This is a genomic window from Nocardia sp. NPDC023852, from assembly GCF_040639505.1.
In the GTDB taxonomy this organism is placed as follows: Bacteria; Actinomycetota; Actinomycetes; order Mycobacteriales; family Mycobacteriaceae; genus Nocardia.
This window is the reverse complement of the sequence record NZ_JBFAAB010000003.1, coordinates 227,929-343,271: the sequence shown is the minus strand read 5'-3', so window position 1 is coordinate 343,271 and position 115,343 is coordinate 227,929. Positions and strand designations below refer to the sequence as shown.

The following is a 115,343-nucleotide window of genomic DNA, read 5'->3' as shown; positions in this document are numbered from 1 at the left end:
GTCGCCGTCGGAGAAGCGGTGCGCGAGCACGTTGAGCAGTGCGCGCTCGGTGTTGGACGCGACCAGGAAGCTCTGCACGCCGGACTGCTGATTGCGCAGCACCTCGGAGAAGGCCGCGACTTCGCTGACCAGGGTGGCACGGGTGTTGAGCGAGTCGACCAGCCGCAGTTTGGCCGCGTCCACGGCGGTGTCGCTGACTTGGCTGACCGTGGCCTCGACGGTGCGCACGCTGTCGTTGACGACGCGATCCATCAGCGCGACAGAGTCCGAAGGCGGACCGGTGATAGGCAATTTACCCTGGGCACGGACGCCCTTGGCCTGAGTGAGCATGCTGTCGATGGCCGCGCGTGCGCCGGGCACGCTGTCGAGCCGGCTGATCGCGTTCTCGGCGTTGGCGATCGCCTTGTCCAGATCCGCCAGGTTCTGATCAGTAGCTATGGATTGGTTGCCCAGCGAGACCATCTGGGAGCTCGCAGTGGTCGCGGTCTGCGCGCTGAGCGCGGTGACCGCCGGGATGGCGGCGACGCTCTCAGCGATGTCGGCGAGCCGGTTCGACTCCGCGAACTGAGCCGAAATTCTGGACACGCCGAGCCCGACCGCGACCGCGAGTGGAACAGCGAGGACCGCTGTTACCTTCCAGCGCAGGTCCCAGTTGCCGAGCGCCCAGCGCTTATTGCCGGACCTAGCGGCGTCACGCATCTCCCACTCACTTTCCAAACTGGCCTCTACCACGCACCATCAACCGAACCTCCACAATCGCGTGCTTGGCTCGACAGGTGGAGCTGGCCGAGAGCTGCGGCTGGCCGAGAAATTGCGTCTACGACGGCCCAAAATAAGTGACATCAGATTCTAACGGATCAATAACTTCTTGGGCGACTTGGCGTGATGTTGCGATCATTGACCTGCCAGTTCCAGGCAAAACCTAAGGTCGCGGCACCCAACCGGGCGTCGCGTGAAGTCTGCCACAATCAACCGGATCTATCGAGGCGGGCATCGAGGCGAGGCTAGGGAGTCACGGGGTTGAACGTGCGGCACGAGTACCGACCGGCCTACCAGACCAGCTTGGTCGATCCCGCTGAGTTCTGGGCCGCTGCGGCCGCGGCGATCGATTGGGACGTGCCGCCGACGCAGATCGTCGACACCAACGCTCGTCCGGCAGCCAGGTGGTTCCCCGACGCTCGCCTCAACACCTCCTTCAACGCGCTCGACCGGCATGTGTACGGAGGCACCCCCGAGGACAGAAGCCGCGCGCATCAGCCCGCTTTGATATACGACTCCGCTATGACCGACACCAGAGTCGTTATCACCTATGCCGAGCTGCTCGAGCAGGTGTCCAGGTTCGCGGGAGCGATGGCCGGGCTCGGCGTCTCGGCGGGCGATCGTGTGGTGATCTACCTACCGATGATCCCCGAGGCGGTCGTCGCGATGCTGGCTTGTGCACGGATCGGCGCGGTGCACTCGGTGGTGTTCGGCGGCTTCGCCGCGCCGGAGCTGGCGGCACGTATCGATGACGCCGAACCTGTGTTGATCGTCACAGCGTCGGGCGGCCTCGAGCCGGGCAAGAAGATCGAATACCCGCCGATCGTATTACAGGCTTTGGATCTTGCCGAGACCACCGCGCCGCGCACGGTGATCGTCAAACAGCGGCCACAGTTCCAGACCATCCCCTTCCCTCCGCCGCAGCCCGCCACCGGGTTCCTACCGAGCTCCACCCAGACCGTCGCGGCGCGATGGCTCGATTGGGACGACGCTGTCCGCGATGCGCCACTCGCCGATCCGGTCTCGGTCGCCGCGACCGATCCGCTGTACATCCTCTACACCTCCGGCACGACCGGGAAACCCAAGGGCGTGGTCAGGGACAACGGCGGGCACGCGGTCGCCCTCGCCTGGTCCATGCGCAACATCTACGACGTCGACGCGGGTCAGGTGATGTGGGCGGCATCCGATGTCGGCTGGGTGGTCGGCCACTCCTACATCGTCTACGCGCCGCTGCTGGTCGGCGCAACCACGCTGCTATACGAAGGAAAGCCGATCGGCACCCCCGATGCGGGGGCCTACTGGCGGGTGATCGCCGAGCACAAGGTCGACGTGCTGTTCACGGCGCCGACCGCGCTACGCGCGATCCGCAAGGCCGATCCCGGCGCCGAGCTGGCGCGCGAGTACGACCTGTCCTCGCTGCGCGCGCTGTTCTGCGCAGGCGAACGGCTGGACCCGGCCACCTATGCCTGGGCCGACGAGATCCTGCTCGCGGGCCGCTCCGACTGCCCCGTGGTCGACCACTGGTGGCAGACCGAGACCGGTTGGCCGATCTGCGCGAACCCGCGCGGCCTACAGCAGCTCCCGATCAAGGCGGGGTCGGCGTCGGTGCCGGTGCCCGGCTATCGACTACGTGTGCTCGATTCATCCGGCAATGCGGTGGCTCCGAACACCGAGGGCAATATCGTCATCGGACTGCCGCTGCCGCCCGGCACCCTCACCGGACTCTGGCACGACGACGCCCGCTACGAACGGTCCTACCTCTCCGCCTACCCCGGTCATTACCTCACCGGCGACTCCGGCTATTTCGATGAGGACGGCTACCTCTTCGTCCTCGGCCGCAGCGACGACGTCATCAACATGGCCGGGCACCGGCTCTCGGCGGGCAGCATCGAGGCCGCGATCGCCGGTCACGACGCAGTCGCCGAATGCGCCGTGATCGGTCTGCCCGACGAACTCAAGGGCCACCGCCCCCTGGCCTACGTGGTGCTGAAGTCCGGCGTCGAGATCGATCCTGCACAGCTGCGCGACGAACTGATCCAGCGGGTACGCGACCAGATCGGCGCGATCGCCACCCTGCACGACGCGGTCGTCGTGACCGCGCTGCCCAAGACCAGATCAGGCAAGATTTTACGCAAGACCATCCGGCAGATCATCTCCGGCGAGACGTTCGAGGTGCCATCCACGATCGACGATCCCGCGGCGCTGGTGTCGCTGGCGGAGCAGATCCGCGCGGCACGGCCGATGCAGGAGGAGCCGGTGCCGGACACCATCGAGAATCCCGACGATGTGGTGGCGCCCGACGTGAACTCGGTCGCGCGGTCCTGAAGTCGCGCTCCGGCAACGCTTCTCAGAGTTTCCTCAGAGAGCGTTCACCCGCGCGCCAGCTGCCCGTAATAGCCTCGAGACAGAACCCCCGATGATCTGGAGGCACATCCATGAAGCTTTCCGTAGGCCGTCCCGCCGTCACCGCACTCGCCGCAGGCGGATTCGCCACGGTTGCGTTGTTCCTCAGTCCCGCGATCGCGGCCGCCGATCCGATGGAGCTGGCCGCACCACTGCTGGATTCCACCTGTTCCTTCGCCCAAGTCGACGCCGCGCTGCACGCGAAGGCACCGCAGCTGGCGGCGATGCTCGATGCCAACCCGACGCAGAAGGCCGAGCTGCAGCGCAAGTTCGATCAGCCGGTCGAGCAGCGGCGGGCGGAGTTGCGGCGGACCATCGACGCGAACCCGGAGGCCGCACGTGACGCGGAGAATGATCCGCGGACCGCGCAGTTGCGCGACACCTTCCGTGTCGTGGCCGAATCCTGCCACAGCTATTGAGCTGTTCCGCCTCGCTCCCCCGCTTCTCCGGGTCTTTAGGCCGTACTAGTCGGGTGACGCGGGATTTTCGTTCAGGTCCTACGTTCGGTGCCACTCGAGTTCCGGGCGTACTCGGTGAGTTACCCATGTTCTTACGAAATCAGTAGTTACGTGGCGTGCCGTACCAGTCGAGCAGCGGGATTCTGTTCAGGTCCTGCGTCTGGAGCGACCAGCGGTGTGGCCTTCCTGCATGTGCCGACGAAATCAGCAGGTCACCTAACCGATACCTTCTCCAAGTGGCGGCACAATGGATGACGTGACAACTTCGATCCCGACCGTCCTCGTCGTCGACGACGACGAGGACGTGCTCGCGTCGGTCGAACGCGGACTGCGGCTGTCCGGTTTCCACGTGCTGATGGCCAGGGATGGCGCGCAGGCCCTGCGCAGCGTGAACGAACACGCGCCGGACGCCGTCGTGCTGGACATGAACATGCCCGTGCTCGACGGCGCGGGCGTGGTCACCGCACTGCGCGCGATGGGCAATGAGGTGCCGATCTGTGTGCTCAGTGCCCGCGCGTCGGTGGATGACCGCATCTCCGGGCTGGAGTCCGGCGCCGACGACTATCTGATCAAACCGTTCGTGTTGGCGGAGCTGGTGGCGCGAATCCGGGCGCTGCTGCGCAGGCGGTCGGACACTCCTGCTCCGGCAACCCCTGGCGCGATCACCATCGGTGCGCTCGAGGTGGACGTCGCCGGCTACCGCGCATTGCTGCACGGTCACGAGATCGAGCTCACCAAAAGAGAATTCGAGCTGCTGGCCACGCTGGCCAGGAACGTCGGCGTGGTGCTGAGCCGCGAACGGCTGCTGGAACTGGTGTGGGGTTACGACTTCGCGGCCGACACCAATGTGATCGACGTCTTCGTCGGGTACCTGCGCCGCAAACTGGAGGTGGACGGCACACCCCGACTGCTGCACACGATCCGCGGTGTCGGGTTCGTCCTTCGAGCGTCGAAATGACCGAGCCCGCGCTTCACCCGGCTCGAGAGGCGGCACCGGGCACGTTCGCCGCGCCGCCGAAAAACCATCGACGGCGTTCGTTTTCGCTGCGCACCAGGGTAGCGGGTGCCGCGGCGGCAGGCGCGATCGTCATTGTGACGCTGATCAGCCTGCTCAGCATCCGCGCCATCGAGCGCAACAACGTGCAGCAGTCCGACCAACAGCTCGCCATCGCGGCGCGCATCGTGCTGATCGAGCCGGTCATCGCGGTCAACTTCATCAGCGTGACCGGGCTGAACAACGACATGGCCGTCACTGTCCGCGACAAAGGCGCGATCACGGCGAGCACCACTACCGAATTGCCCGCGCTGCCTACCGGTTCGCGCACCACCACAGTGGGCGGCACCCCGTACCGAATCCTGACCACGACGGAGATTCAGCCTGCGGGACGAGTGGTTTCGCTCGGCATACCCGCCGCGGGCGCGGCCGAGGCTACCTCCGAGCAGCAGCGCTGGGTCCTCGGCGGCGCCCTGCTGGCCATCGCCGCCGCAGCGGCGCTCGGCTGGCTGCTTGCGGGCGCAGCGGTACGCCCGATCGTCCGGCTCACCCGGCAGGTCGGCGCACGCAGCGCGTTCCCCGACCCGCGCAATCCCCAGGCACCCGTGGAAGGCTCGGGCGTGCGCGAGGCAGAGAAGCTGGCCGACGCGGTGAACACGATGCTGCAGCGCGTGGACCAGGCGCAGGCGGAGACTGCGGCCGCGCTGGAGACCGCGCGTGACTTCGCCGCCGTGTCGGCACACGAACTGCGCACCCCGCTCACCGCGATGCGCACCGACCTCGAGGTGCTGCGCACCCTCGATCTGGACGAGGCACAGCGCGCGGAGATCCTCGGTGACCTGCAACATAGCCAGGGCCGAGTAGAGACGACGCTCACAGCACTGGAGCGGCTGGCGACCGGCGACCTGACCAACGAGCACGACCACGTCGCCACCGATGTGGGGGACCTGTGCGACCAAGCAGCGCATGACGCCATGCGGCACTTCTCCGGCCTCACAGTGCACATCGACTCCGACGCCGAGCTGGTGACCCGCGGGCTGCCCGCCGGGCTACGCCTTGCCGTGGACAACGCCCTGGCGAACTCGGTGAAGCACGGCGGGGCCACCGAAGCCCTCGTCTCCGCGCACCGTGCGGCCAACAGCCACATCGTCATCACCATCGACGACAACGGGCGTGGCATCCCACCCGAGGAGCGCGAAGCCGTCTTCAACCGCTTCTTCCGCGGCAGCCAGGCAAGCAAAGGCGGCTCCGGACTCGGCCTCGCCCTGGTCGCGCAACAGGCCCAATTACACGGCGGCCGCGCCTATTTCGACGACGGCACCCTCGGCGGCGTCCGCCTGGTCCTCGTACTCCCTGACCGTGTTTGATTGACAGCCGATCCCGCCGGCCGCCCAACGCGGCGACCACATCGGCCTCATCCCCACTTCAGAGCGAAGCGAGACCGAGCATTGCTCGTTCGCGGCCCGGCTCGCATCCGCTCGGATACGAGCCATCAAGGGGCCGCGGACACGCAGCGCCACAGGCGCTGCCAAGAATTACTGAGCGTTCAGCAGGTCGATCACGAAGACGAGCGTCTTGCCGGACAGGCGGTGGCCTGCACCGGCCGGTCCGTAGGCAAGCTCCGGCGGGATGGTCAGCTGACGACGGCCGCCGACCTTCATGCCCGGGATGCCGTCCTGCCAGCCCTGGATCAGGCCGCGCAGCGGGAAGGTGATGGACTCGCCTCTGTTCCACGAGGAGTCGAACTCCTCGCCGGATTCGAATTCGACGCCGACGTAGTGCACCTCGACGGTGCCGCCGGGCACGGCTTCCTTGCCCTCGCCTTCGATGATGTCCTTGATCACCAGCTCGGTGGGCGCGGGCCCCTCCTGGAACTCGATCTCCGGTTTGGTCATTCAGCTATCCCCTTCGATAGGTGGGTGGGTGGGTGGGAACTCGTCAACGGCTGGCGATCTCGCCGTAGTCGCGGGCGCCGTAGCCGGTGTAGATCTGCCGCGGACGGCCGATCTTCAGAGGCTCGCTGTGCATTTCGCGCCAGTGCGCGATCCAGCCGGGGAGCCGGCCCATCGCGAAAAGCACGGTGAACATACGGGTCGGGAAGCCCATCGCCTTGTAGATGACGCCGGTGTAGAAGTCGACGTTCGGGTACAGACGCCGCTCGATGAAGTAGTCGTCGGTCAGCGCGGCCTCTTCCAGGGCCTGGGCGATATCGAACAGCTCGTCGGCGCCGCCCAGCTTGCTCAGGATGGCGTCGGCGTGCTTTTTGGCGATCGAGGCGCGCGGGTCGTAGTTGCGGTAGACGCGGTGCCCGAAGCCCATGAGCTTCACGCCGTCTTCCTTGTTCTTGACCTTGCGGATGAACTCCTTGACATCGCTGCCGTTGGCCTTGATGCCGTCGAGCATCTCCAGCACAGCCTGGTTCGCGCCGCCGTGCAGCGGGCCCCACAGCGCGTTGATGCCGCCGGACACCGAGGTGAACAAGTTGGCGTCGGACGAGCCGACCAGGCGGACGGTCGAGGTGGAGCAGTTCTGCTCGTGGTCGGCGTGCAGGATGAGCAGCATGTCCAGGGCTGCGGCGATCTCGGGGTCGACCTCATAAGGCTCGGCGGGGAAGCCGAAGGTCATCCGCAGGAAGTTCTCCACCAGGCTCAGCGAGTTGTCCGGGTACAGGAACGGCTGGCCGACCGACTTCTTGTACGAGTAGGCGGCGATGGTGGGTAGCTTGGCTAGTAGTCGGATGGTGGATAGCTCGACCTGCTCGGGGTCGCGCGGGTCCAGCGAGTCCTGGTAGTAGGCCGACAGCGCGTTCACCGCGGACGACAGCACGGGCATAGGGTGCGCGTTGCGCGGAAAGCCGTCGAAGAAGCGCTTGAGGTCCTCGTGCAGCAGCGTGTGCCGACGGATCCGGTCGGTAAAGTCCTCGAGCTGGGCCTGCGTGGGCAGCTCGCCGTAGATCAGCAGGTAGCTGACCTCGATGAAGGTCGAGGACGCCGCAAGCTGGTCGATGGGGTAGCCGCGGTAGCGCAGGATCCCCGCCTCGCCGTCGATGTAGGTGATGGCCGACTTCGTGGGTGCCGTGTTCATGAAGCCCGGGTCGTACGTCACATACCCGGTGCTGGCCAGCAGCTTTCCCAGCTCGATTCCGTCGTTGCCTTCGGCGGCCTTGGTGACCGTCATCGGGAATTCCCCGCCGGGATAGGAAAGGACCGGCTTGGCGTCGTCGTCGACGTTGATGATGTTCTCAGCGGGCACGGAAGGATCCCTCTCAGGCTAGAACCACAGGCACCGGCGCGGTCGGCACACGATGCGCTTGCCCCAACGCTAGCTGTTCACCGACACGGACAAATACGGAGGGTAGTCCTGCGGCGCCTCACGAACACGTCCTGGAGCGGTGAGGTTTCGCAGGTGCGTCCGGTCGTCGTCGTCCAGCGTCGCGGTGCTGGTCATGCTGGTATTTCGGCATGGAAGCGGCCGACACGGTAACGCGTGAACGCGGGGAAGGCGACGGCCGCGACGAGCACGCCGACCACCACGAGCACACCTCCTCCGGCCGCGGCTACAGCAGTACCCACGCTTGCTGCCGCGAAACCGTGGGCAACATCACCGATGCGCGGCCCGCCCGCCACGACAACGATGAACACTCCTTGCAGCCGCCCACGCAGATCATCGGTGGCGACCGTCTGCAACATGGTGACCCGAAGCGCGGCCGAGACCATGTCCACCGCACCACCGAAGGCCGAGCACGCCAGCGCGATCCACAACCCGACGCGGAGGCCGAGACCATGTCCGGCGTATCCGACGGCCATGCCGAACCCGACCATGGCCAGGCCCCACAGCACGATGCAGACGATCACGGCGAGACCCTGGCGGCGGATGCGCGGAATCCAGCCGGAGAACACTCCGCCGAGCACCGCGCCTACCGACATGGAGGCGAACAGCAACCCGAGGGCGACGCCGCCGGTGGCCGGGTCACCGAAGGTCTCGTGCGCGATCTGCGGAAACAGCGCACGAGGCATGCCGAAGACCATGGCGATCACATCCACCGCGAACGACGCGAGGAGCACCCGCTGGGTCGCCAAATAGCCGAAACCGGCCAGCACCGCCCGGAATCCGGCCTTGCGCACCGACCCGGTGGGCGGCAGCGCGGGCAGCCGCCAGACCGCCCAGAGTGTGGCGAGCAGCGCTACGGCGTCGATCAGGTAGAGCGTAGCCAGCCCGACCAGCGGGATCAGCGCGCCCGCCAGCACCGGTCCCGCGATCGCGCCGAACTGCATGACCGTCATGCTCAGTGAATTCGCGGCGGCCAGTTGGTCTTCCGGCAGCAGGCGTGGGATTGTCGCGCTGCGCGTGGGCTGGTTCACCGCGAAGAAAGCCTGCTGCACCGCGAACAGGCCGAGCACCACCCACACGTTGTCCACCCCGGTGGCCGCCTGGATCCAGAAGGCCAGGGCGGTGAGGCCGGTGCCGGCGTTGGTGATCAGCATCAGCGTGCGCCGGTCCAGCACGTCGGCGAGCGCGCCGCCCCAAAGGCCGAACACGATCAGCGGTGCGAGGCCGAACAATCCGGCCAGGCCGACATAGCCGGAACTACCGGTGATCTGGAAGATCTGCTGCGGCACCGCGACGACAGACAGCTGCGCGCCGATCGTGGTGACGACTCCCGAGGCCCACAGACGTCGAAAATCCGGATGGCGCAGCGGGGTGGTGTCTGCGAGCAGTTTCACCGGCCGCAGCGTAGCGAGTCGGCCCGGCCCGGCTCGACCCGACAATGTTCACGCGCCGAGCGGGGATGCGTCAGGGCTGCAATCGCTCGATTGTCATCGTCTCGTCCGTGATGCGCACCTGGATCCGGTTGTGCAGTCGGCCGCGCCGCCCCTGCCAGAACTCGACCTCGTCGGGTCGTAGCAAGAAACCGCCCCAGTGCGGTGGCACCGGGATCTCGTCGATGTCGGCAAATCGCGCGGTCGCCTCGGCGAGCGTTCGGTCCAGCTCGGCCCGGGAACCGATCGGCTTGGACTGCTGCGAGGCCCACGCGCCCAGCTGCGAGTCCCTCGGCCGAGATTGCCAGTAGACCGCCGTCGTCTCCGCCGGCACCCGCTCGACCGCCCCGCGCAGGTGCACCTGCCTGCCCAGCGCGGGCCACACGAAGGTGACCGCGGCGAACGGGACGGCGGCCAGTTGGGTGCCCTTGGCCGAGTCGTAGTTGGTGTAGAAAGTCACGCCTTCGGGCGAAAGCCCTTTGCACAGCACCGTCCGCGCAACCGGTCGTGGTGTACCGCCGACCAGCGACACCGTGGCGAGCACCATGGCATTGGGCTCGGCGATACCGACCGCGGTGGCCTGTTCGATCCAGTGGCGCAGAAGCGGCTCCCAGCCCCCGGCCAGCCAGTTCTCGTCCAGGTCGACGTCCTCGCCGCTGCCGTAGGGCACACCGCCGTACTCGGTGCGCATGGCGGCGAGATCGGCGCTCGGCAGGAAGTCGGCCGTTTCCTGGCCGCGGGGTGAATTGTCCAGGTCACGCATGGGCCAGACGTTACTCCGGGGTAGCAGCGAGCTAAGGTTTTGGTTATCGGCATGTACTCGTCAAGTCCGACAACTTCCCATCGGCGAGAACATATGACCCGAAGTGCAAGGAGAGTCGCAACATGACCACCAGCCCCGCGGTTTCCGGTGGACAGGCCACCGTACCCAGCGATTTCGTCAGCGGCCTGGAGGGCGTGGTGGCGTTCACCACCGACATCGCCGAACCGGACAAGGACGGTGGTGCGCTGCGCTACCGCGGTGTGGATATCGAGGACTTGGTCGAAGGCCGAGTGACCTTCGGAGACGTGTGGGCGCTGCTGGTCGACGGATCGTTCGGCCGAGGCCTGCCGCCCGCCGAGCCTTTCCCACTGCCGGTGCACACCGGCGATGTGCGCGTGGACGTGCAAGCCGGCCTGGCCATGCTCGCCCCGATCTGGGGCTACCAGCCGCTGCTGGACATCGACGACGAGACCGCGCGGGAGGACCTGGCGCGCGCCTCGGTGATGGCGCTCTCGTACGTGGCGCAGTCCGCGCGCGGTATCTACCAGCCCGCGGTCCCACAGAAGACGATCGATGAGTGCACCACGGTCACCGAGCGCTTCATGACCCGCTGGAAGGGTGACCCGGACCCGCGCCACACCGAGGCCATCGACGCCTACTGGGTGTCCGCCGCCGAGCACGGGATGAACGCCTCCACTTTCACCGCCCGCGTGATCGCTTCCACCGGCGCCGACGTGGCCGCCGCGCTGTCCGGCGCGATCGGCGCCATGTCCGGCCCGCTGCACGGCGGCGCGCCCGCACGCGTCCTGCCGATGATCGAAGAGGTCGAGAAGAGCGGCGACGCACGCGCCCTGGTCAAGGACATCCTGGACCGCAAGGAGAAGCTGATGGGCTTCGGTCACCGGGTCTACCGCGCCCAGGACCCGCGCGCCGGTGTGCTCCGGGCTACCGCGAAGCGCCTCGCCGCTCCGCGTTACGAGGTCGCCGCCGCACTGGAGCAGGCCGCGCTCGCCGAGCTGCGCGAGCGGCGTCCGGACCGCGCCATCGAGACCAACGTCGAGTTCTGGGCCGCCGTGATCCTGGACTTCGCCGAGGTGCCCGCGCACATGATGCCCGCCATGTTCACCTGTGGCCGCACCGCTGGCTGGTGCGCGCACATCCTGGAGCAGAAGCAGCTGGGCAAGCTGGTCCGCCCCGCCGCCATCTACACCGGGCCGGGTCCGCGCAAGCCCGAGGAGGTCTCGGGCTGGGCCTCGGTCTCGCACACGTAGGCGATTTCCGTACAGCATGATCGCGCGCCGGAGACGTGTTCCGCCGCCCACGTTCGGCTCAGGCCACCGACAGGCACTTGGCACTGACCTTCGACTCGTGCGGCAGGCCGGGCAACAACGACATCGACGAATCGCTGGTGGGTTTTCTTATCGCTCAGCGGATTCCGGCGACGCTGTTCTCCAACAAGCGGTGGATCGACGCGAACCCGGCGCGGGCAGCGCAGCTGGCGTTGAATCCAGTGTTCGAGCTGGCCGATAACGGCGTCGCGCACAAACCGCTCTGGGTGACCGGTCGCGTCGCCTACGGCATCGCGGACACCGGCTCGGTATGGGAGGCGGCCGACCAAGTGGGCCGATCACGACCAGCTGACCACGCTGGTTCGTCCACTTGTAGACAGTGGCCCGAGTACTCGAGATCATTCGTCGCCGAGTGAGGCGACCCAGTCGACGGCGACGGATTCGCCTCGGTCCACTGTGAAGAAGGCGACCTCCAGGTGCTGACCGAGGTCGACGAGACCGAGGGAGCCGAGCGGCACCGGCTGCACGAGCCGGACCCGCCACGGCTTCGGCTCGTCCCAGGCACGCAGTTCCAGGTCGAGGCGCAGCACCGGGTCGTCACGGCCGGTGTAGTCGGCGGCGACCGGCGCGGCGGCAAGCACCGTGGCATCGGCGCGGCGGCCGTCGGCGAGGATCTTCGCGATACTGGCCCGCCCCGACACCTCGATGGCGGGCACATACAGCAGCAAGCGGGCGCGGTCGTTGGGGTCCACCCGGCAGCACACCACGTCGCCCGGCTGCATCCATTCCAGGTCCGCCTCCGTCGCGTGCTGCCGCACCCTGGTCTCGTAGGGAAATTCCCCGTCCAGCTCTACCCGAACCCAGAACACGTGCCCTGGTTCGGTGCGCCGCGGCCGCACGCCGAGGATCGTCGCCGAACCCGTCCTACCGCGAATCAGCAACTCACGCCTCACCGCGTCCGAGACCGTCGCGAAGCGTAGTCCGAAACTCCACGCCGCCCGCCCACGCAGTCGCCACCCCGAGTTAGCCGACACCATGCTCATGGACACTTAGGTTAGCTGGAGTGTGGTCAGCGACACAGCAATACCACCGTCTACCCTGTACCGCATGACCACTGCGTTCCCGACCATTCCCGACGACATCAAGCCCGCCGACGGACGGTTCGGTTGTGGCCCCTCCAAAGTGCGTCCGGAGCAGTTGCAGTCCCTGGTGAAGGTCGGCGCCTCGGTGTTCGGAACCTCGCATCGGCAGAAGCCGGTGAAGGACGTGGTGGCGCGGGTGCGCTCGGGTCTGCGCGAACTGTTCGGCCTGCCCGACGGCTATGAGGTGGTGCTCGGCAACGGCGGCACCACCGCGTTCTGGGACGCCGCGGCGTTCGGCCTGATCCGGGAGCGCTCGTTGCACCTGACCAATGGCGAGTTCAGCTCGAAGTTCGCCGCGGTGGCCAAGGGCAACCCGTTCATCGGCGACCCGATCGTAGTCTCGGCCGATCCGGGTAGTGCGCCGGAGCCGGTGTCGGACCCGTCGGTGGACCTGATCGGCTGGGCGCACAACGAGACCTCCACCGGTGTCTCGATCCCGGTGCAGCGGCCCGCGGGTTCGGAGAACGCGCTGATCGCCATCGACGCCACCTCCGGCGCGGGTGGCCTCCCAGTGACCATCACCGACGCCGACGTCTACTACTTCGCACCGCAGAAGTGCTTCGCCTCCGACGGCGGCCTGTGGGTCGCGCTGATGAGCCCGGCCGCGCTGACCAGGGTGCAGGAGATCAAGGCATCGGGCCGCTGGACACCGGAGTTCCTCTCGCTGCCGATCGCGATCGACAACAGCACCAAGGATCAGACCTACAACACCCCGGCGCTGGGCACCCTGCTGCTGTTCGCCGACCAGATCGAGTGGCTCAACGCCAACGGCGGTCTGGACTGGGCGGTCAAGCGGACGCTGGACTCCTCGTCGCGGTTGTACTCCTGGGCCGAGTCGAGCGAGTACGCCACTCCGTACGTCACCGACCCGGCGCACCGTTCGCAGGTGGTAGGCACCATCGACTTCGCCGACTCGGTCGACGCGGCCGCCGTGGCGAAGGTGCTGCGCGCCAACGGCATCGTGGACACCGAGCCCTACCGTAAGCTGGGGCGCAACCAGCTGCGCGTCGGCATGTTCCCGGCAATCGATCCCGAGGACGTCAGCCAGCTGACCCGTTCCATCGACTGGGTCGTCCAGAATCTCGACTGACGGCGCGACACGCCCGGATTAGACACGCCGCGAAGTAAGGCGCGGAACGTCGAACAGAGCAGATTAGCGGGGTGCGGGAGCCTCTTCGGAGATTTCCGTGCCGCGTGTCCTGCCCCATGAATCTCAGATCTGCACTACTGTTTCGGAAAGTGGGCGGTGTCGCGAGTCGACGCGATAAGGAGGTAACGGTGCGTGAACTTCGAGTGATCGGGGTGACGCCCGACGCCACGCACATCGTGTGTATCGACACCGAGTCCGGTCAGAAGTTCCGGCTTCCCGCCGATGACAAACTACGAGCCGCTGCGCGCGGAGACCTTGCCCGATTCGGCCAGATTGAGATCGAAATGGAAGCAACTATGCGTCCCCGCGATATCCAGGCCCGTATCCGCGCCGGCGCCTCTGTAGAACAAGTCACCGAAGAATCCGGAATGCCGGCCAGCCGCGTCGACCGGTTCGCTTATCCGGTCCTCCTCGAACGGGCTCGTGCCGCCGAACTCGCACAGAAGGCGCATCCGGTCCGCCCCGACGGCCCCGCCGTGGAAACGCTCATCGATGTGGTCACCGCCGCGTTCACCGAGCGCGGTCACAACATCGAGGGCGCCGCGTGGGACGCCTGGAAGGACGAGAAGGGCTACTGGGTCGCCCAATTGCAATGGCAGAACGGGCGTTCCGAGATCGCCGCGCACTGGCGTTACCAGCCGGACGCGCACGGCGGTTCGGTCTCCCCGCTCGATGACCCGGCCTCCGACCTGATCGATCCGGATTTCGGTCGTGCCCTCCGTGGACTGGCGACGATCCTGCCGGCCGAGCCGGAGCCGCCTGCGCCACAGCCTGAGCCGGTCGCCCCGCCCCGCCCCGCCCCGGCCACGCCGCCCGCGCGCGCCAGCCGGCAGCAGGGCCAGTCCAGCTTGGACGAGTACTTCGAACAGCGCGCGGTCGCCGCTGGTGGCAGCGGCGCCGCGGTCACGGCGGGCACCAGCGCACCACCGGCCGCGTCGAGCACCGGGACCCCCACCGCCGGTAGTGCGGCATCCACCAACGGCGCTGCGGCCGCGACGACCTCCGACGCCACCGCGGACACGGCTCCGCCCGTTCCCACCGCGTCGACGGCTCCCGCCGTGGAGGAGCCCGCGAAGCCTGCCGCCAAGGCCCCCCCGAAGCCGAGCCGCAGCAAGCGCGGCAAGGCCCCCATGCCGTCCTGGGAGGACGTGCTGCTCGGGGTTCGTAGCTCGGGTAACTGAGTTCGTCTGCCGCTCTGCTGTTTCGGGCGGGCAACCTGATGAGAAAGCCCAGCACTGCCGCGCCCTGGCGTCGAATTCGGCGCCCGGCCGCCGTTGATGTTTGCCTGCAACGCCGTCGAAGTTGCTGAATCCGTAATCGGACAGGAGTTCCGGTGCTCGCTGACGTGTTCGTGAGCGGAAGGTCCCCGAAGACGGGCACTCGGCAGGTAGATTTTAGGTGTGGTCGGCGTCGTACGTCGGCGTCGAGCAGTTCACACAAGCGGTGAACCGTTGGACACCACCGTGCGTTGCTTGAAGTTTGCTAGCTGATTCGTGCAACCATCGGGAGGTGCCGGAATTGCTATCGAAAGCTTCGTCCCTCTGGTACATCGACACACCCGATCCGTTGGCGGTTCTCCGCGCGAACCACGACCCGGACCCCGCGGCCGCGCTCGCACTCGCGAAGCAGTTGCACAGCGACCTCGACGTGTTGCCGATCATGGTCGGCACACTGGCCGGCTGCGCGGGCCCGGAGGTCGACGAGGTGTACATCGGCTGCTACCCCGGCGTGACCGTGGTGTGCTCGACCCAGGCCGCGCGCGTTCGCCCGACCGATATCCCGGAGTTACTGGTGCGCCCGTTGGCCTCCGAGCACACCTATCTGGTGTCCTTCGACGCGGCACACGGCTGGGGCGCGTTCGCGCATTGGGAGCGCGGGGAGTTCCGCCGGGCGTTCAGCTCGACCCGGGTGAACATCCTGGAGGACGAGGGCCTTCCGCTGGTATGGGAGCGGCCGTACTGGGCGGGCGAACACCCGGTGCGCTGGCACGCGGGCGAACTACCCGACCCACAGGCGCTGCCGTTCGACCCCCCCGATTTCGCCGACGCCGCCAATAACGAATGGCTCGGCTTCCACTACCGGACACCAGCCGCGGACAGCGCGCTGATGCCGGGCGACATCGCGGTGTGCGGATTCACGCTGTACCCGAAGGGCCAGGCACCCAACCGGGGTGCGCGGATTCCGCGGTCCGACAAACGGGAGGCAACACCACACAGGCGCGGCCTGTTCGGCTGGCTGCGCGGGCACGACCGCGTCTCCTAGACCGCGGGGCGCGCTGTCTCCTAGGCGGCCACCTCGCCTTCGCTCGGCCCGGCGCATATGCGGCCACCACCTCCGCTCGGCCCGACCGCAGGCTGCGAGCAGACTTTCGTCCGGCCTGCGTCCATCAAGCCGCTAGCTCAGTAGTAGCGTGACCCATCCGAGTAGCACTCCTGCGGCGCCGCCGCCGAGCACCCATCGGGTCACCGGGGCGCGACGCAACCGCCACGCCGTCGGCGCCACGCCACCGACCGCGACCAGATTCACCACGACCGCGAGGAGCGGGTGCACCTCGGCCAGCGCGGCGCCGAAGGCGAACACGGCGACCGCGGACAGCAACGCCACCATGATGGCGACGGTCAGCCCCGCTCCCCACGGTGTCGGGTCATGGTAGGACGGGTACGGCCGGTTCATACTGGTCACGAGATCCTCACCCGCTCGTAGAAGGCCATCGCCGCCGCGGTCGCGATGTTGAGCGAATCGGTGCCGGGTGACATCGGGATGCGCGCACGGATATCGGTGGCTCGCATAGCCTCCTCGGTCAGTCCCGGCCCCTCGGCCCCTAGCAACAACGCCACCCGATCCCCGTTCATTGCTGTCGCCAAGTTCACCGCCGCAGGATTCGGTGTCAGCGCGATGATCTGGAATCCCTTGCGCCGCAGTATATCCAGGCCGCGCGGCCAATCCGGCACGGACGCGAAGGGAACCCGGAGCACATGCCCCATCGACACCCGGACGGCACGGCGGTACAGCGGATCGGCACACCGGTCACCGAACAGGACGGCCTCCGCCCCGAGGCCGGCCGCGTTGCGGAACATCGCGCCGAGATTCTCGTGGTCGTTCACGCCCTCGAGCACGACGACGGTCCGCGCTTGCTCAGTCACCTCGTCCATGCCGAGTTCGGCGGGACGTGGCGCCACGGCAAGCACTCCGCGATTGAGATGGAACCCGACGACCTCGGCCATGACCTCAGCTGAGGCGCGATAGTACGGCACATCGACGGCGGCCAAGTCGTCGGCGAGTTCGGCGCGCCTGCGCTCCACGCCGAGCAGCGCGGCCGGCGCGAACCGCGAATCCAACATCCGCTGGACCACCACGACACCCTCGGCGATCACCAATCCCTTGCGCCCGGGTAGGTCAGGTCTGCGGTCGGCGGATTTGAGGTCGCGGAAGTCATCGACCCGGGGGTCGGCGGGATCATCGATATCGATCACTTCGGCCACTGCTACATCCTGCCGGGGCGGTCCTGCCGCGCCGTCGCCGGTGTTCGCTCCGGCGTCGCGAGACACGGGAAAATCTGGTGCATGCTCGTGATCAACCGTGGAATGGTCGAGGCATGACCCTCCCGGAAATCACCATCCTGTCCGCGACCGAGGACGGCCCAGCCGCGATCCGGACGCTGGTGGAGACTTCCTTCGGGACCCGCTACGACCCGGCGGAGCTGGAGCGGGTACCGCGACTGTTCCCGCAGGAGCAGGCAATCGTGGCGGTCGAGCGCGGGCGGCTCGTCGGGCACGTGCAGTCCACCACGATGACGGTGACCGTACCTGGCGAACGGACCGTCGAGGTATGCGGTATCGCCGGTGTCGAAGTGGCACCCACACATCGGCGCCGCGGCATCCTCCGGGCCATGTACACCGAGCAGCACCGGCGCATCGAGGCAGCCGGTCTGCCGCTGACCATGTTCACCGCCAGTGAGGGAGGCATCTACGGCCGGTTCGGCTACGGCCCGGCGACGCGGGAGAACGCGGTCGGCATCGATCGCCGGTTCGCCGAATTCCTGCCCTGCGTACCGGATCCAGGTGGGGTCACACTGTGCGAGCCGAGCGAGGCGCGCGCCGCGGCGGAGGCAATCTACGACCGGTGGCGCAGGATGGTGCCCGGCTGCACGCGATGGACGACGCCTTCCGCGCGGAGCGAGACGCGGTGCTCGGCTGGTTCTTCTAGAGCGCCGTCGCGGGGAGGGAAGATATGTCTGAATCGGCGTGGGGCTGGCATGCTGGTGGCATGAAGCCGATTCAGCTGGTTCTCAACATCCTCTGGTTGATCTTCGCCGGATTCTGGCTTGCGCTCGGCTACATCGCGGCGGGGATCATCTGCTTCATTCTGATCATCACGATCCCGTTCGGAATCGCGTCCTTCCGGATCGCGGTCTACGTATTGTGGCCGTTCGGCCGGACTACGGTGGAGAAGCCGGGCGCGGGGACGGGCTCACTGATCGGCAACATTATCTGGTTCATCGTGGCCGGATGGTGGCTGGCACTCGGCCATCTGTTCACCAGCATCCCGCTGTTCGTCTCGATTATCGGCATACCGTTCGGTTGGGCCAATCTCAAGCTCATTCCGCTCTCCCTGTTCCCACTCGGGCGCGAGATCGTAGACAGCGATCGACCATTCACTACTCCATAGTGATATAAGTCACACTTGAGTTAACGGAACGAACCCTTCGCACGAAAGGTAGCTAAAGGGTAGCCGACATCGGTGGCATCTCCCTCGCTCCGATTCGGCTCCGAGCCGACCACGCCAGGAGAGCGCCGCTATGACCAACCGCCCCGCTCGACCTGCCGACGAACCAGGCACCGCGCCCCTCGCACCGATCGCAATCGCGCTCGGGCTGCTGCTGCTAGTCGCCGCGGGCACCCAACTGAACCACCTGCCGGACTGGGCCGACGACTACGGCGCCATGCTGGTCTATCTGGCGTTCGTCCTCTACCTGTCGATCACGGGCCGCCTATTGTGGTGGGGCGCCGACACCATCGTCCGGCTCGGCAGAACGGGACACTGAGCCGGTGCAGTGGTTCCGCCCGAGCGCGAAGCGCGAATCCTCTTGCCGCCGTGGCCGTTACTCGGATTCCGAGACGATCTGCTTCATGATCGCCACGGCGCGGGTGAGCACCACGAGCTGCTCGTCGGTGAGCGTGGTGAGCTGCTCGGTCATCCACGCCTCGCGCGCGCTGGTTTCATCGGCGATGAGCGCGCGGCCCGCGGGAGACAACGAGACGATGATCTGACGGCCATCTGTCGGATGCGGCTTGCGCTCCACCAGGTCCAGATCGGTCAAGGAGGCGATGACGCGGGTCATCGACGGCGGCTGAACACGCTCCTTCGCGGCAAGCGCACCCGGCGTCATCGCGCCGTCGCGCGCGAGGGTGGCGAGGGCCGAGAGCTGGGTCAGCGATATCTGGGAGTCGGCACGGCGGCCGCGCAGATGTCGCGTCAGTCGAACGACCGCCAGCGAGAGTTCACCGGCAAGGGCTCGAACATCCGATGGCGTTGTCACAGTGGCAAACGATACGGGACCGGTATCGGCCGGACGTGGGTTCCCGCCGCTAGGCTGGGCCCGTGACACAGAAAGTCCCGCAGATTCCGCCGCGCCTGACCGATCCGCGCCCCGTGCTCGCGGTCGGCAGCACGCTGTGGTTGATCGCCACGGCGGTGGCGTGGGCGGGGGGTGACCGATGGGAGCCGGCGCGGCCGGTCTGCCTCATGGGACTGGTGGTCGGTGTCCTCGCGCTCGGCATCTTCCTGATCCAGCGGCGCGGCGCGCGGCGCGGCGACAAGGGTGCGCAGACGGGGCTGTAGCCATCCGGGTCGCGCTCGAGCCACTTCGAATTCGTCCGGGGTCCCGGTGGACGGGTGCGATATGCCGTCCAGGGCAGGGCTATCCGCGTAGTGCTGCGAGTCGTATTCCTCTGGGGTGGTGACATATTGGTGGCAGCGTTCGCATAATCCTGCGTGCGCACTTGCCCCGGCGGAATGTTCAGCACTGCGGCAACCTCGCGGCGAATCCGCAGACCCGAGGCGATGGTGAATTCGCCGCCCGCAGCGGCCGAATACAGATCCACCGATACGAACGAGTCGGATAGGCAGCACATTCGACGCCCCGCCGGGGCAGCAGGCCGAGTGGCACCGCGATCGCCTCGGGCGTCTGCGCGTCGACCGGCCAGGCCGGTGCGGCCGGGCCGGCATCGCCGAGCGATCCGTGGAACGGGACGCCCACACCTTCCGGAATGAGGCGCCGGGCAAGCCGGGATCGTCCACGATGCTGCCCGCCATCAGGGAAACGCCCGCCGTGGCAGGCGCGGTGTGGCAGTCCGGGGTGAAACCGTCCACCCACCGCGATGTCGGCCTTGTCGATATGGCTAGTAGCTGCCGGAATCGGGTGTGGCGCCGGTCGGACGCCGAGCGCGCTGGTTGTCCCGGGCACGCGCGGTGGCGAGCGCCGCCGAACCGATCACGCTCTGGGCCAGGACTGGTCCGCGCGACACCGGCATACCGGCCTCCCTTCGGTTCTGATGCAGCGGCCACATAACTGGTCACTCGTCCAGTTGAGAATTTCCGACCCGCGAATTGACTGCACGCGCCGCGCGCGCTTAACTCGCTTGGGTGTCCTCCCGATTGAGCGTTGAAGAACGACGGGCCCACCTTATCGAGGCCGCGATCGGCCTTGCCGAAAAAAAGGGCGTTGCGGGCGTGACCACACGTGATGTCGCTCAGGCTGCGGGCGTGTCGCTCGGTGTGGTGCATTACTGTTTCGAAAACAAGGACGCGCTGATGACCGAGCTGGTCAAAGCGTTGTCGATGGAATTACGCGATTCGGTCGACGCAAACGAAACAGTGTGGCAAGAAGTCGGAAGTGGAAAAGAAGCTCTTCAAAAATTGATCCGTTCCGGACTGGAACTCATGTGGCTCAACATCGAAGCCACCCCGGAACGGCAGTTGCTCACATACGAAACAACCACTTACGCACTACGCGAAGGGGAACAAACCCCCGCAAAAATCGCGATCGCGCGCGAACAGTACAACTTCAACGATTCCACCGTGGCCGACATCCTGGAACATGCGCGCGACGCGACCGGGAATCAGTGGTCCGTCCCGGTGCAGACGCTGAGCCGCTTCACGCTCAACGTGATCGACGGCCTCGTGCTTCGTTGGCTGGTGGACAACGACAGCGAAAGCGTGCGCGTGCAGCTGGACCTGCTGAGTGAAATGATCACGGGGTACGCGGCGGAATAGGCGCAGCCGGATAAAGTCCGCCGGCAGCTCATGCGGGCCGCGCGGAGGCTCGAGGTCGCCGCTTACGCGCCGGGCCGAGCGAAGGTGAGGCAGCCCCGCCCAATAGACCCCTGAGTTCAGCTCTGCGACCGCGGCGCGCGGACGTGGACGGTCGAGCCGATACACCACAGAGGTACGGAGACCGTGGCCTCGATCGCGCCGCTCAACCGCACCAGCAGGTCGTCGTGCAAGATCAGCTCGCCCTCCGGCTCGGTCAGGGTCAACAGTTGGCGCAGAACGACTCCCAACGGCTCCGCCGCCCAGATCGTGCGGCGACCCGCGCCGACCACCTCGGCGGTGACGGACTCGGAGACCAGCGGCAGATCCAGCAGAGTGGCCAGGGCCGAGGCGGTGTCGGTATCGCCCACCACCAGCTGGTCCGACGGCACTGCCAGGCCGAACCACGGCTGGTCGAGAACGAACGCGTCGCCAGAATCGATCACGGCGCCCGAGAGAGCGCGCACGCGATCGGGTGGTGGGAGGTCGGTGAGGTCGAGCCGATCCGCGGCGACGGCGGCAGCCAAGCGTGCGTGCGTGCGCGACACGACATCAGGCACAGGCGTTTTTGCCGGGTCGGCGAGCGCATCCAGTAACGCGACACCCAAGTCCTCGGTGATCAGATCCGGGTTCGCGAGTACGGCGCGGAAGGCGTCCGCGTCGATGTCGACGAAAGGAGGCAGCAGGCCCACGAATTGGGTGTCCGCCGGGTGGCGGAGCAGCCCGAGCGGGGTGCCGTCGATACGCGCGTATCTGCGCAACCACCATGCGGTGTAACCGTTGGCGTCCGTGAGCAGGCGCCGAGTGCGCGGTGTGGCGGCCAACTGCCGCAACGCTTCCGGCCATGCGGCGCCGTCCACCAAGTCGAGGTCGCGGACCGCCGCCAGCTCCGGCGGATCGTCCAGAAGTGTCGACCACCAGTGCGGTTCGTCGTCCAGATCGTGGTCTGGGCCGGTCGGGTCGGCCTCGACGACCACGCTGAAATCCCAGCCGACACCTACGGCACGCAGGGCCTCCGCGCCGTAACGATCGACCAGATCAGGATCCAGCGTACCGAACGGTGCGTCCGAGACCAGCAGATCCCGCAGCGGAGCCCCGGGCAACAACAGTTCGTCAGCGGGCAGCAATTCGCCTTCGGTGTCGGGTAATTCGAGCGAACCGAGCCAGGACGGCAACGCAGCCGGATCGGCATGCGCGGCAAGGCGAAGGATGGCGTCGACGGTGTCCGGCTCGGCGGGGTTGTCCTCCAGGCCGGCGCGTAATCCGGGGTCGCTCAACAGATCCTCGGCAGTGGCCGATCGCGCGCCGAGCCGAGCGAGCAACGGGTGCGCCGCCTCGGGATGCACCACTCTGGCCCAGTGCACCGGTATCGCGACCTCGAGCTGATCGTCCGATATCACCGTGCGCGGCCCGGTGACCAGCCTGCCGTCGGCCAACGGAACCGCCAGCGCGCCCAGCTCTTCGGCCGTGAGCGGATCCACCACGAACGGTTCCAGCGCGGAGTACAGCGACCGCCACCAGGTCGGCGGTCGCTCCAAGCCGCCCGATAGTTCCGCGATGCGCGCCAAACCGAGACGGTGGACGTCCAGCACGCTCATGGCTTCCGCTTGTACACGGCCGGAGAGGTCAGGGATCGCCAACGGGCCGACCACGTCAACGAGCAGGGCGGCCAATTCCTCGGTGAGGCCAGTGAATACATGCGTGCTGGTCGGGATCGCGACGCGGTTCGCGACCTGCGCCGAGCTGTCGAACACGTCATCGCGTTCGCCGGCGAGCGCGTCGGTCGGCGCGGCTACGCCCGCCGTCTGCTCGCCGATCGAGGTTGTGGCGCCGGGCGAGCCGTCGGCATAGGGCTCGCGCGCAACCGAGTCGAGGTGCGCAAGGGCTCCGACCAGGCCTTCAGGCGCAGTGTGACGGCGCGTGGCTACGACAGGCAGCCATGGCTGGGTCTGCAGCTCGCGGATCAGAGCTTCGCGGATCAGACCGTCGGCCTCGCTGCGCGCGAAACCAGGCGCCGGGACGAGCACGAGACGGTCGCGGGGCGGAAGCGCGCGGGCGAAATCCGCGTAACCCTCCGCCAACTGGGCCAGGCGGGCGCCGGGCAGCAACCTGCGGCGGTCCGGCTGCATGGGAATGTCGGCGATGAGGAGGGCGGGGAGGGACAGCTCCTCGTCCGACCTGGTCGGCGCCCGCAGCACATCCGGCGCGGCCGCCACCGGCTTGCCATTCCGCACCGGCAGCAGCCAACGGGCGCGCGACGCTCGGTACTGCCACCACGTCCGCTGCTCGCCGCCCGGCCCGTCTACGTACACCTCGTGCAGCCCGTCACCCATATCCTCGGCGCTGCTGACGACTTCGTCTTCGCCGATCCGGATGCGGTGCAGCGGGGGCAGTTCCAGCAGCAGGTCGACGGCTTCTTCCTGCATCCCGGCGAGTAACGCTTCGGCGTCCACATCGTCACGCAGGCGCAGCACGACTTCCGTGTCCAGCCCGTCCGCCGGGGTCGCCTCGACCGGCCAAGCCAGTCGCAGCACCGGAGGGGCGAACTCGTCCCCGTCCGCGGCGGAAACTCGGATATCGCTGTGGCGCAGGGCATCCAGGGTCAGATCGCGAGCGAACCGCAGCGACCCGGTGGTGGAACGCAGCTCGACGTCCTCGCTCACCGCGAGGACCGCGGTGAAACCGACACCGAACCTGCCGACCGTGCCGACATCGGACTTCCCCGACGCGCGCAGCGCGGTGAGCGCGTGTACACCGGAGAGATCCAGCGGCGCACCGGTATTGCCGATGTGCAGATCGCGACCGGCGAGGCGGACGACGAGGTGACCGGCCACGCCTGCCCTGGCCGCCGCATCGGCGGCGTTCTGCGCCAACTCGGTGAGCAGCCGGTCGCGATATCCGGCACGCACCAGGTCGGCTTCGGTGGCGGCGTCCTCCCGCAACCGAGTCGGCGAATCACGCCATGCGGCGAGGACCGCCGCACGCAGCGCCGATGTGCCGAATGGATCGGCGGTGTCGGTCAGCTCCGCGGCGATGACTGGGACTCCGGCCGCTCCTGGAAACCCGACTCGTCACCGGTGTCCTGCTCGGTGCCCGAGGGAGCCTGCGCATCGGCCTCTTCCGACCCGGCCACGCCCTGCTCTGGAGCAGGCTCGCCAGGCGCTGCCTGGGGAGCCGCCGACTCCGGCGCGGTGACGGGCTCGGCGGCGTCCGTTTCCCCGGCCCGTGCGCTCCGGGGCTCGGCCACGGGCTCCGGGCCGGACGGCTCCGCAGCGGCATTATCCGGCCGTGCGGCAGCCACCTCGCCGGCATCGACAGCGGACGCATCGCCAACCCCCACGTCGGCGGCGGCATGCTCGGAACCTTCCCCCACGGATGTCGACGGCGTGACAGCTGTCGAAGGCGCGTCGGGGGAATTCTCCCCGGTGGCGCCAGTCACCGGCTGGGCCCGCTGCGACTCGATCGAGACCATCTCGACAGCGGAGTCGTCATACGCCTCGTAGAGCGGGGAACCGCCGCCGGTGGGAAGCACCGTATCGGAATGGGCACCGCAGCCATAGGCAACGTGCACGACGCGACCGTCGGCGCCCATGGCGTTACCGCAGACGCCGAACGCGGCGCGCAGCGACCCGGCCAGTGGCAGGTAGAAACCGCAGAGTCCGCACGTAGACGGTGCGGACCTGGCCATCTCGGAATCGGGCCCGTGTTCGGCGTACCAGCGCTCGGCGGCCTCTGCACGACCCTCCCCACTCATCACCTTGGTACGGCCGAGGCCGACCTCGTAGGCGACCTCGTCGACCACCGGGTCTCCGGTCGCGACATAGCCGGGGACCAAGCGCGGATCGTCGGCGGGTGGGGCCAGCAGATCTCCTGGCGCGAGGTCACCGGGCCGGATCCGCTGCTCCCACGGCACAAAGTCGGGCGCGACCAGGGCATCGGGCCCTGGCAGCAACGCCGACTCGTTGACCGTCGCGTACTCCGCCTCCGGCGGGGCCGCCACCACAACCGCCCACTGCCACCCGCGATAACCAGGCAAGGTGGCCTCGAACCGGTGGGTCGCGGCGTTCTCGTCCTCGGCGGTTACGCCGAGATGTGCGCCGACCGCTTCTGGTTCCAACTCCAGGAGCGCACGGCGAGCCACGTCAACGGCATCAGCCAGGATCGGCCGTACGCCGGACTCCGAAACAGAAACTGCGCTCACGGCCTACATTTTGCCGTATGGAGCGCAACAGGCGTTCGTTGGCCATCGTTGCCCTGCTCGGTCTGCTCATTGTGAGCGGATGCGGCGGCACCGAGGACACGACACCCACGATGAATATCGAGGTAGTGAACACCAGGCCGCACGACCCGAAGGCGTTCACCCAGGGTCTGGAAATCGATGGTGACGTCCTCTACGAAGGCACCGGGCTGCCGGGCGCGTCGAGCGTACGCGCGTCCCACCTCTCGACCGGCGATGAGCTCGCCAGCGCGCAGCTGCCCGCCCCCTACTTCGGCGAGGGCATCGCCCTGGCCGCAGGCACGCTGTGGCAACTCACCTGGCAGGACCACGTCGCTATCGCGAGAGACCCCGGCACCCTGACCGAGCGCGGCAGGGCGTCCTACGACGGCGAAGGCTGGGGTCTGTGCACCAGGACCGGGCGATTGGTGATGAGCGACGGCACCGACCGGCTGACCTTCCGCGATCCGGTCACCTTCGCACCGACCGGCTCGGTGCGGCTGACCAGCCATCACAACGCCCGCCTCAACGAACTCGAGTGCGCGGCGGACGGTTCGGTCTACGCCAACGACTGGCCTACCGACACCATCGTGCGCATCGACCCTGAGTCCGGTCGCGTGCTCGCGACCATCGATGCCGCTGGTCTGCTCCCCCCGAACGCGCGGGCGAACGCCGACGCGCTCAACGGCATCGCCCAGCTGCCCGGCACCGACCGGTTCCTCGTCACGGGCAAGAACTGGCCGACCATGTTCGAAGTCCGCTTCACTCCGGCTCGAGCGCAACCGGCGGGTAGCTAGGGCGGGCACCTTCCGTCGACAGCCACGGAGCGCGGGTGAACGCCCAGCACGGAAGTACGACAGAATTGACGACGTGACTACTCCCCGCGAGCCTCCCGGTCCCGACCGTGATCGGTGGGAAGGCGAGGGGCATCCGCCGACCGAACGGCATCCCGGCTTCGACCGATATCCGCCACCCAACGCGCCGCGGCGGCGCGGGCCACTGCCACCGCTCCGACCGGACGCGGGCAACACCCCGCCTCCGTACGACGACCGGCGGCAGGACGCGGAGACCCGGCGACACGAAACACCGCCCGGCTCCGAGTACCCGGAGACCCGGCGCCTGCTGCGCGGCCGACGTGACACCGAGCACGGTCCGACGCCGCGCCGCGTGTTTCCGGGCCGCCCGAAACCCTCGCACCACGCCGAACCGGACTACACCGAACCCGCTGGGCAGCTCCCGAGCGAGCCGGAACCGCGCGAGACCCCGCCTCCGCCCGGCACCCAGCGTGCCCCCCGCAAGCTGACGGTTACCCGCGTCGCCGCCATGCGCGGCAGGCAGCTGACCGAGAAGGGGATCGCGACCTTCCAGCGCGCGGCCAAGGCGGATGGCGCGGACGAGTCCGGCCTCACCGCGCTCACTTACGCGACCATGGCGAACTTCGCCCTCGACGCCGCCATCGCGGTGGCGCTGGCCAACACCCTGTTCTTCGCCAGCGCCACCGCCGAGAGCAAGACGAAAGTCGCGCTGTACCTGCTGATCACGATCGCGCCGTTCGCGGTGATCGCTCCGCTGATCGGCCCGATGCTCGACCGCCTGCAGCGCGGCCGGCGACTGGCGCTCGCGACGTCGTTCGCCCTGCGTGTGGTCATCGCGTTCGTACTGATCGTCGAGTTCGACACCTGGGCTCTGTATCCGCTCGCGCTGTGCATGATGATCGGCAGCAAATCATTCTCGGTGTTGAAGAGCGCGGTGACGCCGCGCGTCCTGCCGCCCGATATCGATCTGGTCCGCACCAACTCTCGGCTGACGGTGTTCGGCTTGGTCGGCGGCACCATCGGCGCGGGGGCGGTGGCCGCGCTCGCGGCGAGCATCGCCGGTTCCAACGGGGCGCTGGTCTTTGCGATGCTGATCGCTTGCGCGGGAACATATCTGAGTTTGCGCATCCCGTCCTGGGTCGAGGTCACCGAGGGTGAGGTCCCGGCGACGCTGAGCTATCACGGGCCTGACGCGCACACCCAGGTGCTGGCGTCCGCGAAGGAATCGGCGGTCCCGCCGCGCAAGCGCAGACAGCCGCTGGGCCGCTCGGTGGTGACCGGTCTATGGGGTAACAGCGCCATCCGCGTGCTGACCGGGTTCCTCACCTTCTACGTCGCATTCGTCGCCAAGGCGACCGAGCATCGGCCGGTGCAGCAGGCCGCCATGCTCGGCGTCGTCGGCGCGGCAGCGGCCGTCGGCAACTTCACAGGTAACGCGACCGGTGCCCGGCTCAAGCTCGGCAAGCCGTCGCTGATCGTGCTCGGCTGCACCGCGGCCTGCGCATTGGTCGCGCTGTTCGCGACCTTCGCGAACAACCTGCTCGGCGCGGCACTGGCCACGTTGATCGCGGCCGGAACGAGCGCGCTGGCCAAGGTGTCGCTGGACGCCGCGATCCAGGACGACCTTCCGCCGGAGTCGATCGCGTCCGGATTCGGCCGCTCCGAGACGGTTTTACAGCTCAGCTGGGTGGTCGGCGGCGCGGCGGGCGTGCTGCTGCCGACCGATTATTGGAAGGGATTCGCGGTCGTCACCGCGATACTCGTGATCGGCCTCGTGCAGACCTTCGTCAGCTTCCGAGGGCACTCGCTGCTGCCCGGCCTCGGTGGCAACCGTCCGCAGCACGCGGAGCAGGAGGTCCCGACGGCCCGGCCCGCGGGCCACTCCACGAGCACATACCGCGAGCACGGCCTGAGCGGGCCACGCCGCGGCGGCGACACCACACGGACCCAACGAGGGCAAGGAGACCCCCTCTGGTGAGCAAGCCCAACGCACGCACAATCGTCGCGCTTGTCGCGGCCGCCCTGCTCATGCTCACCGTCGCTTTCGTCGGCGTGCTGGTGGTGCTGGTCCGCAATGCCGACGAACCAGACGTCACGATCACCGCCTACGCGCATGGCAAGACGGTCACCGTCCGGCCGTTCAGCTATTGCACCGTGACCATGCAGGACTGCCACATCCTGCCCGAGGGGAATGCGGAGGGCACGGTGTTCGCCACCCTGCCCTGCGCTCAGCAAACTCCGGATTGCCACCGTGGCAGGACGGTCGAACTCGAGGTGCCCCCTGGTTATCCGTTACAGCTGTCGCTGCCGAAGAAGATCGCCGACGCACCCTGGCTCGCCCAGCTCATCTACGTCCTGCCTACTGGCGAGAAGGTGGATCGGGTGATCAGCCGTAACGACTACCCCGACAGAGCCCTTGCGCTGACCCTCGATTCGATGCCGGAGCCCGACCTACGCCTGATCGGCGTCGAACTGCAGCTGCCGATCCTCGCCCGCGACGAAACCGGCAAGGAGTTCTACGTTCCGCACGCCGCTTGGTCGATCAGCACCGCGTAGCCGAGTCGGGTCGGACCACCTATCGACAGTTCAGTGATCGAGTTCGCGTGCGACCGCTCGGACGACCTCCGAGATGCGTTGCGCGGTCTTGCGGTCGGGGTACTTGCCCTTGCGCAGATCGGGCTGCACCGTCGCCTCGAGCAGGGTGATCATGTCCTCGACCATCCCGTGCAGCTCGTCCGGAGTGTGCCTGCGGGCAGCGGGTTCCTTGCGCGCGTTGCGTTCCTGGCCATGCCGGATCGAGGGCGGCGCCTCGAGCAGCTTCAGGCTCAGAGCCTGGGGGCCTCGGCGGCCTGCGGCCATGCCGAACTCGACTCGCTGCCCGGGCTTGAGGCCCTCGACGCCCTGCGGCAGCGCGGACGAGCGGACGTAGACGTCCTCACCCTCGTCCTGGGAAAGGAAGCCGAAGCCCTTTTCGACGTCGTACCACTTAACCCTGCCGGTCGGCACTGCGCTCACCCGTTCATCATCGAAAGCTCGGACCCCGTCGGCCCGAGCGCATCCGTCTACCGGACCTGTCCTGCGGCGGCGCCGCGACCGGTCCTTTCTCTGTGCGAAAAGAACGCGCCCAGCATGATGCGGGACGCGGTTGTGACAAGTCTACCCCGGTGCGTATAACGCAAGCACATCAGTTTTACGGTCGAGCGGTGACGAACCCCTCCGCTCCGACCCCCTCCGGCGGCGTGCCGCGCAGATCCGGGGATTGGTTGCTCCGACTCGCCCTCTGCCTGTTCGCGCTGGGGTTGCTGGCAATAGTCGCCATCTTTCTGACGCCGGCGCTCACCGACGGTGAACCGGGTCTTTGGCTCTACTTCGGGGCGCTGCTCGCGCCACTTGGCTTCGTGGTCGCGCTCGTGTTCGCGTTGCGTTCAGGTCGGAGATCACGCTGAAGCGGAGGCTTTACCTCGCGTTGGCTCGCGACCTGATTACCCAAGCGATCGTTACCCACGCGGCTATGTGATCCTCGTCACATTACGAGTAGGTCACAAAGCGGTGACGGAGGCCCATCGGAGCGACGACGGCCTCTCTAGCTGCACGTAAGCCGTGCTACCCCGATCGATACCGTGCCGAGACCCGTCCGTACACGCCGGTTACCAAATAGTGATTTTTCGCTGGGATCGACGTACGGTCTTATCCAGCCGGGACAACCGGCTACAACCGGCCCGCCGCACCGAACCTCGCCCCGCGGGTACCGGACCCCGACGGAAATGTAGGGGCGAGGGCGGAACGGACGACCTCTCAGTCCGAACCCGGAGCCGAAGCCTCGCAGGTGCGTCGAGAGGAAGACGAACCCGATATGAGTGGACGCCATCGCAAGCCAAGCTCGACCGGCCGCACGGTAGCCAAGGTTGCCGTCACCGGGGCCATGATCGGCACCGCCGGTGTGGCACTCGCAGGCAACGCCAGCGCGGCACCCGACTCCGAGTGGGATCGACTCGCACAGTGCGAGGCCGGCGGCAACTGGGGCATCAACACGGGCAACGGTTTCCAGGGCGGGCTGCAGTTCTCTCCAAGCACCTGGCGTGCCCACGGTGGCCAGGAGTACGCCGCCACCGCCAACCAGGCCAGCCGCGAACAACAGATCGCCGTCGCCGAAAAGGTGCTCGCCTCGCAGGGTTGGGGCGCTTGGCCCTCCTGCTCGTCCTCGCTGGGCCTGAGCGGCGCACCCACCCAGCGCACCGCTCCCGCCACCACCGAGACCCCGCGCTGGAATCCCGCGCCGCAGGCCGCCCAGTCCGCGCCGGAGGTCAGCTCCCAACAGGTCTACTCGGCCGTCGACCGCGCCCTCGAGGTCGTGCAGGGCCAGGGCGTGCAGGTGCCCAAGGAAGCCCTCGACTTCGTCAACGCCGCCAAGGCGAGCGGAGTCATGCTCGACCCGGCGATCGTGAACTTCTACGAGGCGAACAAGGGTCTGATCCCTTCCTGATCGTTACACCAACGAAGAAGGGCCCCGCATCAACGAGGATGCGGGGCCCTTCTTCTTTTCCGAGGAATCACCCTACGCGCGGTCAGCGGTTGATCACCGTGTTCGGGTGCATGTAGGGCAGCTGATCGGCGGGCACCGGAAATTCGGTGTCCTCGCCGTACGGCGAGAGACCACCGGAGCGGGCCGACGAGAGCTCGGTGACCGCGTGGTCGCCGTCGTCGACCTTCGGCCAGCCGTTGTCGACATAGGGTTTCTTCGATTTGTTCACCACGGCCCCATGCTAACCTGCCTCTTCCCGTTTCTTGCCGGTCGTCAGTGCGTGACGAGTATCGTTGCGGGCTGACTGTTGGTGGTCAGCTGGGTTTCGTGGGTACCCGCCGAGTTACCCATGTTCTCGCGAAATAAGTTGTTGCATGAGGGATCCGATCACCCGGCCCCAGCATCGTAGGGTGGATGAGATGACCGCGACCGACTCCCTTGCCGGATGGCTCGGCGCCCGCAGTGATACCCAGCTGGTGACGCTGCTGCAACTTCGGCCCGACCTGGCTGTGCCGCTGCCTTCGTCGATGGCGGTGCTGGCCACCCGCGCCGAACAGCGCGCGTCGGTGCTGCGCGCCACCGAGGACTTGGACACGCTGGAATTCGCCATCCTGGAAATCCTCGTGGTGCATGGCGTGAAGCACACCGACCGGGACCGCCCGCCGCTGCGCCGCGACGAACTGCACGTGCGGCTGAGCGGACGGGTGGCGTCGACCGCGATCGATGACGCGCTGGAGCACTTGACCGCTCGGGCCCTCGTCTGGACCGACGACGACGAGCTGCACGTGATTCCGGCGGCGGCCGAGGCGCTGCCGTGGCCGATCGGCGGCGCGACCGAACTCCCCGACGCGCTCACCGAGCCGGAGGTGATCGCCGCTCTTCCAGAGCTCACACCCCCCGAACGTGCCCTGCTGGACAAGCTGGCCGCGACGGGACCGCGTGGACGCACCAGGGACGCTGCGCCGGGCACCCCGGCCGACCGTCCCATCCAGCGCCTACTGGCGCTCAGGCTGCTGCACTGGATCGATGACGAGACCGTCGAGCTTCCAGTCACGGTCGGCCAGGTGCTGCGCCGGGAACTGGTCACCCACCCGCATGCGCTGACCCCACCGGAGCCGTGCCCGGCCAAATACACGCCTGCCGAGGTCAACGCGGTCGCGGCAGGCGAGGTAGGCGAGCTACTGCGGCACTGCGCCGCAGTTCTCGATGTACTCGGCCAAGCCCCCGCCCCTGCTCTGCGGGCGGGCGGGCTCGGCGTACGGGAGCTGCGCCGCATCGCCAAGCAGATCGGCGTCGAGGAGCCGAGGGCCGGTTTGCTGGTCGAGCTGCTGGCGGCGGCCAAACTCCTCGAAAAAGGTGTGCCGGAGCCACCACCGGAATTCGATTCGACCGACGACTTCTGGGCACCCACCCCCGCGGTCGACGCCTGGCTGGCGGCACCGCCCGCACGGCGCTGGGTCGCGCTCGCGATTGCCTGGCTCGACTTGGACCGGATGCCGTGGATGATCGGCATGCGCGACGCCAATGACAAACCGTTGGCGGCCCTATCGCTGGAGCTGCGCACCCCGCACGCACCCCGCGACCGGCGGGCGATTCTCGACTTGCTCACGGAGTGCTCGTCGGGCACCGCGCTCGACCCGGCCGACATCGGCCGGGTGCTTGCCTGGCGGCAGCCGCGCCGACGCAGGCACTTCCGGCCGGAAGTTGTCGAGCAGACGCTGGCCGAGGCGGCCGCGGTCGGCTTCGTCGGCCGCGGTGCACTCGGCTCACCGGCGCGGGCGCTGCTGCACGGCGCGGCGACCAGTGCGGCCGACGCCGAGGCCGAGATGGAGGCGGCACTGCCAGAACCGGTCGACCACGTGCTGGTCCAGGCGGACCTGACGGTGATCGCGCCCGGCCCACTGACCACGGACCTACAGCACCGGATCGCCCTCGTCGCCGACGTCGAATCCGCTGGTGCGGCAACGGTGTACCGGCTCAGCGAGTCCTCGGTGCGCCGCGCACTCGATGTCGGACTGACCGCCGCCGAACTGCACAGCTTGTTCGCGAAGCATTCCAGGACGCCGATCCCACAGGCGCTGACCTATCTGATCGACGACGTGGCCAGGCGGCACGGTCAGCTACGGGCAGGCATGGCCCAGTCCTTCATCCGGAGCGACGACCCGGCGCTACTCGCCCAGGTGCTTTCCGCGCCCGTGGCGAGCGCGCTGGCGCTGCGAACCATCGCCCCGACCGTCGCCATCGCCCATGCGCCGCTCGGCGAGCTACTGGAACAGTTGCGAGCCGCCGGCTTCGCACCAGCGGGTGAGGATTCGACGGGCGCGATCGTCGACCTTCGACCCCGCGGCGCCCGGATCTCGGCGCGGCCGGGCGCCAGGCAGCCATATCGGCCGACGCCGCCGAGCGCCGAACAGCTGGAGTTGCTCGTCGCGGAACTGCGCGCCGGCGAACGCGCCGCCAGCGCCCGCGCCGGCCAAGCGGTGCGCCCGGATGGCACCCGCACCAATACCGCCGCGACCCTCGCCCTGCTTCAGCTGGCGGCGCGGGTGCGGCGGTCGGTGAACATCGGCTACGTGGACGCCCAAGGAGTCGCCACGCAGCGGGTGGTGGAGCCGTTGAAAGTAGGCAATGGGCAGCTGGACGCGCTGGACCCGGTGACCGGCGCGGTCCGGCACTTCACGCTGCACCGGATCGCGTCGGTTGCCCTGCTGGAGTGATCAGGCCTTCGGCTTGCCCGTGCAGAAAGTGACCTTGGGGTCCGTCTCGATGAGGCGGAAGCCGTCGGCGTCCGCACCACACAGCAGTTCGTCGGCCTTGCCCTCGATCCGCTTCAGAACGCGGAAGGTCGCTTCTGACGAACCGCACTCCACGTGCTTGTATCCAGTCGCGCTGCTCTCGTTGTAGCAGTTGCCTTCCTTGAAGTTCGGCGCGAGGCACAGGAACGCGGTGGTTCCACCGCTGAGGGTCTCCTCGTAGGAGGTGTAGTCGGCGGCGCACTCGGTCTTCTTGTCGAAGGACTGCGCGACTTTGTACACGGCCTTGTCCGATGAGCAGTCGACCGGCTCGGTCTTGGAATCGACAGCGGAACTCTCGATGACGTTGATGCAGTCGCCGACCTTCGCCTTGGCAGTGTCCGACTTGCTCGAGTCCTCGATCAACGAACAGCCGGCCACCGCGGCCACCACCGCGGCCACCGCGACGAGGGCGAGCACAATCCGTGCCAGCAGCCGCGCTCCTGGAAACTTCACCTGAAAACCTCTCTCACCGAACACGTTCACGGACTCGTGAACGCGGTGAGGATACCCGCAGGATCATTGCGGCCGCATCAGCTCGGCGGGTGACACCGAGCGCGGCCTGCTTCGCTCCATGCGCAGGCCGTAGTGACCCATGAGAGGGACCATCGTGTGATCCGTGGGTTCTACGCTCCGTGTGACCGAGTCGTTACGCTTGGTCGGTATGACGGTCGAGGACGTCGCAGGCGAGCTGTATGGGGTGGCACCCGCGGAGTTCGTCGCGGCGCGCACCGCCCGCGTCGAAGCCGCCAAGCGGGCGGGCGACAAGGAGCTCGCGGCCGCGGTCGGCAAGCTGCGCAAACCCACCGTGTCCGCGTGGACGGCGAACCTGCTGGCCCGCGAAGCGCCCCGCGACGTGGACGCGCTGCTGCGACTCGGCGCGGCACTGGCCGCAGCGCAGCGAGAACTGTCCGCCGATCAGCTTCGCGACCTGACTACGCAGCGGCAGCAACTGGTCAACGCGCTGGCCAAGAAGGCGGGCGCACTGGCCGCCGAGCACGGCCACCCGGTCGGCGAGGGTGTGCTGCGCGAGGTCGGGCAGACCTTGACGGCGGCGCTGGCCGAGCCGACGGTGGCAGAGCGAGTGCGCGCCGGAACGCTAGCCACCGCGGCGACCTACGATGGCTTCGGGCCGAGCAGACCGAATCTGGTCGCCGTGCCCGCATCCACCAAGCGGGCCGCGCCGAGGCCGGAGGCCGAGGACACCGCGCGCGGGGAGCTGGAGGAGGCGTTGGAGGCGCTCGAATCCGCCCGCGCGGCAAGGGATTCAGCGCAGGGCGAGGTCGACGAAGCGCATAAGCGGCTGTCCGGCGTCGAATCCCGAATCGCCACGTTGACGGCCGAACTGACACACGCCGAAGAGCAGCGGCAGTTCAGCAGGACAGCCGAGCGGTCGGCGAGGGACCAGTTGCACAGTGCCCAACGCCACCTGGACCGGGCCGAACGCCGGGCGGAACGGGCTCGTCAGCGCCTCGACGGCGAATAGCCTGCGCGGCTCAGCCCCGGAGGGTTCCCGGGAAAAGGTATGCCTCCGGAGGTGGTTCGGTGCGGTTCAACCACGCGTCGAAAAAGCCCGTCAGGTCCGTCGATGCCCTGGACTGTACGAACGCGCGGAACTCCGGCATCGATGCGTTGCCGTACGCGTGCGCCGCGAGGAAGTCACGGGCGGCCGCGAAGAACACCTCGTCGCCGATCTGCTTGCGCAGGGCGTGCAGGAACAGCGGGCCGCGGTAGTAGACGGAGGTGAATTCTTGTCCCGCGCCAGGGTTTTCCAGCGGAATGTCCCAGAATCTGGATTTGTCGCGGTACTTCTGGACGGTCTCGCGGTAGTCGTCGTCGACGTTCTTGCCCTCCATCCGCTCCGGCCACAGGTACTCGGCGGTGTAGCTGGCGAAGCACTCGTTGAGGCAGATGTCCGACCAGTGGCGCACCGACACCGCATCGCCCCACCACTGGTGCGTGATCTCGTGAACTACGGTTTGCAGATCGGTCCACGGCGCGTAGATCGGGCGGGTCTGGGTCTCCAACGAGAACCGGATGTCGGCATCCAGGTAGATGCCGCCCGCCGCCTCGAATGGGTACGGGCCGTAGAGGGTTTCGGTGAAGTCGAGGATCTCCGGCAGACGCTGCTCGGTCTCCCGCTTGCCCTCCGCGTCCGACGCGAACGCGCTGATCAGCGGGGTGCCATCGGGCCGACGTTGTTCGAGGTAGCTGAACTTGTCGATCGCGACCGTGGTCAGATAGCCGAGCACCGGTTTGGTCGTTGCCCACCCGACGGTCCGCTTGCCGCCCCGCACGATGTCATCGGTCCGCACACCGTTGGACACCACCTCCCACTCCGCGGGGACGGTGGTATGCAGCGCGAAGGTGGCCTTGTCGAGCGGGGTGTCGTTGAGCGGATACCAGGTTGTCGCCGAGTGGGGTTCACCTGCGACGAAAGCGCCTCCGCTGGGGGCGAAGGTCCAGCCCGCGCCCTCGGTGTTCACCGCGGGACCTGAGTAGTCGACGGTGACGGTGAACGGCAGGCCGGGTAGCAGCGGGAGCAGTGGGGTCACCGTCAGTTCGTGTGCGCCGTCACGGACGAACGCGGCGGGCAGGTGGTTCACCGAGACCATGCGCACGTCCGGCCCCGCGAAGTCCAGGTTGAACATGCGCAGAGCCTGGGTGGCGGTCGCCTCGATCCGGGTGGTCCCGGTGAGCTGGCGGCTCGGCGGATCGTAGTCGATGCTGACGTCGTAATGGCCGACGTCATAGCCGCCGTTTCCGTCCAGCGGGTAGTACGGGTCGCCGAGTCCGGGGGAGCCGACCAGCGGGTCGGCGGGCGGATCGGCACTCGCGGGCACCGACAGCGCCGCGACGGCCACACCCGCGACCGCGGCGCACATCCGGCCGGACAACCTCATTCGACAACCACCCTCTCCGCCCCTCTCGGTACCGATGTACCGACTCGCTGGATGGTAGCCGCTTCAGTCGCCGCTACCGGTGAGCGCCGCCGACGCGCCTGCACCGAGGATCAGCACGCGTCCCTGCCGCCTTCCAGCCCGCCGGGCGACCGCGCGAACCAAGACCTGACAGAGGCCGGTCGCAGGGCTCAGGTTCTGCCGGAGACGATCGCGATGACGCTCTGCCGCAGCACCGCAGAGTCGGACGCCGAGCCTTCTTCGGAGTCTATGTGCACACGCAGCTCGAAATCCGGAGTTCGCGGCCGGATTCAGGAGCCGAGTTCGCCGGGCAGCTGGTGCGGATCGAGCAGCAGTCGTTTGGTCGTGGTGCGGCGCACCTTCTCGGCCAGCGCGAGGTTGTCGGTGAGTAGCCGCCACTCGACCTCGCTGATGGCGGCACGGGCGCGGTCGATGACCGTGCCGTCCTTCGTGCCCCAAGCGATCGGCATGGCGCTCACCGACTGCCAGCGCTCGCCGACCTGGCGCGGCGCCCAGTCGGTGCGCACAGCCACCGAGGGCACCCGCTCCCCCGCCGTGGTCTCGTGGCCGGGTAGTGCGCGGACCTTCCTGGTCACCAGGGCGTAGCGCGGACCGGTCTCCTCCGGCTTGGACACATCGACCAAGGCAAGCAGCACCACCCCGGAGGGGTGGCGCTCGGAGATCACCGCGGGGACGAGTTCGCCATCGGCGTAGAGCTTGTCGATGCTGGAATGCCTCGGCGTCCACAACGCCACCCACAACGCGGTCACCGCGCCGAGCGCGAAGGCGACCGCGAGTAGATACGCCCAAGGATGGTCCAGCCAGATCAAGTAGGCCGTTCCGGTCGCCGCGATGATCGCGGCGGTGATCGCCATGATGCGCAGTCGACGCAAGTCCGCGAAGACTTCGTTGACCGCGTGGGCATGCCCGCGGTCCACCGGGAATTCGAAGCGTCGCACGTCCCTATTCCTAGCACAGCTTTCGGAGGAATTGCCTCCACTTATCCGAGCGCCGGACCGAGCAAGTCGTCGGCATCCGTGATGCGGTAGGCATACCCCTGTTCGGCGAGAAAACGCTGACGGTGCGCGGCGTATTCGGCGTCGAGGGTGTCGCGCGCGACCACCGAGTAGAAATGAGCCTGACCGCCATCCTGCTTCGGGCGCAGCAGCCGGCCGAGGCGCTGCGCCTCCTCCTGCCGCGAGCCGAAGGTGCCCGAGACCTGCACGGCCACCGACGCCTCCGGCAAATCGATGGAGAAGTTCGCGACCTTGCTCACCACGAGCACCGGAATCTCACCGCGCCGGAATGCGTCGAAGAGTTCTTCGCGGTCTTTTGTTTTCGTCGAACCCTGGATCACCGGAGCGTCGAGCGCGGCACCCAGCTCCTCCAGCTGCTCCAGGTAGGCGCCGATGACCAGGCTCGGCGCGTCCTGGTGCTGAGCAAGGATCGATTCCACCACAGCGATTTTCGTGTGCGCCGTGGAGCAGAGCTTGTAACGCTCCTCTGGTTCGGCGGTCGCGTAGGCCATCCGCTCGGCGTCGGTGAGCGTGACCCTGACCTCGATGCACTCGGCGGGGGCGATCCAGCCCTGGGCCTCGATGTCCTTCCACGGCGCGTCGTAGCGCTTCGGGCCGATCAGCGAGAACACGTCGCCCTCGCGGCCGTCCTCGCGCACCAGGGTCGCGGTCAGGCCGAGGCGGCGGCGGGACTGCAGGTCTGCGGTCATCCGGAAGACCGGGGCGGGCAGCAGATGCACCTCGTCGTAGATGACCAGGCCCCAGTCACGGCTGTCGAAGAGTTCCAGGTGCTTGTACTCGCCCTTGGTGCGGCGGGTGATCACCTGATAGGTGGCGATGGTGACCGGGCGGATCTCCTTGCGTTCGCCGGAGTACTCGCCGATCTCTTCTTCGGTCAACGAGGTGCGCGCGAGCAGTTCGCGCCGCCACTGCCTGCCCGCCACCGTGTTGGTGACCAGGATCAGCGTGGTCGCCTTCGCCTTCGCCATGGCCGCCGCGCCGACCATCGTCTTGCCCGCGCCGCAGGGCAGCACCACCACGCCGGAGCCGCCCGCCCAGAACGAGTCGGCGGCCATCTCCTGGTAGTCGCGCAGGTGCCACTTGTCGTCGGTGTAGTCGAGTTCGATCTCATGTGCCTCGCCGTCGACGTAACCCGCGAGGTCTTCGGCGGGCCAGCCGATCTTCAGCAGCATCTGCTTGATCCGACCGCGCTCGGACGGGTGCACCACCACCGTGTCGTCATCGATGCGCGCGCCGAACATCGGCGCGATCTTCTTGTGCCGGAGCACCTCCTCCAGCACCGCGCGATCCAGGCTGACCAGCGTCAGGCCGTGCGCGGGATGCTTGATCAGCTGCAACCTGCCGTATCGGGCCATCGTGTCCACGACATCGACCAGCAACGGTTGCGGCACCGCGTACCTGGAAAAACTGACCAGCGCGTCCACGACCTGCTCGGCGTCGTGCCCCGCCGCCCGCGCGTTCCACAGCGCCAGCGGCGTCACTCGGTAGGTATGGACATGCTCCGGCGCCCGCTCCAACTCGGCGAACGGCGCGATGGCCTGCCGCGCCGCATCGGCCAACTCGTGGTCGACCTCCAGCAGCAGCGTTTTGTCACTCTGCACAATCAGTGGACCGTCGGTCACAGCCCCTCCTCGTATCGGCTCGCCGCCCATTCTCCCCGACCCCACCGACAACACCGCAGGTAACCGGCCATTCTCCGCCATGAGCGGATTCGGCAGCGTCCGTGTGCAACGCCGGAAGGCCTCGGTCTCTTCCCGCAGCCTGCGCGGGCCGCCCCCAAAAAGGCCGTGGCCAGCAACCGCCGACTGGACCGCGACACCGCGGGATCGGAGGGTGACGATCGGGGGATGATCGAGATGGCGGCGGTGATGGGGGTTGCGGCGGCGGCGTTGGGGATGGTGCTGACGCCGGGCCCGAACATGATGTATCTGGTGTCGCGCACGGTGTCGCAGGGGCGGCGGGCGGGATTGGTGTCATTGGGTGGGGTGGCGGTCGGATTCGGAGTGTATCTCGCGGCGGCGACCGCGGGGATCACGGCGGTGTTCGCGGTAGTGCCAGGGCTCTATCTGGGCGTGAAGCTGGCGGGTGCCGCCTATCTGGGGTGGCTTGCGTGGCAGGCAGTGCGACCGGGCGGTGTTTCGGTGTTCGCGCCCGCAGCGCTGCCCGCCGACCCGGTGCGACGACTGTTCGGTATGGGGTTGCTCACCAATCTGCTGAACCCCAAGATCGCGATCATGTACATGGCGTTGATCCCGCAGTTCGTCACGCCGGAGCACGGCAGGGTGTGGCTACAAAGCCTGTGCCTGGGAGCGGTGCAGATCGCGGTGGCGCTCACCGTGAACGGCCTGATCGTCCTCGGCGCGGGCGGCCTGGCCACCTTCCTCACCGGCCGCCCGCTCTGGCTGCGCGCCCAGCGCTACCTCATGGGAACCATGCTCGGCGCCATCGCCGTGCTCCTCGCCACCGACCGTGCCCGCCCCACCCCCGCCTGACCCGTGACGAGCGGCACACGATGGCGAGACCTCTCGCGATTGCGACAGCCTTGTGCCGCCTCGTCACGCGAGGTCAGCCGAGCCGGAGACGGCGCACCCCTTCGTCCAGCGTCTCGTCGCGCTTGCAGAAGGTGAAACGCACCAGATGCTTCCACGCGGCTGTGTCGTCGGCGAACGCGATGACGGGGACCGCCGCGACGCCGAGCCGCTTCGGCAGCTCCCGGCAGAACGCCAGACCGTCGGGGGCTCCGATGGGCGTGATGTCGGCACATACGAAATAGCCCCCCGCGCTGGCCTTCACGTCCAGCCCGGTATCAGCGAGTGCGGAGGAGAGGCGGATACGCCTCTCGGACAAGGTGTTACGCAGATTGTCGACCCAAGCCCGCTCATGGTTGATCGCGTGGGCGACAGCCGGCTGAAACGGTCCGCCCGCAACAAAGGTCAGAAACTGTTTGGCCGCCAGCACGCCGTCGATCAGATCGGCGGGGCCGCATGCCCATCCGGTCTTCCATCCGGTGACGCTGAAAGTCTTTGCCGCACTGGACGCCACGATCGTCCGCTCGGCCATACCGGGCAGTGTCGCCAGGCTGATGTGCTCGGCGCCGTCGTAGACAAGGTGCTCGTAGACTTCGTCCGTGAGCACCAGAATGTCGCGCTCGCAAGCGATGTCGGCGATTGCCTGCAGATCGGCGCGCCCGAGCACCGTGCCGGTAGGGTTGTGCGGCGAGTTGACGACGAGCATGCGGGTCGCCGGGGTGATCGCGGCGCGCAGGCTGTCCAAGTCGAGTACGAACCGGTCACCATCGGCGACCAGCCTGGCCGTGCGCCGGCGCGCACCGGCGAGAGCGACCGCGGCCGCGTAGGAGTCGTAATACGGCTCGATCAGTACGACCTCCTGGCCGGGCTCGACCAGTCCGAGCACCGCGGCGCTGATCGCCTCTGTCGCACCGACGGTCACCAGCACCTCGGAGTCGTGGTCGTACTCCGTCCCGTAGCGACGAGCCCGGTCGTCGGCGATGGCCTTGCGCAAGACCGGCATGCCGCGCCCGGGCGGGTACTGGTTGAGTCCGTCGGCGATGGCACGGCGGGCCACTTCGAGCATGCCCGCAGGCCCATCGGTATCGGGAAACCCCTGGCCCAGATTGACCGCGTCATGGCGAATGGCGAGCTCGGTCATTTCGGCGAAGATCGTGGAGGCGAAGGGCCGCAAGCGGGCAACAGTCGGGGGCTGCGAGGGCATGTTCGGAGATTATCCCAGCGGCCAGCATTGTTGCCGTCAGATAGCTAATATCTATACTTCACCTCGAAATCAGGATCTACCTGCATATTCGTGCGTTTCCCCAGCGCGAGCCAACCGGGCGTCTGACGGGCTCAACCGAGCCGCACCCCACCCAGCTTGGCGGGATTCGCGAGATCATAAGTACCCCAGACCAATCCATCCCGCACGGTGAAGCCCATGATCCGGGTGGGATAACCCGCCCGACCCTCTTCGGCAGGACGCCCGGCGACGACGAGGCCGAGCTGCCCGTTGACCGAGGCGAATTCGTAGATGGGCGCCGGATCCTCGTTCAGCCCGTACTTGCGTACCAGCCCCAGGAAGAAGCGGGCGATCCTTTCCGAGCCGTTCAGAATGTTCACGGCGGTGGCAGTAGTGCCGTTGGCGTCGCCGATCATCACCGATTCCGGGTGCAGCACGGCGGTAACCGCGTGCACGTCACCGGTGCTCAGTGCGGTGAGGAAGCGGTGCACCGCGGCCTCGTGCTCGGCGTCCGGTACCGGTGCGGGCGTGTGCGCCACCGCCTTGCGGGCACGCACCGCGAGCTGCCGTGCGGCGTCGGCTGAGATGCCGAGAATATCGGAGATCTCATCGAACGGCACCGAAAGCCCATCGTGCAGCACGAAGGCCACCCGCTGCGGCGGCGTGAGGCTGTCCAGCACGACCAGCGCGGCGAACCGGCACTCCTGCTTGCGGACCACGGACTCCAGCGGGTCCGGTGCACTCGATGGTGTGCGCGCGGTGACCACAGGTTCCGGCAGCCACTGCCCCACGTAGTTTTCCCTGCGGGCGGCCGCGCTGCGCAAACGGTCCAGGCAGATGCGGCTCACCACAGTGGTCAGCCAGGCCCGCAGATCCTCGATCTCGGACTGACGCGCACCGGCCAGGCGCAGCCAGCTCTCCTGGACGGCGTCTTCGGCGTCGCTGACGCTGCCCGTCAGTCGATAGGCGACCGAGAGCAAATGCGCCCGATGTGATTCGAACAGGTCGGAAAGCAGCGCGGCAACCATCACCGCGCAGTCTACGGTCCGACGGAGGCACGTTCGCGCGCGGTATCACCGATTTGCCGCGCCTGCGGCGCGGCGTATTCACGGCCCCTCTCGGCTCGCGTTTTGTGCGACCACCGCTTGCGACTTCGTCGTGGATGCGGCGGCCGCGCGAACGCGAGCCGGGGCAGCGACCTGCACTGGTACGACTCATCCGACTGGGTCAGAGGAGGAGTATCGGGCCGTTCGTCGGACGAGGTCAGCGCTCGCGCCGCCGCCGCACCGCATCGGCCAGCCGCTCCATCTGATGGGCGGTGGTCTCCCAGTCCAGACATGCGTCGGTGATGGACTGACCGTAGGTCAGCTCGTCGGCGTGGCCGAGCGTGAGATCCTGCCGACCCGCGACCAGGAAGCTCTCCAGCATCACGCCGACCACGCCGGGCTTGCCCGCCGCCAGCCGCTCCGCGATATCGGTGACCACGTCGACCTGCTTGTTGTGGTCCTTGTTGCTGTTACCGTGGCTGGCGTCGACCACCACCCGCTGCGGCAGCGCCGACCGGTCCAGCCGGATGCACGCCTCGGCGACCGAAGCCGCGTCGTAGTTCGGGCCGGTACTGCCGCCGCGCAGGATCACGTGGCAGTCCGGGTTGCCGGCGGTACGGATCAGCGCGGAGCGCCCGTCGAGGTCGGTGCCGGGGAACACATGGCTGGCTGCCGCGGCGCGCACGCCGTCCACCGCCACCTGGACGTCGCCGTCGGTACCGTTCTTGATGCCGACTGGCATCGACAGCGCGCTGCTGAGCTGGCGGTGCACCTGGCTGGCCGCGGTACGGGCGCCGATCGCGCCGTAGGACACCAGATCCGCGATGTACTGCGGGGTGATCGGATCCAGGAACTCACAGGCCACCGGCAGCCCGAGCGCGGTGATGTCGACCAGCAGCTTGCGGCCGAAGCCCAGCCCGGTATTGACGTCGAAGGAGCCGTTCAGATGAGGGTCGTTGATCAGGCCCTTCCAGCCCAGCGTAGTGCGCGGCTTCTCGAAGTAGACCCGCATCACCACGTGCAACCGGTCGTCGAACTCAGCGGCGAGAGCCGTCAGACGGCGCGCGTAGTCGAGCGCGGCTGCGGGGTCGTGCACCGAGCAGGGACCGACGATCACCATGAGGCGGTCGTCGACACCGTTCAGCACGTCGACGGTGGCCTTGCGCCCCGCGCGAACGGTGTCCGCGAGGGCATCGGTGATCGGGTGCACTCGACGCACCTCCGCAGGCGAGCGCAGCGGGCTGACACTCAGGGTGCGTTGATCATCCAGATCGGAATGCCGCGCGTCGACATCGGCTGCGGTTGTCATAGTCGTGGGTCCTTTTCTCGGGGCCGACCCACGGACGTGAAACCCGTAGAGCCGGTCCATCGTCCGGCTCGGGGTGGAGTGTCGTCAGCGCATGTGGTTGCTGCAGACCAGCCCACCCAGGGCCGGCTTGCTAAACCAGAAATACACGCACTGCACGCTCGGCACAGTACCAGACCGTGTCATCGGCCGGGCGGACGACGCGTGTTCGCGGCCCCCTTCTGGCTCGTGTCCGAGAGCGACCGGCGCTGGCGACTTCGTCGCGGACGATCGGCCGCTCGGACACGAGCCGGGCCGCGAACGGGCAATGCATGATCTCGCTGCGCTCGGAAGCGGGGGTCGGGCCACTGTGGTTGCTGTTTTTTGTGCAGCGGCGCTCGAGGCGATGCCGACAAGCTCAGCCCCACTGGCCGGGCACGTAATCTCCCGCCGGGGTGCGCGCGATGACATTCATCCGGTTCCAGGCGTTGATCATCGCGATGGCGGCGATGAGTGCGGCGAGCTGGTCCTCGTCGTAGTGCTTGCGCACCTCCTGCCATACCTCGTCGCTGACGGCGCGGCCGTCGCCGATCCGGGTGGCCTCTTCGGTGAGCGCCAGCGCGGCCCGCTCGGCCTCGGTGAAGACGGTTGCCTCACGCCAGGCGGCGATCAGGTTGAGCCGCACGGAGGTCTCGCCCGCATGCGCGGCGTCCTTGGTGTGCATATCGGTGCAGTAGCCACAGCCGTTGATCTGGCTGGCGCGGATCTTCACGAGTTCGTAAGTGGCGGCGGGCAGGGTGGAGTCGGTGACCACCTTTGAGGCCATGGTGAGTCGCTTGACGAAGCTGCCGGCGACGGGGTTGGCGAAGAGGTTGATGCGGGATTCCATGATGTCCGTCCTTTGTCGTTCCCGTTGGGGTTCACAAAGAGGACGACCCGGCGCCGCGAAGTGTGACAATCCCAGTTTGTGAACTGGATCACTGCGCTGAGCGGCCGAGATTCCGGCCGAACGGTTACTTCGTGAAGTCGTAGGTGACGCCGGTCAGCTTTTCCGACAGTTCCCACAGCTCGCCCGCGACCTTTTCGTCCCTGGACTCCTTCGAGGAACCGGACGGGCCCGGATATCCGCGCGTGCCGCCCAGCCCGGTCGGGCCGTAGTAGCCGCCCGGCTGGATGTCGGCGGTCGCGGCGTACAGCGTCGGCAGCGCGCCCATCGCGGCGCTCTGTGCGAGCAGCCGGTTGCCCAGCCACATCACCTTGTCCTGGAACGACTCGGTGTGCGACTGCAGTTCGGTCGCGGCGTAGCCAGGGTGGGCGGCGACCGACAGCTTTGCCGCACCTGCGGCGGTCAGCCTGCGCTGCAGCTCACGCGCGAACATCAGGTTGGCCAGCTTGGCCTGCGCATAGGCGGCCCAGCGCTGGTATCTGCGCCGCTCCCAGTTGAGATCGTCCAGGTCGATCTTTCCCATCTGGTGCGCCCAGCTGGAGACCGTGACGATTCGGTCGGAGACCTTGTCCAGCAGCAGGCCGGTCAGCGCGAAGTGGCCGAGATGGTTAGTCCCGATCTGCATTTCGAAACCATCGGCGGTGCGTGACTCGGGTAGCGCCATCACGCCGGCGTTGTTGATCAGCACGTCGGCGCGGTCGGCGCCCTCGGCGAACTCGCGCACCGAGGCCAGATCGGCCAGATCCAGCTTTCGCACCCGAACCCGCTCCCCCAGTTCCGCGGCCACCGCTTCCCCCTTGGCCACGTTCCGGCAGGCGAGCACGACATCGGCCCCTGCCGTGGCCAGCGCACGCACCGTCACGGCCCCCAAACCGCTGTTGGCCCCGGTGACGATGAACATCCGTCCGGCCTGGTCGGACAGATTCGAGGTATCCCACCTGCTCATAGTGGGAAGTCTAATCCGGGTCGGCCGAGGATCCGCGGCGCTGCGTCTGAGCGAGAATCGCGTCGCGTCCGGATCACGGTGCGGCCGATGCCCCAGTCACCCGCGCGATGTGCCCCGGACCGCGGTCGCTGTGCCGGCTCCAGGTAGGCGGGGCCTGCCTGGCGGAGATCAATGCCAAGGAGGTGGCGCCCGCGCTCGGCGCCACAGTGCAGCAGGTGGTCGGGATGGCAGAGGGCCTGCTCAACTACACCCGGCTGGACGACCCAGTCGAGCTGCCGCCCACCACCCAGGGCAGGCCGCTGTCGCCGGCCGACGGGGTTCGCGTGGTGGACGCCGACGGCAACGACGTCGCGCCCGGCGCGGAGGGCGAGTTGATCACCAAGGGCCCGTATACGATCCGCGGCTACTATCGCGCCCCCGAGCACAACGCCCGCGCGTTCACCCCGGACGGCTACTACCGCAGCGCGACTTGGTCCGCCGCCTGCCCGGTGATCACCTCGTGGTCTCCGGTCGGATCAAGGACGTGATCAACCGTGGCGGCGAGAACATCTCCTGCGACGAACTCGAGGAGTATCTGCTCGCCCATCCCGCGGTCCGACATGCCGCCGCCGTCGTCCTGCCCGACGCCGCGCTCGGCGAAAAGGTCTGCGCCGTCCTCGTTGTCGACGGCGAGATGCCCACCCTTGCCGAGATCAAGACCTTCCTCGCCGCCCGCGGACTTGCCACCTACAAGCTGCCGGACGTGCTTCGCCGCAGCGATAAGCTCCCCGTCACCGCCGTCGGCAAGGTCGACAAGAAAATGCTGCAGGCCGAGGGCTGACCGCCCCATCGGTTACATTCTGACGAAAACCTGCCGGGCAGAGCGCCACGGAGCGCTGCCTGTTGTGCCCTATGCCCGCACGACGTAGGGCGCGATGCTGTCGAGCTTTTCGCAGGTCTCCTCGAACTCCCGTTCCGGCCGTGACTGACCGACGATGCCCGCGCCCGCGCGGAGCCAGGCGCCGTCGGCGTTCTGGTACACCGCGCGCAGCACGAGTGTCGCCTCCAGCGCACCGGTCGGCGAAACAATCACCACCGCGCCGGAATACAGGTCACGCGGGTCGTGATCGAGCCGGAACACCGAATCGACACCCGCACGCTTGGGAATGCCAGAGGCGGTGACGGACGGGAACAGCGCCTCGAGCGCATCCCAGCTGGACCGGTCGGCGGCCAGCCGCCCGCGCACGATGGAGGCGAGGTGCTGCACGCTTCCGCGCTCGCGCACCGCCATGAAGTCCGACACCACGGGCGTGCCGGGATCGGCGATGGCGGAGATCTCCGCGAGGGCGGTCTGCACAGAAATCGCGTGCTCCACAATCTCTTTCGGATCGGTGATCAGATCTTCCCGCGCGGCCGTGTCGACCGCGTCGCCGCGGCCGAAGGCGCGGGTGCCCGCCAACGGTTCGGTGGTCACCACGCGATCGTCGTCCACGGACGCGACAAGTTCGGGGCTGAAGCCCGCCGCCTCCAATCCGCCGAGCCGCAACAGGAATGACCGCGCCGGGGTGTTGTACGCGCGACCGAGTCGATAGGTGGCCGGGACGTCGACCGCGAACGGTAGATCGACCTTCCTGGACAGGATCACCTTCTGATACCGCCTTGCCCGGATCTCACCGATCGCCTCGGCCACGCGGTCTCGGTATCCGGTCGGGTCGACGCGGACGTCGACCATATGAGCTTGCGGGAGTTCGGTGTTCTGCGACTGCGCGATCAGATCGTGGATGTCGCCGGTCTCGGCGGGTGTCGCGCCGGCGACCCGCACGCCGAATTCGCCGACCCGCACCTCGATACGCGGAATCATCAAACGCACCAGCGACGTTCCGGGGTCGAGGTGTCGCGTGGCATCGAGGGTCCATGCGCAGAACTCGAATCCGATCCAGCCATAGGTGTTTCGGCCCTCCAAGGCAAGCGTGCCGAGCGCACGGTCGATAACGCCCGCTGGATTACCCTCCCATCGACCGGAGGTGGTCTGTCCCGCCCAGGTGACCCGCAGCTCCTGCACGTCCAGTTCGATACTGCCGATCGGGTCGGCGGCGAATACCCATTCACCCGGACGCTCGTACATGACGTACTCACCGAACCGATCGGCCCCCGCCAGCCGGGACATCGCTGCCGCTGGATCGGTCACATACTCAACCCGCGAGCGCTCCGTGGTCGACAACGATCCTCCAAGGTTATCCTGGCCTAATTTGTGGAGGTAAGGTTAGCATTACCTGGCCACTGACAAGGTGGTTCACAAGGCGCACAACATGGCTCGAACTATCGGTCAGTGCCCGCCGCCAGTGCCGATCGCTCGACGCTCAGCACACTCTCCGCGCTGTGCTCGGCGTGATACGCCGTGCCGCCGCCGCGCAGTCCGAACAGTCGCTTGCTGTAGAGCAGCCAGACCACGGCGGCGATATTGACCACCAGAGCGCCTACCCGTAGTGCGGTCACCTTCTCGGTCAACTCATAGATCTCCAGAGGCAGGAACAGGCTGGTCGCGACGACGGCGAAGTACTCTCCCCAGCGCCGCACCAGCCACAAGCCGATCGCCTCGACCATCTGCAATCCGGCGTATCCGAAGATGCCGATCGCGGTCCACAGCAAAGTCGTGTTCGACAGCGAGAACGCCTCAACGATCAGATGCACGATTCTCGACTGGTCGATATCCCAACCGATCTGGTCGGCGAACGGGCGCAGCAGCGGCAGGTCCTGGTCGAACGCGGCGCGCATCGTCTGCCGCGAGGACCGGAATTTCAGCACCGCCACCGCGGCGACCACCAGCACCAGTCCCCGCGACATCCGCTCGATCGCGAGCGCGCGCATCAGCCAGCGATCGCGCAGCAGGCGCCCGCGCGGCACCTCGGGCGCGTGGTCGGCGGGCCCGGAACCGACCGGCTCACCAGGCACAAAGGTCCCGCAGCGCAGGCATCGCCAGGCCGCCCCGGCCACTGTCTCGACCCGCAGCCGGTCGGCCAAATCCTGCTCATCCGGCTCGTACGTGTAGTGGCCGTGCCAGCCACAGGAACGCAGCGCCCAGTCCATGTGCGCAGCCTAAACCGAACTCGCCGCGCCGAGTGCCTGCGCGGAATCGACCCGGCGGGCTTGAATAGGGGGAGCGTCACCTGTGGAGGGAAGAACTTCGATGATCGATCACCGCGGCGGTTTGCCCGCGACAGCCCGGCACGGGACCACACCGCAATCGGTAGTGGCCCTGATCGACGCGGCGTCGGGGGTGGAACGCGAACTGGTCGGCGCGTGGCTCGCCGACGGCGGGATCACCAAGGAGTTCGGCACCGACGCGCCGGTGACCCAGCTCGACCTGGACGCGGGCGCGGTCACCACCCGCCTGGTCGGCAGGCGAGACGATCCGCTTGTGGTCCCGGTGCGTGTGCTGTGGCTGCCGCCGGAGCGCAACGGGGTCCGGCGCATCACCTTCGCCGACCTTGCCCTGATGACCAACCCGCGCAAGCCCAACCGGCTGGCGCAACACAGGCTGCGTGCCAAGTCGCCGGAGCGGCACGTCGTCCTGACCGGCGCACCCGCCTTGCTCAGTGAGCTGCGCGCGAACAACCCGGAGGCGTCGGCGCTACTCGCCAAGGGCACCGCCGAGCCGTTCGCCCGCGCCATCGTGCGCGCGGCGGTGGTGGCACTGGAGCGTGCCGAGCGCACCGTCATCGGCGACCGGTACAAGGTGCCCCGGCTGGTGGCCGAGGAGATCCTCGACTCGCCCGACTTCCTGCGCAGACTCGAGCTGATCGCCGACCAGATCGGGGCAAGCCCGCACGAGGTGTACCGCCGCGCGGAAAAGGGGCTCAACGAGCTCGTCGCCGCGCAGAGCAGGCTTGTCTCGGACCTGTTCACCCAGGCGATGCGGCCGGTACACGCGTCGACCTGGAAGGTGGACTCCGACCCGTCCGGACTGGCCGCGCTGCGCGATGTCAACCGCCGCTTCCCGCTGGTGTTCCTGCCGTCGCACCGTTCCTACGTGGACGCGTTCGTGCTCGGCGACGTGCTGGCCCGCAATGATTTTCCGCCGAACCACGTGATCGGCGGCGCGAACCTGAGCTTCTGGCCGATGGGTCCGATCGCCCGGCGCACCGGAACGGTGTTCATCCGGCGCAGTTTCGGCGACGACGAAGTCTATAAGGCCGTCGTCGAGGAGTATTTCGCCTACTTGCTGGCCAAACGCTTCAACCTGGAGTGGTACATGGAGGGTGGCCGTACCCGCACCGGCAAGCTGCGCCCACCGCGCTACGGCCTGCTGAACTACCTTGCCGCAGCGGTGCGTGCGAACCGGATCGATGACGTGATGCTGGTTCCGGTCTCGATCACCTACGAGCGGCTCAACGAACTGGGCGCCATCGTCACCGAGCAGGCAGGCGGCAAGAAGAAGCCGGAGGGACTGACCTGGATGGCCCGCTACATCCGCAGCCAGCAGCATTCGGCCGGGCACGTGTACGTCCGGTTCGGTGAGCCGCTGTCGGCCCGTGATCGTCTTGCCGCGTACGGCGATCCACTCACCAGCCCACCGCTGACCATCCCGCTGCACCAGACCGAACCGATCCCGTCGAGCCGCACCGAGGCCGGGACCGTCGACAGTGAACCGCCGGAGATCGCCGAGCTGGAGCGCAAAGCCGTGCAGCGGCTGGCCTTCGAGGTCGCGGTCGGGATCAACGCGGTCACCCCGGTCACGGTCAACGCACTGGCCACCCTCGCGCTGCTCGGCGTGCACGAGCGCGCGCTCACCCTCGGCGAGGTGCGCACCGTACTGGCACCGGTGCTCGGTTACATCGAGAAGCGTGATCTGCCGCACGGTGAGCTCGACGCCCTACGCGACGAGCAGAGCCTCGCTGTCGTGCTGGAACAGCTCTCGCTGGCCAAAGTCGTCACGGTGTACCGCGGCGGGCTCGAGCCGGTGTACTCGATCGAAGCGGGAGCGCACCTCGAGGCAGCTTTCTACCGCAACAGCGCCGTGCACTGGTTCGTCAACCGCGCCATCCTGGAGCTGTCCATCCTCGCCGCGGTCGAGAGCGGCGACACCGACGCGCTGAACACCGGATGGGACGAGGCGTTCCGGCTGCGCGACCTGCTCAAGTTCGAGTTCTTCTTCCCCGACCGGGCCGAGTTCGCCGAGCAGATGGTCACGGAGATGCTGCTGGTCGACCCGGAGTGGCACAGTCGCAACCGCGAGGACACGCTCGGATCGGACATCCTGGCCAAGCTCACGGCCTCCGGATTCATGATGGCCCACCGCGTGCTGCGCTCCTTCATCGACGCGCAACTGGTGGTGGCCGAACGGCTGGCCGCCCGCGAGGCGGGCGACGAGATCGACCGTAAGGAATTCATCGCCGAATGCGTGGCGGTCGGCAAGCAGATGATGCTGCAGCAGCGGCTGCACAGCCCGGAATCGGTTTCCACCGAGCTGTTCACCAGCGCACTGAAGCTCGCCGACAACTACGGCCTGCTGGAAACCGCAGCGCAGGACGCAGTGTCACACCGGGCGGAATCGGTCGACCGCAGGAGGGAGTTCGCCGAGCGACTGCGAATCATCGGAACTCGGATCGCACAGGCCGCCGCGCTGGACCCGTCCAACAGGGACGCTCGGTGAGAACTCGACGCGGACATCACCGCGGTGAAAACGCAGGTTCGATGACCGACGAGCGCGCCGACCTCGACGCCGCGATCTCCGCGATCCGCTCCGGGCCACAGGGCCCCGCCGTAGCCGCGGTTTTCGACTTCGGCGGCACGATCGTCGATGGGTTCGACCAGCGGCGACCTGTGCGCAGGCCACTGCGTCGCCGTGACCTCGCGAACGTGCTGGTCGGGGGTATCCGCAACGGTATGACCGACGGCGAGTATCGCCGGTACCTCCACCACCTCGAGCAGGAGCTGGCAGGAAGGTCCGAGCAGGAGCTGGACCAGCTGGGTACGAAACTGTTCCAGCGCACCGTATATGGGCACCTGTATCCCGAAGCGTGGCGGCTGATCCGCACTCACCGAGCTGCGGGCCACACGGTTGTGCTGGTCAGCTCCCTGACCCGGTTCCAGGTGACGCCCACGGCGGAGCAGCTCGGCATCGAGCACGTGCTGTACACGCCGATGGCCGCCCGTGACGGCGTTCTCACCGGATACCCCGACGGGAAGACGCTGTGGCGCAATGGCAAAGCCGAAGCATTCCGCGAGTTCGCCGCCGCTCACGAGGTGGACCTCGCACTCAGCTACGCCTACGCCCACGGGGCCGCCGACCTGCCGTTGTTGTCATTGGTCGGTCATCCGGTGGCGGTCGATGCCGAAGGACCGCTGGCCGAGACCGCCGACCGGCAGCACTGGACGCGGTTGTCGTTCCGGCCGCGCCGCGAGCCGCGGGCGAGCGACTACGCCCGCACCGCCGCGGCATTCGCCGGACTGTTCGGCGGCGCGTTGTTCGGTGTGGCGGCGAAATCGCCCACCAAGGACCGCCAGCAGATGGCTGACGCGCTGATGGCGCACGCGGCGGGCAACACACTGCGCATCGCGGGCGTCGACATCCGGGTGACCGGCGCCGAGAACGCGAAATCGCCACGCCCCGCGGTGTTCCTGTTCAATCATCAGAGCCAATTCGACATCATCATCATTCCCGAGGTGCTCGGTGGTGGCGTGACCGGCATCGGGAAGAAGGAGCTCACCAAGAATCCGGTGTTCGGGCCGCTCATGCGGTTCGTGGGGGTGACGTTCATCGACCGGTCGAACACCGCGCAAGCCAGGGCGGCACTGCGTCCGGTGGTGGAGACCCTGCGCGGCGGGCTGTCGATCGCGGTGGCACCCGAGGGAACTCGCTCCTACACCCCTGAGGTCGGCCCCTTCAAGAAGGGCGCGTTCCACATTGCGATCCAGGCCGGGGTGCCGGTGATCCCGGTCGTGATTCGCAATGCGGGTGAGATCAGTTGGCGCAACGCGATGGTCGCCCGTCCCGGGACCGTGGACGTCGCGATCCTCGATCCCATCGATGTCGGCGAATGGGATCCCGGCGACCTGGACGCCAAGGTGGCGAGCGTGCGGCAGCTGTTCATCGACACGCTGCTGGATTGGCCGAAGTGATCGCCAGGGAGATCCACTCACCCGAAACGGCCGGGGCACCGACCCGGCGGATGCGTGGCCCTGGCGGCGCGCTCAGACCGCGCGTCCGAACAGGAGCTTCCATGGCATCAGCGCCGACTCCAACTGCACCTTGAGGCTCATCTTGGACGCACCGAGGGTGCGCTCCTCGAACCGGATCGGGACCTCCGCGATCGAGATCTTCTTCTTGATCGTGCGGTAGTTCATCTCGACCTGGAAGGAGTATCCGTTACTGCGGATCGAGGCGACATCGATGGCGCGCAGGGTGTCGGCCTTCCACGCCTTGAAGCCCGCGGTGGCGTCCTTGACGCCGAGGCGCAGGATCAGGTTCACGTAGAAGTTGGCCCAGGCCGAGAGCGCCTTGCGATACCACTTCCAATCGGCGGCGGTCGAGCCGCCGGGCACATAGCGTGAGCCGAGCACGACGCCCGCGTCCGTGGTTCGCAGCTTTTCCAGCATCGCCGGGATCACCTCGGCTGGATGCGACAGGTCGGCGTCCATCTGGATGACCACGTCCGCGCCATCGTCCAGCGCCCGAGTGATACCTGCGATGTACGCACGCCCGAGCCCATCCTTCTCGGTCCGGTGCAGCACGCCGACCATGTTCGGCAGCTCAACGGCCAGCTTGTCCGCCACCTCGCCGGTGCCGTCCGGCGAACTGTCGTCCACCACCAGCACGTGCAGGTCGGGCACCGGCAGCGCGGTCAGCCGCTCCACCGCAACCGGCAGATTCTCCCGCTCGTTGTAGGTCGGCACAACAACGGTAACCCTCAAGGGTCGCCCTCCCTGCTGATCCTGGTTTCCGCTCGAAGCCCACGCCAGGACCACCGAGCATTCGTCTGATTTCTGGAGAACCGTACTTGATGCACCTGACCGCGAGCTGAGCGGCTGCACCGCGCGGGACGCCCTTCGGTGCGCCGACCTGCGGCTCAAGATCAACTTCACCGCGCCGGGGAACATCCCATGCGCCCCTGGCCCGGCGGGGCGACAGCATCCGCCGAGACCGCCTCAGCGCGCCGAATTCACGTGGTGGAGTATCGCACCGACGTGAGAGCTATTGCGGCAGACGGCAGCCCACCTAGTCGCCGTCCCGCCAGGCACGATCCCGGGCATCCTCCCGCTCGTTGCGCGCGTGCGCGATCTCCAGAGCCCGCTCGGCCGTCGCCTGGTCCGGATACGGCCCCATTCGATCGCGGAACCAGCACTGCCGTCCTTGCTCGGCCCGATTGTGCTTCAAGCAGTAATACCAGCGCTCAGCCATACCTCCAGCATCCCACCCGACACCGCGCCCGCTTCACATTTTCCTTTCATCGGGTGCCGACGCGACGACCGGAATTCCCGCGGACTTACCAAAGACTCGAGTAATGGATGGCCGCGTCGCAAATCAGAACCGCCCCGAAGAGGACGAACAGAACGCGCACCGATTTCGGGCCATATGCCGCAAGAACGCGAACGACTTTTCGATAGACGCGCCGAGCCCGGGTCGTGCCCCGCACGGCGAAGGCGAGAATCACCACCGGCGGCAGCAATGCGAGCGCACAATAGGCGACCACGATCAGCGGCCACAGCGTCGGCAATGGATTCCGCGCGGAGAGCATCGCCAGCCCGGCCAGATAAGGAACTGCCGTCGGCGCCTGCGCGATACCGATCGCCACGCCGATCAACGCGAGCGCCCACGGTTGCCGTCGCATAGGCGTCGCCCATTCCGGGGCCGACGTTCGGCCGGTCATTCGAATGCTCGCGAGGGCGATCAGCACCGCGCCGAGACCGAGCTCACACCGATACCGCACCATCGGGGTGATCTCGAGGTCCATCAGATCGGTCAGAAAGCCGATTCCCAACACACTGCAGAGCCCGAATGCGGTGGTGACGGCGAAGACCCCGGCCAAGAAACTCAGTCCACCGACCAGCGGCGAGCGGCGGCTCAGCCTGCTGTCGAAGACGACGACCGTGGTGACGCCGACGAGCAGGACGTCGAGCGAGTCGAGGAAGGCGAGACCCGCGAGCGCGAGGAGAAGGGTCGGCATGGCGGCGCCAGCCTACCCACCTGCTGCGAGGCAACCGAGCACACAACCACGAAGAATCGTGCATCGCTATGGGATCCGCCACTCCTCAGAACGGTTTCAGCCCCGCTACGGCACATAACTATCCAACCGGCCGTGTCCGGAGGTCGGAGTCGTCGGTCACCAGTGGTTGTCTGCTCACGGGTATGGCATGGAAAAATCCCCCCGACCGGGCTATCTGTCAGGGGGATCGAGTGGCCAGGGCCGGGATCGAACCGGCGACCTTCCGCTTTTCAGGCGGACGCTCGTACCAACTGAGCTACCTGGCCGCAGGCACCCGAAGTGAATGCCATAAGCGAAACGCCGGATTGCTCCGGCGCCTACTTGCGACCCTGACGGGACTCGAACCCGCGACCTCCGCCGTGACAGGGCGGCGCGCTAACCAACTGCGCCACAGGGCCATGCTCTGCTACCAACGATCCGAAAATCGTACCCCCTACGGGATTCGAACCCGCGCTACCGCCTTGAAAGGGCGGCGTCCTAGGCCGCTAGACGAAGGGGGCTCGCCCCGGATTTCTCCGGACCGGCTTTCAACGGCTGTCCGTTGGGAGCTGGGATAGCTTATGACAGACCGGACCGGATCCCCAAACCGGCTGGTCAGAGCCCCAAACTGAGCTCCTCCAGGCGGGCTTGGGTACGCCAGCCGTCACTGCGGAAATTCGCCAGCCACTCCGAGGTCGCCATCGCCTCGATCACCACCTCGAGCGCTTCCTCGAACCGCGACCGCAGATCGACCGGCCCGCTGATCAGGTCGACCATGTATCGCTGGCCGGCCAGTGCGGCAGCAAGCGTGCGTGTGAACCGGTCGGGATCGGCGTCGGCGCGCAGCTGCCCGTGGTCGATGGCGCGCACGGTGAGCACCCTCGTCGTGCGACCGACGATGCGTCCGCCGCCCGCTTGGACGTCGCGGGAGAAATCCGGCTCGATGATCAGCCGATGCTCGGCCTGCACGATGATGTCGTGCTCGAGTCGCAACGCGATCTCGTCGACCATCCCGTGCAGGATGTCCAGCGGGGTGAGATCCGCTCGCGCAAGCCAACGCTCGGCGGAGGCACGGTAGCGTTCCACGGCGGTCTCCAGCACCGCGCGCGCGAGGTCTTCCTTGGAATCGAAATGGAAGTACATGGCGCCCTTCGTGGCACGCGACCCTTCCAATATGCGGTTGAGCGATGCAGCGGCATAGCCGCTCTTCCCGAACTCAACGGCGGCGGATCTGATAATCGCCGCGCGTGTCCGGCGGGCCCGCTCTTGCTGCCGTGCCATGCTCGAAACGCCTCCGAAGCCTACTCGCCGCCAAGCAGCCACCCCCAAAAGGAACAGACCCTTGGCGCGAAGTTATGAGTTTTTATCAATACTTCAAACCGGGTTTTCGCCCAGTTTCAAACTTTCGGTACGAAAACTTGCGAAAAACCTGAAACACACCAGCTGGTATAGTTTTCCTGCCCGGGCGCGCCGCAGGGGGTGCGCACCCGGGCATTTCTTCGTCTCGGACCTGCCTCCTCCTGCGGCATCGAGTTCCACCGAGCCGCAATCGGCCGGACCGACCGCAGCACCTTCGGGCACACCAACGATAAGCCGAATTCCGCATCGCCGAGCGAGTCGGCGATTCTTCCGGAATTCACCAAGGCGTCACCGTACCCGGAAACCCGGTCCGACACGCGGCAAACCGACGAGTCAAGCAGCCATCCCGCTCCACTTTCAGTAACGGCAAATATTTGGCAACTTGAAACCCTCGTCCCACGGCTGCGCGAATTCGCCAGCGGCCCAGTGATGTTCACCCGGTCCGACCGACCGGCCACCGACGGCGCCTTGCTCGCCAACTCGCCCCGCGAGCCACCCCGCGTCGAGGGACCCCACTTCCATAGAATCCAAACACATTGCCAGCCAACACGATTGGATGATATCCAGACCCGTCTACGATGAACAAAGCTGGGTGGCAAATGTTTACCGCCTGCATCGTCGTCCGCGCGCCCCGCGTCACCCCGGCACAGCACCCCCACGGCGGCAGACGATCGTCACCGACCACGGCGTCGACCGGACCCTCATCACACCCCAGTCGACCGCACCTACCGACATCAACTCCCCCGATTGGGGCATCGGGCACCGATCGCACTACACTGTTTCTCCGCGCCCCTATAGCTCAGTTGGTAGAGCTACGGACTTTTAATCCAAGGGTTGGGGCGCTTCTACCAGCGGAAACGCTAGAATCGTGGGGCAAACGTGGGGCGCGCACGCCCGCGGCCCTGCCGTCGAGATGAGTGCCCCCTGTAGGACTCGAACCTACGACCTAGTGATTAAAAGTCACCAGCTCTACCAACTGAGCTAAAGGGGCTCGGCTGGAAAGCATAGCTGACAGCGGGCATGGGGCACGAACCGATTGGAGGGTGGGCCGGTTCGATGGCGTGGGCGGAAAAGCTCCCCAGCGGCAAGCACAGGGGCGTCTACCGCGACGCCAGCGGGAGGAAGCGGAGCGCGGGCACCTTCACCCGGAAGCCGGAGGCTGAGCGGCAAGCCGGGAACAAGGAAGTCGCCGAGAGGAAGTCGCCTACCCCTGCGGGGGCCGACAAACTGACGTGGGGCGAGCGGGAAGCAAGTTGGGACGCGGCGCGGATCGTGAGGAAGAGCACAGGTCGCTCCGACAAGGCCCGCCTACGCGACCATGTGCGCCCACGGTGGGAGAAACACGTCCTGCGGTCGATCTCCACGGACGACGTGCAGAAGTGGGTGACCGAGCTCTCCAACAGCGGAATGACGCCCCTCGACGGTGGCGAAGTGCTACTACCTGTCCCAGAACCAGCGAACACCTGAACTCTTAACACACACCACAGCCCCGGAAGTCGCTTCCGGGGCTGTGGGGTCTCTTCTGCTGATTCGGTCCGGGCACGGATGCGCGGCCGCAGCCAACGCACCAGGCTCAGATGCCGCTTCGATTCGCGCCACCTAGTGGAAGGCGCTCACGTTGTTCACTCCGTTGCCGTGCGTATATCCGGTGACGTTGTATGAGACGGTGAACGACAGGTCCGAACCTGAACCCGTCCACTCGATCGGCTTCGCCTCGTTCCCCTCGGAGAACAGGATGTATATCTCGTGCCCGGACTCATACTGGTCGCTGGTGGCACCGGGGGCCAGTTCGAACAGCTCCTTGGGCACGTCCCACTCTTGCCGGTAGACCGAGACGTGCTGGCCGGAATCGTTGTACAGCCTGTACCAGCCAGGTGAGCTCTTTTGCTCTGCGGAGGACTGGGATATCGACGACGAAGACACGGTCATTTTCTTGACCTGCATGCCGGTTTCAGTCATTGCTTCTCCTTCGGGTCGTGCGGTCGACGCACAAGGAATCGCTGACACGAACCCCACCAGCGTATGAACACCCATCCGAGCTTGATTCACCCGTTTCGGGTGAACTCCGCGCAGTGAACGATCATCGATAAACGGCTTCGGTAACGACGACGGCACGGTGGTCAACGCGCCCGGAGCCATCGACGGACCGAGGCAACGATCTGATCGCGATCCCGGCGTCGACCTGCCCCGATCATCTGCTCTCCTGCCTGGCGAGCACATGGACGCCAGGCAGCGGCACGGCACGCCGCAGACCTGGTCCGCGACCGGCCGGATCGGGCCGGGTCTGCGGCAGAGGCGGCAAAAATGACGGCAGCGGCCAGAGCTCTAGGGCGTGGGCGCTGGCCGAAAACGTGGGCGGCATGCCCGGAAAGTGCTGGATAGCGTGTTCCGCGGGAAGCCATGACGCGCCCGAGCGCGCGTTTCGTCCTCGCCCGCGCGACGGCCGCACATCTGTGCGTTCCGGCACTATGGGATGCGACATGTCGGGCTAACACCGCTTCGGCCCGTGGCGATAGTCCCCTCGCGGCGGCCCGAAGCCATACACTCGTGAGGATCGCAGAACGCCAGTAACGGCGCATGACGTGCATCACCAGGGCATCAATTGACTAACGGATGCGTTTCGCATCACACCTACGGTGCCGTAAGGTATGGCCGCATCGGCATCGGTCTACCGTGGGGATGACCTGTAAGACCGGACGCACACACTGAAGGGTTCATACATGGCAAGGGATCTGACTCAACTCGAGCTTCTGACGGAGTTGGAGCCGGTTGCCGAAGAAAACGTCAACCGGCACTTCTCCTTGGCAAAGGAATGGCATCCGCACGACTACGTCCCGTGGGACGAAGGCCGCAATTTCTCCGCACTCGGGGGCATCGATTGGGATCCGGACCAGTCCCGGCTGAATGAGGTCGCGAAGGCGGCCATGATCACCAACCTGCTCACCGAGGACAACTTGCCGTCCTACCACCGGGAGATCGCCGAGAATTTCTCCCAGGACGGCGCGTGGGGCACTTGGGTGGGCCGTTGGACCGCCGAGGAGAACCGACACGGCATCGTCATGCGGGACTACCTCGTCGTCACCCGCGGTGTCGACCCGGTCGCGCTCGAAGAAGCCCGGATGATCCATATGACGAACGGCTTCGCCTCCCCCGCCGACGCCGATGCCGGATTCCTGCACTCGGTCGCGTATGTCACGTTCCAGGAGCTGGCCACCCGCGTCAGTCACCGCAATACCGGCAAGGTCTGCGACGATCCGATCGCCGACCGCATGTTGCAGCGCGTTGCCGCTGACGAGAACCTGCACATGATCTTCTACCGCAACATGTGCGGCGCCGCCCTCGACCTGTCTCCCGACCAAGCTATCGAGGCGATCACTCTGATCCTGGAGAACTTCCAGATGCCCGGCGCGGGTATGCCCAACTTCCGCCGCAACGGCGTGCTGATGGCCAAGCACGGCATCTACGACTTGCGCCAGCACCTGGAGGAGGTCGTCCAGCCGGTGCTGAAGAAGTGGGACATCTTCGAGCGCACCGACTTCACCGCGCGCGGTGAAGCTGTCCGCGAGCGGCTCGGCCTCTTCCTCGAGAAGTTGGCCGGCGATGTGCTCAAGTTCGAGGAGCAGCGCGATCGCATGCTCGCCCGCGAAGCCGCCAAGCGCGAGCGCCAGATGGCGGGCAGTACCGTGGGCTGACGGCACACTCCCTGGCACAACGGCGCCGTCGTCCGGACTTCTGGATGGCGGCGCGCCTATTTCCCGGCTCCTGCGGACCCACACGGATTTCCGAATTCGGAAGAACTACGGCAGCGCCGACGAGATCATGAAGAGAACCATCGTTCGTGGACTCTGACCGCTACTCCGGAAGGCCGACGAGATGACAACAACAACCCAGGGTGGCGCCGTGCTCGCAGGCAAGGTCGTGGCCATCACGGGTGGGGCTCGCGGTATCGGCCGCGCCACCGCAGAGGCGTTCCTCGCCGCGGGTGCGGTCGTCGCGATCGGTGATATCGATATCGAGCTGGTCGCCAAAACGGCGGCGGAGTTCGGCGCCGATCCGGACGCGAAGGTGATCGGCCTACCTCTGAACGTCACCGACCGCGACTCGTTCGCCACCTTCCTCGACGCGGTTGAGCATGAGCTCGGTTTGGTGGACGTACTGGTGAACAACGCGGGCATCATGCCGACGGGTCTGTTCGTCGACGAGGACGAGGCGATGACCGACCGCATCATCGACATCAACCTGCGCGGCGTCTTGACCGGTTCACGGCTGGCGATCACGCGCTTCCTGGCGCGTGGCAGCGGCCACCTCGTCAATATCGCGTCGTTGGCGGGCACGCAAGGCTTACCCGGCCTTGCGACCTACTCCGCGACCAAGCACGCGGTGGTGGGATTCACCTCGGCGCTGCATCTGGAGCTGAAGGAACACGGCGTGCGGGTCTCGGCAGTGCTGCCGGGCATCGTGCGCACCGAGCTGTCCGCGGGCGCCAACATGCCGAAGTGGATCACGCCGCTGACCACGGTGGACCCCGAGGACGTCGCACGGGCGATCGTCGGCACGGTGCTCCGGCCACGTCCGCTGGTGACAGTGCCGCGCAGGCTGACCGCGATCATCAAGTCCACACAGCTGCTGCCCTACCGCGCCCAGCTCCTGGTGGCCCGATTCACCGGGGCGACAACGGCGTACGCGCAGGCCGACCCGACGCTCAGGGAGAAGTACCACCGCAGGCTGCGCGGCGAATAATGGCAGCTTGACAAGGAGAGGTGCCGTCGACAGCACAGGCTCGATCGCGGCAGCTGGACCTCAGCGTTTCGGGGCGTGCGATCTCGAAGGATCGCAGTGCGCGGCTGACATGTCCGAGCCATCTGGCCTCGTCGAGCAGCGTGTCAGCGCCGCCGTGTTGTGCGAACAGGGTCATCGTCATGTTGTGTTGGGGTGGTATGCCCGCCCGCTTCGCCCGGATCGCGGCCGCGATGACGGCCGCCTCGATCATCGGGCCGCGCTCGTGGTCCGGCAGGCCGAGCGCGTCGGACCGTTCGGCGGCGAGTTGTCGCGCCCGTGGATCGGCATGCCCGCGCAACGCCAGTTGAGCATCCCGAATGTCGACAACCCGGCGACAGAGCCGAAATTCGGCGTCCCGTAAAGGATTCCATTCACGGCCGATGGGGATGGGCACAGCGCTTGCCGTGCCGGTGGCGGATGTCAGGTGCCCGCTCAGCTCAATGAGTTGTCGTTCGGCGCGGTGGCATCGGTAAGCGTGGAGCAGCGACCCGAGGAGCTCACCGCCCGAGGGCAGCGCCATCCCTGCGATGACGATGAGCAGTCCCGTTACCGTGAGTAGCCCATCGACGGTCGCGTGCAGCGGCTGGGGTGTGTGGCCGAGATCGGCTGCGACGAGCACGTATCCGAGGAAGGCAAGGCGCGCGATCACGGCGATGCCGCCTATCGCGATAACCCGGAATCCGATGCGTAGCCATGGCTTCGCAGTGAGCACGGCGTAGCGAAACCCGAACACGACTGCCGCGACGGCGCTGACACCGACGTAGCAGATGAACAGATACCGATACCGAGCACCGTTCGGGGACGCCGGCGGGAAGGCGGCGAACAGCGAGACGACTGCGGCGATGACGACAACGAATCCCGCACAGCAGAGCGGCGACCTACGGCGGGCGATCTCGGTCGGTGTCGTGAGGTACACAAACCATATCTGGCTCGCGCACACCGCGAGCATCGCTGTGACGTCACTGAGCATGACGCCGATTGTCGGAATATGGGTGTGGTGGTCAATGGCATCGGATTCGAGCCAGAGCATCATCGTCGCCAGGATCGCACCAGTGAAAAGGGCACTCGCACGGTGCATCCCGTTGTCCGGATCTCGCATGATGTCGCGAGCCTTGATGGCCAGGACAGTGACGCAAGCGAACGCCGTGAGCAAGATGAGGAGAATCGGGTCGGGGGTCACAGTGAGTTATCCAAGCGGCGGACTATGTCGGCGATCGCCGGATCGGCGGCGACGGTGACCGGCTGGCTCGACCGGTGCGCGCGCCGCAGGAGCAACGTCGCCGTCATCTCCGCCTCGGTCTCCTGCTCGGTCGATCCGCAGGACCTGGCGAGAACCTGCCCCTGGATCTCCTGGGCGATGTGCACGAACACGCAGTTCCGTCGATCTTCGCCGATCGGCTGACCCGTGTGGCCGAGGAGCAGATGCGCGAATTCGTGAAAGATGATCTGCTGGCGGTGAATCGGACTAGCGGACTCCTCGTAGATGACGGAATGCCCGTGTTCGTCGGTGATCAGCAGCCCGAGTGGGCTCGCCGGCGGCAAGGCCATCGGGATCAGTTCGATCCGTCTGCCCACATGACTCGCCAAACGCTCGCGCACCTCGCCGATACCGAAACGAACCGGTAGCCCGAGCACGTCGATTCGCCTCTCGCAGCGCTTCCGCAAATCCGTAGTCCGCATGGCAGTCGAGGTTCTTCGCGCGCTACCGGTCGCCGGACGGGCCTGCGGGCAGTCGCTCCAAGCGGCGGAAACGGTTGATCACGTCAGTGACCGCCGCCAGACTCTCGGCAGACAGGCCCGCCGCCCGCAGCGCCACATCACGCACACCCGCGTCCCGCATAGCAGCCAGCAGACCCAATTCGGCGTCGACCTCGCGACTGGTCTCTTCGTCGAAGAAGTACGCAGGGGGAACCCCGAAGAATCGCGCCAGCGCGCTCAAGTGCCGAAAGGTCGGATTGTCTCGTTGACCGGTACGTAAGTACCAGACATACGAGCCGGACAATCGCACCCCCTGCTGGCGGGCGATCGCGGTGGCGACCTCCTCGTTGCTGAACTCGCGACCGTCCGGCCTGCGCACGACGTCGAACAGATGGGTCAATCTCGACGCCAACGTTGAGCCCGTTTCGTCCACCGGTCGCCTTCCCGTCAACTGGAATGCCTTCGAACCCATTATCGCTTGACGACCGTTGACAGGCCAGACCAGGCATGGTGCAATCAAATCATCAACTGATGTGAAGAGAATACAGTCCGAAACCACGCTTGTTGACAATGTGCGTTGGGTCGCGCGGGAGGACCGACAGTGGGCAGGAGCAGAGACCGAGTTCCCGCGCCCTGTTCAGTTGTACGGCGTGGACCTGGCCACGATGGCAGAAGCAGCCAAGATCACCACAAGTGAAAGCTTGCTGACCACATTGGCACCATGGCTGCCCGGTGCCGAAGGGCACCCTGCTCGGTGGTGGCGCCGCGCTGCCATACAAGCGCGTGCTGTTCAGCCGGCCCGGGCGGGCCATGGTCCGCGCCGCGGAACCGGCGGGTGTTCCGGAGGGAGATCGTATGGGTCAGCCGTTGTGGATCGATACCGACGAGTTGCACGCGTCAGCACTGGAATTGCACCAGCTCGCCGAGGAGACTGCACGGATGGCGGCGGAGTTGAACGCCGACCTCGCCCGCGAAGGGGAGTGCTGGGGCGACGACGAACCCGGCAAGACCTTCGCCCAAACGTATGTGCCCGGCGCGGAGCAGGGCATGGAGGGTTTCGAGAACCTCGCGGCGAATCTCCGCGCGATAGGTTCCGACATCCGGGGCGCCAACGACGCATTAGAGAATCAGGATCGCGACGGCGGTCTCGACGTGAACCGCGCGCATTCGACCGGCGGCGACCTCGCGAGCATGGACCCGAGCGGATCGGCCTACCCCCGCTCGACCGGTTCCCCGAGCCCGATCGAAGATCCCGCACAGCAACCCATCGGATCGCCGCCAATCGCCGGTGAACCGACGGCCGACAACACCGGGCGACAGGACGCAGGCCCGACGGTGGGTCCCGGCACCGATACCAGCCGGCAGCGCGCAGCGCAGCGACAGCCGGATCTACCGGCCGATCCAGCTTCTCCTGGCTACGACTCCGACACCCGCCTGAACGAAGGGCAGGCGCAGTCCCAGCCGACCACCTCCGCCCCCACCGTCTCGGCCTCAACCACTCCGGTAGGACGTGGCAGGACAGCGCCGCCGACGAATACGGGAACCCGACTCGCTCCCACGACTTCCGCCGCGCCGTCGGACGACGCTCCCCGGCCGCAGAATTCATCGGGCACGCCGTGGTCGAAGGCACCGAGCACGGCGAGGCCCGCGGAAAGGGGAATGCCACCACGGGTTTCCCCGCCGCGACCCACCGGCCGTCCGCAGGGCCCCGCGGCCCCCTCGAAAGAAAAGGGCCGCACCATATTCCGGCGTCCGGAGCCAGCGGCGGCCCGGCCACCGCAGACCACCAACGACGAGGCCATGCGGATCGCGCGGGAAATGGCGGCCCGGCAGGGCCTCGAAATCGTCGGATTCGAAACGGCAGGTATGACCGCGCACACGGTGCAGGAGATAGCCGACGCCGTAGACACCGTGCTCACGAAGTACACGATCGTTCTGCGCGGCATCGAGATCGCAGCCGGTGACGGCGCCCTGTCGCGGGTCGAGAACCGTGCCCCGGCACATTCCTCGGGGTCGTCGGAAGCCACACCGTCGCAGTCTCCGGAACCGTGGATCGTCCTCGACCGCGCGGGCGCGGCGGACCCCGGCCTGCTGTCCAGGCGTGCGGAGGCGACAGCACGCTCGACAGACAACGTGGTCTGGCCGCGGCCGATGTACGCGACGATGCTGCTCGAGTTCGGTCATGTGCTCGACCTCCTCGGCGGGGTCCGGGCGCGGCGAGAGGTGCAGCGCGCGCTGATCACCGAGTACCTGCGGGTGAGCGGCGCCGCGGGTGACCCCCTCGGGCGTGTGGTCGGTGGCTACAAGCGCTGGCGATCCCAGCTCAGCAGGGCCTGCTTCGACTGCGGCGTGCTGTCTCCCGGGCGGGCACTGGCCGAAGGGTTCGCCACCGTCGAGCTGCACGGCGACAAGGCAAGTGGCCCGGCGAAGGCGTTGCACCGCTTGCTGGTGACTACGGCGCGGCCGGACGCGCGCTGCGGAGGCCACGGGCGGTGTCATGACACTTCAACCGACTCCGAGCTGCGGATATGCTGAGCAGCCTGCGGTGTCACCGAATCCGGATTCGGGCCACGTGGGTCCAGGAAGGAAGCCTGCATGGACCGATGGAAGCGAGAAGGCTTGCGGTCGGCCAACAGCGGGTTGCGCAACCAGGTCGAGCATCTCCTCGACGCCTACGAGGCGCAGAAACCTCGGCTGACCGAGGTCTACCGGCAGCTGGAAGCCTTTCGCCTGCGGGCCAGTTCACCGGATCAGTCGGTGGAGGTTACCGTCGACGCCAGCGGCGTGCTGACCGACCTGACGCTGACCGCGTCCGCAATGCGGAAGACACCGGGCGAACTCGCTCGCTTCATCGTCGAAGCTGTGCGGGAAGCGGCTGTCCGCGCCCGTGAACACAACGAAGCCATCGCCGCCCCCGTCGCCGCCGATCTGGACGACATGCCGGACCTCCCCGACATCATGTCGGAAACCCCGAGCCTGCACGATATCCGCGCCTTCCTCCGAGGCGACCAGAATCCAGCGGATTGACCCCTGCTGCGCAACGATCAGCGCACTCCCGACCTGGGCGACAACATGTCTATCGGTCGGGAACGCGCTTGCCGTCGGAGGATTCCGCAGTGGTAATTCGGTCGATGGTGGCATGGGCACGGATGCACTCGACGAACGCCGGTTGACGGGTTCGGAATACGGATGACCCTGCATTTGCCGCCATGGCTGCCCACCCCAGTGATGGAGTGTGTGGTGGGCCACTTCCCGGTCGCCGACGAAGACCGGATGCGTCGCGACGGCGATTACTGGTCGGACAAAGCCGAATGGTGCCGCGGCCAAGCGACGTACATGGACGCCAAAGCAGCGCAGCGGCACACCACCATTCGAGGTCGTACGGGTGATGCGATCGAGGACGGTTACAAGCAGTTGGCCGAGAGTTTCCGCAGCCAGGCCGACTACAACGACCAGCTGGCCGAACAGCTGTACGACGGCGCGAATAATCTCGAGCTGCAGAAATGGACGGTCATCGGCTTTGCGGTGATCCTGGCTTGGACCCTGACGCACGCCGCGATCACGTTCGCCGCGGGCGGCGCGATCGAAGCGTACTTGGCTAAGGCACGGACGGAAACCGCGCTGCAGATCGCTCGCCGGAAACTCCTGGAATACCTCGCCGGGCAAGGCGCGAAGTATGCAGCCGAACGCAGCACCCTGGTACTGGCCCGCAATGCGGCGATCATCGGCGTGCTCCAAGGTGGCGGCATCAATGCCGCGGTCCAGCTGAAGCAGATCGCCGACGACAACCGCGAATCGATGGACCTGAAGTCCGCAGGCATCGCAACGGCCGCGGGTGGTGTCGGTGGCGCGAGCGGCGCGGTTTTCGGCCAATGGCTCGGACGCCGCTGGATCGTACCTGCGACCGTCTCCTCGGCCGAACGTGCCGGTAGTACCGCCGGGCGGGTGGCTTTCCAGATCGGCGGCACGGCGTTGGTCGGCGCCGCCGGCGGCCTCGCGGGCGGTGTCGCGGGCACCGGTGTCGCGATCTTGCTTTCCGGTGAGAAATTCACCCGCGAGACCTTCACCGAGGGGCTGCTCCCGGCAGTCACCAGCGGATTCCTCGGCGCCGCCAGCCACGCCGCCCGCCACATCCACGCTGCTACGCCAACTTCCCCGGTGGCTGCGGTGCCCGACGCGCCCCCCGGCACCCGCGACCTCACCGACGCCCTCGCGCAACACGGCATCCGCACCCACGACTACGACCCGGACAACCCTCCCCCCGCCCACCAGCAAAAACTGCTCGACTCACTGCACACCCTGCTCCGCCAAGGGAACGCACCCACAGCCGACGTGCCAGCGGGCGCCCTCGGCGAACCAACGCACGCCGCAGTCGGCGGGAAGTCCGGTGCCGCCAACGGACCGGCGCAGGTTTCCGTGGACAGTGCGGCGGCGCGACCGCCCCAAACGGTGTCGGCGAAAAGCAACAGTTTCGTCCCTCGCATCGACTCCGAGATCTCCAGCGCCGAACCCAACAGTGGCAACACCGCTGAGCCGGAGGTTGTCGCGACACCGCCTGCCGACTCCGCTACGGAACCAGTGTCCGAGCCACTTGCCGATGCCGAAATACGATCGAGCGCACCGCATTACAGCTCTCTGGACGAGACCGCAGCCGCCTCGGAGCCCGCTGGACCTGGCTCCGAGCGGCCGCTGTCGCCCGACAACTCCGCGGAACAGAGCGGCAGACCAGAGACCGAGGATCGGACCACGTCGGTCGACGAGTCCGGGAAACCAGCGGAGGAACCGACGACACGATCGGAGCCGGAATCCGACGGTGAAGACGCGGCCGACGCGGCGCACGAGGGGAAGCCACTTCCCGACGATCAGCCCGACACCGCGTCGGGTGAGCGCGAAGCGCCCCTTTCGGCGGGCGATGCGGTGCGGCGTGCCGCCGAGGAGGCGCTCCAGGACTACGAGGCTCGCTCGGGGCAGGACCTGCCGGAGGAGCAACGACTGGTGAATGCCTCCGACGAAAAGCTGATGGAGATGCTGGTCGGCGATCCCGCCGACGCGACGGCCGCGCTGATCGAGGTGATTCGTCGCGGCGAGGACAAAGTACTGCGGTGGACGCAGGTGGCCGCGCTGATCGCAATGCGGGACGGCCCGGTCGATATGGATGCCGGGGAGGGCAAGTCGCTGGTGTTCCTCGCACACGCGGCCCGCGACGCGGTGGAGCACGGCGCGGTTCAGGTGATCACCACCCGCGATAATCTCGCCAACCGCGAATTCACCCGCTACCAATCGGTTTTGAGCAGAGTCGGCTTCGATGTGGTGCGGATGAACCCCGACCACGCACCCCCGCCACCGGCCGAGGGCAGACCGACGATCTACATCGGCACCCAACAGGATGTGGGTTTCGCTGCACTGCGGGAGAATTGGGTGCCGGGTCGCCGAGCCGCGATCGACGAGATCGACGAGGCGCTCGTCCACGCCGACACTCGGTACATCCTGTCCGACGGCGCCGCTCAGCTGGCGGACCCCGAGACCGTGGCCCAGGTCACCGATGCCCGCGACTTCCTGGTCGAGAGCCTCGACCGCGGCCTGCTGACAGAGACCGATTTCGGGCGGGAACCCAACCAGCGCGGCGGGCGGGCGATGTTGACCGACGCCGGTCGAGCAAAGCTGGAAGCACTGCTGAAACGCGCCCCGGACGATAACGAACTGCGGCGGCTCGACATGGCGGCATCGGCCCGGTGGGAATACGTCGAGAACGTGCACTACGTGGTGCACGAAATCAACGGCCACAAGAAGATATTCATCATCGACCAGACCACCCACAAGGTGATGTTCGACCCAGAGACCTCCACCGAGAGCCGGTGGAACGGCGGCATGGCGCAGGCGATCGAGGCCGAGCGCGGACTAGAGATCCGCAACGACCCCAACACTTCGAAATCCATTACGGCGCAGCGACTGTTCGGCCGGGAGAATTACAACTTCGTCACCGGCGCCTCCGGCACGGCCGAAGGCTCGGCCGCGACACTGCAGAACCGCTACGGGTTGGGCGAGGTGATCAAGATCGACCGCTTCACGGAGTCGCGGCTCGAGGTCATGGCGGACACGGTCGCGCCGGACGAGGCCGCGAAGTTGCAGAACCTCGCCGCGGACATCGCGACAATGCAGGAGACAGGCCGTCCGCAGCTGATCCTGTGCGACCGCAACGACATCGTCGCCGCGCTGTCGAAGCTGGTCGAAGTCGATCATGTCGCAGTGGACGCGAAGTGGTTCCTCCAGCACGGCACCCGCGCCGAGGACGATCTACAGCAGATCTTCGACGCGGCGGGCGAACGGGGCAAGGTCCTGATCATCAATATGCAAGGGGCCCGCGGCGTCGACATCCCGATCAACGCGACCACCCGCGAACTCGGCGGCCTGCACGTCGCTGTCACCGGCCGCTCGGCACTGTCCCGCGATATCGACATCCAGGCCGAGAACCGCGCCGCCCGCAACGGTGATCCAGGCAGCGTCCGGTACTACACCTCATCCGGCGACGACCTCTACGCTCTCTCCGACAACCCGCTGGTTCAGTACGCCGTCATCCAGTACAGGGAAGCCTCCGCCGAACACCATGCCCAGCCGACCAGCGAGACCCAGGCGCGGCTCGTCCATACCGAAGACACCCTTCGTTCACTGGTCGAGCCACTGCAGGAGGCGGCCGCACAACACCAGAAGGCCAACTTCCGCACCGACCACACCAGCGGCCCGTCCACCCCAGCTCTTCCTGCCTTGCCGGCAGATTCCAATGTCGAACCGCCACAACAACATCCACCGCACACAGGTCGAGCGCCTCAGATACCGTCGAGCGCCACACACCACACCGCACCCGTCGGCCCAGAAAGCCCCGTCGGGCACAGCACCTCCGGCGGACACAACACCCCCGCCGGACAGGTCGTCCCCGTCAAGCATCCACAGGCACTGGACGACCTCGAAGAGCGGCCGATCGACGACCTGGACACGGTGCCGCAGGATGCGCGGGAAGGCCATGCCGCGGCGACCGATGCACTTCCGAGCCCTCGATCGGCGGACCGGCGTATCGAGGACTGCGCCGTCCGGCTCACCCGCACTCTACGAGCACTCGGCAACGACAACACACCCGAACCCGACGAAAACGACCCCGCATGGCAGGCCGAGGACAACTGGCGCGTCATCGAAACCAACATCCACGCCCAACTCACCGCAATCGACCACCACCCCACCACAACCGGCGGCACCGATCCCCTTGCCACCATCGCTGACAACGTCCGCACCAAACAAGACGGCGCCGACACCGCCGTCATCGTCGTCGACGACGGCACCGACGCACACGGCTACATCATCACCAACGTCGACGGCAACCTCATTGTCTTCGACACCCTCATCGAGGACACAAGCCCCCGCGTACGCAACTACGACGGAGACGAGAACGGCGACAATAAATGGCAACCCACCTACCACCACATAGAACAAGCCTTCGTCGCCTACTTCAAAGACGACAACGGCACCCTCGGTGCTCTCCATCAACCACACCCCGGCCACGAACACCGAGCACACCCACCACACAGAATCACCGGATCGCCCACCAATAGCCACGGCGACGAGCAATCGTCCGATCCAGTCCAGGTGGATGGCCGCCCGACGTATCTGGGGCGCGCACTGCCTCGGGACGTCGGCTTCACCGACGAACAGCGGCAGTTGGCCGACGCGGCCCTGCGCGCGGGTGGCTTCGCCGACGCGGATACGTTGCAGCGTCGCGGCGACACCTATATCGCGGACGCCGCGACGCGCCGCGCATTCGAGAACGCCCAGTGGTGGCATTCGCTGAGCGACCTCGCGAACCCGGGTCAGCCGAGCGCCGCTCAGCAGGCGCTGATCCAGGTCTTCCCGCACCAGATCGGCAATGCCGACGGCATTCCCGCGGTGATCCGCGACCGGGCTAACCGGCTGTCGATCAGCCGCGATCTGGGGGCTTTCAACGCCCGCCGGCCACCCGACGGACGAATCCTCGACTGGTTCCGCACCGGACTCACAGCGGCTGAGTCGAAGCAGTTCGGCAACCTGATCCATACTCGAAATCACTTGGCACAGTTGGACCAGCAGGCAAGAGAGGTACCGGGCAGCCCGCCCGTGCACGTCTTGTCCTACGACTCGGCCGCCTTCGACGGCGACGGCAAGGCCGTAGTCGCACTCGGCAACGTGGACACCGCGCACACGGTGAACTGGCATGTGCCGGGCACCAATACGACGTCGCGCTCGCTGGCCTACCAGTTCAAGCCGCTGCGCAACCTGTATGAAGAAACCCTGCGGGTGGATCGATCGCTGGAGCTGGCGTCGATCATCTGGATCGGATACGACGCGCCGACCGGGACCGCGAACACCGGTTACCTGAAGGCCGCCTTCCACAGCCGCGCGGAAAAGGGCGGCGATCTGTTGCTGAGCGATATCGCGGCGTTCCACGCCACCAGACAGTTCGCCGGAACCGCCGACCCTGATCGTCTCCGCAACCGGATCTACGGGCACAGCTACGGCTCGGTCACCACATGCTATGCGGGTAGGTACGGCAGGCTGGCAGGGCTGGTCGCATCGATCACTCTCTCGGGCTCGCCTGGGGCAGGCCCGTTGCGCAATGCCGCGGAGTTCGGCATCGGCGCGGAAAACGTCTTCGTCGCCGCCTCGTGGCGTGATCTGGTGACCATGTTCGGTGCGGACCAGCCCGGCCCGTGGAGCCGCATCCACTGGCGGCTCGGCCTCGGCATGGATCCTGCTTCCGAGAAGTTCGGCGGCAGACGAATCGGCGCCGAGTTTCCGGACTCGCCGGACTTCGCCGGTGTCGAGTCCGTGCATCAGGGTTATCTGCACTACGACTCGGCGACCGGACTACCCACCGAGGCGCTGGCCAATGTCGCGCAGATCACCGCGGGCCGAGGCGAGACCCTCGTCGCGGTGGATCGCCGTCAGCCCGGCCGCAGGATCGGCTCAGCGCCCGTTGACTGCGAGCGCGGGCGATACGACGACGGCCGACGCAACGTGGTCGACCAGAAACCGCTCGCCGACGCCGACCGGCAGCCCTACCGCCACGAAGAGGTCGACCTCGATGAGGTGGTCGACACCGTGCGCGGTTCCGACGTCCGCCCCATGCCGGAAGAACGCGGCCTCATCGACACCGCCGAACCGGCGCGGGCGGGCGACCGGCCGGAAGGCGGACCGAGCGACCACACCGGGACCGCCCGCGATGCGGTTCGGCAAAGGAACGATTGCGTCGCCCGGGTCGCCCAAGTGGTGTCGGCGCTGGGAAGCAAGGAGGCACGCGAAGCCGCAGCGGGTAGAAATGACTGGCGCACAGTGGAAACCGCCATCGCGGCACAGCTGACCAAGGTCGAGCTGACAGCGCATACCGATGATCTCCTGGCACCGATCGTCGCCGCCGTCGAGAACAGACAGGACGGCGCCGACACCGCCGTCATCGTCGTCGACGACGGCACCAATGCCCACGGCTACGTCATCACCAACGTCGAGGGCGCCATCGTCGTCTTCGACACGAACATCGAAGATCCCGACGCACAGGAAACGGACCCGGACGACACACCCACACCCCGAGTACGGACACTCGATCGCTGGAAACAGTCCTACCCACACATCGAAGAAGCCTTCGTCGCCTTCCTCGGCAACGACAACGGCGACCTGTCGGCCCTCCACGAACCTGTACCCGACCACCTCGACCGCGCACACCCACGACACAGGATCACCGGCCGCCCGACCGAACCGGATGGTCAGGAGGTCCCCGATTCGGCCGAACCCTCGGCGCCGACGGGGCTCGACAGGTTTTGCACCGCTCTGATCGATCCCGCCGCCCCCGGTCCGACACCGTGGACGGCTTGTTCGAGCGAGCAGGCACAGTCACCACGCGACACCGATGCGACCGTCGAAGGCGACCCAGCGAGTCGACCGGCCGCGGAGCACACCCCGCCGGACGCGGGCCGAACATCGTGGGCGGCACACTCCGCGCCATCCCAGCATTCGACGGAGACGCCGTGGAGCGTCCGGTCAACCGCGTCGAGACCCCGGTCCCGAACCGCCGATTCGCCCGCTCAGCCGACCACACACGAAAGACAACCATGGCACCGACGCCGGGCACGGGAAGGTGCCGAACCCCCGCCCGATAAGTAGCGGCGGGCGCGTGGCGGTCCACCCCGTGGCGACCGTAGAAGACCGTCCAGGAAAATGGGGGTCGTGCAGTCCGATGTCCTGAGGGAAGCAAGCGTCCGAATCGGCCCCTACCCGGTCGATCCGCCGGTGGTGCTCGCCCCGATGGCGGGGATCACGAACCTGGCGTTCCGGAAGCTGTGCCGGGAGTACGGCAGCCCGACCGCCATCTACGTGTGCGAGATGATCACCGCGCGGGCCGTGGTGGAACGCAACGAGAAGACGCTGCACATGATGTCCTTCGACGCCGACGAACATCCGCGTTCTATGCAGCTCTACGGCGTCGACCCGGCCACCCTCGGGGAGGCCGTGCGGATCATCGTCGGCGAGGGCTGGGCCGATCATATAGACCTCAACCTCGGCTGCCCGGTGCCCAAGGTCACACGGCTCGGCGGCGGGGCCGCGCTGCCATACAAGCGGACCCTGTTCCGCCGCATCGTGGCCGCCATGGTGAGTGCCGCCGAACCGGCGGGGGTCCCGGTGACTGTGAAGTTCCGCATCGGCATCGACGACGAACACCGCACCTATCTGGACGCGGGCCGCATCGCGGAAGCCGAAGGCGCGCAAGCGGTCGCGTTGCACGCGCGCACGGCCGCACAACGGTACTCCGGTCAGGCGGACTGGACCGCGATCGCCCGGCTCAAGGATGCCGTCACGGCGATCCCGGTGCTGGGCAACGGCGACATCTTCGCCGCCGCCGACGCGGTCCGCATGATGGCCGAGACCGGCTGCGACGGTGTGGTCGTCGGCCGCGGCTGCCTGGGCAGGCCATGGCTGTTCGCCGAACTCCAGGCCGCGCTGCGCGGCGAGCCGCTGCCCGACGCGCCCGACTTGGGCCAGGTCGGCAACGTGCTGTATCGGCACGGCGCGCTGCTCGCCGAACATCTCGGCGAAGACAAAGCCATGCGCGATCTGCGCAAGCACATGGCCTGGTATCTGATGGGCTTCCCGGTCGGCGCTGATCTGCGGCGCACGTTCGCCACCGTATCCAGTCTCACCGAGCTGGAAGACCTTGTCGGACAACTCGATCCGACCGCGCCGTTTCCGAAGGACGCCGAAGGGCCGCGCGGCCGTCAGGGCTCACCGGGCAAGGTCGCGCTGCCGCATGGCTGGCTCGACGATCCGGACGATCCGGCGGTGCCGCAGGCCGCCGACGTGATGCACAGCGGCGGCTGATCCTGCAACCCCGCAGCGAACTCGCCGTCCCGACGACGACACGATCTCTTCGATTTCGCACTGGGGTGGCCCGCCGTGGCGGAATCGTTATCATTGCGGGATCGGTGCTGCCGGTCGACTATGGCCCGAGGCGGAAAGCAAGACGAAAAGCGAGGTTCGTTGGTGGGTGACGATCGGCACGGGCGTTCGCCACGGCCCGGAGGTCGCGCCCCGTGGGAGCGCTATCCCGCGGCGGATTACCCGGAACGAGACGCCGAACAGGCGTCCCGGCGCTCACGACATACCGATGCCGCCCATGACCAGAGTTCCGCGCCGCTCACAGTCCAGGATCTCGTCCAGCGGGTCGACAACGAGCGTGGCGGGCGCAGGGGTCGCCGGGCAGCCGCGCCCCAGGACGCGGGCGCTCCACCAGCACGGGGCCGCCGCACCGAGCCGACACCGCAGGACGCCGGCCCGCCACCGGTGCGGGGCCGCCGCACCGAGCCGGCGCCGAGGCAGGCTGCTCCGCCAGGGCCCGCCGAGCCCGGTGCCCGGCGCCCACCGGAACCCGCCAATGGTCGCGGCGCGGCAGGCCCGCGTCGCCCACCCGACGCGCCCGCGCCACGGCACACCGGCAGTTCGCCGGTGGTCCAGGACATCGCCGGCGAACACGCCACACCGACCTCGCGCGCCGGGGGCCGGCGTCCCGCCGAGCGCCCGGAGCCCGGCATCCGGCCCGAGCCGGAACCGGCCGAAGAAGTTACCGACGTCCTCCCACCGCTGACCGAGCCGACGCGTGCCAAACGCAAAAGCTCGGGCTGGCCCACGACGGAATCCAAGGCCGTCAAGCCGAAAGCGGTCGGTGCGCCGTCGCAATCCCGACTGGAAGCCGCCCGGCAACGCCGAAAGACGCGCATGCGGACCGCGGGCCGAGCGGCGGTGGCAGGCGTCTCCGTCCTCGTTCTGCTGGCCACCGGCGGCGGCTGGAGTTACCTGCGTTCCACCGCCAACGGCTTCACCCAGGTTTCCGCGCTCGATGACAACACCGAGGACGTCGTCGACTCGGGCGCGCAACTCGGCGACGAGAACTTCCTGCTCGTCGGTACCGACACCCGTGTGGGCGCCAACGGGCAGCTCGGCGCGGGGTCGACCGACGATGCCGAGGGCTCCCGGGCGGACACCGTCATGCTGGTGAATATCCCCAAGAACCGATCGCGGGTCGTGGTCGTCTCGTTCCCCCGTGACCTCGACGTGAGCCGGCCGCGGTGCAATGGCTGGGACAACGAGAAAATCAATTACACCAACGAGGTCTTCCCTGCGGCGATGGGCGACAAGCTCAACGCCGTCTATGCCCTCGGCGGCCCGAAGTGCCTGTTCAACGTCATTTCCAAGATGACGGGGCTCAGCATCAACCACTTCATCAGCATCGACTTCGCCGGATTCGAGGCGATGGTCGACCAAGTCGGCGGCGTGGACGTGTGCGCCTCCAAGCCGATCGTCGACGGGATTCTCGGCACTGTCCTCGAGAACCCCGGTATGCAGCACGTCAGCGGCGAGACCGCGCTCAACTATGTGCGGGCCCGGCACGTCTACGGTGAGGAACGCAGCGACTACGACCGCATCAACCGACAGCAGCGGTTCCTTGCCTCGCTGCTGCGCGGTGCGCTGTCCAGCAAAGTGCTGTTCGACCCCGGCAAGCTGCGCGGCTTCATCGACGCGTTCACCAAGCACACGTGGGTTGACCAGGTCGATACGAACGACCTGCTGACGCTCGGACGATCACTGCAAAAGGTCGACGCGGGTGCGGTGACCTTCCTGACCATCCCGACCGCAGGCACCACCTCTTACGGCAACGAGATTCCCCGCGAGTCCGACATCAAGGCCATCTTCCGCGCGGTCATCGATGACCAGCCGCTGCCCGGCGAGAAGAAGGTGGCGCCCGCCCCAGGGTCGAGCACGACAGCTCCACCCGCACCGCCGAAGCTGACCGCGGTCGATCCGAGCACGGTGTCGCTGCTGGTCTCGAACGCCTCCGGCGTCGGAGGCGTGGCCAACAAGGCGTCGACAAAACTGGGTAATCAGGGCTTCCAGATCTACAACACGGGCAATTACTCCAACGGCACCGCGACGACGTCGAAGATCCGGTACGCGGCTGGACACGAGGCAGAGGCTGCGACAGTGGCCAGTGCGATTCCGGGCACGACGTTGGAACAGGCGTCCGATCTCGGCGGCATCATCGAGGTCGTCTTGGGAACCGATTTCACCGGCACGGTAACGAGCCCGGTTCCGGTGGGCGATCCGATCACCAACGTGCCGGTCAGCTCGACCGCCAGCATGACGCCGGTCAATCTTCCCTCCGACCTCGAGCACGTCAACGCCGCAGAAGACATCTGCAAGTAGGGCCGGTCGCCGACATCGCAGACCCTCGATACGCGGGCACCTAGTGCCGGGGCCGCACGTCCACCGTGCGATGCGCATCACATGTCGCCGGTCGGTTCGACGCGTAGATGCCAGGATCGCATCTGGGGCCGGCGGGCCTGGCCACATGCGGCAACGTACCGGCGAACACGCGGCACCGGTCATTCATCCGTTGTTGGTGACTTGGTCAGCGCCGGGAACTAGGGTCTGATCTCATGCGTGTCATCTACAACGAGCAAATGGCCGATCTCGCCCACGTGCTGGGCGAGATGGCCGGTCTGGCGGGGTCGGCCATGGACCGGGCAACCCAGTCGCTGCTCCAGGCCGACCTCACCTTGGCGGAGCAGGTGATCAGCGAACACGACCGGATTGCCGACCTGATCCAAGACGCCGAGGAGAAGGCCTTCGCTCTCCTCGCGCTGCAGGCGCCCGTGGCGGGTGATCTGCGGCAGGTCGTGAGCGCGATCCAGATCGTCGGCGACGTGAACCGCATGGGCGCGCTGGCGCTGCACGTGGCGAAGGTCACGCGCAGGCGGCACCCGAACCACGCGCTGCCCGAGGCGGTCAACGGCTACTTCGCCGAAATGGGCCGCATCGCGGTGAACATGGGCGCCGGCGCCAAGGAGGTCCTCGAGACTCGCGACCCCGAGCGCGCGGCCCAGCTGAACGAGGACGACGAGGCGATGGACGACCTGCATCGCCACCTCTTCACGCTGATCATGGACCGGGACTGGAAATACGGCGTCGCCGCCGCCGTCGATATCACGCTGCTCGGCCGCTACTACGAGCGCTTCGCCGACCACGCCGTCGAAATCGGCCGCCGCGTCATCTTCCTGGTCACCGGAGTCCTCCCCGCGGACCCCGATACCGAGGCGTGAGAAGACCTCTTGCCACGTCCGCGACGACGGGGTCGTTTCCAGCCGAGCCCGGTCTGACACAAATCCGGTCGGCGGCGCCCACGGGAGGTCGTAGGCGGTGTTTCGATCGCACTGCGCCGATGGGAACACGAGAGTTCTGGGCAGTCGATACCGCCCAGAACTCTCTTGTTGCGAGCAAAGTACTCGGTGGTCGAAATCAGCCGAAGCGGCCTGAGATGTAATCCTCCGTGGCCTTCTGCGAAGGGTTGGAGAAGATCTTCTCGGTGTCGTCGATCTCGATCAGCTTGCCCGGCTTGCCCTGCGCCTCGAGGTTGAAGAAGCCGGTCTGGTCACTCACGCGCGCGGCCTGCTGCATGTTATGGGTGACGATGACGATGGTGAATTCTTTCTTCAGCTCGGTGATCAGGTCCTCGATCGCCAGGGTGGAGATCGGGTCCAGCGCCGAGCAGGGCTCGTCCATCAGCAGCACGTCGGGCGACACCGCGGTGGCACGCGCGATGCACAGACGCTGCTGCTGGCCGCCGGAGAGGCCGCCGCCCGGCTTGTCCAGGCGGTCCTTCACCTCGTTCCACAGGTTGGCGCCCCGCAGCGAGCGCTCGGCGACCTCGTCGAGTTCCTTCTTGTTGCGCACGCCCTGCAGCTTGAGTCCGGCCACCACGTTGTCCTTGATGGACATGGTGGGGAAGGGGTTCGGCCGCTGGAAAACCATACCGATGGTGCGGCGCACGCCGACCGGGTCGACCTGCGAGCCGTAGATGTCCTCGCCGTCCAGCAGAACCGCGCCCTCGACGCGAGCGTTCGGGGTTACCTCGTGCATGCGGTTGAGCGAACGCAGCACTGTGGACTTGCCACAGCCGGAGGGACCGATGAAGGCGGTCACGCTGCGCGGTAGCACATTCAGCGACACCTCGGATACGGCGTGGAACTTGCCGTAGAAGATGTTCAGATCTTTGACGTCGATCCGCTTGGCCATTTCGGTAATCCGTTCCGCTTCTATCGGTTCCGCGTGAGCAGCCGGTTGAGGACCGCCGCCGCCAGGTACAGGAAGGCGATGATGAGAATGAGCGTCAATGCCGCACCCCAGACGCGCTCCCGTCCTGCGGCTTCGGGATTGGCCAGCTCTTGGTAGATCAGCAACGGCAGCGACGCCATATTGCCGTCGAAGATGTTCATATTGATCGACTTGCTGTAGCCGACCAGCACCAGCACCGGAGCCGTCTCACCCATCACCCTGGCGATGGCCAGCAGAATGCCGCTGATCATGCCGGGCAGCGCGGTCGGCACCACGATCCGCAGAATCGTCTTCCACTTGGGAGTACCGAGGGCGTAGGAGGCTTCGCGCAGTTCGTCTGGCACCAGTTTGAGCATTTCCTCGGTACTTCGGACGACCACCGGCAGCATCAACAGCACCAACGCGAGCGAAACCGCCAAGGAGCTCTGGGGGAAGCCGAGCGTCGCGATCCACAGCGCGAAAATGAACAGCGCCGCGACGATCGACGGCACACCGGCCAGGATGTCGACCATGAATGTCGTGGTTCTGGCCAGCAGCCCGCGGCCGTACTCGACCAGATAGATCGCGGCCATGATTCCCAGCGGCACCGCGATCACCGTCGCGACGAGCGACTGCACGATGGTTCCGTAGATCGCGTGGTAGACGCCGCCCGCGAACTGATTAGGCAACACGCCCTTCATCGAGTTCTGCCACCAGTTCGTGTGGACTACCGCGTGGAAACCCTTGGTGACCACCAGGATCAGCACCCAGCCCAGCGGCACCAGCGCGATGGCGAACGACAGCCAAACCAATCCCGTCGCGATGTTGTTGCGCACCCGGCGCGCAACGCTCACCTGCCGGAAGGCCGGAGCCTTGATCGGCATGTCCAATGTTGACGTGGTCATCACCCGTTCACCCTTCCGCCCGCGGCCAGTCGCGCCAGCGCGTTCACGACGAAGGTCAGCGCGAACAGCACGAAGCCTGCCGCGATATACGCGCCGGTCGGCAGCGGATCGCTGAATTCCGCAGCGGCTGAGGCGATTTTGGACGCGAAGGTGTAACCGCCGTCGAATACGGACCAGTGCCCGGCCTGCGCGGCAGTCTTCAGCACGATCAGAACGGCGATCGTCTCACCGAGCGCTCGACCGAGGCCGAGCATCGCTCCTGCGATCATGCCGCTTCGCCCGTACGGCAGCACGGTCATCCGAACGACTTCCCATTTCGTCGCGCCGAGCGCCTGCGCCGCCTCGATGTGCGCGCGCGGTGTGAGGTTGAAGACCTCACGGCTGACCGACGTGATGATCGGCAGGATCATCACGGCGAGGACGACGCCCGCGGTGAAGATCGTGCCACCGCTGGCCAGTGGAATATTGCCGTCCGAGAACAGGAACAGCCATCCGAGTTCATTGTTCAAGAAGTTCTGCGTCGGCTCCAACTGCGGAGCGAGAACCAGAATCCCCCATAGACCGAACACGATCGAAGGAACCGCCGCGAGCAGATCTACGAGCACCGAAAACGGTCGAGCCAGCGTCTTCGGCGCGTAGTGCGTCAAGAACAACGCGATGCCGACACCGATCGGAACAGCCAGCACCAATGCGAAGATCGAACTGAGCACCGTCACCATCAACAGATCCCGGATACCGAACCGTAGGTGGTTGGCGTCCGAGGTGTTGAACTCTGCGCTGGTGAAGAAGTTCGCGTCGTTCGCCAATACCGAAGGCACCGCTCTGATCAACAGGAACAGCGCGATCAGGGCGATGGAGGCGACAATGATCGCTCCTGCCGTCGTCGCCAGCGAACGGAAGATGATCTCCGCACGCTGGCTGTGACGGCGACCGCCCGTGGTGGCCGGTTCGATGCTCGGCTTGTTCGGCATGTGCGCAGTATCTCCGCCCGGCCGCTGGTCGGTCGAGTCCGACGGTCCAGCGGCGGTAACTTCGTCGTGCACGGTCATCGGATTGCTATCAGGAGATGGCGTTGATGGCGGTGGTCAGCTTGGTCTTGAACTGCTCCGGGATCGGGATATACCCGGCCTCGTCCAGACCCTGCTGACCATTGCTGACCGCGGAGGTGAGGAATGCCTTCACCGCTGTGGTGGTAGCGGCGTCGCTGTACTTCGAGCACACGATCTCGTAGGTCGGCATCACGATCGGGTACGCCCCTGCCACCGACGGCTTGTAGAACGAGGAGGTGTCGATCACCAGATCATTGCCCTGGCCGGAGATCCGCGCCGACTCGATCGCCTTGCCCGCCGACTCGACGCTCAGCGCCACCGGATCCTTGCTCGCCGACGTGACGATCCGTGCGATCGACAGGTTCTGCGCCTTGGCGAAGGACCACTCGTTGTAGGTAATCGCGTTCTTGGTGCCCTTCACCGCGCCCGAGGTGCCCTCGTTGCCCTTCGAGCCCGCGCCGACACCACCGGCGAACGCCTTGCCGGCGCCCTTGCCCCACGCTCCGTCCGAGGCCGCGTCCAGGTAGAGCTGGAAGTTATCCGTGGTCCCGGACTCGTCGCTGCGGAAGATTACGGCGATCGGCTCGGACGGCAGCTTGGCGTTCGGGTTCAGCGCCTTGATCTCGGGAGCATCCCAGGTGGTCACAGCGCCGTTGAAGATCCTGGCAGCGGTCGGGCCGTCCAGCACGAGATCGGTCACACCGTCGATGTTGTAGGTGATCGCGACCGGGCCGAACACGGTCGGGAGGTTCCAAGCGGGCGACGCGCAGCGATCGGCGGCCTTCTTCGGCTCGTCCTTCTTCGAGCTCAGCGGCGAGTCGGAGCCACCGAAGTCGGTCTGGCCGCCGAGGAACTCGCTCACACCGGCGCCGGAGCCGCTCGACGTGTAGTTGAGCGTGGCATCGTCGCAGTTCTTCTCGTAAGCGGCGATGAACCGCTCCATCGCGTTCTTCTGCGCCGAGGAGCCACTGGCTTTGAGGGCCTCCTTGCCGCCACACGCGACGTCGACCTTGGCGACGTTGCTCATGTCGGTCGCGGTGTTGTCGTCGCTGCCACAGGCGGCGAGCGTCATCGCACCGACGGCAAGCACGCCCACAAGGGCGCTGCTGCGCTCGAGTTTCACTATTCCTCCGGAATGGTGTCCAACTCGCCCGGTCCCTCACCGGCCCGGACGGGTGCTGTGGTGCTGTTCGCGGGAACTTGTGCACCGGGCAGCGGCGTGCTGCCCTCCTTCAACCTAAAGTCACGTGGTTGACAGTTCGACCGACCTGAGTGAACAGAGAGTGAACAGCCCAGCGCTATCGCGGTCGCCGGGTGTGATGTTTGCCCTAGTTTTACTCGACGCCTGCCGCGCGGCGCCCACTATTCACTCTCGGCCACCGCGTAGGCGACGTCTACATGTGCGGGGGCGAATCCGAGGCGAGTGTAGGTCCGCACGGCGGCTGTGTTGTCGGCCTCGGTGTACAGCAACACCTCGGTAAGACCGCGGTCACGCAAATGGCGCAGGCCGGCCAGCGTGAGCAGACGGCCGAGTCCGCGGCCCTGCGCCACCGGGTCGACGCCGACCACGTAGACCTCACCGACCGGCGGGTTCTCCTCGTAATGCACTTTGGTCCAATGAAATCCGAGCAGGCGGTCGGGGTCACTCGCGTCGGCGACGAGGAGCAGTCCCTTCGGGTCGAACCAGGACTCCGCCCGGCGAACCTCGATGTCGCGTTCGGTCCATCCCCCTTGTTCGGGATGCCAATCGAAGGCGGCTTCGTTCACCCGCAGCACCTCCGCGTCGTCGGCGGGGCCGGCGTAGGTGCGCAGCACGATGCCGTCCGGCATCACCAGATCTGGTAGCTCAGGCGTTGCCAGAGCCCGTCGCATCTGCCACAGTTCCCGCGCCGTGCGGAGACCGAGCCGGGCCGCCACCGCAGCGGCGGCGGGCCGATCGCCATGCGCCCAGACCCGCGCGCCGGGGCCGCCTTCCGCGAGCGCGGCCGAGACCAGTTCGGTACCGATACCGTGTCCGCGGGCGGGCGGGTCCACGACCACCTCGGCCATCGCCGGGTGTTCGCCGTGTGCTGGAACGAGATTGGTGTAGCCGGTGAGCACACCATCGCGCAGCGCGAGCAGATGGCACGTGCCCGTGGCCTCGGACGAGGTCAGCGAGAGCACCGCCTGTTCCGAGATCGGCGCGACACCGTCGGAGGCGGCGGCTCGCTCGACCAGTTCACGAATCGCCCTCGCCGCGTTCGCATCCGGACGTTCGGTCCACTGTGTTGTCACGCCGCTCATCGGACTCCGCTCCTCGCGCCATCGGACCCCCTTCAGGAAACGTCATCGGTGCGGCCCGCATTTCTCCGTCGGCCGAACGACACGTGGTTACCACCGGACTACCGGAGATCACGCGGCGATCTGCCGACTCACTGCAAGGAGCCGTTGACCGGGGCGAGCGGCGAGTCGTCGGTGCCCTCGCTGTCGCCCTCCGGAAAGCTGACCGGCTCGCCCTTGGCCGCGGCGCGAGACGGTCGCACAGCCTTGTACCCGACGTTGCGGACCGTGCCGATCAGCGACTCGTACTCGCTGCCGAGCTTGGCGCGCAGCCGCCGCACGTGCACGTCGACCGTGCGGGTGCCGCCGAAGAAGTCGTAGCCCCACACCTCCTGCAGCAACTGCGCGCGAGTGAAAACCCGGCCCGCGTGCTGAGCGAGGTACTTCAGCAGCTCGAACTCCTTATATGTGAGATCGAGCGGGCGTCCACGCAGCCTCGCGGTGTAGGTGCCCTCGTCGATCACCAGCTCACCGAGGGTGATCTTGCCAGTGGCCTCCGGGCTCGCGACGCCGCCGTTGCGCCCGACCAGCAGCCGCAGCCTGGCGTCGAGTTCGGCGGGCCCGGTGCCGGGCAACAGGATGTCGTCGAGACCCCAGTCCGCGTTCACCGCGACCAGGCCGCCCTCTGTGACCACCGCGACCACCGGCACAGACGACCCGGTGCTGCCGAGCAGGCGGCACAGGCCGCGAGCCGCGGCCAGATCGGTACGTGCGTCCACCAAGGCGACATCCGCGGAGCCTGCCTCGAGCAGCGACGCCACTTCGGTGGGCACCGGACGGACATTGTGCGCGAGCAACCCCAGCGACGGCAACACCGACTCGGGGTTGGGGTCGGAGGTAAGCAGGAGCAGCTCCACAGCGCCTCCTCCCATCTCGTAGCTCCGTGGGCTCAGCGACTATTGCCCAAGTCGCTGATCACAGGTAATCGGATGCAAGATTAGCGCGCTGGTGCGAGTGACCTCGCGTTCCGGGTGCGTTACCCGCTCCGGGCGACTCCCGGAAGCTCCACAACGCAACGACAGATATCGTGCGTGCATGGGTAACTCACCGGGTACGGCCGAAACCCAGCCGAATACTCGACCGCCGGCCCACGAGGCAGCTCTCGCGGCACCCACGGCCGGCGAGAAACGCGGAGAGGCGGCCTAGCACATGCGCAAGCTGATCATCGGCCTGCTGTGTCTGGCGGGACTCGCGGTCGTCGTCGACTTCGGCACCGCGGCCTATTCGGAGTACCGCGTCTCACGCGCGCTGCGCGACGGCGCCGATCTCACCGCCGACCCCGAGGTGACGATCCACGGCTTCCCATTCGTCGGCCAGGCCTGGGACAGCCGCTACGACAACGTCGAGATCCGGGCGCGGGCCAAGCGCCTGGACATTCCCGGCGAGATCGCGCTGGAGGCGACGCTGACCGGCGTGCGGCTGCCGGTGGGCGAGCTGGTCGACGGCAGTCTGCGGGGAGTTCCGGTCGAGCGGGTGGACAGCAGGCTGCGGGTGGAGCCCACCGAACTCGGCAGGCTGTTCAACATCCCGGACCTACAGGTGCACTCACGTCCCGCCGACAAATCCGACGGAACCGGCGGATCGGGCGGATCCGGCATGACCACCACGGGCGCGCTGGTGCTCACCGGAACCCTTCCCGATACCCCCGGCGCCCATTTCGGTGGCGAAAAGGTGAGCGTGCAGGCCGATCTGCTGCTCGACGGCGACCAGGTGAAGATCGTGGCGACCGGCTTCTACCGCGGCGCCCCCGGCACCGAGACGACACCGATCGCGCTGATCACCGAGACCGATCGCCCTGCGGTGCTCGCCCGATTCACCCGTACCATCGATACGAAGGAGTTGCCGTTCGGTGTCCGGCCCACCAAAGTGTCCGCCCAGGGCGGGCAGATCGTGGTGGAGGGCAAGGGCGTGAACGTCACGATCGACCTCGACCGATTGCAGCGACCATGATCAACATCGCAATTCTGTCAGTAGTGCTGCTCGCCGCACTGGCGGTCGGCGTTCTGCTACGCCGTCGCGAAGGCAGAGTGCGCGCGGCGAACGTCAACGCCGACGGGATGTCCGACTCGACGCGCGCCGAGTTGCTCGCGGACGTCGGCGTGACCGGTTCCGGTCCGGCGGTGCTGCATTTCTCCGCCGAATGGTGCGGCCCGTGCTCCGCTGTTCGCCGGGTGGTTGCCAATGTCACAGAGCAGTTGGCGCGATCGCCGCAGCCGCCGCTGGATATCGAAGTGGACGTCGATGCCGAACCGGCGCTGGCGCGCGAACTGAACGTGCTCTCCCTGCCCACCACTTTCGTCTTCGACAGCGCAGGGCGGGAGCGGTTCCGGATCTCCGGCGTGCCGAAGGCCATGGATCTGCACTCCGCACTGGAGCCGCTCACCGTGGCCGCCTGAGCTGCGATGACAAGCCCCCCTGACGGCTATGACCCACCCCCGGTCCAATTCTCCCGCCGAATTGGGTAAACTGCTGTCGTGCTTTCCAACCACGAGCTGATGCTCACCCGACGCCGCACAGTGGATCTGTGTCGGCTCGGTGGTTGTTGCTGCCTGTGCCGCTGATCGGTCGGCTTCCCCGGATTTCCTGACGCCGACCTCTGTCTGCCGCGCGAGTGATCTCGTAGATCCCCCGGCGGACTGGCGACTTTCCAGTCATTCGACATTTTCAGCGCAGGAGTACGCACAATGTCCACCGATACCAGTAGCACTTCCCAAAATCTCGCCGATCGCGCCGCGCAAGTCGATGTCCGCGGTCCCCGGTTCACCGCCTGGGTCACTACCGTCGTCCTCGTTCTCGTCCTCCTCGCCGCCGTGTTCTCCCCAGCCGCCGCGGCGGTACTGATCGCCCTGCAGGCGATCGTCTTCGCCGTCGGCGCCGCCTTCGGTCCGCGCCGCCACCCGTACGGCCGGATCTACGCCACATTGGTCGCGCCGCGTCTTGCTCCCACCAGCGAGACCGAGCCGGTGGCCCCTCTGCGGTTCGCACAACTGCTCGGCTTCGTCTTCGCGGCCGTCAGCCTGCTGGGCTTCGCGCTCGGCTCCACAGTCGTCGGCGCGACATTCGCCGGCTTCGCCCTGTTCGCGGCGTTCCTGAACGCGGCGTTCGGGATCTGCCTGGGTTGCCAGATCTATCCGCTGGTCGCCCGCCTCCGCCGGACTGGTCCGGCTGGCGGTCCTCGCGAGTCCTCCGTGGCTACGCGAGCTGCCGCCTCCGCGCCTGACGCGCACACCGCCGGGTCCCCGGCATCGAACTGACCCTGCACGTCATCTCAGAAAGGAACACAATGGCTCGCTCCGATGTCCTGGTCTCCGTTGACTGGGCCGAAGAGAACCTCAACGCCCCCGGCGTCGTCTTCGTCGAGGTCGACGAGGACACCTCCGCCTATGACGGTGGGCACATCGAGGGTGCCGTCCGGCTCGACTGGAAGAAGGACCTGCAGGATCAGGTTCGTCGCGACTTCGTGAACCAGGAGCAGTTCTCCGACCTCCTGTCGGCGCGCGGCATCTCGAACGACGACGAGGTCGTCCTCTACGGCGGGAACAACAACTGGTTCGCCGCGTACGCCTACTGGTACTTCAAGCTGTACGGCCACAACAACGTCAAGCTGCTCGACGGTGGCCGCAAGAAGTGGGAGCTGGACGGCCGTCCGCTGTCGACCGCGGCCGTGGACCGCCCCGCCACCCAGTACAAGGCGTCCGCGCCCGACGTATCGATCCGGGCGTTCCGTGACGAGGTCATCGCGGCCATCGGCAGCAAGAACCTCGTCGACGTCCGTTCGCCGGACGAGTTCTCCGGCAAGATCCTGGCGCCCGCGCACCTTCCGCAGGAGCAGAGCCAGCGTCCCGGCCACATCCCCGGCGCCATCAACGTGCCGTGGAGTAAGGCCGCGAACGAGGACGGCACCTTCAAGTCCGACGCCGAGCTGACCGAGATCTACCAGGAAGCCGGCCTGGACGGCGAGAAGGACACCATCGCGTACTGCCGTATCGGTGAGCGTTCCTCGCACACCTGGTTCGTGCTGCAGGAGCTGCTCGGCCACCAGAATGTCAAGAACTACGACGGGAGCTGGACCGAGTACGGCTCCCTCGTCGGCGCACCGATCGCGTTGGGAGAGTAATCAACATGTGTGCAGCACCTACTCAAGGTCAGGCCATCCCGGCTGGGGTCGACGTGGAGAAGGAGACGGTCATCACCGGCCGTGTCCTGAGCATCGACGGTCAGCCGGTCGGCGGTGCATTCGTGCGCCTGCTCGACGGCAACGGTGATTTCACCGCCGAGGTCGTCGCCTCGGGCACCGGCGACTTCCGATTCTTCGCCGCTCCTGGCGTGTGGACCGTCCGGGCGCTGTCCTCCTCGGGCAACGGTTCCGCCGAGATCCGCCCCGAGGGCGCAGGCATCCACACCGTGGACGTCGCGGTCGCCAAGTAATCGACCGCACGCGAGCACACGGCCCCGGTCTTCCCATAGAGCGGTCGGACAGACGAACATCTCCGCCGCCGCTCAGAGCGCACGGACGGACGAACGTCCGACCGCCGCCAATGACGGGAAGCACCGGGGCCGTTTGCGTGTGGCGGCGCGGATGTCGTTACACTCCAAACGTGGTCGTCTTCTTCGAGATTCTGCTGGTGGCTGTAGCCGTACTGATCGGCTGGTTCGGCCTGTACGTCTTCTACCGGCTGTTCACGGAATCATGAGCGAACTCGCGAGCGAAGGTTCCAACCCGGCCGAGCGAGCGAGTGAACAACCGAACGGCAACGCTCCGGCCGACTCCCCTGGTCGCCTCGGCGGTGACCGGGTCGTCGCCGAGGCCGCAGAACGGGCGAAATCGACCGGCGCCCGCAACATTCCGGTCCTACCGGAGCTTCCGCTGCCCGACGACACCGCGAACCTGCGGCTCGGGCCCGACCTGAGTTCCTCGATGCTCGCGCTACTGCCGTTGGTCGGTGTGTGGCGCGGCGAAGGCGAGGGCAATGATCCTGAGCGCGGTGACTACCGGTTCGGCCAGCAGATTGTCGTCTCGCACGACGGCGGCGACTACCTCTGCTGGGAATCCCGTTCCTGGGTTATCGACTCCGACGGCGACTACAGCGGCCCCGACCTACGCGAAAGCGGTTTCTGGCGGGTCGGCATCGATGGCAACGACGAGGTCATCGAGCTGCTACTCACCCACAGCACCGGCATCGTCGAGCTGTTCTACGGTCAGGCCCTTACCCAGTCGTCCTGGGAACTGGCCACCGACGTGGTGATCCGCAGCCAATCGGGCATCGTGGTCGGCGGCGCCAAACGCCTCTACGGCATCGTCGAGGGCGGCGACTTGGCCTATGTCGAAGAACGGGTCGTAGCCGACGGGCCCCTCGAGCCCCACCTCTCGGCCCGCCTTAAGCGGTATATCGGCTGAGTCGTCGCAGGCAGCCGACGGAAAGCGGTCCGGTGGTGAGTTGCTTGCGGTGCTGCCAACACCGAGCACCGAATAGGGAACGACCCCCGAGCCATACCGGTGCGGCGTTACATCGCACGGGTCCGGTCGGACAGACCGGAGCTCGGGGGTCGGGTGACTGCCTGGATTTCGCTCAGCGCTCGCGCGGGCGGAATCCACCTGCAGCGGTGGCGCTAGCGGACAGCCACCTCACGTGTCCTATGAATAACCATTCTTCGAACCACCTCCTTCCTCGTGTACGAACGAATCTAGCGAGGTGTCAGCGCGTCGGCAACGGAATTTCTCGCTGAGCCGAAACAGACACGCCCTGAGCCAGAAAATCGGTTGTCACCTGGCCCGACGCGGCTACCCGTAGCACTGTGTCGGCTCGATGATCTTGTGGCAGTTGATGCGTGACGACAACCACGGTCCGGTCCGGTCCGACGAGGCCGCTTTCGGCGTCCAGCAGATCCCGCAGCAGGCAGGCACCGGCTTCGGCCTCGAGATGCTCGGTCGGTTCGTCGAGCAGCAACACTCGGGCCGGCGCGACGAGGGCGCGGGCGAGCAGAATGCGGCGGCGCTGGCCGCCCGAGACGGCGGCCGCTCCCCCGACCAGGTCGGTGTGCACGCCGTCCGGCAGAGTATCCAGCCAGTTGCCGAGACCCACTGCGCGCACGGCGGCTTCGGCCTCCGCGACGGTGAGATCGCCGCGGGCGACGCGCAGATTCTCCAGGACGGAAGTGCCGAACAGGTGCGCGTCCTCGGCGAAGAAGGTGACACCGGGACGGGGAGTGTCGAACAGTCCCGCCCATGCCATCAGCAAGGTGGTCTTCCCGGCACCGCTCGGGCCGACGACGGCGACCCTGCGCCCCTCCGGCAACTCCACCGCGGCACGACCATCATCCGACCGACCGACCACAGCCGCCGCGGCAGGGCCGCAGTCGGGCCGATCGGTCCCCGGCGAGCCGATGCTCCATGGGCCGCGGGCAGCCGGTTCACCTTCGAAGGGGACCAGGCGATGCAGCGCCGCGCGGGCGGTTGTCAGCGCCTGTGCCGCCGCGGGCAGCGGGCCGACCGCCTCGAAAGCCGAGAGTGGCAGCAAGACGAGCACGACCAGTGCCATCGGGGTCATCGCACCTGCCGTCCCGCCGTGCGGGCCGTAGAGCGTGATACCGATCAGCAGGGCACCGAGGACGCTGACGCCGATCGAGAGTGGCGTGGCCGCTGCCGACCACGCGCCGCGCGAGGCCGCGGTGTCTTCCGCGGCGACGGCCCGGCGCGACGCGTCCGCGGCGGCGCTCATGGCAGCGTCCAGGCGCCCGGCAACACGCAGCTCGGGCGCGTGGTCGAGGACCGTGAGGGCCTGCGCGGTGAACTCGGCACGGTCCGCGCGCACGGCACGTTCTGCCGCGCCGGCCGCTCTGGCCGACAGCCACGGTGCGACGATGCCCGACAGCGCAAGCGCCCCGGCCAGTATCACGGCCGCACCCACCGAGATGGTCGCCAGCAGGCCCACCGCCGCGACGGCAAGCACGACGGCGACCGCGACGGGCACGAACGCACGCACCACGACCGCGCCGAGATCGTCGATATCACTGCCGATCCGCACGAGGAGATCCCCCCTGCGTGGCGGAGTGGGACCACTACTGCTCGACCGCTCCGCTACCGCACCGCAGGCCACATCGTTCACTGCGGCCCGGCCGACACTCGCCTCAACAGACACACCCGACCGCAGTCGCTCGGAGTCGCTGCCGGAAATCCCCGGCCTGCGCAGCCAGAAGTCGGAACGGGCCAGCATGCGGTAGACCGTTGTACGCGCCGTTGTCATGGCCCGCAGTGCGACATCGTGGGTGGTGAGGCGTTCGAGGTAGCGGCACAGGCCGCGGGAGATGCCGAGTGCGCGCACCGTGACGACAGCAATGCTCAGATCGAGCACCGGCGGCATCTGCCAGGCGCGGGCGATGAGCCAGGCGGCCAGTGCCGCGAGACCGAGGCCGCTGCCCAGCGCGAGCACGCCCCATGCGATCGCCACCGTGACCCGCCAGGGAGGCAGCTCCAGCAGCGCCCACACTCGGCGCAGGTCGCCGAGCAGGGTGCTGCCGGCACCGCGCGGAGCGGTCCGCGCCGTGCCCGTCGCCGCACGCCTGCTTTCCGGCCCGCGCCGGCCTCGATGTGTGTCGCGAAAGAAATCTCGGGTAAACGGCGCGTTCATCGAGCTACCGCCGCTCCGTGATCGGCACGCACCTGGACGACGTAGTCGGCTGCGGCGAGCACCATGGGGTGATGTCCGATGACGACTACCGTCGCGCCCGCGCGCGCCCGCTCCCGCAGCGCCGCGAGCACGGTCGAAGCGCTCGCGGCGTCCAGGTGCGCGGTCGGCTCGTCGAGCAGCAGGATCGGGCGGTCGGCGGCGAGTGCCCTGGTCAGCGCGAGACGTTGGCGCTGACCGAGCGACAGACCCACGCCGCCGGGACCGACCACGGTGTCCCAGCGGGCGGGCAGATCGTCGAGCACGGAATCGAAACCGGTAGCGGCACAGGCCGCTTCGAGGTCGTCGAGAACGCGGGCCGGCCCGCGTGTGGCCGGACGCACGGCTCGTGCGCCGAGCAGCTCGAGATTGTTCCGCAGTGTTCCCGGTACCAGCACCGGTCGCTGCGGAAGCCACGCCACGCGCGCCCACCAGCGGTCCGGGTCGAGGTCGCGTACGTCGACGCCGTCGCAGGTCACCGAGCCACGCTCCGGCGCGAGGAGACCGAGGATCGCCTGCACCGCCGACGATTTTCCGCTGCCGTTGGGGCCGGTCAGCACGGTGACCGCGCCAGGCCGCAAAACAGCCGACAGCCCCGCGGGAGCGGCCCCGTCGCGCGCCCGGAGCGACAGGTCCCGCAGCTCGATCGATCCGGCGGCCCAATCGTCCGGTGCGAAACCACCGGACGTATCCGACGCGTCGGGTGCCGACTCGAGGACGGCGAATGCCTTGTCCGCGGCCGCCATTCCGTCCTGTGCGGCATGGAAACGCTCGCCGACCATCCGAAGCGGCAGATACACCTCCGGGGCCAGCACGAGAACGACCAGGCCCGCGTACAAACTCATCTCGCCGGACACGAGACGCAGCCCGATGGAGACCGCGATCAGCGCCACGCTCAGGGTCGCGAGCATCTCCAGCACCATCGAAGACAGGAAGGCGACGCGCAGGGCACGCATAGTGCGCTGCCGCAGCGCCTCGCCGAGATCCCGCACGCGATACCGCATGGTGCCCGCACCGCTCGCCGGCGAACTCGAACCGTCGCCATGATGCCGAACTTGCCAGGAAGGCTCTGCCGAAAAGGATTCCGCGGTGGTGATTTCCCGGCCGAGCGCTTGCAGCGTCGGCATTCCTGCGAACAGATCGAGCAATTGATCCGAAAGCCGGGTCGTCGCCGTGAGCGTGGCCTCGGCCCGACCCTGTGTCAGCAACCCGATGAGGATCATGAACACCGGGATCAGCGGCAGCGTGAGCACCACGATCACGCCGGAGGTCAGGTCGTGCAGCGCGATGACGGCCAGCACGATCGGCGGGACGAGGACCGCGAGCAGGAGGGCGGGCAGATAGCCGACCAGGTAGCCGCGCAGTCCGGACAGCCCGGTGCCGACGACTACCGCCAATTCCGTACGGCGAGTATCGAGTTCGCGCGGAGTCAACCGCGCGCCGGCGGCGAGTACCGCGGTTTCCAGCTCCGCCACCACGCTCGCGCCCGCCCGGTGCGCCAGCCTGGACTGGATCCACGTGGCGAGCACCCGGCCCACGATTGCAAGGCCGAGCACGGCTAGCTCGAGCGTCCACGCGCTCAGGGTGCGGCGGCCGGGGTCGGTGACAGCTCCCGCGAGGACCCGTCCGAGCATGACCGCCGCGACCGCGATCGAACCGGTGATCACCAGCGACAGCGCGATGCTCAGCATCAGGTAGCGGCGGGCCGAGCGGGCGTACCGCCACAGGCGCGGATCGATCGGAGGACGGGCCATGGCGTCAGTCCTTCACGGGTCCCAGCGGAAGGCCGACCGGAGCGGGGATCTGCTCGACTGTGATCCGCTTCCGGAACACCCAGTACGTCCAGCCCTGGTAGACCAGCACAACCGGGGTAACGAGCACCGCCGCCCAACTCATCACCTTCAGGGTGTAGGGCGTCGAAGAGGCGTTGTGGATGGTCAGGTCGAACGCTGAATCGAGGGTCGAGGGAAGCACATTCGGGAACAGCGCCCCGAACAGCAGCGCGGTGGCGGCCGCCACGGTCACCGTGGTCCCGGTGAATGCCCACCCGTCGCGGTGGCCGAGATCGGCCGCCACCGCGGTAGCGAGCCCGAGCACGGCCAGCGCCAAAGGAATCCAGGTCCATTCGGTGCCGTAGGCAAGCTGGGTCCACAGCCCGAACGCGCCGACCGCGACCGTGGCGGGCACCAGGAGTAGCCGGGCCGTGCGTCGCGCGTCGTCACGCACTTCCCCATCGGTCTTGAGCACCAGGAACATCGCGCCGTGCAGCGCGAACAGCAACCCCGTCACCAACCCGCCGAGCAAGGCGTACGGCCCGAGCAGATCCCACACCGTGCCCGCGAACTGCTTCTTCTCGTTCAGCGGAACCCCGTGCACCACATTGGCGAACACCCAGCCCCAGGCGATGGCCGGTATCCAGGAACCGATGCCGATGCCGAAGTCGCAGCGGGCACGCCAGCGCGGATCGTTGATCTTGCCGCGGTATTCGATGGCGCAGATGCGCAGGATCAGCGCGACGAGCAGCAGCAGCAGCGCGAGGTAGAAGCCGGAGAACAGGCTGGCGTACCACTCCGGGAAGGCCGCGAACATCGCGCCGGCCGCAGTCAGCAGCCAGACCTCGTTGGCGTCCCACACGGGCCCGATCGTGTTGAGCACCACGCGCCGTCGCGCGTCGGATCCCTTGCCGAGCGTCGGCATGAGCATGCCGACGCCGAAGTCGAAGCCCTCCAGTACGAAGTAGCCGGTGAACAGCACGCCGATCAGCACGAACCAGAACTCTTGCACACTCATCGCCAGCTCCTGGATTGCCTCGAACAAACTTGTCGGTGGTCTGGTGGAAGTGAACTCGACGAAGCAGGGACCTCCGCAAGACAACAGCAAGAGACACTCGCGAAGGAGGGTGCCGAACAAGTTCGGCACGCTTCAGTAAGCGAACGAAAGCTGCTCAACGTCTTCGACACGGGAGCGGCCTCCTTCCTGCGTGTCGTCATCCGGTTCGCCAGCACTGGGCCGCCGGATAGCCGTGGGCGCTTCGGGTCCTGCGGTCACGTACCGGCGCATCAGGTAGAACCACACCGCCGCCAGCGCGCCGTACACCAGCGTGAAGGTGATCAGCGAGAAGAGCACGACGCCGGGTGAATGGTTCGAGACACCCTGCTGGACAGTGAGTCGCAGGTTCGGATCACCGGTCGGATTCGGAACGACAACCCAGGGCTGGCGGCCCATCTCGGTGAACACCCAGCCGGCGCTGTTGGCCAGGAACGGCGTTGGGATGACGAGCAGACTCAGCCAGGAGAACCAGCGCTGGTCCGGTACTCTGCCGCGGCGCGTGAGCCAGAGCCCGGCAAGCGCGAGCAGCGCCGCGCCCGCCGACAGGCCGATCATGGCGCGGAAGGACCAGTAGGTGACGAACAGGTTCGGCCGGTAGTCGCCGACCCCGAACCGCTCGTTGTAGGTTTTCTGCAAGTCGACAACGCCGTCCAGCGTCACGCCGGTGAACTCGCCCTCGGCCAGCCACGGCAGCACGTACGGCACTTCGAGCACATGCGTGACGCTGTCGCAGTTGTTGTGCGTACCAACGGTGAGAACCGAGAAGTCGGGGTCGGTCGCGGTGTGGCACAACGACTCCGCCGAGGCCATCTTCATCGGCTGCTGCTCGAACATCAGCTTGCCCTGGACGTCGCCGGTGTAGACCAGCGCGGCCAGCGACACCAGAATCACCCAGATGCCCGCCCGCGCCGCGGGTCGCCACATCGTGCGCGCCTCGGCCTGCTTCGCGTCGTCGCCGCCGCGCGCGTTGCGCACCATCCACCAGCCCGCGATGCCGGCGACGAAAGTGCCTGCGGTGAGGAAGGATCCGGCGACGACGTGCGGGAAGGCCGCCAACGTCGTGTTATTGGTGAGCACCGCGACGATGCTGTCGAGTTCCGCACGTCCGGTCGCCGGGTTGTACCTGGCGCCGACCGGATGCTGCATGAACGAGTTGGCGGCGACGATGAAGTACGCAGAGGCGTTCACACCGATCGCGACCATCCACATCGCGCCGAGGTGGACAAGTTTCGGCAATCGGGTCCAGCCGAAGATCCACAGCCCCAGGAAGGTCGACTCCATGAAGAAGGCGACCAGGCCCTCCAGCGCGAGCGGGGCGCCGAACACGTCACCGACGAAACGGGAGTATTCACTCCAGTTCATCCCGAACTGGAATTCCTGCACGATGCCGGTCGCGACACCGAGCGCGAAGTTGATCAGGAACAGCTTGCCGAAGAACTTGGTCAGCCGCAGCCAGTGCTCCTTGCCGGTGATCACCCACGCCGTCTGCATGGCGGCCACCAGCGGTGCGAGCCCGATGGTCAGCGGCACCAGGAGGAAGTGATAGACGGTCGTGATGCCGAACTGCCATCGGGAGATGTCCAAGGCGTTCAAGCCGGCCTCCTGCATATCTACGACGTGACGTAGTAAGACTACGCCGGAGACAGCCGAGAACAATGAGTCCTAGACCACGCCACACCGGAACCTGTGCCAGATTTCGCCGTATTGCCGTGCTCGCCGCCAACCGCGCCCGTCCGAGTGGGACGGAGATCACGAAGCGGCGGTACAGCGAGGTGGCACCACCGTCGCCTTCGCTGACGCGACAAGTGATCTCACCAGCACATGGGTAACTCGTCGGGTACGCCCAATACTCGAGCGGCACCCAACGCAGGACCTGAACATGAATCGCGCGTTACCCGACTAAGTACGGCCTGAAGACCCGGAGAGGCGGAACAGTCACCAGTCGCCTATCGCTCCTGCTCGCTCGATACCGCGATTCACCAGCGCGATGATCTCCGCGGCGTTGTCCGGCGCGGACATCCGCAGTCCGTCCAGCGAGTTCACCCGCGCCGCGAGCGAGATGCTGGACAGCATCCAGACGCTGTCGCAGGTGAGCAGATCGGCCGTGAAAAGCGATTGGTAGCGGCATTCCCAGCCCGCCTTCTCGGCCTCCACGAACAGGGAACGCTGGGTGACCCCGGGGAGCACGCCGTTCTTCGCGGGCGGTGTGATCAGTTGCTTGTCGCGCGCGATCACCACAGTGGACCGCGGGCCCTCCAGCACCCGGTTCTCGGTGCTGGTGAAGATCACGTCGTCCGCGCCCATCCGCGCGGCGAACCGCAGGGCCGCCATGTTGCTTGCGTAGGACAGCGTCTTGGCGCCGAGCAGCTGCCACGGCGCCGCCTGGGCGAGGTCGATCGAGATGCCACGGGACAGTGTCACCACGGAAACGCCTTCGGCGCGGGCCTTCTCCACCCGATCGGGCACCGGAAGCACCAGCACGAAAGCCGTGGGCACCGGAACCGCGGCGGCGAGATCACCGGTCTTCACCTTGTCCGGCGTGCCGGACAAGGTGGAGTCGCGACCGCGGGTGAGCACCAGCCGCATCAACCCCTCGCACTCGCTGCCCCATTCCTTCACGGCGGTCTCGATCGCCTCCCGCCATTTCCCCAGCTCCGGCTCGGGCAGATCCAACGCCTGTGCGGAACGACGCAGCCTGCCTAGATGAAATTCGATCGCGCACGCGTTCCCGGCACGCAGCAGCACGGTTTCGAAGACACCGTCGCCACGCAATACGCCGATATCGTCCGCAAATAACAACGGCGCGTCCGAATCTCGGACCACGCCATCGAGTGTTACAAGAACTCGATCCACCATGGGGAGAGCGTAGGCGGTGCGAGCGCACCATGCCCGTCGCATGGCCGACTTCGCAGCACCTTTTATCGAGGTTCACCGCGCGGCCGCGTGGAATGCTCGCCCGATGCCGACTCGCTCTGTCGAAAAGCAGGTCGACAGCCCGGTTGGCACACCGCGTTCCGACCGCGCCTAGAGTGAGAAAGGTGTCCGTGGTCGTAGCGCCCAGCCCCATCCTCAGCACGTCGGGAGCCGTCGCGGGAGCGCCGGGTACGCCCGATGCCGCCGTCGCATGGCATTACGGTGATCCGTTCGGTGAACAGCGTGCCGCCGTCGAGCGCGCGGCGATCGTGGACCGCTCACACCGTTTCGTCCTGCGCATCACCGGCGCGGAGCGGCTCACCTGGCTGCACACCATTTCCAGTCAACATGTCGCGGCGCTCGCCGACGGGCGGTCGGCGGAGAACCTGGACCTCGACCTGAACGGCCGGGTGCTGCACCACTTCGTGGTCACCGAACTGGACGCCACCGTCTGGATCGACACCGAGGCCGAGCATGGTCCCGATCTGCTCGCCTTCCTGCAGAGGATGGTGTTCTGGGCCGACGCCCAGCCCGTCGAGGCAACCGACCACGCGGTGCTGAGTCTGCTCGGACGTCAGGTCGCCGACCTGACCGAGGCGCTCGGCGTGGCCGCCCTTCCCGGCGTCTACGAGGCGACGCCGCTGCCCGGAGGCGGCTTCCTGCGCCGGATGCCGTGGCCGACGGCGGACTCCTTCGACCTGGCGATCCCGCGCGACCAACTGCCGGACCTGTGGACCCGGCTCACCGCGGCGGGCGCCACACCTGCGGGCATGTGGGCTTTCGAGGCGCTGCGCGTCGCGGCCGTGCGCCCCCGGATCGGACTCGACACCGACGAGCGGACCATCCCACACGAGGCCCACTGGATCGGCGGCGTAGCCGAACAGGGAGCGGTCCATCTCGATAAAGGCTGCTATCGCGGCCAGGAGACCGTCGCCAGGGTGCACAACCTGGGCAAGCCACCGCGGCAGCTGTTGCTGCTGCATCTGGACGGCTCGGCCGACGAGCGACCGGCCACCGGCGCCGACGTCACCGCGGGCGGCCGCGTGGTCGGCCGACTCGGCACGGTGGTCGATCACTACGAACTCGGACCGATCGCGCTCGCCCTGATCAAACGGGCGGTTCCAGCCGACACCGCGCTGTCCGCGGGCCCGGTCGCGGCGGCCATCGACCCCGATTCGGTTCCCGCCGACGACGCACCGCAGGCAGGCCGACTGGCGGTCGACCGGCTGCGCGGGCGCTGACCCACCGATGACGACCCGATGCGACGCGGGCTGCTCGACGCCCACCGACATCCCGACCCGCGCAGGGCGAACTCCCCGCACGCTACGAGAGGAGCAGTGCCATGCGTGTCGGTGACTCCGGAGAGGTCCTCGCGGCGTGCGTGGTGCACGCCGATCTGACGGTGCCTGGCCGGGTCGGTCGCACTGCGATCGACAAGCGCCCGGTGCCGGGCCGGGTCGCGGTACGCAGTCTCGGCTTGGACGGCGATCACGTGTGCAACACAAAGCATCACGGCGGCGTACACCAGGCCGTCTACGCCTACTCCCACGCCGACGCCCGCAGCTGGAGCGCGGAACTCGGCCGGGAGTTGCCCGCAGGCTGGTTCGGCGAGAACCTCCGCATCGCCGGGCTCGCGGTCAGCGACGCGGTGATCGGCGCACGCTGGTCTATCGGAGACACTCTGCTGGAGGTGAGCGCGCCGCGCGTGCCGTGCTCGACATTCCAGCATTGGAGCGGAGAACAACAGTGGGTGAAGCGGTTCACGCTGCGCAGCGACACGGGCGCCTATCTGCGGGTGCTCACCGAGGGCACGATCGGCGCGGGTGACCGGGTGTCGGTGGAGTACGTCCCCGACCACGGCGTCACCGTCCGCGACCTGTTCACCGGCGCCGATCTCGACCTGCTCGCGATCCTGCTCGCCGACGAGCCGACCATCTCCGACGACGTGCGTGCGCAGATCGAACGACACGCGCGCAGGCATACCGCCGCCGCACTGGCCACCGCCCGCCGGGACGCGGCGACCAGTACCGACGAACTCGGCACGGGAGCGCAATTGTGAGTGTGGAACTGGTCGAAGTCGTCCGTTCCGGCTTCCGCGAGTGCGTGCACCGCGGCTCGGTGGTGGTGCTCGACGACGCGGGCGAGCCGACTGTCGCGCTCGGCGAGGTGCACCTGCCGATCTTTCCGCGCTCCACGAACAAGCCGATGCAGGCGATCACCCTGCTGCGGAATGGTTTCGAACCGGTCGACGACGCCGAGCTGGCCATCGCGACCGCCTCGCACTACGGCGAGCCGGACCACATCGCCCTGGTGCGCAGGCTGCTCGAACGCTTCGGTTTCGACGAGAAATCCCTCGAATGCCCGCCCGACCTGCCGTCCGACGAGCGCGCCCGCGCGGCCGTGCTCACCGGCGCGCAGGAGCCGCGCCGCATCTACATGAATTGCTCCGGTAAGCACGCGGCGATGCTCGCGACCTGCGCGATCAACGGCTGGCCGACCGAGGGCTACCTGGACGAGGCCCATCCGCTGCAGCAGGCGATCATCGCCACGATCGCCGATCTGACCGGCGAGCCGGAGACCGATCTGGGCATCGACGGCTGCGGATTGCCGATCATCCCGGTCTCGCTGGTGAACCTGGCCCGGGTGTTCGCGACTATGGCGACGGCCGAGCCCGGCTCCCCGGAACGCCGGGTCGCCGACGCCATCCGAGCCCATCCGCGAGTGATTTCCGGCACGAACGGACCCGATCTGCTTGCCATGCGGGCCACCCCCGGACTGGTGTGCAAGATCGGCGCGGATGGCGTGCACGCGGGAGCGCTGCCGGACGGATCGGCCTTCGCCTACAAGATCGAAGACGGCCACGACCGGGCCCGAATACCTCTGACGCTGGCCATTTTGCATCGATTGGGGGTCGACTGGACCGAGGCGCATGCGGAGCTGGCGGCCCCCGCGGTCCTCGGCGGCGGCGCCCGAGTCGGTGTGATCCGCGCGATTCCCGGGGTCGTATAGCGATTCCCCAGAGGCGACAACCGGGCAAACGGCAACGGTTCCGGAGATCTTCACCCACTCCTGGAAGCGAGACCGCCGGACACACGCTAAAGTGTCTGTCAGGAAGAGTATTAATTCGAACGGGGCCGCCACCAAACCCCAGGCCGCCCCGCAGTGACGCGAGGGGGTCAGCCATGGGCCGTGGCCGGGCTAAGGCAAAGCAGACCAAGGTCGCACGGGAGCTGAAGTACAGCTCGCCGTCGACCGACTTCGCGAGCCTTCAGCGCGAGCTCTCCGGAAGCCCCACCTCCCAGCGGAGCGGTGGTGTGCTGTCCGATGAGCACGACGCGGACGAATCCTTGTCCCGCTGGGAACAGGACGACTACGACGACTGGCGCCGCTGACTCGGATGAACGTCTGAAGGGGGAGGCCGACGGGCCTCCCCCTTCGAGCGTTCTCGCGAGTTGACGGACTGGCGCCGAAAAGGCTTGCAATACACCAAAGTCCCGCATCGGATGATGATGCGGGACTCTGGTGTGTCTTCCACCGCTGTCAGAACCGTGGGTGCTCACCGATCAGGACGGCACGCGCGGCGTCGGCGTCCTTCGCCTTCTTGACCGTGCCCAACGTCCAGCACTCGATGTGTCGCGCGGTCAGCACGGCGAGCGCCCGGTCGACGTCCTCCGGGGCGACGACTGCGACCATGCCGACTCCCATGTTGAATGTCTTCTCCATCTCGGCCCGCTCCACCCGGCCGCGCTGCGCGATCATCTTGAACACCGACGCCGGGTTCCAGGTGCCGCGGTCCAGCTCGGCCACCATGCCGGGGGGCACTACCCTGGCCAGGTTGGCCGCCAGCCCGCCGCCTGTGACGTGTGCGAAGGTGCGCACGTCGGTCTCGGGGATCAGCGCGAGGCAGTCCTTGGCGTAGATCCTGGTCGGCTCGAGCAGCTCCTCGCCGAGGGTGCGACCGAATTCCTCGACGTACCCCGTCAGCGACATGCGGTCGATGTCGAGCAACACCTTGCGGGCCAGGCTGTAGCCGTTGGAGTGCAGCCCGGAGGACCCCATCGCGATCACGACGTCGCCGGAGCGGACCCGGTCCGGGCCGAGCACCGCATCGGCCTCGACCACGCCGACACCTGTCGCGGACAGGTCGTAGTCGTCCGGGTCCATCAGGCCGGGATGCTCGGCGGTCTCACCGCCGAGCAGCGCGCAACCCGCGCGCACACAGCCCTCGGCGATGCCGGAGACGAGTTCGGCGACCTTCTCCGGGACGACTTTGCCGATGGCGATGTAGTCCTGCAGGAACAGCGGTTCCGCGCCGCACACTACGAGGTCGTCCACCACCATCGCGACCAGGTCCAAGCCGATCGTGTCGTGCTTGTCCATCGCCTGCGCAACCGCGATCTTGGTGCCGACGCCGTCGGTGGAGGCAGCGAGCAGCGGCTCACGATAGCCTCCCTTCAGCGCGAACAGTCCGGCGAAACCGCCGAGGCCGCCTTGCACCTCGGGCCGGGTCGCCTTCTTCGCCAATGGTCCGAACAACTCGACTGCGCGGTCACCTGCCTCGATGTCCACGCCGGCCGCGGCGTACGAGGCACCACCACTGGGGGTCTGTTCAGTCATTTTCGGGGAGAGCTCCAAACCGAATCGGCGGATAGATGCCTGCTCACGCTACCGGAGTCGGATAACGACCCCGCACCGGTGTTGGCTCACCCTCTTGACAATCCGGCCGAGCGAACCGTAATACGGGCCAGCAGCCCGCGGCATTCGCGCTGAACAGTCCAGATGCCCTGACCCGGCGGCGCTGCTCCAACGGGTCGGGCACCGCGGCCACCGGCTGCCGCGTGTACTCCAGCCACGGCGTCTCGGGAGCAGATCGCCGCCTGGCTGCCGGTCTTGTGCATGGTCTGGGCTCGGCGACGCAGTCGCCTACGGTGGGTCGCGGAACCGAAGCGTCACCAGATCGGCCTCAGCTTCCGCTGGGAACCAACGGCGATGTCTTTGCCGCGTTCACGGACGGCTCAGCGCGCTCGCATTCGCATTCTCGCTCAGCAGCGCCGATTCCGACTGGCCGGTCAGCATGCCTTCGAGCACATTCTTGCCGATGGCGGCCTCGGTGGGCAGTGGGATCGGGTAGTCGCCGTCGAAGCACGCGCAGCACAGCCGGGAGCGCGGCTGCTCGGTCGCGGCGATCATGCCTTCGGTGGAGATGTAGCCGAGCGTGTCGGCGCCGACCGACCGGCGCACGCCCTCGACCATGTCCTCGAAACTGCCTTCCGTGCCGGCGCCGTTGGCGATCAGCTCCGCCCGCGAGGCGAAGTCGATGCCGTAGAAGCACGGCCACTTCACCGGCGGCGAGGCGATCCGCACGTGGATCTCCAGCGCGCCCGCCTCACGCAGCATCCGGATCAGCGCGCGCTGGGTGTTGCCGCGGACGATCGAGTCGTCCACGACGATCAGGCGCTTGCCGCGGATGACCTCGCGCAGCGGGTTGAGCTTGAGCCGGATGCCCAACTGACGGATGGTCTGGCTCGGCTGGATGAAGGTGCGCCCGACGTAGGCGTTCTTCATCAGCCCCTGGCCGTAGGGAACTCCCGAACCCTGTGCGTACCCGACGGCGGCCGGGGTGCCGGACTCCGGCACCGGAATCACCAGATCCGCCTCGACCGGGTGCTCTTTCGCGAGGCGGCGACCGATCTCCACCCGGGTGGCGTGCACGGAGCGGCCCGCGATGGCGCTGTCCGGCCTGGCCAGATACACGTACTCGAAGACGCAACCCTTCGGCTCGGGGTTGGCGAATCGCATCGATCGCACGCCATCGGCATCGATCGCCAGCAGTTCGCCCGGCTCGATCTCGCGCACGAACGCGGCGCCGACGATGTCCAGCGCGGCGGTCTCACTGGCAACGACCCAGCCGCGCTCCAGCCTGCCGAGGCAGAGCGGCCGTACGCCGTGCGGGTCGCGCGCAGCGTACAGGGTGTGCTCGTCCATGAAGGTGAGGCAGAACGCGCCCTTCAGGGTGGGCAGCAGTTCCATGGCGGCCTGCTCGATGCTGGAGTCCGCCGCGGCGTGCGCGAGCAGCGCGGTCACCACGTCCGAATCCGAGGTCGCCGCGGCGGGCTGCGGACGCCCATCCCGGACGGTGGCGGCGAGCAGACCGAGTTCTCTTGCGCGGCCGGCCAATTCGGCAGTGTTGACCAGATTGCCATTGTGTCCCAAAGCAAGTCCGGAACCGACCGCGGTGGTACGGAAGATGGGCTGGGCGTTCTCCCAGGTCACTCCCCCGGTGGTGGAGTAGCGACAATGACCGACGGCGATGTGGCCCGGCATCGCGGCCAGCGTCTGCTCGTCGAACACTTGGCTGACCAGACCGAGATCCTTGAACACGAGGATCTGCGACCCGTCCGACACCGCGATGCCCGCGGCCTCCTGCCCACGGTGCTGCAATGCGTATAAGCCGTAATATGTGAGCTTGGCCACTTCCTCGCTCGGCGCCCAGACTCCGAAGACACCACACTCCTCGCGTGGCTCGTTCTCGTCCACGTCCACGTCCGGGGCGGCGTAAACCGGGGTGGCGGAAGTGCTGTCGACCGGCAGTTCGGCGTTGGTCACCGTTTGCTCCCTGTTCGGGCGGGCTGGGGGCGTCCTTCAGTCTACGGGTGAATGCCCGCGGACGATCACCGTCACCGCATCCGAGCAGCGATCCGCCCGGTATACCTACAGATTTCCGACACCCACAACTGTTACCGTGCGGCCGTGACGACTACGGACGACGCGGGCAGGACAGGGTCGGCCACGCCCGCGGAGCGCACGCCTTGGGCTCGAATGGTGCTCGCCCCGATCGGCGTGCTGACACTGCTGACGGCACTGCTGGGCATTATGTATCTCGACTACGTCATCGATCCGGAAAAGAACCTGCACGACTTCCCGATCGCCCTGGTGAACCAGGATGTCGGCGACACCATCGGGACCGCGGACAAGCAGCGGCAAGTGAACTTCGGCAACCAGATCACCGACGCGCTGGCGCATGGCGTGCCGTCCGACAAGGTCGATCTGCGGGTGATCGGCATCAACGAGGCCGAGCGGCAAATGCAGTCCGGGCGGGTCTACGGCGCGATCGTCATCCCGAGCGATTTCAGCAAGCGACTCGGCATTCTCGGTGTGGGCAGTGTCATACCCGGGGACATCCAGCGGCCGATCATCACGGTGCAGACCAACCCGCGCACCGGCGCGTTCGGTACCCAGATCGTGCTCCGGGTCGGCAACGAGGCGCTGACCGAGGTAAACAAGCAGGTCGGCGAGCAGCTCACCGATCAGGTGAACGCCCAGCTCGCGCCGAAGCCGGGCAGCCCGCCCGCGCCCGAACTATCCGGCGCCACTCGGGTCGCGCTCGCGCAGCCGGTGCAGGTGGTGGTGCAGCAGTACCACCCGTTGCCCCACGGCACCGGGCAGGGACTCATCGGGTTCTTCTATGCGCTGTTGCTGTTGTTGGCGGGCGTGGTCGGCGCGATGGTCATCCACACCATGATCGACGCCCAACTCGGTTTCGTGCCCACCGAATACGGGCCGTGGTACGTGCACTATCCGCCGACCCCGATCTCACGCTTCAAGACGCTGCTGATCAAGTGGGGCGTGCTGGTGCTGGCCGCGAACATCGTCTCGGCGGTGTTCCTGAGCGTCGGCAAGGTGCTGGACATGCCGATCGACCATCCGCTCGCGCTGTACCTCTACAGCGCGCTTGCCATTACCGCGGTCGGGGCGACCGGGCTGTCCATGCTCGCATCGATCGGCTCGGCCGGATTGCTGGTGAACCTGATCCTGTTCGTCATCCTCGGCTTGCCCTCCTCCGGTGGCACCGTGCCGATCGAGGCGACGCCGAAGTACTTCGGCTGGCTGGCCTCGTTCGAGCCGATGCACCAGGTGTTCCTCGGTGTGCGGGCGATCCTTTACTTCGATGCCGATTTCGACGCGGGGTTGTCGCGCGGGGTTTGGATGGCGGTCTTCGGCCTTGCGATCGGACTGCTGTTCGGCGCCGCGGTCACCCGCTTCTACGACCGCAAGGGACTGCACCGCGGCAATCGCGTCCAGGCATGAGCTAGCGCAGCATCGCTCGGTCATGGTGGAACCGAGCGCCGGCGAGGTGAAGGCATGAGCGCGCGCGGAATCGGTCCGCTCGGTTCGCGGCTCAGTCGGTGGCCCGGACGATCGGCAGCCAGCGCGCCACCTCGGCTGCTCGGCTTCCGGAGGCGCTGACCGCACCGGAATTCACCGCTGCGTCGAACTCCAGCAGGCCGGTGGCCAGCAACAGCCAGGTGCGCGGATCGGTCTCCACCACGTTCGGCGGGGTTCCCCTGGTATGCCGCGGACCCTCGATGCACTGCACCGCGACGAAAGGCGGAACCCGGACCTCCACCGAGTGCCCCGGAGCGTTCGCGGCAAGGGTGCGCGCGGTGGTGCGGACCGCCGCCGCCAGTTCGGTGCGCGCGGGGGCCGGTGCGGTGTCGTCCCGCAGCCATATGCTCACCGCCGCCACCGCGGCCCGCAGCTCCGCCGGGTCCACTGTCGATCGTCGCGCCACATCGCCGACGTTACCGCTGAAGGCCGGGCCGGGTTTACGGATCCCATGGGTCGAGGCCACCACTGGGATCCATATGGTCGAGGTTGGAAATTCGTCGGGTCGACTCCATCAGCCGTGCGCGGTTCAGCTCGGATTGATCCGCGTGGTAAGCCTGGGCGGCATCACGGTGCATCCGCGCCACCCGCTGCCCGATTTCCCATCGCGTGGCACGACCGACGCCGTTCCATTCATCAGGCGTGATCGCGGCACGCAGCGCTCGGTCCGAATGCCAATTCTGCTCAACGGTTTCGATGAAACGGTGATCGATGGGCGCACCGGGGGGTGGCGCGCTGGTGTTCCTGGCGAAGCTGTTCGCCGCGACCACGGCCTGCGCGGCGAAGGCCGTGCGCGCATCGTCGTCCACATGGTTTTCCACGGCGCGTGCCGCCGCAACGGCCTTCTGTAGTGGTTTGAAACTATTCTGGTTCTGCGACGTCGTCGACTTCTGGGTACTGAGGGCCCGTATCGCATTGCTGACGTGTTCCCGGCTCCCACCAGCAGACATCAAGGCGCTGGGCAGCTGAGAGTCGGTGATTTTGCTGTCTTCCAGACGTTTCAGAGCGTTCGCCACCCCGAGTTCGGTGCGCATTCCGCCGAAGTCGGCAGCGGCTTCCACTGCCAGCACTCGCCAATTCGTCCGGGCCAGCTGGCCCCAGATGTGCGATTCCCGCCGCATCGGCGCGATTTCGACGTTGGCCAGCTCAATCTGTCTGCGTCCACGTGCCTGCGGGTTGAGGGGGTTGGTAGTTCCCGCGGCGAGCCATGCGGCGACCGGCGACGAGTTGATGGTGTTGAGTGCCGCGAGTCCGGTAATCATCCCACCGCGAGAGCCGGCGGCATGGGACGTACCCATGCCAAGGGCCGTGCCACTGCTACTGGCGGACTTGACCTGACCGCCTTGTACGGCGAGCGCGAATCGATTGGCAATCCAGTCATTGCCGCTGGTGAGGCTTTGGGAGAGGCGTTTCAGCTGTGAGATCGCGATGATTTCGACGGCGCCCGCGATGACGATCACCGCCATCACCTGCCCCCGCGCCTGCTGGAACAGGTTGCCCATGAACAGCACGTAGACACCGAGGAAGATGGTGTAGGCGGTCATTCGCGCGGCGGCGACGAAACTATCGACGATGTTGCGGACCAGGAACGTCTGGCTCGGACCGTAGACGAATCCCCCCGCCGCGAACCCGAAGATCGACATGAACCCGTGGTAGATCGTGTCCAAGGCGGTCTTGATGACCTTGATTCCGAGGTAGGCCGCGAACAACAACAGGATCCCGCCACAGACCAACAACATCAGCCCGGTGCCGACCTGGCCCATACTCGGGTTCGCGGCCTTGGCGTGCGCGGCAGCGTCCCCACATGCCTTCATGCCGTTCTTCACCCGGTCGTCGTCACCGGCCAGCACCCCCGCCGACCACACCGACCGGCACGCGGGCCGCTCATCGACCACGTGCCCGAAGTTCCACACCTGTAGCGGACGCCGCGCGAAATTATCGGCCAGATTCCCCTGCATCGCCGCCACCAACTGGTTCGGATTCGGGTTACCGTTGCCGTTCAATCCGGCCGCCACCGAAATACCCAGATCACGGCCCTGCGCCAGCAACCCGTGCGAGGACAACACATCCTCCAGCGGCTCAGCCAGGAACACCGGCCCCACTATCGCCACCGCGACCATCGTCACCACCTGCATCGCGGCCTTTGCGTGATAGCCCCGCACGATGAACCACGCCACGAAGAACGCCCCCATCGCCGCCGCTGTCACCAACACCAACGGTGTCGCCACCTGACCGGTCAACGCATCCGCCACTCCGCGCAGCGCGGAGGAGAACATGTCCAGCCACCGGAAACTCAACGCGTATCCGATCAACCAGATCGCTGTCGTGACAATGGCGAGGTAGCCGATGAACTCCAGACCGACTACCGCCCACACGATGGTGGCGCCGGGGTTCAGCGGTCCGCCATGATCGCTGGCGAACAGATAGTTGGCCAGCGGAACGCCGGATGAGTCCTTGATATTCATCCAGCTCAGCCCGTCGACCTCGGATGCGCCACCGGCCGAGGCCGCCTGATACTGCGCGGTGGCCACCGCACCCATCGCGCCTGGAAAGACCAGGAGCGCCAACAGAATCAACACCAGCCAGACCGCGCGGCGCCGCCACGGGCCGACATTCGCCCATCGCAGTCGTAATCGGATCAATTCATCGACGATCTGGTTCGGATCGATTCTCGAGGTGTGGCGCTGCCGAAACCTGGCAATGTCGAGGTGGATCATCATGAGGTTGCGACGAATCGCGCTGCCGCGGAGCAGGTGTGCATGAAAGAGTCCCCATCCCATGTCGAACTCATCGTCCTCGGTCACCGCCAATGCAGGTCGTCACTCGTCGGACAGCTCAGGAGCGCCGGCGTCGTCAACCGCCCCTGGGGGCGTTGCTCGAGCACACTCTCTTTCCGTCTCCAGAGCGAGGCACAGTGGGACAGTACGTCCGTCTCATTGACAGGTTGCAGACGTTGTTCACGACATTGCGTGAACAACAAGTGACGTAATTCGAAAGCCGGAACGGTCGGCTGGGCCATGAAACATGTTCTGCTGCAACGAATGATCGACATGCTGCGAGTTAGCTCTACCAAGCACAGATCGCTGATCTCGGATGCGCGTCGAAGGTTTTACCTGGGTACGCATCGGATACGTCGCACGCCAGAAGCGACCGACCCCTGCGCAGCTCGGTCGGCGCAGGGGGCGGGGCTGGGGACGGTCAGGCGGTCTCGGCTGACTGCTTCGGTGTAGCCCGCATGCCGACGTAGCAGCATTCGGTGTCGTCGGCGAGGGTGGCGAAGACGACCGGCATGTAGTCCTCGCTGAAGGATGGTCCGGCGCCGGAGGCGGCGAACACGGTGGGCGAGACCGGAGTCAGTTCCATGCTCAGCGCGGGCGAGACGCCCGCCATGCCGTCGACGAATTCGTAGCGCATGTGGCCGGTGCCATCGGCACGTTTGGTGACGGTGACCACAACACCGGCGCGTCGGTAGGTGCCGACGAACGGGGCGATGTCCACCGCGACCGGCGGGTCGGCCGGACCGAACGGGTCGGGCATGCGGACGTCCGCCAACTCGGCGAGCAGTTCGCGGAACAGTGCCGCGTAGAGCTGGCGCGCGCCACCACCGTTGGTGAGCAGAGCAACCGCGACCCCCGCCTCTGGTACCGCCCGCAAATAGGCATACTGGCCGATCGCGGCGCCGTCGTGGCCGAATCCTTTGACGCCGTCCCAGTCGTACAGGGTCCAGCCGAGGCCCCACCCGTCGGCGCTGACCGTCCACTTGTCCGGGACGTCGACTTCGCGATGCCGCATGGCTGCGACGGATTCGGCGGACAGAACCCGGGTACCGTCGGCCGCGAGCCCACCCTCGAGGTGCATACGGGCGAAACGGACCATGTCGCCCGCCGAGCTGATCACCCGCGCCGCCGGCGCGACCGACCGGGGCATGAGATCCCACTCCGGCGCGGGATCCGGATCGGCGCCCGGCTCGCCGAGGTGACTCATCGCGACGCGGAACCGCAGCGCCTGCTCCGGCAGGGTCACCAGATGATCGAGTCCCAGTGGGGCGGCGAGCAGGTCGTGCACCGCCTGATCCCAGGTCTTGCCGGTCAGCACCTCGATCACCCGGCCGAGGACGACGTAGCCGAGACTGCCGTAGGACATCGCCGTCCCCGGCGCGCAGTCCAGCGCGACATCCCTTGCAGCCCTGACATATTCCGCGAGGCAGTTATCGCCACGGCCGGTGTCGTGATTGAAATCGTTTGTCACGCCGCCGGTGTGGCTGAGCAGCTGCCGGATCGTGATCCGCCGCGTCGCCTCCGAGTCGGGTGTGGCGAACTCGGGCAGCACGTCCACGACCGGAGCGTCGAGGTCGAGCTTGCCCAGGTCCACGAGCCGCATGATCATCGTCGCGGTGTAGACCTTCGCGACGGAGCCACAGAGGAACACGGAGTCGTTCGTCACGGCCGTCCCGGTTCCTCGGTGCAGGACGCCACTGGCGATCTCGTAGACCTGTCCGTCGACCAGCACGGCGAGCGATGCGCCGGGTACGTGGTGCGCGGCACGCAGCTCGTCGAGCCGCGCCTGCCACCGCGCGACGGAGAACCGGCGGCCGGACGAATCCACGCTCCCCCAGCTTCCTCGGACATTCCAATCGCCCGCCGCATCCCAGTTCACAGTGTTCGACATCGCTTTGCTCCCAATTTTCCAGTTGACGCGTACGTCGTTCCCTTATGCGCACACTGTACTCATCAGGGAACGATGTGCGCAAGTGCGCGTTCGGAATCGCTACTGGCGAATGACCGAATTCCGTACAACGCCAGCCGACCGGCAACCACGCTCAGGCACGATCCCCCTGACACGCCTCCGCGAGGCAGCGGCGCGCACGGTCAGGGCCCGGCGGCGCTGCGGAAATCTGACCACCGCCCGCGTTCCCCACGTGGACGAAACCAGCACGACAGTGCGCGGACCCGACCACCGAGCGGTCCTCGATATCGAACGCCGTCGCTCCGGCTCAGCCGCTACGGAACCCACCGAGACGACGGCCGAGCCGGGAAGCGACCGCTCCACCGACATTGACGGCCAGATGCAGGAAGGCGGGGGCAGCGGCGCTCTCGGCACGACGGCCCAGCCAGCCGAACACGAAGCCCCCCACCGAGGTAACGGCAATGGTGGCGGGCACGCTGTCACCCGCCGCGCGCGCGGGCGCGATATGCCACAGCCCGAAGGTCAGTGCGCCGAGCAGCGCGCCGATCCGTGTGCCGAAAGCCTTGTCCAGCAGGGGATCCAAGGTCGCGCGGAAGACGAGTTCCTCGCTGTAGACGGTACCGATCGGGATATGCACGGCAACCCACTCCGCAGCCGACACCTCAGGACTCCGATCGGCGAATTCCCCAAGGCGGTGCCGAGTCGACGGAATGGCAAGGGTCGCAGCGTAACCGGCGGCGACGACTGTGGCCGATACCAACCCGTAGCGCACGCCACGCGGCGCGCACCAGTTCGGCCTGCCGCGCATCGCCAGCGCGTATCCGGTGGCGAAGCCCGTGTTGGCGGCGGTCCGGCCACGGATGCCGAGGCCGAGCCAGGGCAGTACCCAGTTGTTCCAGGCAGGCGGAATGACAACAGCCGCAGCCGTTCCCGCGACACGTAGTCGGCTCACTTGATCTTCCGCTCGTAGTCCTCCGCGGCCTCCAGCTCGACCCGAATCCGCTCGGAGACCTCCGCGGTCCAGTCCGGTGGCGCCGCGATGGCCGCCCAGCCGTCCAGCACCAGGCTGCCATAGCGGTGCCCGTGACCGTCGGTGACGCCCTGTGCGTTGGTGAGGTCGGCGGCGACCTGCCAGAACGTCACGAACGGCCACCAACGCATTTGCGAAGACACGTCCGACCCCCGCGGCTCGGACAACCAATCCGGTTTCGAAAAGATCAGATCCGGCGACCACCAGACGATCGGGTCGGACGCGTGTTGCAGGTACGCGAGGCGCGGCGCCCGCCATTCCGACGAGGGCCGCGCCAGATCGGCGCTGTCGGAGGCGAACCGGACGACGAGCCCGTCCGCGTACATCGGCTCGACCTCGCGCGAGCCCGGATCGCGGCGCGAAACGAACTGCTTCCACAGCCGGTTCGAATTCGGCGGGCCGACCCACAGCGCGCCGTCCACCTTGGCCCGCAGGTCGGCCAAGCCGTCGAAGGCGGCCTCGGACCCCTCCGAACCCAAGCTCTCCCCGTACACCAGCAGCTTCGGCCGCAGCTGCGGCGGTCGTGCCGTCCAGTGCTGGTACACCGCGTCGAACAGGCGCTCGCCCGCGACCGTCGCCTTGCCGCGGTCGGCGAGGAACGACAGCACGCTGGGCAGATACGAGTACTGCGTGGCGACGATAGCGGTGTCGCCGCCGTACATGTACTCGATCGCTCCGGTCGCCATGGCGTTCACCCACCCGGTTCCGGTGGTGGTGACCACCACGAGCACCTTCCGGTCGAACGCTCCGGTCCGTTCCAGTTCGGATACCGCCAGCTCGGCCTGTTCCTCGCCCTCTTCGGCGGATTCCAGACCGACGTAAGCCCGGATCGGTTCCTTGGCCGGCCTGCCGGTGACCGAGGTGATGCGACTCGCGGTCGGGCCGTGGGAGACGAACCACCGCCCTTCGAACCCGAGAGTTTCCCATTCGGCCAGCGAGGTCGGGCTGCCCGAGCGCTCCGGCTGCTGCGGCTGGACCGCGTTCTGCGAGTTGTGGTCGTTGCGCACGCTGAAGGCGGAGTTGGCCACCGCGAAGAACGCCCGCGAGGCCACGCCGTTGAAGATCGTCACGGCCAGTACGACCAGCACGAGGAACCCCGCCGCCGGCGCCAGTTCGCGCGGTACCTTCACCCACCGGTTGAGCAGGCGAGCCAGGAACAGGATGATCTCGCGCGCCGTCCGGTACACCGCGACCACCGCGGCGCAGATCGCCACGCTCAGCAGACCCGTACGCAGATAGGCGGGCGTGGTGGTGCCCTCCATCCCCATCAGCGCGGTGATCTCGCGCTGCCAGCGTGCCGACTGCACGAGCATGAGAGCGGCGCTCAGCGCGGCGGTGCACAGGACGGCCGACTTGACCGCGTAGCGCACCCAGGTGGGCGGCGCGGGAATCCTCAACCGTGGCCGGACCCACAGCCGGAACAACCATTCCAGCAAACAGCCGACGCCGTACCCGAGCGCGGCGTTGACCCCGCTGATCAACCCCTGGAACAGCCAGTCACGCGGCAGCAGCGACGGCGTCACCGACAGCGCGAAGAAAACCGTTGCGACCACAAGGCCGATGTAGTTCAGGTCGATGATCTCCTCGGCGCGCCGGACGACCACGACGCCGCGCTTACGCAGCCTCTGCATGGTCGTGGCGGTCTCCAGCACTGCACCAGTATGGCGGTCGCCACCGGCGGCCCGATGCGTTGCCCGGCCGCGACACGGGCGCCGTCGACACGGATCACACCACGCTACCGTGAAGAAGCACCGCCGGGGATGCCCCGGCACGGCAACTACCCAGTCCGCTCGAGTAGTTGTACGCGGTCATTCGCACCGCTGAGTCCGCAGACTTCATATCCATGAGCACACCCAACGCACAGCCGAAGACCACCTCGGCGTTCGTCGCCCAGGCCGCGATCGCGTTCGGCGTCAGCTTTCTCGGGGCGGGCGCCGGCATCTGCTATCTGCCACTGGACATCTGGCAGCGGGGTTTCCTCGCGATGTCCATGCTCTTCCTGGTGACGAGCACCTTCACGCTCGCAAAGGTGGTACGCGACCAGCACGAGGCCGCGACCGTGCATGGCCGCATCGACCAGGCGCGGATGGAAAAGCTGCTCGCCGAGCACGATCCGTTCACATCCGTCGCCTGACCACGCGCACCTGTGCGGGCCCGACAATCGAGGGGTCCGGGCCCGCACAGGTGGGCGTTCCAGCGAGCGCTGTCGCCGTCGAGATCTTCCGGCCGCCTGAGGTCAGATCGTGCCTGCGCCGAACAGCTTCGGCAACGTGCCCTCGTGCGCGGCACGCAACTCGTCCATGGTGATCGAGAACTGGCCCTGCACCTCGACCGAATCCGACCCCTGGTCGACCACGCCGATGCGCACCCACGGCAACTCGCGGGCGGTGCACATGCGGGTGAACCTGGTCTCCTCCGAACGTGGCACGGCCACGAGTACCCGGCCCGCCGACTCGGAGAACAGCATGACGAACGGGTCGGCGTCCTCGGGAAGCAGGACGCGGCAACCGGTCTCGCCGGCCAGCGCGGCCTCGACGATGGCCTGGGCGAGCCCGCCCTCCGAAAGGTCGTGTGCCGCACTGATCATGCCGTCGCGCGAACCGGCGAGGAGGACCTCGGCGAGCAACTGCTCGCGGGCGAAGTCGACCCGCGGCGGGACGCCGCCGAGGTGGTCGTGTGTGACCTGCGACCAGATGGAGCCGCCGAACTCGTCGCGGGTGTCGCCGAGCAGGATCAGCGTCTCGCCCGGCTCCAGGCCGAGCCCGGTCGGAATGCGGCGGTGCACGTCGTCGAGCACGCCGAGCACGCCGACCACCGGGGTCGGCAGGATCGCGGTCCGGCCGGTCTGGTTGTAGAAGCTCACATTGCCGCCGGTGACCGGAATGCCCAGCGCAACACAGCCATCCGCGAGACCGCGCACGGCCTGCTGGAACTGCCACATCACACCGGGGTCCTCCGGCGAACCGAAGTTGAGGCAGTTGGTGACCGCCTTCGGAGTCGCGCCGGTGGTGGCGACGTTGCGGAATGCCTCGGCCAGCGCGAGCTGTGCGCCGGTGTAGGGGTCCAGCTTGGTGTAGCGGCCGGAGGCGTCGGTAGCCAGCGCGATGCCGCGGCCGGTCGCCTCATCGATCCGGATGACGCCCGCATCGGCGTGCTCGGCGAGCACGGTGTTGCCGCGCACGTAGCGGTCGTACTGTTCGGTGATCCACTTGCGGCTGCACAGCTGCGGACTGGAAATCATCTGCAGCAGCGTGGCGCGCAGTTCGTCGGCGGTTTTCGGTCGGGTCAGCTTGTCAGGGGTGTCGGCGATCAACGCGTCCTGCTCGTCGGGCCGCTGAACCGGGCGCTCGTATACCGGGCCCTCGTGCGCGACGGTGCGCGGCGGCACGTCCACGACGGTCTCGTCATGCCAGGTGACCACGAGCCGGTCGCCGTCGGTGACCTCGCCGATCACCGTGGCCAGCACGTCCCACTTGCGACATACGGCCATGAACGCGTCCACATTCTCCGGGCTGACCACCGCGCACATGCGCTCCTGCGATTCGCTGGAGAGCACCTCGGCGGGGGTCATGTTGGCCGCGCGCAGCGGCACCTTGTCCAGTTCGATGTGCATACCGCCGTCGCCTGCGGCCGCGAGTTCGGAAGTGGCGCAGGACAATCCGGCGCCGCCGAGGTCCTGGATGCCGACGACCAGCTTCGCCGCGTACAGCTCGAGGCAACACTCGATGAGCACCTTCTCGGTGAACGGGTCGCCGACCTGCACCGAGGGCAACTTCTTGCGGCTGCGCTGGTGGCCGGGGCCCGCAAGCGACCCCTCCGAAGCCGGGTCCGAATCATCGGAGAAGGTGTCCGAGGCGAGTACCGAGACGCCACCGATGCCGTCCAGGCCGGTGCGCGCACCGAACAGGATGATCTTGTTGCCGGTCCCGGAGGCGAAGGCCAGGTGCAGGTCCTCGACCCGCATCACGCCTGCGCACAGTGCGTTCACCAGCGGATTGCCCTGGTAAGAGGCGTCGAACACGGTCTCCCCACCGATGTTCGGAAGGCCGAGCGAATTGCCGTAGCCACCGACGCCACGCACCACGCCGTCCACCACGCGACGGGTGTCGGCCGCGTCCGCCGCGCCGAAGCGCAGCTGGTCCATCACCGCGATCGGACGCGCGCCCATCGCCATGATGTCGCGCACGATGCCACCGACCCCGGTGGCCGCGCCCTGGTACGGCTCGACATAGGAGGGGTGGTTGTGGCTCTCCACCTTGAAGGTGACCGCCCAGCCGTCGCCGACGTCGACCACGCCCGCGTTCTCACCGATACCGGCGAGCATGGATTTGCGCATCTCGTCCGTGGTGGTCTGACCGAAGTAACGCAGGTGCACCTTCGAGGACTTGTACGAGCAGTGCTCGCTCCACATGACGGAGTACATCGCCAGCTCGGCGTCGGTCGGCCGGCGACCGAGGATTTCCTTGATGCGGGCGTACTCGTCGTCCTTGAGGCCCAGTTCTTTGTAGGGTTGCGGCACATCGGGGTTTGCTGCGGCTGCGCTGACGGTGTCGACCTGCGGAGTCACGGAGTACCAGGGTCCTTTCGGCCGGGCAGGGGGTCGGCAAGCCGGCGGAGCCGGCCGGGTGGGCGAACTCAGCGAAGCGACGAGCGTTGTCACTGGGTTGCGGCGAGATGCCTGGGTGTAAGTCTAGAGGCAGTGGATAGGTGCCGCGCAGCTGAGGGCGTAGCAGCAGCACCGGCCGTGGTCGGTGACCATTTCCCCGGCGGCGTATCGAGGGGATACGGCCATGCGGGTCAACCGGCCGACCGGCCGAACCGACCCGCTACTCTGAGCCGGTGAAAGAAGGATCGGGGGTTGCGAATCCGGGTGAGCAACCGGTCGCCGCCGATGCCGCTCGCGCCAGAAGCGCGAATTCCGCATCGACCACCCGCACCGCATCGCTGAACCTCTCGTCGCCCCAGGTGCGCTGGCTGATTGCTGCCATTGCGCTATTCGCGGTGTCGGCGCTCGTGTCGCTGCTGGCGCACTGGTGGCACGGCTTCATCGATCTCCGGGTCTACCGCAACGGCGCCCGAGCCTGGCTGGACGGTCGCGAGTTGTACGGCCCGATGCCGCCGGTCCTCGGAATCGGACTCCCGTTCACCTATCCCCCGCTGGCCGCCTTGCTCTTCGCTCCGCTGGCCCTGATGTCGCTGCCGATCGCCGAAGTCCTCGTGGTCGCCAGTTCCGTACTGAGCCTCGGTATCACGGTGTGGCTGGTGCTCGCGCGCATCCGCCCCGAACTGACCCGGCTGACCGCGCTGACATCGGTGATCGGCGCGGTAGCGCTGGCGCAGTTCTTCGAGCCGATCCGCCAGACGGTCGGCTTCGGACAGATCAATCTGGTGCTGATGGCCGCTATCACGCTGGATTGCCTGGTGCGCAAGCCATTGTGGCCGCGCGGCATGCTGATCGGCATCGCGGTGTCGGTGAAGCTGATTCCAGCCGGATATCTGCTGTACTTCCTGATCCGCAAGGACTGGAAGGCGGCGGGCACGCTCGTGGTGTCCGCGATCGCAGCGGTCGGCCTCGGATTCGTACTGTTCCCGAGCGACTCGGTGGAGTATTGGTTCCACGCTCTCGCGGACACCGACCGGATCGGCCCGCCCTATTTCGCGGGCAACCAGTCCATCAAGGGGATGACCTTCCGTCTCGGCGTTACCGATTCGGTGGCCACCCTGCTCTGGATCTCGCTCTCGCTGATCACCGTCGCGCTCGCCGCGGTGTGGATGCGCAGGCTGATCGACGCGGGAGCCCCCGTCGCCGCGCTGCTCGTG

The 115,343-nt window shown here is 67.2% G+C and carries 98 protein-coding genes, 4 tRNA genes and 2 pseudogenes (2 of these 104 only partly in view); 47 read left to right on the top strand and 57 right to left on the bottom strand.

Annotated features, from left to right (window positions below):
- Positions 1 to 699: the beginning of an ATP-binding protein gene (locus tag AB0H00_RS09175; protein ID WP_357263255.1), read on the bottom strand. Its footprint begins 3,042 nt before the window's first position; only the first 699 of its 3,741 coding nucleotides appear in the window; it begins with the start codon at positions 697 to 699; its stop codon lies beyond the left edge, outside the window.
- Between the two features lie 321 nt (positions 700 to 1,020).
- Between AB0H00_RS09175 and AB0H00_RS09170 the strand changes: the two genes are divergently transcribed.
- The 4 genes from AB0H00_RS09170 (at position 1,021) to AB0H00_RS09155 (ending at position 5,981) form a co-directional block, all read left to right on the top strand.
- Positions 1,021 to 3,084: an AMP-binding protein gene (locus tag AB0H00_RS09170; RefSeq protein ID WP_357263252.1), complete on the top strand. Its 2,064-nt coding sequence runs from the start codon at positions 1,021 to 1,023 to the stop codon at positions 3,082 to 3,084.
- A gap of 110 nt (positions 3,085 to 3,194) precedes the next feature.
- Positions 3,195 to 3,581, top strand: a complete 387-nt coding sequence (locus AB0H00_RS09165; protein WP_357263249.1) for a hemophore-related protein — start codon at positions 3,195 to 3,197, stop codon at positions 3,579 to 3,581.
- A gap of 286 nt (positions 3,582 to 3,867) precedes the next feature.
- Complete coding sequence (locus AB0H00_RS09160) at positions 3,868 to 4,578, top strand: response regulator transcription factor (RefSeq protein WP_357263247.1); 711 nt, start codon at positions 3,868 to 3,870, stop codon at positions 4,576 to 4,578.
- Complete coding sequence (locus AB0H00_RS09155) at positions 4,575 to 5,981, top strand: HAMP domain-containing sensor histidine kinase (protein ID WP_357263244.1); 1,407 nt, start codon at positions 4,575 to 4,577, stop codon at positions 5,979 to 5,981. Before AB0H00_RS09160 ends, AB0H00_RS09155 begins: the two co-directional genes overlap by 4 nt.
- 168 nt (positions 5,982 to 6,149) lie before the next feature.
- Here the strand turns inward: AB0H00_RS09155 and AB0H00_RS09150 are convergent, their stop codons facing one another.
- The 5 genes from AB0H00_RS09150 to pdxH form a co-directional block, all read right to left on the bottom strand.
- The gene (locus AB0H00_RS09150) at positions 6,150 to 6,509 is read right to left on the bottom strand and encodes an FKBP-type peptidyl-prolyl cis-trans isomerase (RefSeq protein WP_357263241.1); all 360 of its coding nucleotides are present in this window, start codon (positions 6,507 to 6,509) and stop codon (positions 6,150 to 6,152) included.
- Positions 6,510 to 6,552: 43 nt separating this feature from the next.
- Positions 6,553 to 7,866: a citrate synthase gene (locus AB0H00_RS09145; protein WP_357263238.1), complete on the bottom strand. Its 1,314-nt coding sequence runs from the start codon at positions 7,864 to 7,866 to the stop codon at positions 6,553 to 6,555.
- A gap of 69 nt (positions 7,867 to 7,935) precedes the next feature.
- Positions 7,936 to 8,061: a hypothetical protein gene (locus AB0H00_RS09140; RefSeq protein WP_357263235.1), complete on the bottom strand. Its 126-nt coding sequence runs from the start codon at positions 8,059 to 8,061 to the stop codon at positions 7,936 to 7,938.
- Positions 8,058 to 9,338 carry an MFS transporter gene (locus AB0H00_RS09135; protein ID WP_357263232.1) on the bottom strand — a complete coding sequence of 427 codons (1,281 nt, stop codon included), beginning with the start codon at positions 9,336 to 9,338 and terminating at the stop codon, positions 8,058 to 8,060. The genes AB0H00_RS09140 and AB0H00_RS09135 overlap by 4 nt, the downstream gene beginning before the upstream one ends.
- 70 nt (positions 9,339 to 9,408) lie before the next feature.
- Positions 9,409 to 10,065: a pyridoxamine 5'-phosphate oxidase gene (gene pdxH, locus AB0H00_RS09130; RefSeq protein WP_357263484.1), complete on the bottom strand. Its 657-nt coding sequence runs from the start codon at positions 10,063 to 10,065 to the stop codon at positions 9,409 to 9,411.
- A gap of 194 nt (positions 10,066 to 10,259) precedes the next feature.
- Between pdxH and AB0H00_RS09125 the strand changes: the two genes are divergently transcribed.
- On the top strand, positions 10,260 to 11,408 hold the full coding sequence (locus AB0H00_RS09125; RefSeq protein ID WP_357263229.1) for a citrate synthase 2: 1,149 nt from the start codon (positions 10,260 to 10,262) through the stop codon (positions 11,406 to 11,408).
- A 35-nt stretch (positions 11,409 to 11,443) separates the two neighbouring features.
- Positions 11,444 to 11,842: a polysaccharide deacetylase family protein gene (locus AB0H00_RS09120; protein WP_357263226.1), complete on the top strand. Its 399-nt coding sequence runs from the start codon at positions 11,444 to 11,446 to the stop codon at positions 11,840 to 11,842.
- On the opposite strand, the gene AB0H00_RS09115 is transcribed toward AB0H00_RS09120, so the two are convergent.
- A complete protein-coding gene (locus AB0H00_RS09115) occupies positions 11,825 to 12,469 on the bottom strand; it encodes a hypothetical protein (RefSeq protein WP_357263223.1) in 645 nt (214 codons plus the stop codon). The two genes, AB0H00_RS09120 and AB0H00_RS09115, sit on opposite strands and share 18 nt — an antisense overlap.
- A 64-nt stretch (positions 12,470 to 12,533) precedes the next feature.
- On the opposite strand from AB0H00_RS09115, the gene serC reads away from it, so the two are divergent.
- The 3 genes from serC to AB0H00_RS09100 all read left to right on the top strand — a co-directional run bounded on the left by serC (position 12,534) and on the right by AB0H00_RS09100 (position 15,980).
- Positions 12,534 to 13,658 (top strand): phosphoserine transaminase, encoded by a 1,125-nt coding sequence (gene serC / locus AB0H00_RS09110; protein WP_357263220.1) that lies wholly within the window; start codon positions 12,534 to 12,536, stop codon positions 13,656 to 13,658.
- A 188-nt stretch (positions 13,659 to 13,846) separates the two neighbouring features.
- The gene (gene sepH / locus AB0H00_RS09105) at positions 13,847 to 14,899 is read left to right on the top strand and encodes a septation protein SepH (protein WP_357263217.1); all 1,053 of its coding nucleotides are present in this window, start codon (positions 13,847 to 13,849) and stop codon (positions 14,897 to 14,899) included.
- 328 nt (positions 14,900 to 15,227) lie between these two features.
- The gene (locus tag AB0H00_RS09100) at positions 15,228 to 15,980 is read left to right on the top strand and encodes a hypothetical protein (protein ID WP_357263213.1); all 753 of its coding nucleotides are present in this window, start codon (positions 15,228 to 15,230) and stop codon (positions 15,978 to 15,980) included.
- Positions 15,981 to 16,112: 132 nt separating this feature from the next.
- Here AB0H00_RS09100 and AB0H00_RS09095 read toward each other — a convergent pair whose 3' ends face one another.
- Together AB0H00_RS09095 and AB0H00_RS09090 are read right to left on the bottom strand one after the other, a co-directional pair.
- Entirely contained in the window at positions 16,113 to 16,391 is a 279-nt protein-coding gene (locus tag AB0H00_RS09095) for a DUF2537 domain-containing protein (RefSeq protein ID WP_357263481.1), read from the bottom strand.
- 5 nt (positions 16,392 to 16,396) lie between these two features.
- Positions 16,397 to 17,200, bottom strand: a complete 804-nt coding sequence (locus AB0H00_RS09090) for an RNA methyltransferase (RefSeq protein ID WP_357263210.1) — start codon at positions 17,198 to 17,200, stop codon at positions 16,397 to 16,399.
- Between the two features lie 113 nt (positions 17,201 to 17,313).
- Here AB0H00_RS09090 and AB0H00_RS09085 point away from each other — a divergent pair, with 113 nt between their 5' ends.
- The 3 genes from AB0H00_RS09085 (at position 17,314) to AB0H00_RS09075 (ending at position 18,762) form a co-directional block, all read left to right on the top strand.
- Positions 17,314 to 17,988, top strand: coding sequence for a GNAT family N-acetyltransferase (locus AB0H00_RS09085; RefSeq protein WP_357263207.1), 675 nt, complete (start codon positions 17,314 to 17,316; stop codon positions 17,986 to 17,988).
- Positions 17,985 to 18,386, top strand: coding sequence for a YccF domain-containing protein (locus tag AB0H00_RS09080; RefSeq protein ID WP_357263205.1), 402 nt, complete (start codon positions 17,985 to 17,987; stop codon positions 18,384 to 18,386). The genes AB0H00_RS09085 and AB0H00_RS09080 overlap by 4 nt, the downstream gene beginning before the upstream one ends.
- Positions 18,387 to 18,516: 130 nt before the next feature.
- On the top strand, positions 18,517 to 18,762 hold the full coding sequence (locus tag AB0H00_RS09075; protein ID WP_357263202.1) for a hypothetical protein: 246 nt from the start codon (positions 18,517 to 18,519) through the stop codon (positions 18,760 to 18,762).
- 57 nt (positions 18,763 to 18,819) lie between these two features.
- On the opposite strand, the gene AB0H00_RS09070 is transcribed toward AB0H00_RS09075, so the two are convergent.
- Positions 18,820 to 19,257, bottom strand: a complete 438-nt coding sequence (locus AB0H00_RS09070; protein ID WP_327112295.1) for a MarR family transcriptional regulator — start codon at positions 19,255 to 19,257, stop codon at positions 18,820 to 18,822.
- A gap of 62 nt (positions 19,258 to 19,319) precedes the next feature.
- On the opposite strand from AB0H00_RS09070, the gene AB0H00_RS09065 reads away from it, so the two are divergent.
- The gene (locus AB0H00_RS09065) at positions 19,320 to 19,559 is read left to right on the top strand and encodes a DUF2530 domain-containing protein (RefSeq protein WP_357263198.1); all 240 of its coding nucleotides are present in this window, start codon (positions 19,320 to 19,322) and stop codon (positions 19,557 to 19,559) included.
- A gap of 560 nt (positions 19,560 to 20,119) precedes the next feature.
- Here AB0H00_RS09065 and AB0H00_RS09060 read toward each other — a convergent pair.
- Positions 20,120 to 20,251: a hypothetical protein gene (locus tag AB0H00_RS09060; RefSeq protein ID WP_357263195.1), complete on the bottom strand. Its 132-nt coding sequence runs from the start codon at positions 20,249 to 20,251 to the stop codon at positions 20,120 to 20,122.
- 124 nt (positions 20,252 to 20,375) lie between these two features.
- Between AB0H00_RS09060 and AB0H00_RS09055 the strand changes: the two genes are divergently transcribed.
- Complete coding sequence (locus AB0H00_RS09055; RefSeq protein WP_357263192.1) at positions 20,376 to 20,993, top strand: TetR/AcrR family transcriptional regulator; 618 nt, start codon at positions 20,376 to 20,378, stop codon at positions 20,991 to 20,993.
- 116 nt (positions 20,994 to 21,109) lie between these two features.
- Here AB0H00_RS09055 and AB0H00_RS09050 read toward each other — a convergent pair whose 3' ends face one another.
- Both AB0H00_RS09050 and AB0H00_RS09045 read right to left on the bottom strand, forming a co-directional pair.
- Positions 21,110 to 24,052: an ATP-binding protein gene (locus AB0H00_RS09050; protein WP_357263478.1), complete on the bottom strand. Its 2,943-nt coding sequence runs from the start codon at positions 24,050 to 24,052 to the stop codon at positions 21,110 to 21,112.
- 443 nt (positions 24,053 to 24,495) lie between these two features.
- Positions 24,496 to 25,230: pseudogene (locus tag AB0H00_RS09045) on the bottom strand (DUF3027 domain-containing protein); the annotation flags it as partial.
- 17 nt (positions 25,231 to 25,247) lie between these two features.
- On the opposite strand from AB0H00_RS09045, the gene AB0H00_RS09040 reads away from it, so the two are divergent.
- The 3 genes from AB0H00_RS09040 (at position 25,248) to AB0H00_RS09030 (ending at position 28,616) form a co-directional block, all read left to right on the top strand.
- Positions 25,248 to 26,042 carry a glutaminyl-peptide cyclotransferase gene (locus AB0H00_RS09040; RefSeq protein ID WP_357263190.1) on the top strand — a complete coding sequence of 265 codons (795 nt, stop codon included), beginning with the start codon at positions 25,248 to 25,250 and terminating at the stop codon, positions 26,040 to 26,042.
- Between the two features lie 73 nt (positions 26,043 to 26,115).
- Positions 26,116 to 28,038 (top strand): MFS transporter, encoded by a 1,923-nt coding sequence (locus AB0H00_RS09035; RefSeq protein WP_357263187.1) that lies wholly within the window; start codon positions 26,116 to 26,118, stop codon positions 28,036 to 28,038.
- Complete coding sequence (locus AB0H00_RS09030; RefSeq protein WP_357263186.1) at positions 28,035 to 28,616, top strand: DUF2771 domain-containing protein; 582 nt, start codon at positions 28,035 to 28,037, stop codon at positions 28,614 to 28,616. The genes AB0H00_RS09035 and AB0H00_RS09030 overlap by 4 nt, the downstream gene beginning before the upstream one ends.
- A gap of 30 nt (positions 28,617 to 28,646) precedes the next feature.
- Here the strand turns inward: AB0H00_RS09030 and AB0H00_RS09025 are convergent, their stop codons facing one another.
- Positions 28,647 to 29,066 (bottom strand): cold-shock protein, encoded by a 420-nt coding sequence (locus tag AB0H00_RS09025; protein WP_357263475.1) that lies wholly within the window; start codon positions 29,064 to 29,066, stop codon positions 28,647 to 28,649.
- A gap of 197 nt (positions 29,067 to 29,263) precedes the next feature.
- Here AB0H00_RS09025 and AB0H00_RS09020 point away from each other — a divergent pair, with 197 nt between their 5' ends.
- Together AB0H00_RS09020 and AB0H00_RS09015 are read left to right on the top strand one after the other, a co-directional pair.
- Positions 29,264 to 29,506 (top strand): hypothetical protein, encoded by a 243-nt coding sequence (locus AB0H00_RS09020; protein ID WP_357263183.1) that lies wholly within the window; start codon positions 29,264 to 29,266, stop codon positions 29,504 to 29,506.
- A gap of 407 nt (positions 29,507 to 29,913) precedes the next feature.
- A complete protein-coding gene (locus AB0H00_RS09015) occupies positions 29,914 to 30,543 on the top strand; it encodes a resuscitation-promoting factor Rpf1 domain-containing protein (RefSeq protein ID WP_357263180.1) in 630 nt (209 codons plus the stop codon).
- Positions 30,544 to 30,625: 82 nt separating this feature from the next.
- Here AB0H00_RS09015 and AB0H00_RS09010 read toward each other — a convergent pair whose 3' ends face one another.
- Complete coding sequence (locus AB0H00_RS09010) at positions 30,626 to 30,814, bottom strand: hypothetical protein (RefSeq protein ID WP_327112279.1); 189 nt, start codon at positions 30,812 to 30,814, stop codon at positions 30,626 to 30,628.
- Positions 30,815 to 31,001: 187 nt separating this feature from the next.
- On the opposite strand from AB0H00_RS09010, the gene AB0H00_RS09005 reads away from it, so the two are divergent.
- The gene (locus AB0H00_RS09005; protein ID WP_357263177.1) at positions 31,002 to 33,299 is read left to right on the top strand and encodes a helicase-associated domain-containing protein; all 2,298 of its coding nucleotides are present in this window, start codon (positions 31,002 to 31,004) and stop codon (positions 33,297 to 33,299) included.
- Here the strand turns inward: AB0H00_RS09005 and AB0H00_RS09000 are convergent, their stop codons facing one another.
- The gene (locus AB0H00_RS09000) at positions 33,300 to 33,830 is read right to left on the bottom strand and encodes a hypothetical protein (RefSeq protein ID WP_357263174.1); all 531 of its coding nucleotides are present in this window, start codon (positions 33,828 to 33,830) and stop codon (positions 33,300 to 33,302) included.
- A gap of 208 nt (positions 33,831 to 34,038) precedes the next feature.
- On the opposite strand from AB0H00_RS09000, the gene AB0H00_RS08995 reads away from it, so the two are divergent.
- Positions 34,039 to 34,860 (top strand): hypothetical protein, encoded by an 822-nt coding sequence (locus tag AB0H00_RS08995; RefSeq protein ID WP_357263171.1) that lies wholly within the window; start codon positions 34,039 to 34,041, stop codon positions 34,858 to 34,860.
- Positions 34,861 to 34,870: 10 nt separating this feature from the next.
- Here the strand turns inward: AB0H00_RS08995 and AB0H00_RS08990 are convergent, their stop codons facing one another.
- The 3 genes from AB0H00_RS08990 to AB0H00_RS08980 form a co-directional block, all read right to left on the bottom strand.
- On the bottom strand, positions 34,871 to 36,277 hold the full coding sequence (locus AB0H00_RS08990; protein ID WP_357263168.1) for a M1 family metallopeptidase: 1,407 nt from the start codon (positions 36,275 to 36,277) through the stop codon (positions 34,871 to 34,873).
- A 308-nt stretch (positions 36,278 to 36,585) separates the two neighbouring features.
- Entirely contained in the window at positions 36,586 to 37,254 is a 669-nt protein-coding gene (locus AB0H00_RS08985; RefSeq protein WP_357263165.1) for a DUF3239 domain-containing protein, read from the bottom strand.
- A 41-nt stretch (positions 37,255 to 37,295) separates the two neighbouring features.
- Complete coding sequence (locus AB0H00_RS08980) at positions 37,296 to 38,954, bottom strand: DNA repair helicase XPB (protein WP_357263162.1); 1,659 nt, start codon at positions 38,952 to 38,954, stop codon at positions 37,296 to 37,298.
- Between the two features lie 225 nt (positions 38,955 to 39,179).
- Between AB0H00_RS08980 and AB0H00_RS08975 the strand changes: the two genes are divergently transcribed.
- Positions 39,180 to 39,824: a LysE family translocator gene (locus AB0H00_RS08975; RefSeq protein WP_357263472.1), complete on the top strand. Its 645-nt coding sequence runs from the start codon at positions 39,180 to 39,182 to the stop codon at positions 39,822 to 39,824.
- A 73-nt stretch (positions 39,825 to 39,897) separates the two neighbouring features.
- On the opposite strand, the gene AB0H00_RS08970 is transcribed toward AB0H00_RS08975, so the two are convergent.
- From AB0H00_RS08970 to AB0H00_RS08950, 5 genes are all read right to left on the bottom strand, one after another.
- Positions 39,898 to 41,064: a pyridoxal phosphate-dependent aminotransferase gene (locus AB0H00_RS08970; RefSeq protein WP_357263159.1), complete on the bottom strand. Its 1,167-nt coding sequence runs from the start codon at positions 41,062 to 41,064 to the stop codon at positions 39,898 to 39,900.
- Positions 41,065 to 41,195: 131 nt separating this feature from the next.
- The gene (locus AB0H00_RS08965) at positions 41,196 to 42,110 is read right to left on the bottom strand and encodes a sigma-70 family RNA polymerase sigma factor (protein WP_357263156.1); all 915 of its coding nucleotides are present in this window, start codon (positions 42,108 to 42,110) and stop codon (positions 41,196 to 41,198) included.
- A gap of 235 nt (positions 42,111 to 42,345) precedes the next feature.
- Positions 42,346 to 43,437 (bottom strand): 3-deoxy-7-phosphoheptulonate synthase, encoded by a 1,092-nt coding sequence (locus AB0H00_RS08960; RefSeq protein ID WP_357263153.1) that lies wholly within the window; start codon positions 43,435 to 43,437, stop codon positions 42,346 to 42,348.
- Between the two features lie 394 nt (positions 43,438 to 43,831).
- Positions 43,832 to 44,302, bottom strand: coding sequence for a carboxymuconolactone decarboxylase family protein (locus AB0H00_RS08955; protein WP_357263150.1), 471 nt, complete (start codon positions 44,300 to 44,302; stop codon positions 43,832 to 43,834).
- A gap of 124 nt (positions 44,303 to 44,426) precedes the next feature.
- Positions 44,427 to 45,305, bottom strand: a complete 879-nt coding sequence (locus AB0H00_RS08950; RefSeq protein WP_357263147.1) for an oxidoreductase — start codon at positions 45,303 to 45,305, stop codon at positions 44,427 to 44,429.
- Positions 45,306 to 45,430: 125 nt separating this feature from the next.
- On the opposite strand from AB0H00_RS08950, the pseudogene AB0H00_RS08945 reads away from it, so the two are divergent.
- Positions 45,431 to 46,125, top strand: a pseudogene (locus tag AB0H00_RS08945) (AMP-binding protein); the annotation flags it as partial.
- Between the two features lie 69 nt (positions 46,126 to 46,194).
- Here the strand turns inward: AB0H00_RS08945 and AB0H00_RS08940 are convergent.
- Together AB0H00_RS08940 and AB0H00_RS08935 are read right to left on the bottom strand one after the other, a co-directional pair.
- Entirely contained in the window at positions 46,195 to 47,505 is a 1,311-nt protein-coding gene (locus AB0H00_RS08940) for a salicylate synthase (RefSeq protein WP_357263145.1), read from the bottom strand.
- A 98-nt stretch (positions 47,506 to 47,603) separates the two neighbouring features.
- Positions 47,604 to 48,371 carry a DUF2127 domain-containing protein gene (locus AB0H00_RS08935; protein ID WP_357263142.1) on the bottom strand — a complete coding sequence of 256 codons (768 nt, stop codon included), beginning with the start codon at positions 48,369 to 48,371 and terminating at the stop codon, positions 47,604 to 47,606.
- A 100-nt stretch (positions 48,372 to 48,471) separates the two neighbouring features.
- Between AB0H00_RS08935 and AB0H00_RS08930 the strand changes: the two genes are divergently transcribed.
- Together AB0H00_RS08930 and AB0H00_RS08925 are read left to right on the top strand one after the other, a co-directional pair.
- Complete coding sequence (locus AB0H00_RS08930; protein ID WP_357263140.1) at positions 48,472 to 50,937, top strand: glycerol-3-phosphate 1-O-acyltransferase; 2,466 nt, start codon at positions 48,472 to 48,474, stop codon at positions 50,935 to 50,937.
- Positions 50,938 to 50,978: 41 nt separating this feature from the next.
- Positions 50,979 to 52,406, top strand: a complete 1,428-nt coding sequence (locus tag AB0H00_RS08925; protein ID WP_357263137.1) for an HAD-IB family hydrolase — start codon at positions 50,979 to 50,981, stop codon at positions 52,404 to 52,406.
- 72 nt (positions 52,407 to 52,478) lie between these two features.
- Here the strand turns inward: AB0H00_RS08925 and AB0H00_RS08920 are convergent, their stop codons facing one another.
- The 8 genes from AB0H00_RS08920 to AB0H00_RS08885 all read right to left on the bottom strand — a co-directional run bounded on the left by AB0H00_RS08920 (position 52,479) and on the right by AB0H00_RS08885 (position 56,819).
- On the bottom strand, positions 52,479 to 53,198 hold the full coding sequence (locus AB0H00_RS08920) for a polyprenol monophosphomannose synthase (RefSeq protein ID WP_357263134.1): 720 nt from the start codon (positions 53,196 to 53,198) through the stop codon (positions 52,479 to 52,481).
- Positions 53,199 to 53,502: 304 nt separating this feature from the next.
- Positions 53,503 to 53,685 carry a hypothetical protein gene (locus tag AB0H00_RS08915; RefSeq protein ID WP_357263132.1) on the bottom strand — a complete coding sequence of 61 codons (183 nt, stop codon included), beginning with the start codon at positions 53,683 to 53,685 and terminating at the stop codon, positions 53,503 to 53,505.
- An 85-nt stretch (positions 53,686 to 53,770) separates the two neighbouring features.
- Positions 53,771 to 54,451 (bottom strand): GAP family protein, encoded by a 681-nt coding sequence (locus tag AB0H00_RS08910; RefSeq protein ID WP_357263129.1) that lies wholly within the window; start codon positions 54,449 to 54,451, stop codon positions 53,771 to 53,773.
- Between the two features lie 231 nt (positions 54,452 to 54,682).
- Positions 54,683 to 54,756 (bottom strand) — tRNA-Phe (locus tag AB0H00_RS08905).
- 58 nt (positions 54,757 to 54,814) lie between these two features.
- A tRNA-Asp gene (locus AB0H00_RS08900) sits at positions 54,815 to 54,888 on the bottom strand.
- Positions 54,889 to 54,917: 29 nt separating this feature from the next.
- Positions 54,918 to 54,990, bottom strand: a tRNA-Glu gene (locus AB0H00_RS08895).
- A gap of 94 nt (positions 54,991 to 55,084) precedes the next feature.
- Positions 55,085 to 55,750 carry a TetR family transcriptional regulator gene (locus AB0H00_RS08890; protein WP_357263127.1) on the bottom strand — a complete coding sequence of 222 codons (666 nt, stop codon included), beginning with the start codon at positions 55,748 to 55,750 and terminating at the stop codon, positions 55,085 to 55,087.
- A 996-nt stretch (positions 55,751 to 56,746) separates the two neighbouring features.
- Positions 56,747 to 56,819: transfer RNA gene (locus AB0H00_RS08885), tRNA-Lys, on the bottom strand.
- Between the two features lie 65 nt (positions 56,820 to 56,884).
- Here AB0H00_RS08885 and AB0H00_RS08880 point away from each other — a divergent pair.
- Positions 56,885 to 57,295: a hypothetical protein gene (locus AB0H00_RS08880; protein ID WP_357263124.1), complete on the top strand. Its 411-nt coding sequence runs from the start codon at positions 56,885 to 56,887 to the stop codon at positions 57,293 to 57,295.
- 132 nt (positions 57,296 to 57,427) lie between these two features.
- Here AB0H00_RS08880 and AB0H00_RS08875 read toward each other — a convergent pair whose 3' ends face one another.
- Positions 57,428 to 57,787 (bottom strand): hypothetical protein, encoded by a 360-nt coding sequence (locus AB0H00_RS08875; RefSeq protein ID WP_357263121.1) that lies wholly within the window; start codon positions 57,785 to 57,787, stop codon positions 57,428 to 57,430.
- 761 nt (positions 57,788 to 58,548) lie between these two features.
- Between AB0H00_RS08875 and AB0H00_RS08870 the strand changes: the two genes are divergently transcribed.
- Positions 58,549 to 59,520: an acyl-ACP desaturase gene (locus tag AB0H00_RS08870; RefSeq protein ID WP_357263118.1), complete on the top strand. Its 972-nt coding sequence runs from the start codon at positions 58,549 to 58,551 to the stop codon at positions 59,518 to 59,520.
- 181 nt (positions 59,521 to 59,701) lie between these two features.
- A complete protein-coding gene (locus tag AB0H00_RS08865; protein WP_357263115.1) occupies positions 59,702 to 60,568 on the top strand; it encodes an SDR family oxidoreductase in 867 nt (288 codons plus the stop codon).
- Here the strand turns inward: AB0H00_RS08865 and AB0H00_RS08860 are convergent.
- Genes AB0H00_RS08860 through AB0H00_RS08850 form a run of 3 tightly spaced genes read right to left on the bottom strand, consistent with a single transcriptional unit; the run spans position 60,531 to position 62,738 of the window.
- Positions 60,531 to 61,787, bottom strand: coding sequence for an MAB_1171c family putative transporter (locus tag AB0H00_RS08860; RefSeq protein ID WP_357263112.1), 1,257 nt, complete (start codon positions 61,785 to 61,787; stop codon positions 60,531 to 60,533). The two genes, AB0H00_RS08865 and AB0H00_RS08860, sit on opposite strands and share 38 nt — an antisense overlap.
- Entirely contained in the window at positions 61,784 to 62,287 is a 504-nt protein-coding gene (locus AB0H00_RS08855) for a hypothetical protein (protein WP_357263110.1), read from the bottom strand. Before AB0H00_RS08855 ends, AB0H00_RS08860 begins: the two co-directional genes overlap by 4 nt.
- A gap of 22 nt (positions 62,288 to 62,309) precedes the next feature.
- Positions 62,310 to 62,738 (bottom strand): XRE family transcriptional regulator, encoded by a 429-nt coding sequence (locus tag AB0H00_RS08850; protein WP_357263107.1) that lies wholly within the window; start codon positions 62,736 to 62,738, stop codon positions 62,310 to 62,312.
- A gap of 299 nt (positions 62,739 to 63,037) precedes the next feature.
- Between AB0H00_RS08850 and AB0H00_RS08845 the strand changes: the two genes are divergently transcribed.
- The 6 genes from AB0H00_RS08845 (at position 63,038) to phoU (ending at position 76,971) form a co-directional block, all read left to right on the top strand.
- Positions 63,038 to 64,840, top strand: coding sequence for a hypothetical protein (locus AB0H00_RS08845; RefSeq protein WP_357263104.1), 1,803 nt, complete (start codon positions 63,038 to 63,040; stop codon positions 64,838 to 64,840).
- 60 nt (positions 64,841 to 64,900) lie between these two features.
- Complete coding sequence (locus AB0H00_RS08840; RefSeq protein WP_357263101.1) at positions 64,901 to 65,332, top strand: YbaB/EbfC family nucleoid-associated protein; 432 nt, start codon at positions 64,901 to 64,903, stop codon at positions 65,330 to 65,332.
- Between the two features lie 162 nt (positions 65,333 to 65,494).
- Complete coding sequence (locus AB0H00_RS08835; RefSeq protein WP_357263099.1) at positions 65,495 to 72,484, top strand: alpha/beta hydrolase; 6,990 nt, start codon at positions 65,495 to 65,497, stop codon at positions 72,482 to 72,484.
- Positions 72,485 to 72,547: 63 nt separating this feature from the next.
- On the top strand, positions 72,548 to 73,696 hold the full coding sequence (dusB, locus tag AB0H00_RS08830; RefSeq protein ID WP_357263096.1) for a tRNA dihydrouridine synthase DusB: 1,149 nt from the start codon (positions 72,548 to 72,550) through the stop codon (positions 73,694 to 73,696).
- A 162-nt stretch (positions 73,697 to 73,858) separates the two neighbouring features.
- Entirely contained in the window at positions 73,859 to 76,075 is a 2,217-nt protein-coding gene (locus AB0H00_RS08825; RefSeq protein WP_357263093.1) for an LCP family protein, read from the top strand.
- Positions 76,076 to 76,308: 233 nt separating this feature from the next.
- Positions 76,309 to 76,971, top strand: coding sequence for a phosphate signaling complex protein PhoU (phoU, locus tag AB0H00_RS08820; protein WP_357263090.1), 663 nt, complete (start codon positions 76,309 to 76,311; stop codon positions 76,969 to 76,971).
- A gap of 196 nt (positions 76,972 to 77,167) precedes the next feature.
- Here phoU and pstB read toward each other — a convergent pair whose 3' ends face one another.
- From pstB to AB0H00_RS08790, 6 genes are all read right to left on the bottom strand, one after another.
- Positions 77,168 to 77,944 (bottom strand): phosphate ABC transporter ATP-binding protein PstB, encoded by a 777-nt coding sequence (gene pstB, locus AB0H00_RS08815; RefSeq protein WP_357263087.1) that lies wholly within the window; start codon positions 77,942 to 77,944, stop codon positions 77,168 to 77,170.
- Between the two features lie 20 nt (positions 77,945 to 77,964).
- Positions 77,965 to 78,867, bottom strand: a complete 903-nt coding sequence (pstA, locus tag AB0H00_RS08810) for a phosphate ABC transporter permease PstA (RefSeq protein WP_357263084.1) — start codon at positions 78,865 to 78,867, stop codon at positions 77,965 to 77,967.
- Positions 78,867 to 79,838 (bottom strand): phosphate ABC transporter permease subunit PstC, encoded by a 972-nt coding sequence (pstC, locus tag AB0H00_RS08805; protein ID WP_357263469.1) that lies wholly within the window; start codon positions 79,836 to 79,838, stop codon positions 78,867 to 78,869. Before pstC ends, pstA begins: the two co-directional genes overlap by 1 nt.
- A gap of 88 nt (positions 79,839 to 79,926) precedes the next feature.
- Complete coding sequence (pstS, locus tag AB0H00_RS08800; protein WP_357263081.1) at positions 79,927 to 81,039, bottom strand: phosphate ABC transporter substrate-binding protein PstS; 1,113 nt, start codon at positions 81,037 to 81,039, stop codon at positions 79,927 to 79,929.
- Between the two features lie 239 nt (positions 81,040 to 81,278).
- A complete protein-coding gene (gene mshD, locus AB0H00_RS08795; RefSeq protein WP_357263078.1) occupies positions 81,279 to 82,199 on the bottom strand; it encodes a mycothiol synthase in 921 nt (306 codons plus the stop codon).
- Positions 82,200 to 82,327: 128 nt separating this feature from the next.
- A complete protein-coding gene (locus AB0H00_RS08790) occupies positions 82,328 to 83,092 on the bottom strand; it encodes a response regulator transcription factor (protein WP_357263075.1) in 765 nt (254 codons plus the stop codon).
- 292 nt (positions 83,093 to 83,384) lie between these two features.
- On the opposite strand from AB0H00_RS08790, the gene AB0H00_RS08785 reads away from it, so the two are divergent.
- The 6 genes from AB0H00_RS08785 (at position 83,385) to AB0H00_RS08760 (ending at position 87,633) form a co-directional block, all read left to right on the top strand.
- Positions 83,385 to 84,185, top strand: coding sequence for an LmeA family phospholipid-binding protein (locus tag AB0H00_RS08785; protein WP_357263072.1), 801 nt, complete (start codon positions 83,385 to 83,387; stop codon positions 84,183 to 84,185).
- Positions 84,182 to 84,631 (top strand): thioredoxin family protein, encoded by a 450-nt coding sequence (locus AB0H00_RS08780; RefSeq protein ID WP_357263069.1) that lies wholly within the window; start codon positions 84,182 to 84,184, stop codon positions 84,629 to 84,631. The genes AB0H00_RS08785 and AB0H00_RS08780 overlap by 4 nt, the downstream gene beginning before the upstream one ends.
- Before the next feature lie 288 nt (positions 84,632 to 84,919).
- Positions 84,920 to 85,489 (top strand): DUF4395 domain-containing protein, encoded by a 570-nt coding sequence (locus AB0H00_RS08775; protein WP_357263067.1) that lies wholly within the window; start codon positions 84,920 to 84,922, stop codon positions 85,487 to 85,489.
- A 29-nt stretch (positions 85,490 to 85,518) separates the two neighbouring features.
- Positions 85,519 to 86,352, top strand: coding sequence for a sulfurtransferase (locus AB0H00_RS08770; protein WP_357263064.1), 834 nt, complete (start codon positions 85,519 to 85,521; stop codon positions 86,350 to 86,352).
- 5 nt (positions 86,353 to 86,357) lie between these two features.
- On the top strand, positions 86,358 to 86,663 hold the full coding sequence (locus AB0H00_RS08765) for a DUF1416 domain-containing protein (protein ID WP_357263061.1): 306 nt from the start codon (positions 86,358 to 86,360) through the stop codon (positions 86,661 to 86,663).
- Between the two features lie 262 nt (positions 86,664 to 86,925).
- Complete coding sequence (locus AB0H00_RS08760; RefSeq protein ID WP_357263058.1) at positions 86,926 to 87,633, top strand: FABP family protein; 708 nt, start codon at positions 86,926 to 86,928, stop codon at positions 87,631 to 87,633.
- Between the two features lie 298 nt (positions 87,634 to 87,931).
- On the opposite strand, the gene cydC is transcribed toward AB0H00_RS08760, so the two are convergent.
- From cydC to AB0H00_RS08735, 5 genes are all read right to left on the bottom strand, one after another.
- Positions 87,932 to 89,863, bottom strand: a complete 1,932-nt coding sequence (gene cydC, locus AB0H00_RS08755) for a thiol reductant ABC exporter subunit CydC (protein ID WP_357263055.1) — start codon at positions 89,861 to 89,863, stop codon at positions 87,932 to 87,934.
- On the bottom strand, positions 89,860 to 91,653 hold the full coding sequence (locus AB0H00_RS08750; protein WP_357263052.1) for an ATP-binding cassette domain-containing protein: 1,794 nt from the start codon (positions 91,651 to 91,653) through the stop codon (positions 89,860 to 89,862). The genes cydC and AB0H00_RS08750 overlap by 4 nt, the downstream gene beginning before the upstream one ends.
- A 4-nt stretch (positions 91,654 to 91,657) precedes the next feature.
- Entirely contained in the window at positions 91,658 to 92,689 is a 1,032-nt protein-coding gene (gene cydB, locus AB0H00_RS08745) for a cytochrome d ubiquinol oxidase subunit II (RefSeq protein WP_357263050.1), read from the bottom strand.
- Positions 92,690 to 92,821: 132 nt separating this feature from the next.
- Positions 92,822 to 94,321 carry a cytochrome ubiquinol oxidase subunit I gene (locus AB0H00_RS08740; protein ID WP_357263047.1) on the bottom strand — a complete coding sequence of 500 codons (1,500 nt, stop codon included), beginning with the start codon at positions 94,319 to 94,321 and terminating at the stop codon, positions 92,822 to 92,824.
- 342 nt (positions 94,322 to 94,663) lie between these two features.
- Complete coding sequence (locus AB0H00_RS08735) at positions 94,664 to 95,584, bottom strand: aminodeoxychorismate lyase (protein WP_357263044.1); 921 nt, start codon at positions 95,582 to 95,584, stop codon at positions 94,664 to 94,666.
- A 182-nt stretch (positions 95,585 to 95,766) separates the two neighbouring features.
- Here AB0H00_RS08735 and AB0H00_RS08730 point away from each other — a divergent pair, with 182 nt between their 5' ends.
- The 4 genes from AB0H00_RS08730 (at position 95,767) to AB0H00_RS08715 (ending at position 99,033) form a co-directional block, all read left to right on the top strand.
- The gene (locus AB0H00_RS08730; RefSeq protein ID WP_357263041.1) at positions 95,767 to 96,882 is read left to right on the top strand and encodes a folate-binding protein; all 1,116 of its coding nucleotides are present in this window, start codon (positions 95,767 to 95,769) and stop codon (positions 96,880 to 96,882) included.
- A gap of 101 nt (positions 96,883 to 96,983) precedes the next feature.
- Positions 96,984 to 97,700 (top strand): MOSC domain-containing protein, encoded by a 717-nt coding sequence (locus AB0H00_RS08725; RefSeq protein ID WP_357263038.1) that lies wholly within the window; start codon positions 96,984 to 96,986, stop codon positions 97,698 to 97,700.
- A complete protein-coding gene (locus AB0H00_RS08720) occupies positions 97,697 to 98,650 on the top strand; it encodes an asparaginase (protein WP_357263035.1) in 954 nt (317 codons plus the stop codon). Before AB0H00_RS08725 ends, AB0H00_RS08720 begins: the two co-directional genes overlap by 4 nt.
- A 173-nt stretch (positions 98,651 to 98,823) precedes the next feature.
- On the top strand, positions 98,824 to 99,033 hold the full coding sequence (locus tag AB0H00_RS08715; protein WP_357263033.1) for a DUF3073 domain-containing protein: 210 nt from the start codon (positions 98,824 to 98,826) through the stop codon (positions 99,031 to 99,033).
- A gap of 148 nt (positions 99,034 to 99,181) precedes the next feature.
- On the opposite strand, the gene purM is transcribed toward AB0H00_RS08715, so the two are convergent.
- Both purM and purF read right to left on the bottom strand, forming a co-directional pair.
- On the bottom strand, positions 99,182 to 100,258 hold the full coding sequence (purM, locus tag AB0H00_RS08710; protein WP_357263030.1) for a phosphoribosylformylglycinamidine cyclo-ligase: 1,077 nt from the start codon (positions 100,256 to 100,258) through the stop codon (positions 99,182 to 99,184).
- A gap of 387 nt (positions 100,259 to 100,645) precedes the next feature.
- Positions 100,646 to 102,247, bottom strand: coding sequence for an amidophosphoribosyltransferase (gene purF, locus AB0H00_RS08705; protein WP_357263027.1), 1,602 nt, complete (start codon positions 102,245 to 102,247; stop codon positions 100,646 to 100,648).
- A 213-nt stretch (positions 102,248 to 102,460) separates the two neighbouring features.
- Here purF and AB0H00_RS08700 point away from each other — a divergent pair, with 213 nt between their 5' ends.
- Positions 102,461 to 103,729 carry an ABC transporter permease gene (locus AB0H00_RS08700; protein WP_357263466.1) on the top strand — a complete coding sequence of 423 codons (1,269 nt, stop codon included), beginning with the start codon at positions 102,461 to 102,463 and terminating at the stop codon, positions 103,727 to 103,729.
- A gap of 91 nt (positions 103,730 to 103,820) precedes the next feature.
- Here AB0H00_RS08700 and AB0H00_RS08695 read toward each other — a convergent pair whose 3' ends face one another.
- The 5 genes from AB0H00_RS08695 to AB0H00_RS08675 all read right to left on the bottom strand — a co-directional run bounded on the left by AB0H00_RS08695 (position 103,821) and on the right by AB0H00_RS08675 (position 111,154).
- Positions 103,821 to 104,213, bottom strand: a complete 393-nt coding sequence (locus AB0H00_RS08695; RefSeq protein WP_357263025.1) for a sterol carrier family protein — start codon at positions 104,211 to 104,213, stop codon at positions 103,821 to 103,823.
- A 34-nt stretch (positions 104,214 to 104,247) separates the two neighbouring features.
- A complete protein-coding gene (locus tag AB0H00_RS08690) occupies positions 104,248 to 106,611 on the bottom strand; it encodes a hypothetical protein (protein ID WP_357263022.1) in 2,364 nt (787 codons plus the stop codon).
- A gap of 394 nt (positions 106,612 to 107,005) precedes the next feature.
- Complete coding sequence (locus AB0H00_RS08685; protein WP_357263019.1) at positions 107,006 to 108,475, bottom strand: serine hydrolase domain-containing protein; 1,470 nt, start codon at positions 108,473 to 108,475, stop codon at positions 107,006 to 107,008.
- Positions 108,476 to 108,800: 325 nt separating this feature from the next.
- Complete coding sequence (locus tag AB0H00_RS08680) at positions 108,801 to 109,445, bottom strand: CPBP family intramembrane glutamic endopeptidase (RefSeq protein ID WP_357263016.1); 645 nt, start codon at positions 109,443 to 109,445, stop codon at positions 108,801 to 108,803.
- Positions 109,442 to 111,154, bottom strand: a complete 1,713-nt coding sequence (locus AB0H00_RS08675; RefSeq protein ID WP_357263464.1) for an alpha/beta-hydrolase family protein — start codon at positions 111,152 to 111,154, stop codon at positions 109,442 to 109,444. Before AB0H00_RS08675 ends, AB0H00_RS08680 begins: the two co-directional genes overlap by 4 nt.
- Before the next feature lie 212 nt (positions 111,155 to 111,366).
- Here AB0H00_RS08675 and AB0H00_RS08670 point away from each other — a divergent pair, with 212 nt between their 5' ends.
- Positions 111,367 to 111,657 (top strand): YiaA/YiaB family inner membrane protein, encoded by a 291-nt coding sequence (locus tag AB0H00_RS08670; protein WP_357263014.1) that lies wholly within the window; start codon positions 111,367 to 111,369, stop codon positions 111,655 to 111,657.
- A 102-nt stretch (positions 111,658 to 111,759) separates the two neighbouring features.
- Here the strand turns inward: AB0H00_RS08670 and purL are convergent, their stop codons facing one another.
- Complete coding sequence (gene purL, locus AB0H00_RS08665) at positions 111,760 to 114,090, bottom strand: phosphoribosylformylglycinamidine synthase subunit PurL (protein ID WP_357263011.1); 2,331 nt, start codon at positions 114,088 to 114,090, stop codon at positions 111,760 to 111,762.
- A 272-nt stretch (positions 114,091 to 114,362) separates the two neighbouring features.
- Here purL and AB0H00_RS08660 point away from each other — a divergent pair, with 272 nt between their 5' ends.
- Positions 114,363 to 115,343 carry the 5' portion of a glycosyltransferase 87 family protein gene (locus tag AB0H00_RS08660; RefSeq protein ID WP_357263008.1) on the top strand. 333 nt of this gene lie beyond the right edge of the window, so the window shows 981 of its 1,314 coding nt (coding positions 1-981); the start codon lies at positions 114,363 to 114,365; its stop codon lies off the right edge, out of view.

Bases quoted from the DNA above. Each gene is read 5' to 3' on its own strand.
- AB0H00_RS09080 (WP_357263205.1), top strand. From the start codon at position 17,985: ATGAAGCCGATTCAGCTGGTTCTCAACATCCTCTGGTTGATCTTCGCC.
- serC (WP_357263220.1), top strand. From the start codon at position 12,534: ATGACCACTGCGTTCCCGACCATTCCCGACGACATCAAGCCCGCCGAC.
- AB0H00_RS08750 (WP_357263052.1), bottom strand. From the start codon at position 91,653: ATGGCCCGTCCTCCGATCGATCCGCGCCTGTGGCGGTACGCCCGCTCG.
- AB0H00_RS08990 (WP_357263168.1), bottom strand. From the start codon at position 36,277: ATGAGGTTGTCCGGCCGGATGTGCGCCGCGGTCGCGGGTGTGGCCGTC.
- pstC (WP_357263469.1), bottom strand. From the start codon at position 79,838: ATGCCGAACAAGCCGAGCATCGAACCGGCCACCACGGGCGGTCGCCGT.
- AB0H00_RS08890 (WP_357263127.1), bottom strand. From the start codon at position 55,750: ATGGCACGGCAGCAAGAGCGGGCCCGCCGGACACGCGCGGCGATTATC.
- AB0H00_RS08725 (WP_357263038.1), top strand. From the start codon at position 96,984: ATGCGTGTCGGTGACTCCGGAGAGGTCCTCGCGGCGTGCGTGGTGCAC.
- AB0H00_RS08915 (WP_357263132.1), bottom strand. From the start codon at position 53,685: ATGGCTGAGCGCTGGTATTACTGCTTGAAGCACAATCGGGCCGAGCAA.
- AB0H00_RS08935 (WP_357263142.1), bottom strand. From the start codon at position 48,371: ATGGACTGGGCGCTGCGTTCCTGTGGCTGGCACGGCCACTACACGTAC.
- pstA (WP_357263084.1), bottom strand. From the start codon at position 78,867: ATGACCACGTCAACATTGGACATGCCGATCAAGGCTCCGGCCTTCCGG.
- AB0H00_RS08870 (WP_357263118.1), top strand. From the start codon at position 58,549: ATGGCAAGGGATCTGACTCAACTCGAGCTTCTGACGGAGTTGGAGCCG.
- AB0H00_RS08770 (WP_357263064.1), top strand. From the start codon at position 85,519: ATGGCTCGCTCCGATGTCCTGGTCTCCGTTGACTGGGCCGAAGAGAAC.
- AB0H00_RS09085 (WP_357263207.1), top strand. From the start codon at position 17,314: ATGACCCTCCCGGAAATCACCATCCTGTCCGCGACCGAGGACGGCCCA.
- AB0H00_RS08960 (WP_357263153.1), bottom strand. From the start codon at position 43,437: ATGACAACCGCAGCCGATGTCGACGCGCGGCATTCCGATCTGGATGAT.
- AB0H00_RS09005 (WP_357263177.1), top strand. From the start codon at position 31,002: ATGACCGCGACCGACTCCCTTGCCGGATGGCTCGGCGCCCGCAGTGAT.
- AB0H00_RS08785 (WP_357263072.1), top strand. From the start codon at position 83,385: ATGCGCAAGCTGATCATCGGCCTGCTGTGTCTGGCGGGACTCGCGGTC.
- AB0H00_RS09160 (WP_357263247.1), top strand. From the start codon at position 3,868: ATGGATGACGTGACAACTTCGATCCCGACCGTCCTCGTCGTCGACGAC.
- AB0H00_RS08875 (WP_357263121.1), bottom strand. From the start codon at position 57,787: ATGACTGAAACCGGCATGCAGGTCAAGAAAATGACCGTGTCTTCGTCG.
- AB0H00_RS08975 (WP_357263472.1), top strand. From the start codon at position 39,180: ATGATCGAGATGGCGGCGGTGATGGGGGTTGCGGCGGCGGCGTTGGGG.
- AB0H00_RS09155 (WP_357263244.1), top strand. From the start codon at position 4,575: ATGACCGAGCCCGCGCTTCACCCGGCTCGAGAGGCGGCACCGGGCACG.
- AB0H00_RS08675 (WP_357263464.1), bottom strand. From the start codon at position 111,154: ATGCAGAGGCTGCGTAAGCGCGGCGTCGTGGTCGTCCGGCGCGCCGAG.
- AB0H00_RS08930 (WP_357263140.1), top strand. From the start codon at position 48,472: ATGATCGATCACCGCGGCGGTTTGCCCGCGACAGCCCGGCACGGGACC.
- AB0H00_RS08670 (WP_357263014.1), top strand. From the start codon at position 111,367: ATGAGCACACCCAACGCACAGCCGAAGACCACCTCGGCGTTCGTCGCC.
- AB0H00_RS08735 (WP_357263044.1), bottom strand. From the start codon at position 95,584: ATGGTGGATCGAGTTCTTGTAACACTCGATGGCGTGGTCCGAGATTCG.
- cydC (WP_357263055.1), bottom strand. From the start codon at position 89,863: ATGAACGCGCCGTTTACCCGAGATTTCTTTCGCGACACACATCGAGGC.
- AB0H00_RS09165 (WP_357263249.1), top strand. From the start codon at position 3,195: ATGAAGCTTTCCGTAGGCCGTCCCGCCGTCACCGCACTCGCCGCAGGC.
- phoU (WP_357263090.1), top strand. From the start codon at position 76,309: ATGCGTGTCATCTACAACGAGCAAATGGCCGATCTCGCCCACGTGCTG.
- AB0H00_RS09150 (WP_357263241.1), bottom strand. From the start codon at position 6,509: ATGACCAAACCGGAGATCGAGTTCCAGGAGGGGCCCGCGCCCACCGAG.
- AB0H00_RS08865 (WP_357263115.1), top strand. From the start codon at position 59,702: ATGACAACAACAACCCAGGGTGGCGCCGTGCTCGCAGGCAAGGTCGTG.
- AB0H00_RS08715 (WP_357263033.1), top strand. From the start codon at position 98,824: ATGGGCCGTGGCCGGGCTAAGGCAAAGCAGACCAAGGTCGCACGGGAG.
- AB0H00_RS08855 (WP_357263110.1), bottom strand. From the start codon at position 62,287: ATGCGGACTACGGATTTGCGGAAGCGCTGCGAGAGGCGAATCGACGTG.
- AB0H00_RS08840 (WP_357263101.1), top strand. From the start codon at position 64,901: ATGGACCGATGGAAGCGAGAAGGCTTGCGGTCGGCCAACAGCGGGTTG.
- AB0H00_RS09125 (WP_357263229.1), top strand. From the start codon at position 10,260: ATGACCACCAGCCCCGCGGTTTCCGGTGGACAGGCCACCGTACCCAGC.
- AB0H00_RS08910 (WP_357263129.1), bottom strand. From the start codon at position 54,451: ATGCCGACCCTTCTCCTCGCGCTCGCGGGTCTCGCCTTCCTCGACTCG.
- AB0H00_RS08700 (WP_357263466.1), top strand. From the start codon at position 102,461: ATGGTGCTCGCCCCGATCGGCGTGCTGACACTGCTGACGGCACTGCTG.
- AB0H00_RS08685 (WP_357263019.1), bottom strand. From the start codon at position 108,475: ATGTCGAACACTGTGAACTGGGATGCGGCGGGCGATTGGAATGTCCGA.
- AB0H00_RS08925 (WP_357263137.1), top strand. From the start codon at position 50,979: ATGACCGACGAGCGCGCCGACCTCGACGCCGCGATCTCCGCGATCCGC.
- pstB (WP_357263087.1), bottom strand. From the start codon at position 77,944: ATGGCCAAGCGGATCGACGTCAAAGATCTGAACATCTTCTACGGCAAG.
- AB0H00_RS08775 (WP_357263067.1), top strand. From the start codon at position 84,920: ATGTCCACCGATACCAGTAGCACTTCCCAAAATCTCGCCGATCGCGCC.
- AB0H00_RS09060 (WP_357263195.1), bottom strand. From the start codon at position 20,251: ATGCCGGTGTCGCGCGGACCAGTCCTGGCCCAGAGCGTGATCGGTTCG.
- AB0H00_RS09140 (WP_357263235.1), bottom strand. From the start codon at position 8,061: ATGACCAGCACCGCGACGCTGGACGACGACGACCGGACGCACCTGCGA.
- AB0H00_RS08995 (WP_357263171.1), top strand. From the start codon at position 34,039: ATGACGGTCGAGGACGTCGCAGGCGAGCTGTATGGGGTGGCACCCGCG.
- AB0H00_RS09075 (WP_357263202.1), top strand. From the start codon at position 18,517: ATGACCAACCGCCCCGCTCGACCTGCCGACGAACCAGGCACCGCGCCC.
- AB0H00_RS09095 (WP_357263481.1), bottom strand. From the start codon at position 16,391: ATGAACCGGCCGTACCCGTCCTACCATGACCCGACACCGTGGGGAGCG.
- AB0H00_RS09115 (WP_357263223.1), bottom strand. From the start codon at position 12,469: ATGAGCATGGTGTCGGCTAACTCGGGGTGGCGACTGCGTGGGCGGGCG.
- AB0H00_RS08880 (WP_357263124.1), top strand. From the start codon at position 56,885: ATGGCGTGGGCGGAAAAGCTCCCCAGCGGCAAGCACAGGGGCGTCTAC.
- AB0H00_RS09040 (WP_357263190.1), top strand. From the start codon at position 25,248: ATGGAGCGCAACAGGCGTTCGTTGGCCATCGTTGCCCTGCTCGGTCTG.
- AB0H00_RS09015 (WP_357263180.1), top strand. From the start codon at position 29,914: ATGAGTGGACGCCATCGCAAGCCAAGCTCGACCGGCCGCACGGTAGCC.
- AB0H00_RS08765 (WP_357263061.1), top strand. From the start codon at position 86,358: ATGTGTGCAGCACCTACTCAAGGTCAGGCCATCCCGGCTGGGGTCGAC.
- AB0H00_RS08950 (WP_357263147.1), bottom strand. From the start codon at position 45,305: ATGAGCAGGTGGGATACCTCGAATCTGTCCGACCAGGCCGGACGGATG.
- AB0H00_RS08760 (WP_357263058.1), top strand. From the start codon at position 86,926: ATGAGCGAACTCGCGAGCGAAGGTTCCAACCCGGCCGAGCGAGCGAGT.
- AB0H00_RS08965 (WP_357263156.1), bottom strand. From the start codon at position 42,110: ATGGTTGCCGCGCTGCTTTCCGACCTGTTCGAATCACATCGGGCGCAT.
- AB0H00_RS08780 (WP_357263069.1), top strand. From the start codon at position 84,182: ATGATCAACATCGCAATTCTGTCAGTAGTGCTGCTCGCCGCACTGGCG.
- AB0H00_RS08835 (WP_357263099.1), top strand. From the start codon at position 65,495: ATGACCCTGCATTTGCCGCCATGGCTGCCCACCCCAGTGATGGAGTGT.
- mshD (WP_357263078.1), bottom strand. From the start codon at position 82,199: ATGAGCGGCGTGACAACACAGTGGACCGAACGTCCGGATGCGAACGCG.
- cydB (WP_357263050.1), bottom strand. From the start codon at position 92,689: ATGAGTGTGCAAGAGTTCTGGTTCGTGCTGATCGGCGTGCTGTTCACC.
- pdxH (WP_357263484.1), bottom strand. From the start codon at position 10,065: ATGCGCACCGAGTACGGCGGTGTGCCCTACGGCAGCGGCGAGGACGTC.
- AB0H00_RS08970 (WP_357263159.1), bottom strand. From the start codon at position 41,064: ATGCCCTCGCAGCCCCCGACTGTTGCCCGCTTGCGGCCCTTCGCCTCC.
- AB0H00_RS08955 (WP_357263150.1), bottom strand. From the start codon at position 44,302: ATGGAATCCCGCATCAACCTCTTCGCCAACCCCGTCGCCGGCAGCTTC.
- purM (WP_357263030.1), bottom strand. From the start codon at position 100,258: ATGACTGAACAGACCCCCAGTGGTGGTGCCTCGTACGCCGCGGCCGGC.